This window comes from Rahnella sp. R3(2024), from assembly GCF_042920125.1.
GTDB classification, from domain to species: domain Bacteria; phylum Pseudomonadota; class Gammaproteobacteria; order Enterobacterales; family Enterobacteriaceae; genus Rahnella; species Rahnella rivi.
In genome coordinates, this window is the sequence record NZ_JBHGBU010000001.1 from 519,042 (window position 1) to 634,384 (window position 115,343).

At 53.2% G+C, this 115,343-nt stretch carries 96 protein-coding genes (2 of these 96 cut by a window edge); 40 read left to right on the plus strand and 56 right to left on the minus strand.

Annotation, left to right across the window (positions count from 1 at the left end):
* A protein-coding gene (locus ABSH60_RS02315) for an aromatic amino acid transaminase (RefSeq protein WP_390972531.1) crosses the window boundary here: on the plus strand, positions 1–300 show its end. It extends 891 nt beyond the left edge of the window; the window shows 300 of its 1,191 coding nt (coding positions 892–1,191); its start codon lies beyond the left edge, outside the window; the stop codon is at positions 298–300.
* A gap of 80 nt (positions 301–380) precedes the next feature.
* Here ABSH60_RS02315 and ABSH60_RS02320 read toward each other — a convergent pair whose 3' ends face one another.
* The 7 genes from ABSH60_RS02320 to cmoM form a co-directional block, all read right to left on the minus strand.
* On the minus strand, positions 381–1,028 hold the full coding sequence (locus ABSH60_RS02320; protein ID WP_056769290.1) for an MBL fold metallo-hydrolase: 648 nt from the start codon (positions 1,026–1,028) through the stop codon (positions 381–383).
* A gap of 51 nt (positions 1,029–1,079) precedes the next feature.
* Positions 1,080–1,631 (minus strand): YcbK family protein, encoded by a 552-nt coding sequence (locus ABSH60_RS02325; RefSeq protein ID WP_056769288.1) that lies wholly within the window; start codon positions 1,629–1,631, stop codon positions 1,080–1,082.
* A 179-nt stretch (positions 1,632–1,810) separates the two neighbouring features.
* Entirely contained in the window at positions 1,811–3,661 is a 1,851-nt protein-coding gene (ldtD, locus tag ABSH60_RS02330; RefSeq protein WP_056769287.1) for a L,D-transpeptidase, read from the minus strand.
* A 352-nt stretch (positions 3,662–4,013) separates the two neighbouring features.
* Positions 4,014–8,462: a chromosome partition protein MukB gene (mukB, locus tag ABSH60_RS02335; RefSeq protein ID WP_390972533.1), complete on the minus strand. Its 4,449-nt coding sequence runs from the start codon at positions 8,460–8,462 to the stop codon at positions 4,014–4,016.
* The gene (mukE, locus tag ABSH60_RS02340; RefSeq protein WP_056769283.1) at positions 8,459–9,190 is read right to left on the minus strand and encodes a chromosome partition protein MukE; all 732 of its coding nucleotides are present in this window, start codon (positions 9,188–9,190) and stop codon (positions 8,459–8,461) included. Before mukE ends, mukB begins: the two co-directional genes overlap by 4 nt.
* Complete coding sequence (gene mukF / locus ABSH60_RS02345; protein WP_056769281.1) at positions 9,171–10,493, minus strand: chromosome partition protein MukF; 1,323 nt, start codon at positions 10,491–10,493, stop codon at positions 9,171–9,173. The genes mukE and mukF overlap by 20 nt, the downstream gene beginning before the upstream one ends.
* Positions 10,490–11,275 carry a tRNA uridine 5-oxyacetic acid(34) methyltransferase CmoM gene (gene cmoM / locus ABSH60_RS02350; RefSeq protein WP_390972537.1) on the minus strand — a complete coding sequence of 262 codons (786 nt, stop codon included), beginning with the start codon at positions 11,273–11,275 and terminating at the stop codon, positions 10,490–10,492. Before cmoM ends, mukF begins: the two co-directional genes overlap by 4 nt.
* A gap of 169 nt (positions 11,276–11,444) precedes the next feature.
* On the opposite strand from cmoM, the gene elyC reads away from it, so the two are divergent.
* The gene (elyC, locus tag ABSH60_RS02355; protein WP_183847610.1) at positions 11,445–12,224 is read left to right on the plus strand and encodes an envelope biogenesis factor ElyC; all 780 of its coding nucleotides are present in this window, start codon (positions 11,445–11,447) and stop codon (positions 12,222–12,224) included.
* 1 nt (position 12,225) lies between these two features.
* Here the strand turns inward: elyC and ABSH60_RS02360 are convergent, their stop codons facing one another.
* The 14 genes from ABSH60_RS02360 to serC all read right to left on the minus strand — a co-directional run bounded on the left by ABSH60_RS02360 (position 12,226) and on the right by serC (position 27,804).
* Positions 12,226–13,119, minus strand: a complete 894-nt coding sequence (locus ABSH60_RS02360) for a YcbJ family phosphotransferase (protein WP_056769276.1) — start codon at positions 13,117–13,119, stop codon at positions 12,226–12,228.
* A 189-nt stretch (positions 13,120–13,308) separates the two neighbouring features.
* On the minus strand, positions 13,309–14,058 hold the full coding sequence (gene kdsB, locus ABSH60_RS02365) for a 3-deoxy-manno-octulosonate cytidylyltransferase (RefSeq protein WP_056769274.1): 750 nt from the start codon (positions 14,056–14,058) through the stop codon (positions 13,309–13,311).
* A complete protein-coding gene (locus ABSH60_RS02370) occupies positions 14,055–14,237 on the minus strand; it encodes a Trm112 family protein (protein ID WP_056771818.1) in 183 nt (60 codons plus the stop codon). The genes kdsB and ABSH60_RS02370 overlap by 4 nt, the downstream gene beginning before the upstream one ends.
* A 374-nt stretch (positions 14,238–14,611) precedes the next feature.
* Positions 14,612–15,838, minus strand: a complete 1,227-nt coding sequence (locus ABSH60_RS02375) for a DNA glycosylase AlkZ-like family protein (protein WP_390972540.1) — start codon at positions 15,836–15,838, stop codon at positions 14,612–14,614.
* 96 nt (positions 15,839–15,934) lie between these two features.
* Positions 15,935–16,147: a cold-shock protein gene (locus ABSH60_RS02380; protein ID WP_056769270.1), complete on the minus strand. Its 213-nt coding sequence runs from the start codon at positions 16,145–16,147 to the stop codon at positions 15,935–15,937.
* A 261-nt stretch (positions 16,148–16,408) separates the two neighbouring features.
* On the minus strand, positions 16,409–16,618 hold the full coding sequence (locus tag ABSH60_RS02385; RefSeq protein ID WP_056769269.1) for a cold shock domain-containing protein: 210 nt from the start codon (positions 16,616–16,618) through the stop codon (positions 16,409–16,411).
* A gap of 341 nt (positions 16,619–16,959) precedes the next feature.
* Positions 16,960–17,949: a tetraacyldisaccharide 4'-kinase gene (gene lpxK, locus ABSH60_RS02390; protein ID WP_390972541.1), complete on the minus strand. Its 990-nt coding sequence runs from the start codon at positions 17,947–17,949 to the stop codon at positions 16,960–16,962.
* Positions 17,946–19,694 (minus strand): lipid A ABC transporter ATP-binding protein/permease MsbA, encoded by a 1,749-nt coding sequence (gene msbA, locus ABSH60_RS02395; protein WP_056769265.1) that lies wholly within the window; start codon positions 19,692–19,694, stop codon positions 17,946–17,948. Before msbA ends, lpxK begins: the two co-directional genes overlap by 4 nt.
* Before the next feature lie 38 nt (positions 19,695–19,732).
* Positions 19,733–22,012 carry a ComEC family protein gene (locus ABSH60_RS02400; RefSeq protein WP_390972542.1) on the minus strand — a complete coding sequence of 760 codons (2,280 nt, stop codon included), beginning with the start codon at positions 22,010–22,012 and terminating at the stop codon, positions 19,733–19,735.
* A gap of 244 nt (positions 22,013–22,256) precedes the next feature.
* A complete protein-coding gene (gene ihfB, locus ABSH60_RS02405) occupies positions 22,257–22,541 on the minus strand; it encodes an integration host factor subunit beta (RefSeq protein WP_013574835.1) in 285 nt (94 codons plus the stop codon).
* A 60-nt stretch (positions 22,542–22,601) separates the two neighbouring features.
* Positions 22,602–24,314, minus strand: a complete 1,713-nt coding sequence (gene rpsA / locus ABSH60_RS02410) for a 30S ribosomal protein S1 (RefSeq protein WP_056769263.1) — start codon at positions 24,312–24,314, stop codon at positions 22,602–22,604.
* Positions 24,315–24,434: 120 nt separating this feature from the next.
* A complete protein-coding gene (gene cmk / locus ABSH60_RS02415; RefSeq protein WP_056769261.1) occupies positions 24,435–25,133 on the minus strand; it encodes a (d)CMP kinase in 699 nt (232 codons plus the stop codon).
* Positions 25,134–25,330: 197 nt separating this feature from the next.
* Positions 25,331–26,614 (minus strand): 3-phosphoshikimate 1-carboxyvinyltransferase, encoded by a 1,284-nt coding sequence (gene aroA / locus ABSH60_RS02420; protein ID WP_390975657.1) that lies wholly within the window; start codon positions 26,612–26,614, stop codon positions 25,331–25,333.
* 104 nt (positions 26,615–26,718) lie between these two features.
* Positions 26,719–27,804, minus strand: coding sequence for a 3-phosphoserine/phosphohydroxythreonine transaminase (gene serC, locus ABSH60_RS02425; protein ID WP_390972543.1), 1,086 nt, complete (start codon positions 27,802–27,804; stop codon positions 26,719–26,721).
* 306 nt (positions 27,805–28,110) lie between these two features.
* On the opposite strand from serC, the gene ycaO reads away from it, so the two are divergent.
* The 4 genes from ycaO to pflA all read left to right on the plus strand — a co-directional run bounded on the left by ycaO (position 28,111) and on the right by pflA (position 34,572).
* Positions 28,111–29,874 (plus strand): 30S ribosomal protein S12 methylthiotransferase accessory factor YcaO, encoded by a 1,764-nt coding sequence (gene ycaO, locus ABSH60_RS02430; RefSeq protein ID WP_056771810.1) that lies wholly within the window; start codon positions 28,111–28,113, stop codon positions 29,872–29,874.
* Positions 29,875–30,347: 473 nt separating this feature from the next.
* Positions 30,348–31,205, plus strand: coding sequence for a formate transporter FocA (focA, locus tag ABSH60_RS02435; RefSeq protein WP_056769256.1), 858 nt, complete (start codon positions 30,348–30,350; stop codon positions 31,203–31,205).
* Between the two features lie 74 nt (positions 31,206–31,279).
* Complete coding sequence (gene pflB / locus ABSH60_RS02440; protein ID WP_122094770.1) at positions 31,280–33,562, plus strand: formate C-acetyltransferase; 2,283 nt, start codon at positions 31,280–31,282, stop codon at positions 33,560–33,562.
* Positions 33,563–33,831: 269 nt separating this feature from the next.
* Positions 33,832–34,572, plus strand: coding sequence for a pyruvate formate lyase 1-activating protein (pflA, locus tag ABSH60_RS02445; RefSeq protein ID WP_056769253.1), 741 nt, complete (start codon positions 33,832–33,834; stop codon positions 34,570–34,572).
* A 99-nt stretch (positions 34,573–34,671) separates the two neighbouring features.
* Here the strand turns inward: pflA and ABSH60_RS02450 are convergent, their stop codons facing one another.
* The 12 genes from ABSH60_RS02450 to lrp all read right to left on the minus strand — a co-directional run bounded on the left by ABSH60_RS02450 (position 34,672) and on the right by lrp (position 51,635).
* Entirely contained in the window at positions 34,672–35,817 is a 1,146-nt protein-coding gene (locus tag ABSH60_RS02450) for an MFS transporter (RefSeq protein WP_390972544.1), read from the minus strand.
* 133 nt (positions 35,818–35,950) lie between these two features.
* On the minus strand, positions 35,951–36,505 hold the full coding sequence (gene napF / locus ABSH60_RS02455) for a ferredoxin-type protein NapF (RefSeq protein ID WP_390972545.1): 555 nt from the start codon (positions 36,503–36,505) through the stop codon (positions 35,951–35,953).
* Positions 36,505–37,113: a Tat proofreading chaperone DmsD gene (gene dmsD, locus ABSH60_RS02460; RefSeq protein ID WP_390972546.1), complete on the minus strand. Its 609-nt coding sequence runs from the start codon at positions 37,111–37,113 to the stop codon at positions 36,505–36,507. Before dmsD ends, napF begins: the two co-directional genes overlap by 1 nt.
* Before the next feature lie 73 nt (positions 37,114–37,186).
* Positions 37,187–38,044: a DmsC/YnfH family molybdoenzyme membrane anchor subunit gene (locus tag ABSH60_RS02465; protein WP_390972547.1), complete on the minus strand. Its 858-nt coding sequence runs from the start codon at positions 38,042–38,044 to the stop codon at positions 37,187–37,189.
* 1 nt (position 38,045) lies between these two features.
* Positions 38,046–38,663 (minus strand): DMSO/selenate family reductase complex B subunit, encoded by a 618-nt coding sequence (locus tag ABSH60_RS02470; protein ID WP_056769245.1) that lies wholly within the window; start codon positions 38,661–38,663, stop codon positions 38,046–38,048.
* Between the two features lie 11 nt (positions 38,664–38,674).
* A complete protein-coding gene (gene dmsA / locus ABSH60_RS02475; protein WP_390975659.1) occupies positions 38,675–41,110 on the minus strand; it encodes a dimethylsulfoxide reductase subunit A in 2,436 nt (811 codons plus the stop codon).
* A gap of 104 nt (positions 41,111–41,214) precedes the next feature.
* Complete coding sequence (gene ynfE / locus ABSH60_RS02480) at positions 41,215–43,671, minus strand: selenate/tellurate reductase subunit YnfE (RefSeq protein ID WP_390972548.1); 2,457 nt, start codon at positions 43,669–43,671, stop codon at positions 41,215–41,217.
* Positions 43,672–43,957: 286 nt separating this feature from the next.
* Complete coding sequence (serS, locus tag ABSH60_RS02485) at positions 43,958–45,250, minus strand: serine--tRNA ligase (RefSeq protein ID WP_122094757.1); 1,293 nt, start codon at positions 45,248–45,250, stop codon at positions 43,958–43,960.
* A 106-nt stretch (positions 45,251–45,356) separates the two neighbouring features.
* Positions 45,357–46,700 carry a replication-associated recombination protein A gene (locus ABSH60_RS02490; RefSeq protein ID WP_122094755.1) on the minus strand — a complete coding sequence of 448 codons (1,344 nt, stop codon included), beginning with the start codon at positions 46,698–46,700 and terminating at the stop codon, positions 45,357–45,359.
* Between the two features lie 7 nt (positions 46,701–46,707).
* The gene (lolA, locus tag ABSH60_RS02495; RefSeq protein ID WP_390972549.1) at positions 46,708–47,319 is read right to left on the minus strand and encodes an outer membrane lipoprotein chaperone LolA; all 612 of its coding nucleotides are present in this window, start codon (positions 47,317–47,319) and stop codon (positions 46,708–46,710) included.
* A gap of 195 nt (positions 47,320–47,514) precedes the next feature.
* Entirely contained in the window at positions 47,515–51,018 is a 3,504-nt protein-coding gene (locus tag ABSH60_RS02500; RefSeq protein WP_390972551.1) for a DNA translocase FtsK 4TM domain-containing protein, read from the minus strand.
* Positions 51,019–51,140: 122 nt separating this feature from the next.
* Positions 51,141–51,635: a leucine-responsive transcriptional regulator Lrp gene (gene lrp, locus ABSH60_RS02505; protein WP_013574775.1), complete on the minus strand. Its 495-nt coding sequence runs from the start codon at positions 51,633–51,635 to the stop codon at positions 51,141–51,143.
* A 729-nt stretch (positions 51,636–52,364) separates the two neighbouring features.
* Between lrp and trxB the strand changes: the two genes are divergently transcribed.
* From trxB to infA, 5 genes are all read left to right on the plus strand, one after another.
* Positions 52,365–53,333 carry a thioredoxin-disulfide reductase gene (trxB, locus tag ABSH60_RS02510; protein ID WP_122094749.1) on the plus strand — a complete coding sequence of 323 codons (969 nt, stop codon included), beginning with the start codon at positions 52,365–52,367 and terminating at the stop codon, positions 53,331–53,333.
* A gap of 137 nt (positions 53,334–53,470) precedes the next feature.
* A complete protein-coding gene (cydD, locus tag ABSH60_RS02515; RefSeq protein WP_122094747.1) occupies positions 53,471–55,237 on the plus strand; it encodes a cysteine/glutathione ABC transporter permease/ATP-binding protein CydD in 1,767 nt (588 codons plus the stop codon).
* Positions 55,238–55,239: 2 nt separating this feature from the next.
* Positions 55,240–56,961 (plus strand): cysteine/glutathione ABC transporter ATP-binding protein/permease CydC, encoded by a 1,722-nt coding sequence (cydC, locus tag ABSH60_RS02520; RefSeq protein WP_390972554.1) that lies wholly within the window; start codon positions 55,240–55,242, stop codon positions 56,959–56,961.
* A 52-nt stretch (positions 56,962–57,013) separates the two neighbouring features.
* Complete coding sequence (aat, locus tag ABSH60_RS02525; protein WP_390972556.1) at positions 57,014–57,748, plus strand: leucyl/phenylalanyl-tRNA--protein transferase; 735 nt, start codon at positions 57,014–57,016, stop codon at positions 57,746–57,748.
* 93 nt (positions 57,749–57,841) lie between these two features.
* Complete coding sequence (gene infA, locus ABSH60_RS02530; protein WP_002211347.1) at positions 57,842–58,060, plus strand: translation initiation factor IF-1; 219 nt, start codon at positions 57,842–57,844, stop codon at positions 58,058–58,060.
* Between the two features lie 219 nt (positions 58,061–58,279).
* On the opposite strand, the gene clpA is transcribed toward infA, so the two are convergent.
* Both clpA and clpS read right to left on the minus strand, forming a co-directional pair.
* On the minus strand, positions 58,280–60,562 hold the full coding sequence (clpA, locus tag ABSH60_RS02535) for an ATP-dependent Clp protease ATP-binding subunit ClpA (protein ID WP_056769228.1): 2,283 nt from the start codon (positions 60,560–60,562) through the stop codon (positions 58,280–58,282).
* 27 nt (positions 60,563–60,589) lie between these two features.
* On the minus strand, positions 60,590–60,910 hold the full coding sequence (gene clpS / locus ABSH60_RS02540; RefSeq protein ID WP_056769226.1) for an ATP-dependent Clp protease adapter ClpS: 321 nt from the start codon (positions 60,908–60,910) through the stop codon (positions 60,590–60,592).
* Between the two features lie 382 nt (positions 60,911–61,292).
* On the opposite strand from clpS, the gene cspD reads away from it, so the two are divergent.
* Both cspD and ABSH60_RS02550 read left to right on the plus strand, forming a co-directional pair.
* On the plus strand, positions 61,293–61,514 hold the full coding sequence (gene cspD, locus ABSH60_RS02545) for a cold shock-like protein CspD (protein WP_056769224.1): 222 nt from the start codon (positions 61,293–61,295) through the stop codon (positions 61,512–61,514).
* A 287-nt stretch (positions 61,515–61,801) separates the two neighbouring features.
* The gene (locus ABSH60_RS02550) at positions 61,802–62,791 is read left to right on the plus strand and encodes a DUF535 family protein (RefSeq protein WP_390972562.1); all 990 of its coding nucleotides are present in this window, start codon (positions 61,802–61,804) and stop codon (positions 62,789–62,791) included.
* Here ABSH60_RS02550 and ABSH60_RS02555 read toward each other — a convergent pair.
* The gene (locus ABSH60_RS02555) at positions 62,788–64,521 is read right to left on the minus strand and encodes a DUF2813 domain-containing protein (RefSeq protein WP_390972563.1); all 1,734 of its coding nucleotides are present in this window, start codon (positions 64,519–64,521) and stop codon (positions 62,788–62,790) included. The two genes, ABSH60_RS02550 and ABSH60_RS02555, sit on opposite strands and share 4 nt — an antisense overlap.
* 188 nt (positions 64,522–64,709) lie before the next feature.
* On the opposite strand from ABSH60_RS02555, the gene ABSH60_RS02560 reads away from it, so the two are divergent.
* From ABSH60_RS02560 to ABSH60_RS02590, 7 genes are all read left to right on the plus strand, one after another.
* A complete protein-coding gene (locus ABSH60_RS02560) occupies positions 64,710–65,609 on the plus strand; it encodes a lysine exporter LysO family protein (RefSeq protein WP_122094736.1) in 900 nt (299 codons plus the stop codon).
* A 176-nt stretch (positions 65,610–65,785) separates the two neighbouring features.
* Positions 65,786–67,438, plus strand: coding sequence for a hydroxylamine reductase (gene hcp, locus ABSH60_RS02565; protein WP_390975661.1), 1,653 nt, complete (start codon positions 65,786–65,788; stop codon positions 67,436–67,438).
* Between the two features lie 6 nt (positions 67,439–67,444).
* Positions 67,445–68,458, plus strand: coding sequence for an NADH oxidoreductase (hcr, locus tag ABSH60_RS02570; RefSeq protein WP_390972566.1), 1,014 nt, complete (start codon positions 67,445–67,447; stop codon positions 68,456–68,458).
* Between the two features lie 179 nt (positions 68,459–68,637).
* Positions 68,638–70,359, plus strand: a complete 1,722-nt coding sequence (gene poxB / locus ABSH60_RS02575; RefSeq protein ID WP_056769214.1) for a ubiquinone-dependent pyruvate dehydrogenase — start codon at positions 68,638–68,640, stop codon at positions 70,357–70,359.
* Positions 70,360–70,444: 85 nt separating this feature from the next.
* Complete coding sequence (gene ltaE / locus ABSH60_RS02580) at positions 70,445–71,458, plus strand: low-specificity L-threonine aldolase (protein ID WP_390972568.1); 1,014 nt, start codon at positions 70,445–70,447, stop codon at positions 71,456–71,458.
* Positions 71,459–71,536: 78 nt separating this feature from the next.
* Entirely contained in the window at positions 71,537–72,979 is a 1,443-nt protein-coding gene (locus ABSH60_RS02585; protein ID WP_390972569.1) for a DUF2867 domain-containing protein, read from the plus strand.
* Between the two features lie 154 nt (positions 72,980–73,133).
* Complete coding sequence (locus ABSH60_RS02590) at positions 73,134–74,168, plus strand: SDR family NAD(P)-dependent oxidoreductase (RefSeq protein ID WP_390972571.1); 1,035 nt, start codon at positions 73,134–73,136, stop codon at positions 74,166–74,168.
* A gap of 22 nt (positions 74,169–74,190) precedes the next feature.
* Here the strand turns inward: ABSH60_RS02590 and ABSH60_RS02595 are convergent, their stop codons facing one another.
* Positions 74,191–75,039 carry an N-acetylmuramoyl-L-alanine amidase gene (locus ABSH60_RS02595; RefSeq protein WP_390972573.1) on the minus strand — a complete coding sequence of 283 codons (849 nt, stop codon included), beginning with the start codon at positions 75,037–75,039 and terminating at the stop codon, positions 74,191–74,193.
* Complete coding sequence (locus tag ABSH60_RS02600) at positions 75,036–75,362, minus strand: heavy metal-binding domain-containing protein (RefSeq protein ID WP_056769207.1); 327 nt, start codon at positions 75,360–75,362, stop codon at positions 75,036–75,038. Before ABSH60_RS02600 ends, ABSH60_RS02595 begins: the two co-directional genes overlap by 4 nt.
* A gap of 177 nt (positions 75,363–75,539) precedes the next feature.
* Here ABSH60_RS02600 and ABSH60_RS02605 point away from each other — a divergent pair, with 177 nt between their 5' ends.
* The 9 genes from ABSH60_RS02605 to sanA all read left to right on the plus strand — a co-directional run bounded on the left by ABSH60_RS02605 (position 75,540) and on the right by sanA (position 84,254).
* Positions 75,540–76,121, plus strand: a complete 582-nt coding sequence (locus ABSH60_RS02605; RefSeq protein ID WP_122094727.1) for a lipoprotein — start codon at positions 75,540–75,542, stop codon at positions 76,119–76,121.
* A gap of 219 nt (positions 76,122–76,340) precedes the next feature.
* A complete protein-coding gene (artP, locus tag ABSH60_RS02610; protein WP_122095604.1) occupies positions 76,341–77,069 on the plus strand; it encodes an arginine ABC transporter ATP-binding protein ArtP in 729 nt (242 codons plus the stop codon).
* A gap of 48 nt (positions 77,070–77,117) precedes the next feature.
* Positions 77,118–77,849, plus strand: a complete 732-nt coding sequence (artJ, locus tag ABSH60_RS02615; protein ID WP_056769202.1) for an arginine ABC transporter substrate-binding protein — start codon at positions 77,118–77,120, stop codon at positions 77,847–77,849.
* Between the two features lie 12 nt (positions 77,850–77,861).
* Positions 77,862–78,578: an arginine ABC transporter permease ArtQ gene (gene artQ / locus ABSH60_RS02620; protein ID WP_056769200.1), complete on the plus strand. Its 717-nt coding sequence runs from the start codon at positions 77,862–77,864 to the stop codon at positions 78,576–78,578.
* Positions 78,578–79,246 (plus strand): arginine ABC transporter permease ArtM, encoded by a 669-nt coding sequence (gene artM, locus ABSH60_RS02625; RefSeq protein ID WP_056769198.1) that lies wholly within the window; start codon positions 78,578–78,580, stop codon positions 79,244–79,246. Before artQ ends, artM begins: the two co-directional genes overlap by 1 nt.
* A 224-nt stretch (positions 79,247–79,470) precedes the next feature.
* Positions 79,471–80,205, plus strand: a complete 735-nt coding sequence (locus tag ABSH60_RS02630) for an arginine ABC transporter substrate-binding protein (RefSeq protein ID WP_122094725.1) — start codon at positions 79,471–79,473, stop codon at positions 80,203–80,205.
* Between the two features lie 174 nt (positions 80,206–80,379).
* Positions 80,380–81,264, plus strand: coding sequence for a cytidine deaminase (gene cdd / locus ABSH60_RS02635; protein ID WP_122095603.1), 885 nt, complete (start codon positions 80,380–80,382; stop codon positions 81,262–81,264).
* A 150-nt stretch (positions 81,265–81,414) separates the two neighbouring features.
* Positions 81,415–83,112, plus strand: a complete 1,698-nt coding sequence (locus ABSH60_RS02640) for an NAD-dependent malic enzyme (protein ID WP_183847654.1) — start codon at positions 81,415–81,417, stop codon at positions 83,110–83,112.
* Between the two features lie 218 nt (positions 83,113–83,330).
* On the plus strand, positions 83,331–84,254 hold the full coding sequence (gene sanA / locus ABSH60_RS02645; protein ID WP_056769193.1) for an outer membrane permeability protein SanA: 924 nt from the start codon (positions 83,331–83,333) through the stop codon (positions 84,252–84,254).
* Positions 84,255–84,360: 106 nt separating this feature from the next.
* On the opposite strand, the gene mglC is transcribed toward sanA, so the two are convergent.
* The 7 genes from mglC to ABSH60_RS02680 all read right to left on the minus strand — a co-directional run bounded on the left by mglC (position 84,361) and on the right by ABSH60_RS02680 (position 92,900).
* On the minus strand, positions 84,361–85,371 hold the full coding sequence (gene mglC / locus ABSH60_RS02650) for a galactose/methyl galactoside ABC transporter permease MglC (protein ID WP_056769191.1): 1,011 nt from the start codon (positions 85,369–85,371) through the stop codon (positions 84,361–84,363).
* A gap of 18 nt (positions 85,372–85,389) precedes the next feature.
* Positions 85,390–86,925 carry a galactose/methyl galactoside ABC transporter ATP-binding protein MglA gene (gene mglA, locus ABSH60_RS02655; protein ID WP_056769190.1) on the minus strand — a complete coding sequence of 512 codons (1,536 nt, stop codon included), beginning with the start codon at positions 86,923–86,925 and terminating at the stop codon, positions 85,390–85,392.
* 227 nt (positions 86,926–87,152) lie between these two features.
* Complete coding sequence (gene mglB / locus ABSH60_RS02660) at positions 87,153–88,151, minus strand: galactose/glucose ABC transporter substrate-binding protein MglB (RefSeq protein ID WP_056769188.1); 999 nt, start codon at positions 88,149–88,151, stop codon at positions 87,153–87,155.
* A gap of 250 nt (positions 88,152–88,401) precedes the next feature.
* Positions 88,402–89,445, minus strand: a complete 1,044-nt coding sequence (gene galS / locus ABSH60_RS02665) for an HTH-type transcriptional regulator GalS (RefSeq protein ID WP_056769186.1) — start codon at positions 89,443–89,445, stop codon at positions 88,402–88,404.
* Between the two features lie 269 nt (positions 89,446–89,714).
* Complete coding sequence (gene yeiB / locus ABSH60_RS02670; protein WP_122094717.1) at positions 89,715–90,869, minus strand: DUF418 domain-containing protein YeiB; 1,155 nt, start codon at positions 90,867–90,869, stop codon at positions 89,715–89,717.
* Between the two features lie 112 nt (positions 90,870–90,981).
* Positions 90,982–91,647, minus strand: coding sequence for a GTP cyclohydrolase I FolE (gene folE / locus ABSH60_RS02675; protein WP_056769184.1), 666 nt, complete (start codon positions 91,645–91,647; stop codon positions 90,982–90,984).
* A 128-nt stretch (positions 91,648–91,775) separates the two neighbouring features.
* On the minus strand, positions 91,776–92,900 hold the full coding sequence (locus ABSH60_RS02680; RefSeq protein WP_056769182.1) for a YbfB/YjiJ family MFS transporter: 1,125 nt from the start codon (positions 92,898–92,900) through the stop codon (positions 91,776–91,778).
* A gap of 190 nt (positions 92,901–93,090) precedes the next feature.
* On the opposite strand from ABSH60_RS02680, the gene ABSH60_RS02685 reads away from it, so the two are divergent.
* The 3 genes from ABSH60_RS02685 to fghA are packed head-to-tail and all read left to right on the plus strand — an operon-like array spanning position 93,091 to position 96,040.
* The gene (locus ABSH60_RS02685; protein WP_056769180.1) at positions 93,091–94,020 is read left to right on the plus strand and encodes a LysR family transcriptional regulator; all 930 of its coding nucleotides are present in this window, start codon (positions 93,091–93,093) and stop codon (positions 94,018–94,020) included.
* A gap of 27 nt (positions 94,021–94,047) precedes the next feature.
* Entirely contained in the window at positions 94,048–95,172 is a 1,125-nt protein-coding gene (locus ABSH60_RS02690) for an S-(hydroxymethyl)glutathione dehydrogenase/class III alcohol dehydrogenase (RefSeq protein ID WP_122094711.1), read from the plus strand.
* Between the two features lie 10 nt (positions 95,173–95,182).
* A complete protein-coding gene (gene fghA, locus ABSH60_RS02695; protein WP_056769176.1) occupies positions 95,183–96,040 on the plus strand; it encodes an S-formylglutathione hydrolase in 858 nt (285 codons plus the stop codon).
* A gap of 147 nt (positions 96,041–96,187) precedes the next feature.
* Here the strand turns inward: fghA and gsiD are convergent, their stop codons facing one another.
* The 5 genes from gsiD to ABSH60_RS02720 form a co-directional block, all read right to left on the minus strand.
* Complete coding sequence (gene gsiD / locus ABSH60_RS02700) at positions 96,188–97,108, minus strand: glutathione ABC transporter permease GsiD (RefSeq protein ID WP_122094707.1); 921 nt, start codon at positions 97,106–97,108, stop codon at positions 96,188–96,190.
* Between the two features lie 8 nt (positions 97,109–97,116).
* Positions 97,117–98,037 (minus strand): glutathione ABC transporter permease GsiC, encoded by a 921-nt coding sequence (gsiC, locus tag ABSH60_RS02705; protein ID WP_056769173.1) that lies wholly within the window; start codon positions 98,035–98,037, stop codon positions 97,117–97,119.
* Positions 98,038–98,148: 111 nt separating this feature from the next.
* Positions 98,149–99,705 (minus strand): glutathione ABC transporter substrate-binding protein GsiB, encoded by a 1,557-nt coding sequence (gene gsiB, locus ABSH60_RS02710; protein ID WP_183847662.1) that lies wholly within the window; start codon positions 99,703–99,705, stop codon positions 98,149–98,151.
* Between the two features lie 71 nt (positions 99,706–99,776).
* A complete protein-coding gene (gene gsiA, locus ABSH60_RS02715) occupies positions 99,777–101,633 on the minus strand; it encodes a glutathione ABC transporter ATP-binding protein GsiA (RefSeq protein WP_390972582.1) in 1,857 nt (618 codons plus the stop codon).
* An 8-nt stretch (positions 101,634–101,641) separates the two neighbouring features.
* Entirely contained in the window at positions 101,642–102,655 is a 1,014-nt protein-coding gene (locus tag ABSH60_RS02720) for an isoaspartyl peptidase/L-asparaginase family protein (protein WP_136375749.1), read from the minus strand.
* 278 nt (positions 102,656–102,933) lie between these two features.
* On the opposite strand from ABSH60_RS02720, the gene tsgA (ABSH60_RS02725) reads away from it, so the two are divergent.
* The gene (gene tsgA / locus ABSH60_RS02725; RefSeq protein WP_056769167.1) at positions 102,934–104,133 is read left to right on the plus strand and encodes an MFS transporter TsgA; all 1,200 of its coding nucleotides are present in this window, start codon (positions 102,934–102,936) and stop codon (positions 104,131–104,133) included.
* A 36-nt stretch (positions 104,134–104,169) separates the two neighbouring features.
* Here the strand turns inward: tsgA (ABSH60_RS02725) and ABSH60_RS02730 are convergent, their stop codons facing one another.
* On the minus strand, positions 104,170–105,090 hold the full coding sequence (locus tag ABSH60_RS02730; RefSeq protein WP_390972585.1) for a LysR family transcriptional regulator: 921 nt from the start codon (positions 105,088–105,090) through the stop codon (positions 104,170–104,172).
* Between the two features lie 159 nt (positions 105,091–105,249).
* Here ABSH60_RS02730 and xapA point away from each other — a divergent pair, with 159 nt between their 5' ends.
* Positions 105,250–106,083: a xanthosine phosphorylase gene (gene xapA, locus ABSH60_RS02735; protein ID WP_056769164.1), complete on the plus strand. Its 834-nt coding sequence runs from the start codon at positions 105,250–105,252 to the stop codon at positions 106,081–106,083.
* 9 nt (positions 106,084–106,092) lie between these two features.
* Entirely contained in the window at positions 106,093–107,289 is a 1,197-nt protein-coding gene (gene tsgA, locus ABSH60_RS02740; protein ID WP_390972587.1) for an MFS transporter TsgA, read from the plus strand.
* A gap of 67 nt (positions 107,290–107,356) precedes the next feature.
* Here tsgA (ABSH60_RS02740) and ABSH60_RS02745 read toward each other — a convergent pair whose 3' ends face one another.
* On the minus strand, positions 107,357–107,590 hold the full coding sequence (locus ABSH60_RS02745) for a DeoR family transcriptional regulator (protein ID WP_056769160.1): 234 nt from the start codon (positions 107,588–107,590) through the stop codon (positions 107,357–107,359).
* 245 nt (positions 107,591–107,835) lie between these two features.
* On the opposite strand from ABSH60_RS02745, the gene moeA reads away from it, so the two are divergent.
* Complete coding sequence (gene moeA, locus ABSH60_RS02750; RefSeq protein WP_390972589.1) at positions 107,836–109,077, plus strand: molybdopterin molybdotransferase MoeA; 1,242 nt, start codon at positions 107,836–107,838, stop codon at positions 109,075–109,077.
* Positions 109,078–109,079: 2 nt separating this feature from the next.
* Positions 109,080–109,841, plus strand: a complete 762-nt coding sequence (gene moeB / locus ABSH60_RS02755) for a molybdopterin-synthase adenylyltransferase MoeB (RefSeq protein WP_390972591.1) — start codon at positions 109,080–109,082, stop codon at positions 109,839–109,841.
* Between the two features lie 157 nt (positions 109,842–109,998).
* Here moeB and ABSH60_RS02760 read toward each other — a convergent pair whose 3' ends face one another.
* Together ABSH60_RS02760 and ABSH60_RS02765 are read right to left on the minus strand one after the other, a co-directional pair.
* Positions 109,999–111,594 (minus strand): ABC-F family ATPase, encoded by a 1,596-nt coding sequence (locus ABSH60_RS02760; RefSeq protein ID WP_072158016.1) that lies wholly within the window; start codon positions 111,592–111,594, stop codon positions 109,999–110,001.
* Positions 111,595–111,780: 186 nt separating this feature from the next.
* Positions 111,781–112,668, minus strand: coding sequence for a nucleoside-specific channel-forming protein Tsx (locus ABSH60_RS02765; RefSeq protein WP_056769154.1), 888 nt, complete (start codon positions 112,666–112,668; stop codon positions 111,781–111,783).
* A 349-nt stretch (positions 112,669–113,017) separates the two neighbouring features.
* Here ABSH60_RS02765 and ABSH60_RS02770 point away from each other — a divergent pair, with 349 nt between their 5' ends.
* Complete coding sequence (locus tag ABSH60_RS02770; RefSeq protein ID WP_390972593.1) at positions 113,018–113,479, plus strand: antitoxin Xre/MbcA/ParS toxin-binding domain-containing protein; 462 nt, start codon at positions 113,018–113,020, stop codon at positions 113,477–113,479.
* Positions 113,476–113,934, plus strand: a complete 459-nt coding sequence (locus ABSH60_RS02775; protein ID WP_122094688.1) for an RES family NAD+ phosphorylase — start codon at positions 113,476–113,478, stop codon at positions 113,932–113,934. The genes ABSH60_RS02770 and ABSH60_RS02775 overlap by 4 nt, the downstream gene beginning before the upstream one ends.
* 23 nt (positions 113,935–113,957) lie before the next feature.
* On the opposite strand, the gene ABSH60_RS02780 is transcribed toward ABSH60_RS02775, so the two are convergent.
* Together ABSH60_RS02780 and ABSH60_RS02785 are read right to left on the minus strand one after the other, a co-directional pair.
* Positions 113,958–114,410, minus strand: coding sequence for a DMT family transporter (locus ABSH60_RS02780; protein ID WP_390972595.1), 453 nt, complete (start codon positions 114,408–114,410; stop codon positions 113,958–113,960).
* A gap of 3 nt (positions 114,411–114,413) precedes the next feature.
* Positions 114,414–114,848: a DMT family transporter gene (locus ABSH60_RS02785; RefSeq protein ID WP_056769148.1), complete on the minus strand. Its 435-nt coding sequence runs from the start codon at positions 114,846–114,848 to the stop codon at positions 114,414–114,416.
* A gap of 102 nt (positions 114,849–114,950) precedes the next feature.
* On the opposite strand from ABSH60_RS02785, the gene ABSH60_RS02790 reads away from it, so the two are divergent.
* On the plus strand, positions 114,951–115,343 hold the beginning of the coding sequence (locus ABSH60_RS02790) for a LysR family transcriptional regulator (protein ID WP_122095602.1). Its footprint extends 537 nt past the window's final position; 393 of the gene's 930 nt are visible here — the first part of the coding sequence; its start codon is at positions 114,951–114,953; the stop codon falls past the right edge of the window.

Below are 115,343 nucleotides of genomic sequence, written 5' to 3' on the forward strand. Positions count from 1 at the left end.
TTGGGTAACCCTGCCCTGCGCACCTTGTGGGAGCAGGAACTGAGCGACATGCGCCAGCGTATCCACCGCATGCGTCAGTTGTTCGTCACCACCTTGCAGGAAAAAGGCGCTAAACAGGACTTTAGTTTTATTATCAATCAGAACGGCATGTTCTCTTTCAGCGGCCTGACCAAAGATCAGGTTTTGCGTCTGCGTGATGAATTCGGCGTTTACGCGGTGAATTCTGGCCGTATTAACGTGGCTGGTATTACGCTGGACAACATGGCTCCTCTGTGTGAAGCCATTGTCGCGGTCATCTAAAAGATAAGCAGCGCTGTTCCATTAAAAAAGCCCGTCAGGTGACTGACGGGCTTTTTGCTGTTCCCAATGCGGCAGAAAAATCACCAAACCGGCAATTCATCCTGCAGGAACGGATTGGTTTTACGCTCATAACCAAAATCAGACATCGGGCCGTGACCGGGGATGAAAACAATATCATCGCCCAGTGGCAATAATTTGGTTTTGATGGAATTGATCAGCGCCTGATGATCGCCGCGCGGGAAATCACTGCGGCCTACGCCACCTTTGAAAATCACGTCACCGGAAACGGCTAAACGCGCTTTGTCATTGATGAAGACAATATGCCCCGGCGTATGACCCGGACAATGCAGGACGGAGAGCGCTTCTTCGCCAACGCTGACGGTATCGCCTTCTTCCAGCCAGGTGTCTGGCGTCAACGGGTCACAGTGTTCCAGTCCGAACATCTGGCTCTGAGCGGGCAGCCCATCCAGCAGGAATTGATCTTCTTTTTGCGGGCCGATCACTGGCACCTGATAATGTTCTGCCAGTTCAGCAGCGGCGCCCACGTGATCAAGATGTCCGTGAGTCAGCAGGATCTGAGTGACCAGAACGCCCTGAGCGGAAACTTCGCGAATAATTTTTGCTGCTTCACCGCCCGGATCGACAAGCGCGGCCTGATTGGTTTTAGTACACCAGATCAATGAGCAATTTTGGCTGAACGCCGTGACAGTAATGAGATGGGTTTTCATAGTGCTCCACAAAATGGCCTGTCCGTTTGGGCAGGCCACTAATGACACACATCACCAGGTCCGGGCAGGGCCGGTATCGATGTGCACAAAGTTACTTCGTGGATAATATCCTACACCACCCATCCGCATTTTTAATGCTGCTTTGCGGATATTACTCAGTTCAATGCCCTGGATGTGGAAATCCATTGCCTGCCCAAGCGTATGGTAGCTATGTTTCGCTACCCCACTTCCTGGTTCGCGCATGCTGTTGTTGGTGGCCAGCGAACGGTAACCGGAAATCAGCTGAACGGGCTTGTTCGTTCCACCGAGCATGACCTGTAAACGATAAAGATGATCGAACAGAGCAGGATCAATGGACTTCACTTTTTCCGCGCGATAGTCCCTGAACAAATGATTTAACCGGGCCAATTCATCCTTGTTGTAACGCTTTCCATCAAAAAATTCAGTTTTGAGGGTTTCGCCGGTATTTAGATTGTTAACGACCAGAATACGCGGACGAGGAGTGGAAAGAGTGGCGAATGCACGACTCGGAAGTAATGCAATCCCCATAGCGGCACTGCCTAATGCCAGCCATTTACGGCGATGTTTGTCGATTTCATTCATGTACAGTTTACTATCCGGTAAGAGTGTCAAAAATAGGTGCAATGCCAGCACCGTTTCGAACCTTAACGCCCTAAATAGAACGAGTCAAGGGACCCTAAAACGCAAAACGAGCGTGCCAGGGGCTCACGCTCGTTGTATGGCCAACTACTCAGACCGTTATCAGATTAGTTTTACTGCATTTATTGCAATAATTTCTCTGCCTGAGGCAATATTTGTGCACCAGATCTCACGGTTGAATCATAATTGTAAATATCTGTGCGGAATTGCGGCTTACCATCTTCAGCAACCCAGGCTGTCAGATAAAACAGTTTAACGGGTATGTGATGGCGAATTGACACATAGGTCGTATTCCCGCCCTGCAGGGCCGAGGAGATCCGCGTGTCATTCCAGCCGGCATCCTGCAACAGCATATTAGCCAGTTCTGACGCTTTATTTACCCGCACACAGCCTGAACTTAATGCGCGAATGTCTTTGCTGAACAGGTTGTGATTCGGCGTGTCATGCAGATAGATAGCATCCGAACTTGGCATATTAAACTTATAGCGGCCCAGCGAATTACTGGCACCCGGCGCCTGACGAATGCGATACGGGAAATGGCTCGGTGACACCATGGCCCAGTCAATCATCATCGGGTCGATCACTTCCGCATCATTGCTCCAGCCCGACAGAACCTGATAACCGTGTTGCTGGAAATACGTCGGGTTGTTCCTGGCTTTCGGCACAATATCTTCGCGCACCAGCGTGGTCGGCACGTTCCATGGCGGGTTCACCACCACATTATTCAACGCACTGCTCATTAGTGGCGTTTTACGGCTCGGACGCCCGACAATCACTCTTGAAGACAACACTTCGTTGCCGTTGAGATAGTAAGTCAACTGGTAGTTGGGGATGTTCACCATAATGCCGGTGTTAACATTGCCCGGCAGAATTCGCAGACGCTGAATGTTCAACGCCAGCAACGTCGCGCGCAGCTGCGGGGATGCATTAAGCCACTGGCGCGTACGGGCACCAATGATGCCGTCAGCTTCCAACCCTTGCCATTTCTGGAAACGTTTGACCGCCTCCACCAGTTCTGGTGTGTACTGGTTATTGGACACCACAACAGGCGCGACCGGCGCCGGGCTTTCGGCAGACTGCACGGTAGGCAGGACATCCTGCACTGACGTTGCAGAAGGACTTACCGCAGGCGTTGCGTTCTGTGCTTTGTCAGCTGTTTCATCAACGGAAAGATCGTCATTGGCTGCGCTGCCCGGCACATTTGGCGCGATGGTTTCGTCCGTCGGCTTAGGTGCTTTGATCTCTTCCGGGGCCGCTACCATCATGCCGGTGCGGTCGAGAATTTCACGCAGGGCAGGAATGTCGTCACTGATCTGGTCAGGACGCAAGCTTGATGCCCCGGTCATGGCAGGCCATGGGCGATTATCCGCCAGCATGATTTTCAGCGCTTCGTGCATTTTCGCGTAGTAAGGGTGCTGCGGAGTCAGTGTCGATAGATACTGCGCCGTTGTATCCTTGCGCACCGCCAGCTGCCACTGATTGATGACGGTGAGCGGTGGTGTGGTCATTTTGTAAGGGACATTGCTGTACAGCCAGGTGTCACCTTTCGCTTCAACACTGCTGGTGAACTGCAAATACCCAAGCATAGCGTCAGACAATACGACGTCACGCGCCATCCCGGTGATTTGCGGATCTGTCAGCCACCTTACCCATTGGGTAAATTGAGGCTGTATACCTGAAATAGCCAGTTCTGCGAGTTGTTGCTGGAAAATCTGGACGGTTTCCCTGTCCTTCCACATGGGCTGCATGTGGTTTGCCGCATACAGTGACGACAGAGAAGACAGATACAGCGGACGGATACCTCGCGGTAACAGTTCAGCCTGTAGCTGGCTCATACTCTGTACGCTGGAAAGCGTGGTAGTTCGCACTGGCATGGTCGGTACTGCCGCCCAGGCAGCAAACCATGGCGATAACCCGCTGGCCAGCAAGCAGCTGGCGACTAAAAACTTGAGAGACCTTTGATTCATCAACATCTTCCCTTGCCTCCCGGTAAATTTATCAATTTCATCCCCGAAATAATCCAGCGATACTGAGATTAAGTATATAAAGAGAATTCTTTTTTTGCGTAGAAACTCAATTAAATAGAGTCCGCGTCTGACGTGATGACTCTATGCCAGCCGTCAGCCGAAATAAAGCCTTCATTACGGCGTTTTTAATTCATTCGCCTATATTTCAGGCAAGGCAGGACGATTGTTTTTTTTGCTATTTGAAACCACATATTTTTTATCTGGAAGCATAAGTAAAATGAATAATTAGACGTAAAAAGCCCCGGCATTCTTCGCCAGGGCTTTCAGACGTTCAAGACACTTTCATATTAAAAAATGCTCAGGAAACGTCTTCTTCCGTGCTCGCCAGCGCAGGGACTTCGGGTGCAAAACCACGTAAACCCACCACGTGAACATGCTCATTGTTACCGAACATTTTACGCACCAGCTTATAGGTCGTCCCCTTTTCAGGGCTGATGTTTTCCGGTGCGGCAATAATCAACTGCATTTCCAGACGATCGCACAACTCGAAAAGGGTCGCGATAGATTTGGCATCCAGACGCGCCGCTTCATCGAGGAACAACAGGCGGCACGGTGAAATATCTTTCCCGCGCATACGGCTCGATTCGTCTTCCCAGCTCTGTACGACCATCACCAGAATCGACATACCGGTACCGATCGCCTCACCCGTTGACAGCGCGCCACTCTCTGCACGCAGCCAGCCGTCAGAGCCGCGGTTTACCTCGACTTCCATCTCGAGATAGTTACGGTAGTCGAGCAGCTCTTCACCGATCGTTTGTGGCGTACGTTGCCCCATGTCGATTTGCGGGTTCAGACGCTGGTACAACTTCGCCAGGGCTTCGGAGAAGGTCAGACGGTTGCTGCTGAACAGATCCTGATGTTGTTCCTGTTGCTCGGAGAGCACATCCAGCAAGCCGGCATGCGCCTCGCGCACATTGACGTTCAGCCGCACGCTCTTCACCTGACCAAATGCCACGGCTTGCAGCCCCTGGTTCAGCTGACGAATACGGTTCTGCTCACGCTGAATGGTTTTGCGAATAATGTTGGCCACGCTCTTAGAGCTAATCGCCAGTTGTTGTTCGCGGGCAGTCAGTTCTTCCGTCAAACGCCCAAGTTCAATTTCCATCTGTTCGATGGCTTCAACCGGATCATCAGTACGAATGATATCCTGCCGGATACGTTCGCGCAGATGCTGATACACCGCGATGTAGAACTGGATTTTACGCTCAGGACGTTTTGGATCTTCTGAAAGACGAAGCACATCACGCAGATGTTCGTTATCAGACACCGCCAGACGCAGTGCACCCAATGATTTATCCGACATAGAACGCAGCTCATCGCCGTCCATATAGGCCAGCTCACGGCGATGTAAGCGACGCTCAACACCGTTATCTTTCACCAGACGCATGACGGCACACCAGCCCGCTTTCGAGGACACAACCTGCTCGCGGCTCTGATGATAATCACGTTCCAGCTTACGTAATTTCTTCTGCAGATTATCCATTTCGGCTTCGCAGAAGGTGATCTGTTTTTCAAGCTGGTTGCAGCGCGCCCGGTTAGTGCTGAGCGCCGAGTGCAGCTCATCGCGACGCGTTTTGGCACGCGCTTCGGCATTCGGATCGGCCTGAACGCCGATATCCTGCAACTCCTGCCCCAGTTCTTTAAGCATGTCACGTTTGGCGTCGAACGAGCTTTTCAGCGAGGCCAGCACCTGGCTGTATTGCGCATATTGCGCCTGATGCTGACGCATTTGTTCACGGGCACGGGTACGTTCGGCTTCGGCATGTTCGAGGCGCTGACGCAACTGGTCGTTCAGATCAGCATTCTCATTCAACATCCCGGCAGAGTCGGTATAACTGAAGTGAGCACGGCGCTGAACGACTTCAGTCAGGGCGAACGCCTGTTGTTTCGCCAGACGCTGGGCGTGCTGAGCCTGTGCATAATCTTCTTTCAGCTGTTCGTGTTGTTCCGGGTCGCTTTGCAGAACGGAAACCAGCGGTTCCAGCTTGCTGAGAGAAATACCATGTTGCTGAATGAAACGGGCGGCATCCTGCGCCTCTTCCATTTCATCGCGAATTTCTTCCACACGATCGATCAACGTTTCATCGCACAGCAAACCTACGCGCGGCTGAAGTTTGTTGAGCATCGCGATGGCGTCTTTTGACTGCTCGTACTGCTGACGCTGTTGCTGATTCTGGCCTTCGTGCGCATTAAGTGCACGCTCCAGTTCACCACGGCGACCGCTCAGACTACGAATCTCAGCCTCAGGATCGGCATCAAACGCCACGGCAAGATGACTGCCGATAAAGCGGCTGAAAGCCTGATGTGCACGCTGAATTTTCTGCACATCAAATGACAGCGTGGCATAACGCTCGGACAAACTTTCGCGTTCTTTATGCAGCGTTTCCAGACGGTTTTCACGCGCCGCACGGCCAAACAACGGCACCTGCGGAAAGTGCGAATAACGCCACTGGCGGTCACCGGTTTTCACCAGCACCGCGCCTTGCATTTCATCGACTTCAAAAACGTTATCGTCGAAGGACTGCGGATCCCCTTCAATCAGATAGAGATCTTCAGGGCAATCGTCCAGGCCGTCCAGCTGATCGCGGATCAGCGATAAATCAGGCACCACAATTGCGTGGCGCGACGGGCCATACAACGCCGAGAAATAAGGTGCATCGTCGATGGTGACGTCATCGTAAATCTCTGACAGCAGTACGCCGCCAAAACGCTCTGCCAGCGCAATCATGCGGGAATCTTCCGCACCGCTTGGCTGGCTGAGACGGGTGATCTGACCTTCAATTCGACGTTTACGTGCTGCCACTTCGTCACGTTCGACGGTGGTATCACGCTCACTTTCCAGCAACTGCTGCATGTACTCCGTGACCTGCTGGCTGTTTTCCAGCGGCTCTTTGCTCTGCTCGCTTAACTGACTCAGGGCTTCCTGAGCGGCCAGCCAGACAGGTGCGCGTGCGGTCAGTTCACGGATGCGCGCCTGCACCTGCTCAAGTTCCTGACGCATTTCCATGCGGCGTTCACCGGCCTGTGATACCACAATCTGTAATTCTTCAATCTGCACGTCCAGCTCGCGCTGCATTTCGTCCAGATCTTCCGGTTGCACATCCTGCCCGGTGCGTTTACAGAATTCCTGCAACTGACGCTCAGCGTCCTGCTGCTCGCGCAGACGCCCTTCCAGCTCGGACAAACGCATACGCAGCGGCTCAACGCGCTCAGCCTGATGCAGTTGTGAGGACCACTCGCGCAGCAGTTCACGCGCCGTCTTCCAGGCATCACTGCGGCTGACTTCTCCGGCGATTTTCACGACCAGCTGGTAGGCCGTTTCGAACTGGCTGTGTGCGGCAGAGGCCACACTCATTTTTTGTTCCAGCATCAACAGGATTTCGGTCGCTTCCTGCTCTTTGCTCTGGAACGTATCCAGCCATTGTTCACTGTTTTGCGTGCTCAGATCGGGGATCTGGCACAGCTCGCGAGCGCGCTCGATCGCCTGCAAGGCTTGCTGATACTGAATAGCGCGGGTCTGCTGAACATCCAGCGCCTGCTGATAATCTGCCAGCTGGCTCTTCAGTTCATCCACTTCCAGCTCGGCGGCCTCTGCACGGGCTTCATGCTCAGCGTGCAGTTCGCTGGCTTCAGCGACGACTTCGTTCTGCTCTTCCAGACGATAAGTCAGCTCTTCGAGATCGCTTTCATAACGCTCGATTTTTTCCTGCTGACGCATCGCTGTCTGTACCAGACTCAGATGGTCACTGGCGGCCTGATAATCTGTTTCCAGATCGCTTTGCGCACCGCTTTGTTCTGCCAGCTCACGCGCCATTTCAACGTGGCGGTATTGTTCACCGGAGAGCTGTTTGCGGCTGGTTAGCAAATCATTACGCAGCACCAGCGCACCATCAAGATGGATACGGCGTTCATTGGAGTGACGCATGTAGTCGGCAGCCACGTAAGAAGTCGCTTCAGAAATCAGATGCTTAAAGAGGTCACGGTCAGATTGCGTAACGCGGATGGCTTCCAGCGTCATGCGGTTTTCGCGCAGCGCCGCTTCCATATCCTGGAAAGCTTTACGCACACCGCTGTTTTCCGGTAACAGGTAGTCACGCAGGGAACGGGTGATAGCGCTGGAAATACCGCCGTACAGCGAGGCCTCAATCAGACGATAGAACTTGCTGCGGTCTGACGCTGAACGTAAACGGCGCGGGATCACGCCCAGATCAAACATCAGGGCGTGATAATCAGTAATCGAGTTGAACTGCTTAAATTGCACGCCTTCCATTGCCTCGACGCGATCTTTCAGTTCCTGCAAAGACAACACGCGCGCCTGACGTTCTCCGACCGTTTCAGTCAGCATTTCCGTCGGGTTTACCGCAACCGGCAACCCCTGAATGGTGAAGGGTTTGATATCGACTTTGCGATCGCGACCGGCAATTTGTTGCAGGCGAACGCCCACCACAATGCGCTGGTGACGTGAGTTCACCACGTCCAGAACCGAATAACACACGCCCGCACGTAGTTTCCCGTGCAGACCTTTGTCGCGTGAACCGGAAGTCGCGCCCGCTTCCGTGGTATTACGGAAATGCAGCAGCGTCAGATCGGGGATAAGCGCCGTGACGAAGGCAGCCATGGTAGTGGATTTACCCGCACCGTTGCCGCCGGAAAGCGTAGTCACCAGTGAATCGAGGTCAAAAGTACGGGCAAAAAAGCCGTTCCAGTTAACCAGCGTCAGTGAGCGAAATTTACCGCGTTCAATCATTCCTGTTCATCCTCTGCGCTCTGGTGTCCTTGCTGCCCGGTCTGGGCTTCACTGTCATCGGGCTCATCGTTTAATGACAATGCGCTGTCAACAGGCATCGCTTCGCCGTCGCGGATCATCCGCAACTGCGCTTCACGGGCATCATCTCCGCTGCGGACATCAGCACCGAAACGAAATACAGCTTCGGTGATGCGGAATTTCGTGCTATCGACGCCCATGAAAAACACCATACCCAGACGGCGCAGACGGTTCAGTGACGTTCTGACTTTGTCCTGTAACTTCTGGCGGTCGAGATCGGAGCCGGTGGAGCGCTGGTTCACGTATTTAAGCAATTTGTTTTCATCTGCCAGGCTCAGCAACTCATCATAAAGTTCCTGCTGGGTGAAAATGCCTTCATGCGCCAGACGTTCAGGGCTGAGATACAGATAACAAAGAATTTTCCCCACCATCATGTCCAGCTCAGATAAAACCGAGCGCGGAATAAGCGTGGTAGAACGCGGGCGTAAATAGAAGAAACCTTCCGGTGCCCGAATCAATTCCACGTGATAGCGGCTGTAAAAGAGTTCCATTTCTTCCTGATAGTCCATCAGGAAAGCGTGGTTATCCAGTTCATCAATGCCGATGTGGCGGCCGGAACGTAACTGGCTGTCGAGAGCAGGAAACACTGAGTTCGCCAGTGCCTGCGCCAGCTTAGCTGGCATTATGTGTTCAATATTTGTCGATGACATGGGCCTGCACCTTGGCTCCGTAATCATTGATTGCCTGCCATTCGGCGTGCAACCCTGAAAAATCTGCTTCAGCCACACCGAGGCGCACTGCCTGGTCGACCACAATTCGCGCGACATCAAAGTGTCGGGCTCGCGGATACTGTATGAGGTATTCGCGCATCACCATGCCCAGATTGAGCGGCGTTTTCTGTTGTTGATAAACTTGTAATGCCTGTTCAATCAATGCCGCAAGTTGTTCACGGATTTCATTAAATTCTTCGAATTCAAGATCTGGCGGAAGTTCGCCCGTCACTTCCTCACTGCGCAGCGCCAGTTCTTCGTCGCGCATATCCAGCAGACGATCGGCATTGGCAAAAGTCAGGGTCCACGGCTGATCAAAATAGTTCTGAACCGACTGACGCAGACGCTGAGCAAATACGCGATTTTTATCCATATCGATCGCGGTACGGATAAATTTGTGTACATGACGGTCATAACCGATCCACAGATCAATGGCCTGCTGACCCCAGCTGGTAATGCGATCGAGTTTGTTTTGTAAGTCGAAAACCAGTTTGTCGACGAATCCCAAATCCATGTCGATCATGGTGGCGTCCTGAATCCGCATCAGGTGCGCCTGCAGCAGGTTACCCGCCGCTTCCAGCGTATCCTGCAATTCGCGCAGTGTACCGGAGGTTTCTGACAGAAGAAGTTCACAGCTGGAAATAGCTGCGCGCCAGTCTTTGTTGAGCAGCCCGGCAATATCGTCTTTCACGCCCTGCTGCTGTTCATCCATGATGCGCTGAGTCATATCTATGCTGTCGAAGATTTCCGCAACGGAATATTTCAGCGGCGCGTAAACGTTGCGATGCCAGTGGAAATCATCACCGCCTTCGTCGGCTGCATCGGCGGCGCGCTTGAGTTCCTGCGCCACGATCGACAGCTGCATAGACAGACGCAGCGTGGAAAACTCACGCTGACGGATATAATAATCGGAGATACCGATCGCCAGAGGCGTCAGGCGATAAATAGCATTGCCGTCAGCCATTTCACTGACAAAACGGTTGAGCAAACGCTGGCGCACCATGTCATTGATGGCATTATTGGCACGTACGTTAATCGTTTCATTCGTCTGCTCAAAACCTTTACTGACATGACGAAACGCATCAACCAGTTCACCTTCACTCATTTCCCCATCAAGGCGCTCGCTGTTTAATGTGGCAATCGCCAGAAGAAAAGCCAGTCGCTCCGTTGGCAGCGAAATTGAGAAATCATTTTTCCGTGCCCAGGCGACCAGTTCGGGTACAGTCTGGGAAAATTCACTCATAATTCGTCCTTCAGAATGGGTTTGTGCGCCATCACGTGGATGTAACGTCCCAAACTAACAAAAGGTTCCTGGCGGCAATAGCGCTGTTCCAGCGCCACAAGCTCGTCAAAATCCTGTTTATGTTGTTGTCTGTTTCGCAAATAATCGTGGAACACTCTAACACCGGTCTTGCCACTGATCTGCATTCCAAGCTCTTCCAGCCACTGATAGACCTGCGCAGGTTCCAGCGGGTGATCAGGTAACAGGGAGCTTTTTTTGATTTTTGGTACGCCCGCATCGACATGACCAAAATTGCCGAGGATCATGTGCCGCATGACCAGGCCGTGGATATTGTAAAACATCAGCGATAGCGCGCCACCGGGTGCCAGACAATCGACCAGCGCGGCCAGCGCCGCTTGCGGCTCTGCCAGCCATTCGATGACTGCATGGAACAATATCAGATCAACCGGCTGTTCTAAATGTTCTGCGATGTGCTGAGCGGGGCATTGTACAAATTGCATGTTACCGCTCACACCTTTTTCAATCGCAGCGGCCTGAGCGCGGCGGATCATCTCACCTGACAGATCGCACAACAAGACCTGATGTCCTAAAGCGGCCAGTTCGCAGGCCATTTGTCCTTCGCCGCCGCCCGCATCTAAAATGCGCAGAGGCCGCTGCGGTAAAGATTTCAGTAATTCCTGCAGATCCTGACCCAGCACAGCCTGACGGATACGTCCCTTCGTTGTGCCGTAGATATTGCGCGAAAATTTTTCGGCCATATCGTCAAAATTACGATCCTGCATGAAGTCTTACCTGTTCGCTGTTGAGCATTTTGGTGGAAACCTATCCACGTGAATAATTTGGTGTGCAGCTATCTGGCTGCTATTTTGGCACAGGCGGGCATAGAATAAATCATCCTGACGCGGAATCACGCCCGGATGTCGTTTTTTCACCCAAAAGGAACGGTTTCAGATGTTATTTATCCTAAAAAAGACCCTTGGCGGCCTGCTGCTTCCCCTGCCCTTTATTTTGCTGATCATGGCAATCGCGCTGGTGTTGCTGTGGATGACCCGCTGGCAGAAAACCGGAAAAGTGTGTTTTTTGCTAAGTTGGCTGCTGTTGCTGCTTCTGAGCCTGCAACCCGTGGCTGACAGCCTGCTGCGACCGATTGAATCAGAATACCCGACTTATCAGGCGCAGGCGCACCCGCCGGTGAAATTTGTGGTGGTGCTGGGAGGCGGTTATACCTTCAATCCTGAGTGGGCGCCGAGCTCGAATTTGCTCAGCAACAGTCTGCCGCGGGTCACCGAAGGGATCCGTATTTATCGTGCTAATCCGGGAGCCAAATTGGTCTTTACCGGCGGCAAGGCAATGACGAACCCGGTCAGCAGTGCGTCAGTAGCAGGAAAAGTGGCAGAAAGTTTAGGCGTTCCTGAGAGCGATATCCTGTTGCTTGATAAACCGAAAGATACTCATGAAGAATCTGAGCAGGTCAAAGCACTGATCGGGCAACAACCTTTCGCTCTGGTAACGTCCGCCAATCACCTCCCGCGCGCGATGATTTTCTTCCGGCAGCAGGGGCTGACGCCAATACCTGCGCCAGCCAATCAGCTGGCGATCAATTCCCCGCTTAATCCGTGGGAAAAAGCCCTCCCGCAGGCGTTTTATTTATCTCACAGCGAACGGGTATGGTATGAATCGCTGGGACGCCTGTGGCAATGGTTTACCGGGTCGCAGTCTGCGGCGAACTGATTCAGTCCAGCCACGGCAGCAACTGCTGCCGTGCGTAATCAAACTGGCGACGATCGAGCTTGCCGGTATGAATCAGATGCGCCACCGATTCCCACACCAGATACATCCAGCGACGGGAAAGGAATGATTCGGAAACTGGCGCTTTCTGTAAATAGGTAAATAGCAGCTGCTCGCTCATGCCCTTTTCCCATAACCGGAAAAGCTCAAATTCGCGTGGTGCCCAGAGTACGGTGCCGGGATTGATCATCGCTAACAACTGATCGCTGCGCGGGTCTTTGAGCATACTTCGCAAGGAAAGATTGCCATGAACCAGGACCGGCGTGTCATCGAAGTCTTTAAACATGGCGCCCAGACACTGACGTGAACGAAACAGCATCGTGCGGTCTTCTGCGGTGAGTTCGGGTGCCTGCAAATGGGTTAACGTCGCCCATAACACCTCTATCCGCTGCGGATACCAGTTTTCCCAGCGATTTTCCTGCGTACTGTCAACGGAACCCACGCAACCGTGACTGTCAATACGATGCCACGCCAGCATCGCCTCCACCATTTGCTCCTGCAAAACGTGCCAGCGTTCAGGCGTTCGGGTGGGCGCTTCTGCCGAAACGCCACGCAGCCGTTCAATCAGCAGGATCTCCTGGTAGGGTTTTTGATGGGTGGTGACCATGCCATAAACCGTCGGCACACGGACTACCCCTTCTCTCGCCAGCATGGAAAGTTTATAGGCCTCTTGCCCGGCGATCCCCTGACAGGTAAAACTTTTCGCCATCAAAGGCATCGCATAGCCCTGCTCATCATAGAGTGAAAACAGATGGGCGTAGGGCTGCTCACTGACGCATTCCAGGCGGGATAAACGCTCACCCAGCACAATACTTAATTCGGCTTTTAGCTGTTCCATAACGTGTTCGCAGTGACGAAAAGAGTAAGGGTTATGATGGAAGCTTCAATGCAGGAATACCCCGTTTCAGATCAAACAAAAACCGGATAATCGGAAGAGAAAAAGGAAGGAAGTGCGCAAAAAGGCATGAAAATAATGTAAATCAGAAATGAGTAAACGGAATGCCGTAACATTCCGTTTTCGCAAACATCAGTGACTCAGGATAGCGCGCACGCGTTCCAAATCTTCCGGAGTATCGACCCCGACGGAAGGGATGGCTTTTGCCACATCAACATGGATTTTTTCACCGTACCACAGCACCCGCAGTTGTTCGAGAAGTTCGATGTGCTCCAGTTCGCTCGGTTCCCATTTCACATACTGACGGATAAATCCGGCACGATAGGCGTAAATGCCGATATGGCGCAGGAAGACATCGCCAATTGTTTCTTTAGACACGGCAAAACGTTCGCGCTCCCAGGGAATGGCCGCCCGTGAGAAGTACATGGCATAGCCTTTAGCATTGCGCACAACTTTCACGGCGTTGGGATTGAAAGCTTCTTCTGCGGTTTCAATCGGCACGGCCAGCGTGGACATGCCCGCTTCGCTGTTTGCCAGATTTTCAGCGACCTGACGGATAATCACCGGCGGAATTAAGGGTTCGTCGCCCTGCACGTTAACGATGATTTCGTCATCAGCAAACTGGCATAGCTCGATCACTTCAGCCAGACGCTCAGTCCCGGACTGATGATCCGCACGGGTCATGCAGACTTCGCCACCGGCCGCTTCAACCGCTTTTACGACTTCCGGATGATCGGTTGCGACGATCACACGTTTCGCGCCAGATTCAAGCGCACGTTCCATGACATGGACAACCATCGGTTTACCGTTGATGTCCGCCAGAGGTTTACCCGGCAAACGACTTGAGCCATAACGGGCAGGAATAATGGCAATAAAACTCATGGATGTGTCTCATCTACAGAAAGCGGGCGGGCCTCATTTTCTAATAATACGGGAATTCCGTCACGAACCGGGTACGCGAGGCTGTCCGCTTTGCAGACCAATTCCTGAGACTCTTTATTAAAATACAACTTCCCGTTACAGACAGGGCAGGCAACGATTTCAAGCAAACGGTGATCCATAAATTTCTCCGGAGGCAAATACACCAGATTATCAATGTGGTGCAGCGCAAAAACACATTGGAAAACACGATACGACGGTGCATCAGGATAGCATAACCGCCCCACCAGCGTTACTCCTCACACCTTCGCGTCATACAGATGTGGAACCTTCGTAATGTGACGATAAAATTTCACGTTGTAATGATTGCGTTGCAGATTGAGGCAGAGTAGAATTTTTTGTGACCTGCATCACATAAATAACTTCAAACATGAGCCTTAAAATGAAAACCATTAACAAAATCATCGCAATGTTCGCAAACTTCAGCAACTAATAGTGCCTGACACCTGCAATCATCGTGAATCAACGGCTGCCTGGCGCAGCCGTTTTCTTTTGCTTAGCTCAGTTGCCAGTTTTTATTCCAGTGACGGGTTAAAGAGTCAGGAATGTTGCCCGTTATGACTTCGCCAGCCCCTTGCCAAACCGCAAAACGATTAATCGCATCAGTGAGATCCCGAACCCGCCGTGAAGTCAGTGTAACCCCCGGCTCAAAATGTAAGCTTTTGATCTCGAGAATTTTATTCTTGCGATGCATTTTGGCATCAACCCGACCGATCAGCTCCCCCCGCTGTAAAACAGGTAAGGTAAAATAGCCATATTGCCGTTTTGCCTCCGGCGTATAGCATTCAATCCGGTAGTCAAAATTGAACAAAACCGACGCACGTTTGCGATCCCATACCACCGGATCAAATGGCGAAAGTAATGTCGTCACCGTCGAAGAAATACCGTATTCCTGCGCCTGCTGCAAAAGAGGCCATTGCTGCTGATGGACATAAAAAACACCGATCAACCCTTCCACTTCCACCGGCGTTATTTCGTTGTCTGCCAGCAACTGAGCAATCACCTTTTTGGTATCAACACGCTTAAGCCGGTAATAATCAGCCAGCCATTCGGGCCTGAACAATCCGAGGCATTGGGCCGAACGCCTGAGCATTTGAAACTCTGCGTCCTCTTTCGTGAGCGCCTGTGTCGCATCATCCCAACCCGGCATCACGCGCTCGGCTAAATCGTATACCCGGTGGAAATTACGTCGCTCAGCGACCATAAGTTTGCCTGAGGTAAATAGCGTTTCCAGATGCTTCTTATGCGGTTTCCAGTCCCACCATCCACTGTTCGATTTCTTTTCCGCGCTGAAATCTGCGGAACGAACAGGCCCGTTCTCAGCAATGTGTGTCAGCAAAGCCTGTATGTCATGCTCATGTTGATCAAACCACGTCTGTGAGAATTTCCAGCCCATTTTATCCGGGTTCAACATCCGGTGACGCAACAGTCCGTAATCTTCACTGGGAATAAAGCAGGCCTCATGCGCCCAATATTCAAAGATCTTTCCCGCCGACAATGATTCTTCTAGCCACTGCGTAGGGTAATTACCGAGGCGGCTGAACAACACCAGATATGGACTGCGTGCAACCACGCTGATCGTGTCGATTTGCAGCAATCCCATCTTACGAATCGCCTGAATGACATCAGCAGCAGTGAGTTTTTGGGTGGCTGGTTTTAAGAGATTTTGTGCAGATAAATGCAAGGTGCGGGCTGAAGCGAGAGATATAACCGGGTGAGACATATCGGTATCCATTGCAGCGAGTAGACTGCGGATACCGATAGCATATTTTTACCGAAGCGTAAAATTCAGCTTAACGGAGAACAACATAAATCAGATTCAGAACCCGATAACGTCAGCCGCTGAAGGACCGTGTGCGACGCTGCGGTAGGTGGTGAATTCAACTCGCTGACCGGCACTCAGGGATTTATTTCCCGTATTGGCGATCGAAGTACGCTGAACGTAAATTTCAGAAGAACCATCGAGCGGGCAAATAAAACCATAGCCTTTAGCCTGGTTGTACCATTTAACTAAACCCATTTTTAACATCATAATTTCTATCCTTTCTTTTGGGCATCCATGAACACACTTTTTTATTATTGTTCGGATGCGTTTGCCCATTTCTAAGTTATTTTTTTATAAAAAACCTCTAATGAGCGAATTTGTTTTAACGATTATTTTTACTACTTTTCGACGTTTTTATTAACGCCGCATTTACCTTCTCAGGTATGAAAAACCCGCCATCCGGCGGGTTTTACTCTGCTGATATGATTAGCGATTATCGTTATTTCATATCATCACGTCAGCCTCTTTTCAGAGTGCAATAACGTTAGCAGCAGCAGGACCGCGCGGGCTATCCTGAATGGTGTATTCTACACGCTGGCCTTCAGCCAGAGTTTTGAAACCATCGGTTGCGATTGCAGAGAAATGTACGAAGACATCTTTCTCGCCATCAGCCTGCTCAATAAAACCAAAACCTTTGCTTTCATTGAACCACTTAACCTGACCATTTTTCTTAGACATATTTAAAACCTTTTAACGAAATATAAAATCCTGCCATTCGGCAATGTTAGCCAATAGTTCAGACAATTACTTATGGGGAGGACTTAGAAGGTTCGTCTTGGAAGCGGAATCATCGGGAAAGAGATAACGTCTGGGAGGAACTGCTTTACTCAACACTCATACATAAATAGCGCTGCAACACAGGCTGCACGCATTAACTCACACGCCAGAATGAATAGCAAGCACTGTGTTACTATTATTCTTACGAGCTGAATCAAAACCATAAAGATCTGTTTGAAATCAGCGTGTTTACGTTTTCCTGCACGAGTAAAAATTTTCGTTAAAGCCTGAGTCTGACGTTTTTAATGTGCTTTTTTCAAAATAAGATCAGTAATTTTTTGCAGCAGGTTTTCAGCCGAAATACCCTGAATCTTCGCTTCAACAGGTAAATACCACCAATTCTCCTGAGCAAAATCACGACATTTTACCGCGTCTTTCTCCGTCATCAGAAGCGTTCCTCCTCCCGGTACTAAGGCCGAAAGTTGTTCTGTCTGGTAAGCCTGATGATCGGCAAAAGTGACCTCTTTTTGCAACGTGATGCCCAATTGCTTAAGGGTGGCAAAAAAACGAGGCGGATGTCCGATTCCGGCCATCGCGACGACATTTTGCAACGCTGTAGCATCGCGTTGTTCGCCGGTAAGCAGGTTCACTGCTTTTCCCGGTTGCAACATCATTGACAGTTCACCTGTCTGCGCGTTTCCGCCGTTGGTAATCACTGCATCGACCGATAGCAAACGTGAAGCACGTTCCCGCATTGGGCCCGCAGGTAACCAGTGACCATTACCGAAACGCCTCACACCATCAACAACGACAATTTCGACATCCCGCTCAAGCGCGTAATGCTGTAAACCATCGTCAGTGACGATGACATCGAGCTCGTGCTCGCTCAATAACGCTTTGACTGCCTCAGAACGAACCGGGGATACCGCAACCGGCGCCCCTGTTCGCTGAAAAATCAGTACAGGCTCATCACCCGCCTGCACCGTCGAGGTATTTTCATTGAGCACCAGCGGATAGTGTGCTGATTTGCCACCATAGCCACGTGACACTACGCCAACACGAAATCCATGCTGTTGCAGTGTTTCAACCAGCCAGATCACCACAGGCGTTTTACCGTTACCTCCGGCGGTCAGATTGCCGACCACCACCACTGGCACCGGAGCACGCCAGCTTTTTCTGAACCCTGATGTGTAACTATAACGGATGACCGTTGCGATCAATCCGTATAACCACGACAGAGGCAAAAGTAACAAGTAAAACGGTGATTTTCCTGACCAGATGCGCTCAATCATTGGCCAAACTGCATCCGGTAAAGCTGTGAGTAAACACCGCGCTCTTCCAGCAAGGCAGTATGCGAACCACGCTCAACAATCCGTCCATCTTCAATCACCAGAATTTCATCGGCTTTTTCGATCGTTGATAAGCGGTGTGCAATCACCAGAGAGGTTCGGTTTTTCTGCAGTTCGTCGAGTGCAGCCTGAATGGCTCGCTCAGACTCTGTATCCAGCGCGGATGTTGCTTCATCAAGGATCAGGATTGGCGAGTCGCGCAGCAATGCACGTGCGATAGCAATTCGCTGACGCTGACCACCGGAAAGTAACACGCCGTTCTCGCCAATAACAGTATCCAGGCCCTGGTCCATTTTACCGATGAAGTCCATGGCATACGCCATGGTGGCGGCTTTTTCGATTTCTTCGCGTGAATACATATCCGTACGGGCATACGCAATATTGTTAGCGATCGTATCGTTAAAAAGATGAACGTTCTGCGATACCAGTGCGACCTGATCACGCAGTGAGGACAAGGTGTACTCACGCAAATCATGCCCATCCATCAGGATTTGCCCTTCCTGGATGTCGTAAAAACGGGTCAGCAGGTTGGCAATGGTAGATTTACCTGAACCAGAGCGGCCTACCAGCGCGATCGTTTTCCCTTCAGGCAGGTCGAAGGAAATATCACGCAGTGCAGGAATATCGCGGCCAGGGTACGTGAAGGTCACATTTTTGAACTCAACATCGCCTTTGGCACGCTTAACTTCCAGCTTACCTTCGTCCTTCTCCTGCTCCATATCGAGGATCGAGAACAGAGTCTGACAAGCTGCCATACCGCGCTGGAACTGTGAGTTGACGTTGGTCAGAGACTTGAGCGGACGCATAAGTGCAATCATCGATGAGAACACTACCGTGATCGTACCGGCACTCAGCGTTTCCATAACAGACGGGAAGCTCGCGGCATACAACACGAAGGCCAGTGCAAGTGAGGCAATCAGCTGAATAATCGGGTCTGATATTGAAGAGGCAGAAACCATGCGCATACCTTGCTGACGCATGCGGTTACTGACTTTATCAAATCTCTGCGTCTCGACTTTCTGACCACCAAAGATAAGCACTTCTTTGTGGCCTTTCAGCATTTGTTCAGCGCTGGTCGTGACTTGCCCCATGGTGTTCTGCATCGATTTACTGATGTTACGAAAGCGTTTCGATACCACGCGGATAACCACAGACACAATCGGCGCGATAACCAGCAGGATCACAGATAACTGCCAGCTGTAGTAGAACATCATGATGAACAAACCGATAATCGACGCGCCTTCACGCACAACTGTCACCAGTGCGCTGGAGGAGGAAGATGCTACCTGTTCGGAATCATAGGTAATACGAGAGAGCAAAGTACCCGTGGACTGTTGATCAAAGAAGGCAACAGGCATTCTCATCATATGGCCGAACAGGCGGCGACGCATATGCATGACCACTTTGCCTGACACCCACGAGATGCAGTAACTTGAAATATAGCCACTCACGCCACGCACAATCATCAGGCCGATAACGACCAGTGGCATCCAGAGTAAAATTGAGCGGTCGGCTTTGCCAAACCCATCATCAAGCAGCGGCTTCAGCAAAGACAGCATGAAAGTGTCACTGGCGGCGTTAGCGACCAGTGCAATAGCCGCAGCGATAAGCCCGGCCTTAAAAGGTGTGATCATCGGCCATAAGCGACGAAATGTCTGCCACGTGGAGAGATCTTTATCGTTCATCATGCAATATCAACCAGCATCGAAAGAAATAGCGGTCTATTCTACTCATTATCTTCTGATACTCCAAACCGGTGGTGGTACCAACGTGGGATTAATTGCTCACGTAAGCCCTTAATTGCCCAATAATCATCATAAATGAACAGACTCAGTTGGCCTGATATTGATGTCGAGCGCCAGTCATGGCGGGCTTTGTTGTATCTGCTAACAACTTTACGGGCAGGAAGGTGCCATTTATTGAAGCGGGCAGCCGATGCCAGGGCAATATCTGGCTGAACGGCACGCAGGAAAGGCGGCGTCGAGGAAGTATTGCTGCCATGATGTGGCACCTGAAGGAACGTAGACTTTAATCCCTCCCGCCATTTCTTGATGAGCGCTTTCTCGCTTGCCGACTCGATATCGCCGGTTAACAGGAGACTGTATCTTCCGTCATCAACACGTATGACACAGCTGTCCGCATTGCGCGCATCCTCAGTAGGCTTCTCCGGCCAAAGCACGGTGAAATTCAGCCCCTGCCACAGCCATTGCTGACCCGCAATACAGGGGAGATGAGGTACACCGGAAATCGAACTGTCACGAAGATTTGCAGCAGGATACATCGTTTGCAGAAACTCAAAGCCGCCGCGGTGGTCCATGTCACTGTGGCTGATAATAATCTGTTCAAGCTGAATATTTTTCCAGCGCAAAAATGGGGCGATATTTTGCTCTGCAGCGGAACCCCCTTCCCAGCGGTTGCCTGTGTCGTAAAGTACGCCTTTTCCGTCCTTACTGATAAGTACAGAAAGCCCGTGCCCGACATCCAGCATGTCCACCCTCCAGCGCTCATGCGGTGTTCGTGTACACCAGCAGAACGAGATCAGCCCAAGTGAAATTAGCATCGACAGGTAATGCCTGAGACAACACAGTCGCCAAAAGACAATGGTCAGCCACCCGGAAAGGCTGATGAGCAGGAAAGATTCCCCCAGCGGATGCCAGCCCTCAGAAAACAACTTAACCCCCCACATTGCCAGGCTGAGCGTATGGTCTGCCATCTCCCAGATTATATTCTGTACTTCATGCATCCATCCGGCAGGCGGTATGTTTAGCATGAGTGCCAACAAAACCAGCGGCACCGTCACCAGAGATACGATGGGAACAGCCCACATGTTAGCCATGAAGGAAGATATGTTAAGACCGTGGAAAATGGCAATTTGTAAGGGCAGCAGCAGTAACGTCATGCCTGCCTGCAAATGTGCCCAGCGTAAAAAAGACCAATACCAGGCTCGCTGAAAATTTGCAGGTAATGGCATCCATTGAAACCAGAAAATTAATGAAGCCACGGCAAAACAGGATAGCCAGAAACTGTCTGACAAAATATTCATCGGGTCAGCCAGTAAAAGTAAAGCCACACCCCATAACCAGACCTGCCACGGATGGCAACGCAAGCGGAGCAAACGCAATAATATCCACAGCGAGACAGCCAGCGCGGCGCGCAATGCCGGCGCATTACAACCTGAAAGCCAGGTATAGGTCAGAAGGAAAAGCTCACTGATTAGCAGAGGGAACCGATAGTCAATCAGCCTTACCGGCAAAATAAATTGTAATCCGCGTGCAAACCACCAACCAAACAAGGCCGCGATTCCGATGTGCAACCCTGAAATGGCCACCAGATGGGCAATACCCGTTCGTTGCAGCAGAAGTTTTTCTTCGCCGTCGATCAACCCTTTCTCACCAAAAGCTAATGCAATCAGAACCGGTGTATTCGTAAGTTTGGGCATCGCATGTTGTACCCGCTGAATGAATTGCTGGCGAAACGAGCTGTCGGCATCAAGCAGTACGCCATGCTGGATAGTTGCCGTCAGCGGTGCATGGCCTGCCAGTGCCCAGCGTTGAGCGTCAAAACCGCCTTCATTTAACAGGCTATGAACAGGACGAATATTGGCGGTCATTTTCCACCGTTGGCCTGCTAACAGCGGGGTTTGTGCCCTTTCCCACCTGGCACGAAACAGCAGAGGTGGAAATACCCACTTTCCCTCTATCTTTTCTATTTTATAAAACTGCGAGGAGGCGCCCTCTTCTCCCAGATTGATACTTTGCAAGCGAGCGACGACTTCACGATTCGTGCCCATCAGGGTAAACGCTTGCTGCACCAGGGTTCCGCCTTGTATCGCAGCCCAAATGAAAGCCAGCAGAGCGAATGAAGTCAGCGTGAATATTTTTGGCTGTAATCCCGGCAGCACCCAGGCGATACATCCCAGAACTATGAGTTGCAGAGTCGACGGAAGGTGAGCAATAAACACCAGCGGCACCATCCCGACAATGATGGCAACAGCGACCTCGTCCAATGAGATTTTAATAGTATTCCCTCTGCGTTAGTGATAAAGCCGCCTTGGCCAGATTCTGGCTGGAGTATGTTATTCAGCACATGACGGAACAAGCATCAGGTTGATACGTTGCGAGGTATTACGCAAAAAGTAAGAAGAAAATCAAAGAAAGGAGTTGGCTGAATTTGAAGCAAAAAAAACGGCGCCTTAAAGGCACCGTTTTAGCATTCGCTATAGGCAGTCATGTATGTTTCAGGCCGAAACCTTAGCCATAAATGTTCGCGCGATCACGCAACTCTTTACCTGGTTTAAAGTGAGGGACATACTTGCCATCCAGCTCAACTTTGTCGCCAGTTTTAGGGTTGCGCCCAACACGCGGAGCACGGTAGTGAAGAGAAAAACTGCCAAACCCACGGATCTCGATGCGTTCACCATCAGCCAAGGTTGCAGCCATATGTTCAAGCATCTCTTTCACTGCATCCTCAACAGCTTTCGCCGGGATATGAGAGTGCTGGCCAGCAAGTCTTTCAATAAGTTCAGACTTGGTCATAGTACCTCCAAGCTTTGCAGCTAAACTACCGTATCGGGGCGGCAGGACCGCCCCCCGTCATTACTCGCCTTTTGCCGCTTTGAACGCTTCAGCCATAGCGTTAGAGAAGTTGCTTTCTTCTGCTGGTTTGTTGTTAACCACAGCGATTGCATCTTTCTCGTCTGCTTCGTCCTTAGCACGGACGGACAGGCTTACTACGCGGTTCTTACGATCAACACCGGTGAATTTAGCTTCAACTTCATCACCAACGCTCAGAACCAGAGTTGCGTCTTCAATACGGTCGCGAGAAGCTTCTGAAGCGCGCAGGTAACCTTCTACGCCGCCAGCTAATTCAACTGTAGCACCTTTGGCGTCAACTGCAGTGACTTTACCAGTAACAATAGTACCTTTCTTGTTAACAGACAGGTAGTTATTGAATGGATCTTCAGCCAGTTGCTTCACACCCAGGGAGATACGTTCACGTTCTGCGTCAACCTGCAGGACCACAGCTGCGATTTCGTCGCCTTTTTTGTATTCACGTACTGCTTCTTCGCCTGCAACGTTCCAGGAGATGTCAGACAGGTGAACCAGGCCGTCGATGCCGCCGTCCAGACCAATGAAGATACCGAAGTCAGTGATTGACTTGATTTTACCTTCAACACGGTCATTTTTGTTGTGGGTTTCTGCAAACAGCTGCCATGGGTTAGATTTGCATTGTTTCAGGCCCAGGGAGATACGACGACGTTCTTCGTCGATGTCCAGAACCATAACTTCAACAACATCACCCACGTTAACAACTTTAGATGGGTGGATGTTTTTGTTAGTCCAATCCATTTCAGAAACGTGAACCAGACCTTCAACGCCTTCTTCGATTTCTACGAAGCAGCCGTAATCAGTCAGGTTGGTAACGCGACCAGTCAGTTTAGTACCTTCTGGGTAACGTTTAGCGATAGCGACCCATGGATCTTCGCCCAGCTGTTTCAAGCCAAGGGATACACGTGTACGTTCACGGTCGAATTTAAGCACTTTAACAGTGATTTCATCGCCAACATTGACGATTTCGCTTGGGTGTTTAACACGCTTCCAAGCCATATCAGTGATGTGCAGCAGGCCATCAACGCCGCCCAGATCAACGAATGCACCGTAGTCAGTAAGGTTCTTAACGATACCTTTAACTTCCATGCCTTCCTGCAGGTTTTCCAGCAGTTGATCGCGCTCTGCGCTGTTCTCAGACTCAATTACTGCACGACGGGAAACAACAACGTTGTTGCGTTTCTGGTCCAGTTTGATGACTTTGAACTCAAGATCTTTGCCTTCAAGATGCAGCGTGTCGCGAACAGGACGAACGTCTACCAGTGAACCTGGCAGGAACGCACGGATACCGTTCAGCTCAACAGTGAAACCGCCTTTAACTTTACCGTTGATAACACCGGTAACAGTTGCAGATTCTTCGTAAGCTTTTTCCAGCGTGATCCAAGCTTCATGACGTTTAGCTTTTTCACGGGACAGCAGAGTTTCACCGAAGCCGTCTTCGACAGCGTCCAGCGCAACATCAACTTCGTCGCCAACCTGGATTTCCAGTTCGCCCTGTGCGTTTTTGAATTGTTCTGCCGGGATTGCAGACTCAGATTTCAGACCGGCGTCAACCAGTACGATATCTTTGTCGATGGACACAACAACACCACGAACGATGGAACCAGGACGGGTTTCGATTGTTTTTAAGGATTCTTCAAAGAGTTGAGCAAAAGATTCAGTCATGTTGTTAATCTTTAGGTTCTTAAGTTTAACGTCCATCTGGCGTCCTGCTGGATGGGGTTGTTTCAAATGCCCCGCTACAGATCCTTGCGGCGAGGTTAAAAAAAACTATAGCCAAAATTGGCACTGAATAGATTCCAGCGCCAAATTAAGGCTCGATTACCGGGTTTGTTTTTGCGGCAATCCTAAAATTTCTGTGGCATAAGCCAGCGCTTTTTCGATGACTTCATCAATGGACATACTGGTTGAATCCAGTAATAACGCATCGGAAGCAGCCACTAAGGGCGCAATGGATCGGTTACGATCTCGGTCATCACGTTCCTTGATCTCGGCTAAAAGCCGTTCAAAGTTAACACTAAAGCCCTTTTCCTGCAACTGTAGCATTCTTCTGTTTGCACGCTCTTCTGAGCTGGCGTCGAGAAATATTTTGACCGGCGCATCGGGAAAGACCACCGTGCCCATGTCTCGCCCGTCGGCAATCAGGCCTGGCGCCTCACGGAACGCGCGCTGGCGACGCAGTAATGCTTCGCGAACGCGAGGGAAAGCGGCCGCCTGAGACGCGGTATTACCTACCGTTTCGGTGCGGATCTCATTGCTGACATCCTCACCTTCTAAAATTACCTTTAACTGCCCATCCTGAGCGACAAAACGCACGTCGAGATGTGCGGCAAGCGGAACTAACGCCTCTTCTGAGACGATATCAACCTGATGATGAAGTGCTGCCAGCGCTAAAACCCGGTAGATTGCTCCGGAATCCAGTAAACGCCAGTTAAGGGCTTCGGCCAAAGCTTTACACAATGTACCTTTACCTGCACCACTTGGCCCATCAACGGTGATTACCGGGGCTATAGCCGTCATTTTTGTCTCCTTTCGGTGGGTGATACCCGCTTCATTAGCCTCATAGGACTAATTCAGGAGCGGCATTATACGCTGCCTTTGCGGCAACTGTTACCCCACATTTATCAGTTGTCTAAAAAGCGGACGGTTCTCAGTGATAAAAAGCAAAAAAAAACGGACATCCAGGATGTCCGCTCTCTGACCCACCTAGTTATAGACTATGCCAGCGTACTTATAGCGGCGAGACGATCAAAATAATCAGGGAAGGTCTTCGCGGTACACTTAGGATCGAGGATCGTTACCGGCGTATCGGACAACGCCACCAGCGAGAAACACATCGCCATGCGGTGATCGTTATAGGTGCCAATCTCTGCGAATTTAAGGGATTGCGGTGGCTCAATGCGAATATAATCCTCACCCTCTTCCACCGTTGCACCGACTTTACGCAGTTCGGTCGCCATTGCCGTCAGACGATCCGTTTCTTTCACGCGCCAGTTATAAATGTTGCGCAGCGTAGTGGTCCCTTCAGCAAACAGCGCTGCCGTCGCGATGGTCATGGCTGCATCCGGGATATGGTTCATGTCCATATCAATGCCTTTCAGTTCGCCGCGGGTACATTCGATGTAATCATCCGCCCAATGAATAGTTGCACCCATTTTCTCCAGCGCATCTGCAAAGCGAATATCACCCTGCATGCTGTTTTTGCCGATACCGGTGACGCGAACGGTGCCGCCTTTGATAGCCGCAGCGGCCAGGAAGTAGGACGCAGAAGACGCATCGCCTTCAACGAGGTACGAACCTGGAGAAACATACTGCTGACGGCCTTTGATGCTAAATTTCTGGTACTGGTTATTTTCTACATCAATACCAAAGGTTTTCATCAGATTTAGCGTGATATCAATATAAGGTTTGGAAACCAGATCACCTTTAATCTGAATCGTTGTGTCGTTATCAGCCAGCGGAGCTGTCATTAATAACGCGGTCAGGAATTGGCTGGAAACACTTCCATCGACACTGACATTCCCGCCGGTAAAGCCACCGCGCAGGCGCAATGGCGGATAATCTTGCTGCTCGAGATAATCAATTTGCGCACCACCCTGACGCAGCGCGTCAACCAGATGCCCGATCGGACGCTCCTTCATACGCGGCTCACCGGTCAGCACAACATCCTGTTCGCCCAGGCATAACGCCGCAGCCAGCGGACGCATTGCTGTACCTGCGTTACCGAGAAACAATTCCAGACCTTTAGCATTGGAGAAAGCGGTGCCCAGCCCCTCGATTTCACACTCAGTACGGGAGGCTGACAGGCGATGAGTCACACCCAGCTGTGTCAGTGCATTTAGCATGTGGCGCACATCGTCACTGTCGAGCAGGTTAGTCAGGCGGGTAGTGCCCTGTGCAAAAGCAGCCAGTAAAAGTGCACGGTTAGAAACACTTTTTGAGCCAGGTAAATTGATGCTGCCGTTAACCAGTGCAACGGGTTGTAATGTCAGGGATTCCACTCTTTCTCCAATTCTTCTTTTCATAAAATGACCCCGGACATTGAGCCGGGGTCATTTTTAAGGCTTCTTACTAAAGCATTCTGCAGGCCTGAAAGCCAGCACACTTAACCGTGGCGTTTTTCGAACTCCGCCATAAAGTCGGTCAGCGCTTTTACGCCTTCAATCGGCATTGCATTATAAATAGATGCGCGCATACCGCCAGCAACACGGTGACCTTTAAGCGCATGCAGGCCGGCGTCCTGTGCCTGATCGAGGAACAATTTGTCCAAAGAAGCATCCGCCATCTGGAAAGGAACGTTCATCCACGAACGGTTGGCCGTCGCTACCATGTTGCGGTAAAAACCGGTGCGATCGATAGCGCCATAAAGTAATTCGGCTTTGGCCTGGTTACGTTTCTCCATCTCGCGTAAACCGCCCTGCTCTTTCAGCCACTTAAAGACCATACCAGAGAGGTACCAGGCGAAAGTCGGCGGAGTATTGAACATAGAGTCGTTCTCAGCCAGCACGGTGTAATCAAGAATGGACGGCAGTTCAGTGCGAGCATTACCCAACAAATCTTCGCGGACGATCACCAGCGTCAGACCTGCAGGGCCAATATTTTTCTGCGCGCCCGCGTAAATCACGCCAAAGCGGCTGACATCAATCGGGCGGGACAGGATACAAGAGGAATAGTCGGCGACCACAATCTTGTCACCGAAATCAGGCATTTCATCAATGGAAACACCGTCGATTGTTTCATTCGGGCAGTAATGAACGTAAGCGGAATCTGCATTCAGTTTCCATTCGCTCATCGGCAGAATGCCACGCTTACCGTCAAGGTTCGTGGTGACATCAATCACGTTCGGGGTGCAGTATTTTTTGGCTTCATTGACTGCGCTGTGCGCCCAGTAACCACCATCGATGTAATCAGCAGAGGATTTATCGCCCAGCAGGTTCATTGGCACCGCGGCGAATTGAGCACGTGCGCCACCGTGGCAAAACAGCACTTTATAGTTCTGGGGAATATTCAGCAGGTCACGGATATCCTTCTCGGACTCTTCAGCAACCTGGATAAACTCCTTACTGCGGTGACTGATTTCCATCACCGATGTACCCAGTCCGTGCCAGTTACAAAGTTCCTGTTCCGCACGACGCAATACTTCAGCCGGGATCATTGCCGGGCCAGCACTAAAATTATAAACCTGAGTCATTTCCCCTCACCACTTCTCTGAGACAGCCACATTGTAAGCACTAATTTAACGGTTTTATCATCCGAGACAAGGAGTCTGCAACGGATATTCATTACGACCTGATAAACAGCGATGAGATCTCGGTCACAAGGTTCATTCCTCCCTGGAAAGCTGATTTAACAGGATTATCTGTTCATCCCCGAACCCTGCTCCGCGCCTTTGACCAGGCGAGTTACAACGCGATTACATTCTTAACACGAATACATGGAGGTGCATCGCAAAACCCCGTATCATTGCGCGTTTTTAGCACGCTCAAAAGTGAACTCAATGACGCAAACTTTTATTCCTGGTAAAGACGCGGCGCTGGAAGACTCCATTTCCCGCTTCCAACAAAAACTCACCGATCTCGGTTTTAATATCGAAGAAGCCTCCTGGCTGAACCCGGTTCCGCACGTCTGGTCAGTGCACATTCGCGACCGCGACTGCCCGCTGTGCTTCACCAACGGAAAAGGTGCGAGCAAGAAAGCCGCTCTGGCGTCTGCACTGGGTGAATATTTTGAGCGTCTGTCGACGAACTATTTCTTTGCCGATTTCTATCTGGGTAAAGAAATTGCCAATGGTGATTTCGTTCATTATCCGAACGAAAAATGGTTCCCTGTGGCTGAAGATAACAGCCTGCCGGAAGGAATTCTGGACGAGCGTCTGCATGAATTTTACGATGCCGATAAAGAGCTGGTTGCCAGTGATCTGATCGACCTGCAATCAGGCAACCCGGATCGCGGGATCTGCGCGCTACCATTCACCCGTCAGTCAGATCTGCAAACCGTTTATATTCCGATGAATATCATCGGTAACCTGTATGTTTCTAACGGGATGTCTGCCGGTAATACCGCTAATGAAGCGCGTGTTCAGGGGCTGTCTGAAGTCTTCGAGCGTTACGTTAAAAATCGTATCATCGCGGAATCCATCAGCCTGCCGGAAATTCCTGCTGACGTGCTGGCGCGTTATCCGGGCGTGGTGGAAGCCATCGCTAAACTGGAAGAAGAAGGGTTCCCGATCCTTTCTTATGACGCGTCACTGGGTGGCAATTACCCGGTCATTTGTGTGGTGCTGTTCAACCCTGCAAACGGCACCTGCTTCGCTTCCTTTGGCGCACACCCTGATTTCGGTGTGGCACTTGAGCGTACTGTCACCGAATTACTACAGGGCCGCAGCCTGAAAGATCTGGACGTGTTCACCGCCCCGACCTTTGATGACGAAGAAGTTGCCGAGCATGCAAACCTGGAAACCCACTTCATCGATTCAAGTGGTTTGATTTCATGGGATATGTTCAAACAAGATGCAGACTACCCGTTTGCAGACTGGAGCTTTAGTGGCAGCACTGAAGAAGAGTTCGCGACGCTGATGGCAATTTTCGACAAAGAAGATGCTGAAGTGTACATCGCCGATTACGAACATCTGGACGTTTATGCCTGCCGCATCATCGTTCCGGGCATGTCTGATATTTATCCGGCTGAAGATTTACTGCTGGCAAATAACAGTATGGGTGCACATTTGCGTGATCAACTGCTGGCACTGCCGGACAGCGATCTGCCAAAAGAAACCTATCTCGAGATGATTACTCAACTTGATGATGAAGGTCTGGATGACTTTACCCGTGTGCGTGAACTGCTGGGTATTGCCAGCGGCAAGGATAATGGCTGGTACACCCTGCGCGTTGGCGAACTGAAATCTATGCTGGCACTGGCGGGCGGCGATTTCGATCAGGCACTGACCTGGGCTGAGTGGGCTCACGAGTTCAACTCATCGGTCTACAGCGACGAACGCAATAACTACTACCGTTGCCTGCAAACCTTATTGCAGTTGTCACTGGAAGAAGATCGCGAGCCAGCGCAGTATTACAACGCTTTTGTAAAAATGTACGGCCAGAAAGCCGTGGAAGATGCCTCTGCTGCAATCAGCGGCGAAGTTCGCTTCCACAGCCTGTTTGCGGTTGATCCTGACCTCAAAGCGCTGCCCGCCCATCAGGCATTGCTCCGTGCTTATGAAAAGCTGCAGGTCGCTAAACGTCGTCACTGGTCGAAAGCCTGATGTAAACAGCCCCCTGACTGAACCTGAACCGGCAGAGCACTCTGCCGGTTTTTTATTTCTGGTTCGTCTGAGCTCCCTTATTTGGATAGCGGGATTTGACTCGGGGCAGGAAATGGCGTGTAATTTCGCGCGCTATACTGACGGGTTAGCATTTTTACAGGATAAATAAATTCCGAAGCCTGAAAAGTTAATTGGGTGTAAAGAAATCAAATTCAAATCAATGACAATAATTAACAGTCGATGTTTTTTATTTACCTATTAAGAAGAATAATTTAAGTATTCATCAACTTTTTTTGTAAAAATTAAAATGTTTTTATTTAATTAATTTCAACAAGTTAAGTTAAAAAGTACCTATGCAGTAGTAGACAATAATGCATCGAAATCCTCCCCGTATGATCCACGTCAATTTTTACGTTATACTGCTTTGCTAGTATCTCGTTGCGCAGTGCATAGCCCTGAATAAGAGAGTTAATGTGAAAACTGACAACCCCTTCGATCTTATATTACCCGCCGCTACAGCTAAAGTTGCTGAAGATGCCGGCGTTTATAAAGCCACCAAACAGCCGTTAAAAACGTTCTTTTTAGCCATTACTGCTGGCGTCTTTATTTCTATTGCCTTTGCTTTTTATATCACTTCCACCACAGGTACCGGCACCGTTCCTTTCGGTCTGGCAAAACTTGTCGGGGGCATATGCTTCTCTCTGGGTCTTATGCTGGTCGTGGTATGTGGTGCTGATCTCTTTACCTCTACGGTGCTGATTGTCATTGCGAAAGCCAGCGGTCGTATTACCTGGGGGCAACTGGCACGCAACTGGGCCAATGTCTATATTGGTAACCTGATTGGCTGTCTGTTCTTTGTCGCCCTGATTTGGTTCTCCGGGGAATATATGGTGGATAACGGTTTGTGGGGACTCAACGTTCTGCAAACAGCCGACCATAAGATGCATCACACCTTTATCGAAGCTGTGTGTCTCGGGATCCTGGCTAACCTGATGGTTTGCCTGGCTGTCTGGATGAGTTACTCCGGCCGCAGCCTGATGGATAAGATGTTTGCCATGATTCTGCCGGTAGCCATGTTTGTCGCCAGCGGCTTCGAGCATAGCATCGCCAACATGTTCATGATCCCGTTAGGTATTGTCGTTAAGAACTTTGCAACACCCGAATTCTGGCAGGCTGTCGGTGCAACACCGGCACAATTCGCAGAACTGAACGTCAGTAACTTTATCATCGACAATCTCATCCCTGTGACCATAGGTAACATCATCGGGGGTGGCTTGCTGGTAGGGTTAACGTACTGGGTTATATATCTTCGCGATGAGAAAAATCACTGATTCAACGTGGATTCTCGTTACGACAGTTTTACACGCGATTTTTAAAGAAATCCAAATTAGAAGGTAGGTGCAAGATGTCCAAGCTCAATGAAAAATTGACCAACGCATGGCAAGGCTTTAGTGCTGGTGAATGGCAGAATGGCGTAAACGTCCGTGACTTCATTCAGAAGAACTACACCCCGTATGAAGGTGATGAGTCCTTCCTGGCTGGCGCGACTCAGGCGACAACCACCCTGTGGGATAAAGTAATGGACGGTATCAAACTGGAGAACAGCACCAAAGCTCCGGTTGACTTCGATACTGACGTTGCGGCTACCATCACTTCTCATGACGCTGGCTACATCAATAAATCTCTGGAAACCATCGTTGGTCTGCAAACTGACGCGCCATTGAAACGTGCCCTGATCCCATTCGGCGGCATCAAAATGGTAGAAGGTTCATGTAAAGTTTATGGCCGTGAACTGGATCCAGCGCTGAAAAAAATCTTCACCGATTACCGCAAAACGCATAACCAGGGTGTGTTCGACGTTTACACAAAAGACATCCTGAACTGCCGTAAATCTGGCGTGCTGACCGGTTTACCAGATGCCTACGGCCGTGGCCGTATCATTGGTGACTACCGTCGCGTTGCACTTTACGGTATCGACTTCCTGATGGCTGACAAATTCGCTCAGTTCCAGTCTCTGCAAGACGACCTGGAAAATGGCGTGAATCTGGAAATGACCATCCAGTTGCGTGAAGAAATCTCAGAACAACATCGTGCTCTGGGTCAGATTAAAGAAATGGCTGCTAAATACGGCTACGACATTTCTGGTCCTGCAACCAGCGCGCAGGAAGCTGTTCAGTGGACTTACTTCGGCTACCTGGCTGCGGTTAAATCTCAGAACGGTGCAGCAATGTCCTTCGGCCGCGTATCTACTTTCCTTGACGTGTTCATCGAACGTGATATCAAAGCAGGCAAACTGAACGAAGAACAAGCTCAGGAACTGATTGACCATCTGGTTATGAAACTGCGTATGGTACGTTTCCTGCGTACTCCTGAATATGATGAACTGTTCTCTGGTGACCCAATCTGGGCAACAGAGTCCCTGGCCGGTATGGGTGTTGATGGCCGTACTCTGGTGACCAAAAACAGCTATCGTTTCCTGAATACCCTGTACACCATGGGGCCTTCACCAGAACCGAACATGACCATCCTGTGGTCTGAAAAGCTGCCAATGAACTTCAAAAAGTACGCAGCCAAAGTGTCTATCGATACCTCATCTGTACAGTATGAGAACGATGACCTGATGCGTCCTGACTTCAACAACGATGACTACGCTATCGCTTGTTGTGTGAGCCCGATGGTTGTGGGTAAACAAATGCAGTTCTTCGGTGCTCGTGCAAACCTGGCGAAAACCATGCTGTACGCAATCAACGGCGGCGTTGATGAAAAAATGAAAATCCAGGTTGGCCCGAAAGAAGCGCCAATGATGGATACCGTGCTGGATTATGACAAAGTCATGGATCGCATGGACCACTTCATGGACTGGTTAGCAAAACAGTACGTGACTGCACTGAACATCATTCACTACATGCATGATAAATACAGCTACGAAGCTGCATTGATGGCACTGCATGACCGTGATGTTTATCGCACCATGGCGTGTGGTATCGCAGGTCTGTCCGTTGCTGCTGACTCCCTGTCTGCTATCAAATATGCCAAAGTAAGCACCATCCGCGACGAAGACGGCCTGGCTGTCGACTTCAAAATTGAAGGCGAATATCCACAGTTCGGTAACAACGATTCTCGCGTAGATGACATCGCTTGTGACCTGGTAGAACGTTTCATGAAGAAAATTCAGAAACTGCGTACCTACCGTGGCGCTGTGGCAACTCAGTCTGTTCTGACCATCACCTCTAACGTGGTTTATGGTAAGAAAACCGGTAACACTCCAGATGGTCGTCGTGCTGGTGCGCCATTCGGTCCAGGTGCAAACCCAATGCACGGTCGTGATCAGAAAGGTGCCGTTGCCTCCCTGACTTCCGTTGCTAAACTGCCGTTTGCTTACGCGAAAGATGGTATTTCTTATACCTTCTCTATCGTTCCTAACGCGCTGGGTAAAGACGATGATGTGCGTAAAGCGAACCTTGCGGGTCTGATGGATGGTTACTTCCATCACGAAGCGTCCATCGAAGGTGGTCAACACCTGAACGTGAACGTCATGAACCGTGAGATGCTGTTAGATGCGATGGAACACCCTGAGAACTACCCTCAGCTGACCATCCGTGTTTCAGGTTACGCGGTACGCTTCAACTCACTGACGAAAGAACAGCAACAAGACGTCATTACCCGTACTTTCACTAAGTCCCTGTAATAACTCACCCTTTCGTTTAGTGTGATAAAAAGGCTCCACATCGTGGAGCCTTTGTTTCATCCGCCCTACTCTTTACTGTCTTCATGACAGTCTGTTTTGCCAGAGCGCTATGGTTGTGGATCTCTGGCAAAGCAGTTCCGGCAATCGCTGGCAATCAACCTTATTGATTGTCTGGTATCATAAACAGATGGTTCCCAGTTTATCTCTGCCAGGCCAGCATCCGCACTTTTAGACTGCTATTCATTGGTCAATATGGAGAATAACCCGCAATGTCAGTTCAAGGTCGAATCCACTCATATGAATCCTGTGGCACGGTAGACGGCCCAGGTATCCGCTTTATTGTTTTCTTCCAGGGTTGCCTGATGCGTTGCATGTATTGCCACAACCGCGATACCTGGGACACTCATGGCGGCAAAGAAATCAATGTCGACGATTTGATGAAAGAAGTCGTGACCTATCGCCACTTTATGAATGCTTCCGGCGGCGGTGTAACAGCCTCTGGCGGTGAAGCGATCCTTCAGGCGGAATTCGTGCGTGACTGGTTCCGCGCCTGCCAGAAAGAAGGGATCAATACCTGTCTGGATACCAACGGTTTTGTCCGCCGCTATGACCCGGTGATAGATGAATTGCTCGATGCCTCTGACCTGGTAATGCTCGATCTAAAACAGATGAACGACGATATCCATCAGAATTTGGTCGGCGTCTCCAACCATCGCACGCTGGACTTTGCGCGCTATCTGGCAAAACGTAATCAACGCACCTGGATCCGCTACGTTGTGGTGCCGGGCTGGTCTGATGATGATGAATCCGCGCACAAACTTGGCGAGTTCACCAAAGACATGACCAATATCGAAAAGATTGAGCTGCTGCCTTACCATGAGCTTGGCAAACATAAATGGACGGCAATGGGTGAAAAGTACGGCCTGGATGGCGTAAACCCACCAACGACCGAAATTATGGATAGAGTAAAAAATATTCTTGCCAGCTACGGGCACAAAGTCATCTACTGATATTTCTGATCAGATAACAGGCTTTTGAAACCAAAAAGACGCCATCTTCGGCGTCTTTTTATTGGGCTGGTTTCAGGTCAGGTTAGCCATTTTTAAGCATTATGCGGCTGCCACCGGGTTGTGGCTCTGATCGGCCTTGCGCATCAACATCACCAGATAGATCAGTGAAACCACCGCGATCATCACAAACAGCAGGCGGTCGGAATAGCTCTGCATCAGCATCGCTGTCATCGTCGGGCCGGCAAGACTGCCGATGGTGTAGCTCATCAGCAGAGCTTGATTCATTGCCACCAGCTCCTCAGAACTGACCTTCTCGCAGGCCCACGACATCGCAACCGGATAAAGGGTGAAACCGGCGCATCCGAGAATAAATAGCGTAGGAGCCATCGCATAACCACTGAGCATTGCAATGCTGCCGAGGATGACACAAAAAATCTGGATGCGTAAAACCATCAGACGGCCATAGCGATCGGCAAGACGTCCTACCGGCCACTGCCCGACAATTCCCGCACTGACCAGCAGCGCCATCCAGTAGCCGACATTTGCATCGCTCATGCCCTGATGCGTCAGGAACAACGGCATCAGACCATACAGCGATCCCAGAACAATGCCGGAAATAATGCATCCGTTAATTCCAAGACGCGCATTACGACGGCGGAACATGGGTAAAACTGAATGACGAGGCTGTTCGCTGTCCTGATTTTCCAGATGAGCAAACAGCAGCGGTAACATGGCGATAACGATGAGCGAAGTTACCCATGGCAATACGCTGAATATCTGCGTTGGCACAGTGCCGACCAGAAGTTGTCCAACCACAGTACCGATGTAATACATGATCATGTATGCCGCCAGCAATTGCCCGCGGTTCTTCACCGTACCGCTGCGCATCAGCGCGCTTTCCACTACCACCCAAATCAGCGCACAGCCAACACCGGCAATAAAACGTGCACCAATCCAGCTCCAGAAACTCATGGAAACCGCCAGACCCGCTGTAGCACCGGCAAACAGGAAGCACGACAAGTAATAACTGCGATTAAAACCGAAACGCTTTATCAGGCCACCGGCGATCAGCGTACCGAGTAAATTACCGGTAAAATAAGATGAGCTGACGAGGCCAACCTGCCAGGTCGGCAATTGCTCGTGGCTCAGCCACAAAGGGACAAGCGTGTTTAAAACGGCGATAGAAATCGTCAGCAGAAGAAGTCCGCAAAGCAGCAGTGAAACGGGACGGGAATAGGCGGACATAAGGCGTTGATGACCACAAAGACGAAGAAATTGCGCGCATCATGCCACCGGCGAATAAAATGTCAATCTGGCAAAAACCCGTCTGCGCACAAACTGGAGGGTGATGATTGAAATCGTTAATCAAGCGGTGTGATTATGCTTCATGATGATTTAATGACAATCTGATATCACCATGATAACAAACAAGTTTGCATTTCCCGCAGCCGTCACATTTTTCGTCATCAACGGAGGGCTGATTCTGTTGATTAAAAAATATTGCCGTGCGCGGACACGCAATTTCACACATCCTGCACATATCATCCATTCGCCCGAGACATTGCGGCAGATGCACAGGTCGTAACCCGGTATCCGCCCTGATGGAGGCATCCAGTGCACCGGTTTCACAAGCCTGAGTGCAGGCTCCGCAGAAATCACAGTCTGCATACTCAATGCTCAGGGCTGGCTTACCTTCCTGAAGGTGCAGCATACCGACCGGACAAGCTTGGGTGCAGTTTCCGCACCCGCTACATCTTTGGAGGAATAAGGATTCTGCCACCGCCTGGGGAGGACGGGGAAGCAGACGCTGCGGGAGTGATTCAGCTGGTGCAGCGGTCTGCTCTTTGGTCTGTTTCGCCGAAGCCAGCAAGCCGCGAAATAATCCGCGACGGCTGACCTGGCGAGCGCTCATTGCGCTTTCAGAATTACTCATCAGAAATAGAGATCTGCTGAAGGGATTTTCAGCGCCAGTTGCTGCTGCCAGCCTGACAATGTCGACTCAGCAAGGAGGGCAACCCCCTGATAAAGCGGATGTTCGGATTTTTGCTGCAACAATTCGAAGTATCGGCCTGACCACGGCAATAAATGCTGCGCCATAAACTCGTTCAGCAATGACGGGGAATTCTCAGCCAGCCATGCACACATCATCAGTAACAGGCCAATATGATCCTCCGGCTCAGCCTGCGTCAGGAGCGGTTCGATATGGTTTTCACGCATCCACTGACGCAGTGCCAGGGTTGAATCACCAAACACTACCGATTCTTTATCAAGATAGACCGAACCCCAAGGCGGAGCGGGTAATGCGTACGGCCCGATAAATAACCGCTGATAAGCCTGCCCGGCACTTTCTTCTGCCTCATCGATTTGTGCGAATAATTCGGCTGCCTGAGCCTTAATCTCGGCCGTGGCAAACGGCCATAACGGAGCCCAGTCGCTGGTTTTCAACAACGCAATCAGCGGCTGAACCTCTTCCGACGCTGGCGGATAGTACAGCATCGCACCCAATACTTTACTCGTTAAACTTATTGATTCTGCTGACATAATTCACTCATTTTTACGTGGGGACGCGCCACCGACGGCGAGGCGTCCCCAGACAAAGATAACAGTTCTGTAATTAACCGCTTACCGCCATACCCACGGTCATATGCAGACCGTAGAAAATTGCGCGTCCCACCAGTTCTCCCGAGAAGACCAGCACAAATGCCAGAATCAGTGAGAGCAGCGCAGGACGTTTACGCATGATCAACGGACAGAACCAGCAGCCTAATCCCAGAATGACCAGCACCAGCCGCCATGCAGACAAGCTGCCATATTGCGGGATCAATGCAGATGCCGCCTGAACCGAACTGTGGATATTCGCCAGACCTGTACTTTGCATCACCACCAGCACCATACTGATCACCAGCCCTGTCAGGCTGATTACCGGTAACAGACGCAGACCACAACCCTGGATATTCGCGCCACGCAGCAGCAGATAGCCGAGAACCGGGCCACCAATCAGAACTGTCAGTCCGAAGCTGAATGCGGTGTAAAGGTTATTCCAGGTAGGCACAGTATTGATTTCATAAACGCAGCACATCGCGTAAACAAACCCGATACCCGCCAGCATAGTGACCACCAGCCAAATTTTACCCAACAGGCGCGGCATTTTGTTGATCATTGCCAGCAGCCAGTAAATGCCACCAAGCGCAAAGAACAGTGAACCGCTGCCAATCTCGTTACTGAGCGGAGAAGCACCGAGACCGTTGAGCGAGTTAAATGCGCGCAGCGGTGAGCCCAGATGCAAGACCGAAGCAATAAACGCCACCGCCATCAGTGCCCAAAGGAAAAACATCGACAGGTGAATACGACGTTGCTCTTCTGCAGAGCGCTGAGTCAGTAATGCCATAGCCAGCACGATAAATGCCCCTACAACACACTGCCCCAACACGGTAAAGACCATTAAAGGCCATTCATGCCATCCGTTTCCCATCTCAAACCTCCTTCGGGTTAGCCAGATAACCCGTTGTATCGCCTACAGGACGGCAATTCGCATTGGGTTTAATGACGATATTTGGGTGCGTAAAATGCGCAGCCGGCAAGGGTGCCACTTCTGCCAGATCGCCATATTTCGCACGCAGTTCTTCGATCGGTGCCATATCAAGCGCACGCAGCGGGCAGGACTCGACGCAAATAGGTTTTTTACCTTCCGCAACGCGCTCATAACAGCCGTCGCATTTGGTCATATGCCCTTTCGCTTCGTTGTACTGCGGCGCGCCATAAGGACAGGCCATATGGCAGTAGCGACAGCCAATACAGACGTCTTCGTTGACCACAACAAATCCGTCTTCACGTTTGTGCATTGCACCGCTCGGGCACACTTTGGTACAGGCTGGATCTGCGCAGTGGTTGCAGGAAATTGACAGATAATAAGCGAACACATTCTGATTCCAGCCATCACCGTCCTTCTGCCAGTCGCCACCGGCATATTCATAAATGCGGCGGAAATTAACGTCAGGCGTTAAATTCTTGAAGTCTTTACAGGCCAGTTCGCAGGTTTTGCATCCTGTGCAGCGGCTTGAATCAATATAAAAACCATATTGAGTTGTCATTTATTGCTCCGTTAAACCTTAGCCACTTGCACAAGGTTGGTATGAGAGGGGTTACCTTTCGCCAGCGGTGAAGGTCTTTGAGAAGTCAGTACGTTGATGCTGCCCGCACGGTCGATTCTTTTGCTGTCAGGGGTGTACCAGGCACCTTCGCCAAGCGCGACTACACCCGGCATCATGCGCGGCGTCACTTTCGCGGCAATCTGCACTTCCCCGCGATCGTTAAAGATGCGGATCATGTCGCCATTGGTGATACCGCGCTGCGCAGCATCCATCGGGTTAATCCACATTTCCTGACGGCATGCGGCTTTCAGCACATCCACATTTCCGTAAGTTGAATGCACCCGACCTTTGAAATGGAAACCTGTCAGTTGAAGGGGATAACGGCTGGCCAGCGGATCGTCATAGTTTTCGAATCCGGCGGCATAAACCGGTAACGGATCGATAATGTCTTCTTTTTCCAGCTGCCATTTCGCTGCGATATCAGCCAGCGCGGCCGAATAGATTTCAATTTTTCCCGACGGCGTTTCCAGAGGATTGGCAAGCGGATCTTCACGGAATGATTTGTAAGCCACGTGGTGTTGCTCAGGATCACGCTGCTTGAAAATCCCCTGCTGGCGGAAGGTATCGAAATCAGGAAGCGCGGGAATGGCCTGCACAGATTGCTGGTACAGGTGACGCATCCACTCTTCCTGCGTGCGGCCTTCCGTAAATTTATGCTCAACGCCCATACGTTTTGCAAGTTTGCTGGTCATCTCATAAATGTTTTTGCATTCAAAACGAGGTTTGATGACCTGATCGGCAAAAATGACATACGCCATATTCCCGGATGAGGCATCGAGACAGAAATCCATCTGCTCTGAGGCCGTGCAGTCGGGCAGGATAATATCCGCGTATCGGGCAGACGCCGTCATGTGATTGTCGATGACCACGATCATTTCACACTGCTTGTCATCCTGCAGGATGTCGTGCGTGCGGTTGATCTCAGAGTGCTGGTTTATCAGACTGTTACCGGCATAATTCCAGATAAACTTAATCGGTACGCTGAGTTTATCTTTCCCGCGAATACCGTCTTTTAAAGCGGTCAGTTCCGGCCCGCGTTTAACCGCATCGGTCCACAGGAAAAACGGAATGCTGGTCGTTACCGGGTTTTCAAAAGCAGGCATGCGAACAAAGGGCAGGCTGTAGAATCCTTCACAGGCACCGGAGTTACCGCCATTGATCCCTACGTTGCCGGTAAGAATTGCCAGCATTGCGATTGCACGGGTTGCGAGTTCACCATTGGCATGACGCTGCGGCCCCCAACCTTGTGCGATAAACGCAGGTTTAGCCTGACCGATTTCGCGGGCAAGTTTGACAATTTTGTCTACGGTGATGCCGGTGATCTTTGACGCCCATTCAGGTGTTTTGGCTGTTGCGTCTTCTCCGCTACCCAAAATGTAGGCTTTGTAATGCCCGTTGGCAGGCGCGCCTGCAGGTAAGGTTTTCTCATCGTAGCCGACGCAATACTTATCAAGGAACGGCTGATCGACCAGATTTTCAGTGATCATCACGTGAGCGAGGGCCGCAGCAAGCGCAGCGTCTGTTCCGGGGCGAATAGGGATCCACTCATCTTCACGCCCTGCTGCTGTATCGGTATAACGTGGGTCGATGATGATCATGCGGGCATTGGATTTTTCCCGTGCCTGCGCCAGATAGTAAGTCACACCACCGCCACTGAGTCGGGTTTCGCCGGGGTTATTACCGAAAAACACCACCAGTTTGCTGTTTTCGATATCCGACGGGCTGTTACCATCGGCCCATCCGCCATAGGTATAATTAAGGCCGGCCGCGATTTGCGCCGAGCTGTAATCACCATAATGGTTCAGATAACCGCCGCAGCAATTCATCAGACGGGCAATCAGTGTGGAGCCCGGCGGCCATGAACGGGTCATGGTGCCGCCTAACGTTCCGGTACCGTAATTGAGATAAACTGCCTCATTACCGTATTTGCCGATGATGTCTTTCAGGCTGCCAGAAATCGTCTCGAAGGCTTCTTCCCAGCTAATACGAATGAATTTTCCTTCTCCGCGCGCACCCACCCGCTTCATTGGAAACTTCAAACGATCAGGGTTATACACTCGACGACGCATCGAGCGCCCGCGCAGACAGGCCCTGACCTGATGTAATCCTTCGTAATTGTCATCGCCGGTGTTATCGGTTTCGACATAACGAATTTCACCATCAACAACATGCATTCTTAACGGGCAGCGGCTTTCACAGTTAACCGTACAGGCACTCCATACCACTTTTTCGTCGGTAAGTTTGCTGTCGGTGGCAGTCCCGGCCGCCTGCGCGTGCCTGAAAGGCATCGTTACCCCTCCGGCTGCAGCAACCAGTCCCACCAATGCGGAATTTTTCATCAACGTTCGACGACTTATTCCTGCGGCTGTCCCTGCATTTCCTTGCATTTTATTCGACATATCCTTGCTCCTTAATATCCCTTCATAAACAGCAAAGGGATGAAACGTTAACGACCACTTCTGTACGACGCCTTATCGGCCTTCGCTAATTTCTATATTTTTTCTATTTGAATGAGATTCGTATGTTGCGGATTTCCCTTCGCCAGCGGGGACGGGCGTTGGGTGGTCAGCGTGTTCATACACGCGCCATGGTCAATACGATCACCTTTCATATTGGCCTGATGCCATGCGCCCTGCCCCATAGCCACAACGCCGGGCATGATCCGTGGCGTCACTTTTGCCGCGACACGCACTTCACCGCGATCGTTAAAGACCTTCACTTTGTCGCCGTTTTCAATGCCACGGGTTTTGGCATCCAATGGATTGATCCACACTTCCTGACGGCAGGCGGCCTGCAGCACATCAATATTGCCGTAGGTCGAGTGAGTGCGCGCTTTGTAATGGAAACCGAACATCTGCAACGGGAACTGACTGCGTTTCGGATCGTCCCAGCCTTCAAAGGTCGAGGCATACACTGGTAACGGGCTGATGGTTTCGTCTTTTTTCAATTCCCATTCACCGGCAATTTTTGCCAGTGCAGAAGAGTAAATTTCGATTTTTCCGGACGGGGTTTTAAGCGGGTTAGCCTGCGGATCCTGACGGAATTTTTTATAAGCGACAAAATGCCCTGCAGGGTCTTTGCGCTTATAAATTCCCATGTCACGCAAGGCTTCATAGGCAGGCAGCGCCGGATCCTTCAGCAGCATTTTGGCGTAGAGATATTGCAACCACTCACGCTGAGTACGGCCCTCTGTGAACTTGTCGTAAACATCCGGCCCAAGACGACGCGCCACTTCGCTCATCATCTCGTAAATACCTTTTCGCCCAAACTTAGCCGAGGTCGCTGGCTGAATGAAAATCAGATAGCCCATATTTCCGGCGTAATCATTCGGGATGATATCTTCCTGCTCAACGGTCATCAGATCAGGCAGCAGGATGTCGGCATACTTAGCTGAGGAGGTCATGAAGTTTTCTATCACGACAATCATTTCGCAGTCCTGATCATCCTGCAAAATATCGTGAGTTTTGTTGATGTCGGAATGCTGATTGGTGATGGTATTACCGGCATAGTTCCAGATGAACTTGATCGGCACATCAAGCTTGTCTTTACCCCGTACACCATCGGCTTTAGCCGTCATTTCAGGGCCACGCGCAATGGCGTCGGTCCAGCTGAAACAGGAAATCTGCGTTTCTACCGGGTTTTCCAGCACAGGCATTCGTTCAATGGTGAGGGTATAAGTCGACTCACGCGCGCCACTGTTACCACCGTTAATACCCACGTTACCGGTTAAAATTGGCAGCATAGTAATGGCACGTGACGTCAGCTCACCGTTGGCCTGGCGCTGCGGCCCCCATCCCTGAGAAATGTACGCAGGTTTAGCCTGACCGATTTCCCGCGCAAGCTTAACAATTCGCGATGCCGGAATGCCGGTGATGTGCGAGGCCCATTCCGGTGTTTTGGGCGTAGCATCCGCGCCCTGACCCAGTATGTAGGCTTTATAGTGGCTATTGGCGGGTGCATCGGCAGGCAGTGTTTTTTCGTCATAGCCCACGCAATACGTATCCAGGAAAGGCTGATCCACCAAATTTTCGCTGATCAGCACATGTGCAAGGCCGGCGACCAGCGCGGCATCCGTGCCCGGACGGATGGGGATCCATTCGTCTTCGCGTCCTGCTGCAGTATCGGTATAACGCGGGTCGATCACGATCATGCGGGCATTGGAACGCTGACGCGCCTCTTCGAGGTAATACGTGATCCCGCCGCCACTCATACGCGTCTCGGCAGGATTATTACCGAAGAGCACCACCAGTTTGCTGTTTTCGATATCAGACGTGCTGTTGCCGTCGTTGCTGCCATAGGTGTAGGGCATGGCGCAGGAAATTTGAGCGGTACTGTAAGTGCCGTAATGACTGAGGAAACCGCCGTAGCAATTCATCAGGCGGGCTACCAGTGAAGCGTAAGGCGATGAACGGGTAATGTTGCCGCCAACCACGCCAGAGGTGTAGTTGATATATACCGCTTCGTTGCCGTATTTAGCGACGATACGCTTCAGATTATTGGCAATCTCGTCAAAAGCCTCTTCCCAGCTGATGCGGACAAACTTACCTTCTCCGCGCTTACCCACGCGTTTCATCGGATAGTTTAACCGGTCCGGGTGATTCATACGCCGGCGCATGGAGCGCCCACGCAGGCAGGCGCGCACCTGGTGATCGCCATAAATATCATTGCCGGTATTATCCGTTTCAACCCAATACACTTCATCGTCGCGAACGTGTAGCCGCAATGCGCATCGGCTGCCGCAGTTAACGGAACAGGCACCCCAGACCACTTTATCCTCAGGCGTGGGATGTTTTCCTTCCCCTATCGCCGCGGCTAAAGCACTTCGTCCAAATGGCAGCGAGACGCCTCCTGCAGCAAGAGCCAGCCCGGCCAGTGAGGAGGTTTTGATCAACGTCCGCCGGCTGATACCTGTATTTTCAGGAATAATTTCTGTTTTTATTTCCGACATATTTCCGCTCCGGTAAGTTGCTTCGTCATCCGGACCGGTGCTTACAATGACACCAGACTTTGACGAAGAATTGAGCGGGCAAAAATGCAAAGCACAGGGAGTATTAGGGTACCCACTCGGAATGCATGGATATTACTCACCATGAGGTAGGAAACTTTGTTTGCTATCAAGATTGGAAAGGATTGGGGGAGACGGAACAGCAGAACTCTCGTACAACGCACGATTTCAGACATAAAAAAAAGCGCCCGGAGGCGCTTTTCGCTATATTGTAAAGTATATAGCGGCATTAGCCGATATATTCTAAACCGCCCATGTAAGGACGCAGCACTTCCGGCACTTCGATACGGCCATCTGCTTGCTGATAGTTTTCCAGCACGGCAACCAGTGTACGGCCAACGGCCAGACCGGAACCGTTCAGAGTGTGAACCAGACGTGGCTTCTTCTCTGTTTTGCTACGGCAGCGAGCCTGCATACGACGCGCCTGGAAATCCCACATGTTAGAACACGAGGAGATTTCACGGTACGTATCCTGCGCGGGCAGCCACACTTCCAGATCATAGGTTTTGCTTGAACCAAAGCCCATATCGCCAGTGCACAGCAACATTTTGCGGTATGGCAGATTCAGCAGCTGAAGGACTTTTTCGGCATGGCCAGTCAGTTCTTCAAGCGCCTGCATTGAATCTTCCGGACGAACAATCTGAACCATCTCGACTTTATCGAACTGGTGCATACGGATCAGACCACGGGTATCACGTCCGTAGGAACCGGCTTCTGAACGGAAACATGGCGTATGCGCAGTCATCTTCAGAGGCAGTGATTCCTCATCGAGGATTTCGTCACGCACCAGGTTGGTCAGAGGCACTTCTGCCGTTGGGATCAGCGCATAATTGCTGCTGCCCGCTTCTTCGTCCAAAGGCTTGGTATGGAACAAGTCTTCGCCAAACTTAGGCAACTGACCGGTACCATAAAGCGTTTCATGGTTGACCAGATAAGGAACGTACGCTTCCAGATAACCGTGCTGCTCAGTATGCAAATCAAGCATGAACTGAGAAAGTGCGCGATGCATGCGGGCAATTTGCCCTTTCATGACAACGAAACGAGAACCGGTCAGCTTAACCGCAGCGGCGAAATCCAGACCGCCCGCCATTTCGCCAAGCGATACGTGATCGCGTACGGCGAAATCGTACTGGCGCGGTGTGCCCCAGCGGCTGACTTCCTGATTATCGTTTTCATCTTTACCGGCAGGTACGGAATCATCTGGCAAGTTAGGAATAGCAGAAGCGACATCACGGATATCATTTTGCAATGCGTCCAGTTCAGCTTTTGCTGCATCCAGCTTCTCACCCAGCGTAAACACTTCCTGACGCAGGGGTTCGATGTCTTCGCCACGGGCTTTAGCCTGACCGATAGTTTTCGATCGTGCGTTACGTTCAGCCTGGAGAGTTTCCGTTTCTACCTGCAAGACTTTGCGGCGCTCTTCCTGAGAACGCAGCTTTTCCACATCGAGTTTAAAACCTCTGCGAGCGAGTTTTTCTGCAACTGCGTCTAGCTCATTACGCAGCAGATTGGGATCGAGCATGCTAATCCTGTACGTGTCGTTATTGAATGTTAATTTGATGAAGCACGCCGCGTTAAACGGCAGCGTGTCAAAGAGTTATCCAGGTAACCTTACCGCAACGATAAAGTTAGCGGTAGCGTTTTGTCGGGCTATTTTGATCTTGTTCAGCAAGCCAAGCCAGCTTTTCACCGATCTTGCCTTCCAGACCGCGGGAGGTGGGATAATAATACTGAGTACGGGCCATTTCCGGTGGGAAATAATCCTCTCCGGCGGCGTACGCGTTCGGCTCATCGTGGGCATAACGATATTCTTTACCCAGCCCCATTTCTTTCATCAGCTTGGTCGGGGCATTACGCAAATGTTCCGGCACATCGAAGTCGGATTTTTCACGCGCATCACGCATTGCTGCTTTAAACGCACTGTAAACTGCATTACTTTTTGGCGCGCAAGCCAGATAGACAATCGCCTGAGCTATCGCCCGTTCACCTTCCGCCGGACCGACGCGGGTGAAACAATCCCAGGCTGCAATCGCCACCTGCATTGCGCGAGGATCGGCATTACCCACATCTTCAGACGCGATGGCTAATAACCGGCGGGCTACGTAGAGAGGATCTCCTCCCGCGGTGATAATACGGGCATACCAGTAAAGTGCGCCGTCCGGAGATGAGCCACGAACCGATTTGTGCAATGCAGAAATTAAGTCGTAGAAGCGATCGCCTTTGTTATCAAATCGCGCGCTGCGCTCACCGGATATTTCGGTCAATAATTCGGGCGTGAGTGTCCGGAAACCTTTTGCATCGACTTCTGCCATATCGGCCATCATTTCGATGCTGTTGAGCGCGCGGCGGGCATCGCCATTCACCAGCTCCGACAACATCCTGCGCGTATCTGGCGGAACACGAATTTTTTCATTGGCGTATCCGCGCTCGGCATTGGTGAGTGCCTGGTCGATGACTTTTTCGATATCTTCCGCAGTGAGGGATTTCAGCAGATAAACGCGGGCGCGTGACAGCAATGCAGAATTGAGTTCGAACGAGGGATTTTCCGTCGTCGCACCAATAAACGTAATGGTGCCGTCTTCAATATGCGGCAGGAATGCATCCTGCTGGCTTTTATTAAAACGATGGACTTCATCGACAAACAGAATAGTACGACGCCCGGCATCACGATTTTGACGGGCGCGCTCAATAGCTTCACGGATTTCTTTGATGCCTGAAGTGACCGCTGAAATGCGCTCGACGTCAGCATTTGCATAGCGGCCAATCAGTTCTGCCAGCGTCGTTTTCCCGGTGCCCGGCGGCCCCCACAAGATCATCGAATGCAACTGCCCTGCTTCAATCGCGCGTGGCAAAGGTTTGCCAGGCGCTAACAGATGTTGCTGTCCGATATATTCTGCAAGAGTGACTGGCCGCATTCTGGCGGCCAGTGGCTGAAATTCATTCTGGGAAAAATCGAGTGACATATTACTCAAAGGGGCCTCACTGACGCTGGTCGTCCACCGTCACACCTTGTGGTGGAGTAAATTTAAATTTGGCATCGTCAACGGTCGCATTCTGCTCACCTTTGAGAACGTAAGCGCTTTTCTGCCCGTCCTGCTCGATAGCCGAGAAACTCTTGATGGTGCCGGTCGGCGTCACGTTGATGGTGAATTGTTTCAGATTACCGGTTACGCCTTTAGGCGTTAATTCGAAATCATCGCCTTTTTGCTTCACGTTATATTTCGCCCAGTCGCTGCTGTCGTTACGGGTGATCAGCATAAACGGCGTGTTACCGGTCGCATTTTTCAACCAGGTTGCAGTCACTTGCTCAACAAACGGATTGTAGAACCACAGGGTTTTGCCATCGGAAACCAAAATGCTTTCATCTGGCGTGGTCATATGCCAGTTGAACAGGTTCGGACGTTTTACCCACAGCTGACCTTCGCCCTGCTGAACAGCGGCGCCATCATCACTGGTCACGGTCTGCGTAAAGCTGGCGTGGAAGGTGTTCAGTTTGCCCAGGCGGGATTTAAGATCGCTGCTGGCATCCGCCAAAACAGAAGCGGAGGTAAATGCAGTCAGTAAACACCCTACCATTAACAATTTTTTCATTCTTATTATTACCTCAGGGATCCAAAAACTCAGATGATGCCTTTCACACTGGCAAAAGACGTATGGTGCGAACTCTATCCGAGGCGGCGCCCCGGCGGTAGCTCAATCATCTGAAAAACATGTGTTTTACGCATCTTTGCACAAGGGCCGCTTTCGCGACCCTTCTTAACCTAATACGAGCAGTTCAGACAAGGCTCATTCATGCGAAGGGGGTGCCAGTACTTCACGGTTGCCGTTATGGCCCGGCGTACTCACGATCCCCTGCGCTTCCATTTGCTCAACGATTCGCGCTGCACGGTTGTAACCGATACGGAACTGACGCTGTACGCCGGAGATTGAAGCACGACGCTTATCAACAACGAAAGCGACTGCCTGATCGAACAACGCATCAAGTTCTTCATCATCACCCAGACCCAGCCCGCCACCTTCGCCATCATCGCCACCGGAAATGATGCTTTCGATGTATTTAGGCCGCCCGCGCGCTTTCCAGTCCTGCACAACAGCGTGCACTTCCTGATCGCGGACAAACGCACCGTGAACACGTACGGGTATCGATGAGTTAGGTGCCATATACAACATGTCACCCATTCCGAGCAGAGACTCTGCCCCCCCCTGATCGAGGATAGTACGGGAGTCAATTTTGCTTGATACCGTAAACGCAATACGGGTCGGAATGTTGGCCTTAATCAGGCCGGTGATGACGTCAACCGACGGACGCTGGGTGGCGAGCACCAGATGGATCCCTGCTGCACGGGCTTTCTGGGCCAGTCGGGCAATCAGCTCTTCCACCTTTTTACCCACGGTCATCATCAGATCAGCGAACTCATCCACCAGCACGACGATAAATGGCTCTTTGCCCAGGAATGGCGGCTCAGCAGCCATTCCGTCGCCCGGCTTCCAGAATGGATCAGGGATCGGGCGGCCCATGGCTTCCGCTTCCTGAATACGTTCGTTATAACCGGCCAGATTACGGACACCCAGCGCAGACATCAGTTTGTAGCGGCGTTCCATCTCACCGACACACCAACGCAGCGCATTAGCGGCGTCTTTCATATCGGTAACCACTTCCGTCAGCAAATGCGGGATGCCTTCATACACGGATAACTCGAGCATTTTCGGGTCAATCATGATGAAGCGCACTTCTTCAGGCGTAGCCTTATAGAGCATGCTGAGGATCATGGCGTTCACACCTACCGATTTACCGGAACCGGTGGTACCCGCCACCAGTAAGTGCGGCATTTTCGCCAGATCAGCCACCACAGGCTCACCGGAAATGTCTTTACCTAATACGATAGTCAATGGCGAAGGACTGTCTTTGAACTTAGCGCAGTCCAACACTTCCCGCAGATACACGGTCTGACGCTTTTTATTCGGTAACTCAAGGCCCACGTAAGGTTTGCCTGGAATGACTTCCACAACGCGGACTGCGACAGCAGACAACGAACGCGCCAGGTCACGCGAGAGGTTCGAAATGCGCGCTGCCTTTACACCCGGTGCCAGATCCAACTCGAAACGGGTAATCACCGGCCCCGGCAATTTGCCGACGACGTCCGCTTTGATACGATAATCGTTCAGTCGCGCTTCAATCAGGTTACCCATTTGCTCAAGCGCAAATTCATCCACAGGTTCAGCTTCTGCCGGTGGAGACGTCAGTAAATCCAGTGACGGCAATGGCGTCGTAGGTTTTACCAGCGGCTGCTCATGACGCATCAGGAATGGGTGGATGAGGCTGTCCATATCCGGTTTAGCCGCAGGCGGTGACTGGCGCGGCGCTTCATACTCTTGCGCATGTTGCACAGGCTGAGGCGATTGCGGCCGTTGGTAAGGTTCCTGTGCAAATGCTGCGGGCTGCGGTTCTTCTTCTGCCTGCGCGGACAAGGTAAACAGCGGCTCGGAAGGCGTATCGTCGACCAGATCAGCCATTGGCGAGAAGCTGAATGCGTCATGCTGGCTGAGCTTCATGGCCGCCGCGGCAAAATCATCCGCTGCAGACGTTGTGGACTCTGCCCGCTGCTGCTGTGGATCATTTGCCTGAGAATGATGATGCTGAACTACGCCGCTTTGCGGCTCAACGTCTTGCTGGTAACGGGTCTGTTCACGTGCAGCAAATGCGTTACGTAATTCCGCTTCCTGCAAGGCCGCCTCATCATCAGGTTCATCTTGCGCAGCCGTTTCGCCGTAACGCTGTTGCTGCTGATCGGAAAACGCCTGACGTAATGCAGCTTCCTGCATCGCAGCTTCATCCGCCAGAGACTGCTCGTCCTGATAGACAGGTTCCTGAGTGGCACTCTGCTGCGCCGTTTGCTCTTGCTGCTCAGCCATACGCTGAGAAGGCAGTTTTATCCCGTAGGATGCCAGCTCGCGACGCGTTGGGATCCGCACAGGGTTCGGTCTTGGCAATTCAGGGCCAAAACCTTTTTTGACCTGCGGATTTTCATCACTGACGGCGCTGAATGCAGGCATGAAAGTATTACCGGCAGTGGATGCGGCAGACTGCCCGGCTTGCGCCAGACCGGTTGCCAGCGCTGCCGTGGCAGCCACACTCGCAGCGTGAGCGCTGTCAGGTGTTGGCGAACTGAAGTCAAACGGCGAACGGGTGTTGTGTTCCGCCGCGGTCTGCCAGTTACCCATACGTGGCCCGTCATCTTCATTGTGTTCAGGTTGCACCGGTGACGGCGATTGCTGAACAGGCTGAGGATGGCGCGGTACCGGTGTTTCTTCCGGAATTTCGAAGCTGTATAACGGCGGCGCGGCAGGTTCATGGGCAGCAGGAGGTGGTGCAATATTCGCGACCGGCGGCTCTGCGGCATAACGACTGACGGCCTCAGGTGCAACGGGCGACGTTTCAGCCACCGGCACGGCATCAGCCACTGCGGGCTGAGGTGAAGATTCATTCACTGACGGGGCCGAGAACAGCACGTCATCTTCATCTGCATCTGCAGGCGCGGCTGCCACAGGTGATGCGGCTGCAGCTGTCGCTGCAACAGTTGCCGGAGCAGCATGCGCTACCGGTTTTGCATCACCCTCTTCTTCCAGCAACGGATCGTCGTGTTCGTCGTCATAATATTCATCGTCGTCACGGCGTGAACGGTTGGTCACAATGTTAGTGACACCGAGCACTGCACCACCAATTTTCTCAGCGATGGTCAGCCATGACCAGCCGGTAAACAGCGTCAGTCCGGCAGCCCAGACACACAGCAGAACCAGCGTGGCACCGACATTGTTAAAGTATGGTGTCATCGCCGTGCTCAGCAAACTGCCGATCACTCCGCCTGAGGCGAAATAATAGAGGTCATCGATGTTGACTGAGGCCAGTCCGCAAGACGTGACAATAAGCGCCAGCGTCCCAATGAGACGCAGCGACCAGGCAAAATAGTCGATGAAATCCTGATTATCGCGCTGACGGAAAGCCGCCCAGCACAAACACAGGATAATAGGGGGGATCGCGTAACCAAATACGCCAAAGATGAAGAACAGCGTATCCGCCATCCACGCGCCAACGCCGCCACCCCAGTTATGAATAGGCCCATGCCAGGCGGTTTGCGACCAGCTTGGATCTGAGGGGTTAAAACTCACCAGTGCTGCTATCAAATACGCAGCAAATATCGCCACCACAACCAGCAACGCCTCCACAATACGGCGGCCATTGCTCAGTCTTTTGAGGGTAACGTCTTTATCTTCTGTATATTCCTGGCTCAAGAAAGGCTCTCCAGGTTCCTGTGAACTGAGAAAAAGCAACAGCGCCGAGAGTTGACCCCGGCGCCATAGCTGTATAGATACACAGGAGTGTAGCTAAAGTTACAAGGTTTTGCACCTGACAATTACCGGGTCTTGATGACCAGGCGATTCGTCTGTTTCACTTCTTCCATTACCACATAGGTACGGGTGTCGTTAACACCCGGCAGACGAAGCAATGTCTCACCTAACAGCTTACGGTAAGCAGACATATCCGGTACGCGGGTTTTCAACAGGTAGTCGAAATCCCCTGAAACCAAATGACACTCCTGAATATCTTCGAGTTTTTGTACTGCCGCATTGAACTGCTCAAACACATCCGGCGCACCGCGGTTGAGGGTTATCTCAACAAAAACCAGCAGCGATGCATCAAGATAATGTGGGTTAAGCAGTGCGGTATAACCATTAATGAAGCCCTGACGTTCCAGACGACGAACGCGCTCCAGACATGGCGTTGGAGATAATCCCACACGTTTGGAAAGCTCGACGTTTGAAATCCGGCCATCCTTTTGAAGTTCGTTGAGGATGTTACGGTCAATACGGTCGAGATCTTTTCCCGGACGTTTTTTGTTGTCTACCATTATTATTGTCTCTCTGCTGTCCTTCCCTGCACCTGCCTACCCCAGCCAACTTCAATGTCTAAGGGTTGTCCCAAGCGAAGACCCGATTATTAAGGTTTACGCATCCAAAAGCCGTGTTTATCCCCTGTCATAAGGAACACGGCCAAAACCGGACACTCAAAAGAAATAACTCTGTGGAATTAATAGATTGGAAACAACCAATCTGATTCACCAAACCCTGCGGCAACACAAAAACCCAAAAGCAACACCAGAACGGGTCGGGTAGCAGCCATTTGGATAAATTCAAGTCACTGACAGGCAGTTAATTTCTTCTTACCCTGATGTTTTCGCAAATGCACAGCGGATTGTCAAAGTAAAAGAAGCAAAATCAGAAGAACGTGCCAGATTGAAAAGCCACCACCCCCTTTTTAGCTATCTTTTCTCTTTGAACAATAACAATTCCGTTCACACGTTATTTCAGCCATATCCCTACAAATTACCGTGATATGTGGCTATTTTAGCGTGTTATAGACAAGGTCCAGACTATCCCGACAATCAGACGTGCTGGTTTTTTATGCTTACCATCAATCAGTTACCTGAAACAGGGTGAAGCGCGAAATCCTTTTTACGCCGGTTGCGCAGTAAAAACTATCAGACAAATCGCTAACAACATCTGAGTTTGCTTTTTTTAACACGCAGTTTTCCCTACAATCGCTTATCGCTAGTCACCATCGCGGAGTTAGATTGCCCATGAGTACGGTTAAACACAGTAAATTATTGATTTTAGGTTCTGGCCCGGCAGGTTATACCGCCGCGGTTTACGCAGCGCGCGCCAACCTCAATCCTGTTTTGATTACCGGCGTGGAAAAAGGCGGTCAGCTGACCACAACCACCGAAGTGGAAAACTGGCCGGGAGATCCCGAAGGTCTGACCGGTCCGGCATTGATGGATCGCATGCATGAGCACGCCACTAAATTCAACACCGAGATCATTTTCGACCATATCAATAAGGTGGATCTGCAAAATCGTCCGTTCCGCCTGACGGGCGACAGCGGCGAATACACCTGTGATGCGTTGATCATCGCCACCGGCGCCTCTGCCCGTTACATCGGTTTGCCATCCGAAGAAGCGTTTAAAGGCCGTGGCGTCTCAGCCTGTGCCACCTGCGATGGTTTCTTCTACCGCAATCAGAAAGTGGCCGTTGTGGGCGGCGGGAATACCGCTGTGGAAGAAGCGCTTTATCTGGCTAACATCGCCTCAGAAGTCCATTTAATTCACCGCCGCGACAGTTTCCGTGCTGAAAAAATTCTGGTTGATCGCCTGAATGACAAAGTCGCCAGCGGCAACATTGTTCTGCACACCCACAAAACGCTGGACGAAGTGGTCGGCGATCAGATGGGCGTGACGGGCGCAAGCCTGATGGATGTCCGTACCGATGAAAAATCTCAGGTTGACGTCGCGGGCGTATTTATCGCTATCGGTCACAGCCCGAATACCGGCATTTTCGAAGGCCAGCTTGAGCTTAAAGACGGCTACATCAAAGTGCAGTCCGGCTCGCACGGCAATGCCACGCAAACCAGCATCCCGGGAGTTTTTGCCGCGGGTGACGTGATGGACCATATCTACCGTCAGGCGATCACGTCCGCCGGAACCGGTTGTATGGCCGCACTGGATGCTGAGCGTTATCTGGATGGTTTATCGCAAGCACCGGATTTGTAATCCTCTTTTCTGCGATTTATTTTCCATCATCCTGATGAATAAGGCGGCTATCTGGCCGCCTTATTCTTTTTGTTTTCTCCCCTCAGCATGTAACATGTTCAGCCTCCGAACCGGATAGCTGCACAGACTGATGCCTGATGAATAAAACACGACAACAAGAACTTATCCGCTGGTTAAAACAACAAAGCTCACGCGCCAAAGGCTGGATCCGTCTGTCGATGATGCTGGGTTTACTCTCGGGTTTACTGATTTTGGCTCAGGCATGGCTGATGGCCGGTCTGCTGCACAACCTGATTATCCAGCACACGCCCCGTGAAGACTTGCTGCAAAGTTTCCTGCTGATGGCGCTGACCTTTGTTTTGCGTGCCGTGGTGAGCTGGCTGCGGGAACAGGTGGGCTTTATTTGCGGACGTGTCATTCGTCAGGAGATGCGTAAATTAGTGCTCGACCGTCTGGAAAAACTGGGGCCAGCCTGGATACAGGGCAAACCGGCGGGCAGCTGGGCGACCATCATTCTTGAACAAATCGAAGATATGCAGGATTACTATGCCCGCTATCTGCCACAAATCGCTCTTGCGGGGATCATTCCGCTGCTGATTCTGGTCAGCATTTTCCCGATCAACTGGGCAGCAGGGATGATTCTGCTGGTCACTGCGCCGCTGATCCCGATTTTCATGGCGCTGGTCGGTATGGGTGCAGCCGATGCGAATCGTCGCAACTTTGTCGCCCTCGCGCGTCTGAGCGGCAACTTCCTCGACAGCCTGCGCGGCCTCGATACCCTTCGCCTCTTCCACCGCGGCACTGCGGAAATCGATCAGATCAAACGCTCTACTGAAAGCTTTCGTGCGCGCACCATGGACGTACTGCGCCTGGCTTTCCTCTCTTCTGCCGTACTGGAATTTTTCGCCTCAATCTCTATCGCCGTTGTGGCGGTTTACTTCGGTTTCTCTTATCTCGGCGAACTGAATTTCGGCAGCTATGGCACGCCGGTCACCCTGTTCGCTGGTTTTCTGGTGCTGATCCTCGCCCCTGAATTCTTCCAGCCGCTGCGTGATTTGGGTGCCTTTTATCATGCCAAAGCGCAGGCAGTGGGTGCAGCAGAAAGTCTGGTGACGTTCCTGACAGCCGAAAGTGCAGAGATGGGTGACGGCAGCCAGAACTGGCCACAGGGTGAGAAAGTGTCACTGCACGCCCGTGAGATGTTGATTCAGTCGCCGCAGGGCAAAACGCTCGCCGGCCCGCTGACGTTCAACATTCATCCTGGCCAACGCATTGCGATTGTAGGGCTAAGCGGTGCCGGAAAAAGCTCGCTGCTCAATGCCCTGCTGGGATTTTTGCCTTATCAGGGATCGCTGACGGTCAGCGGCATTGAACTGAAAACCTTGCGCAATGAGGAATGGCGTAAGCGGCTTAGCTGGGTCGGACAGAATCCACATCTGCCCGAACACACCCTGCGTGACAATATTCTGCTCAATCAGCCGGATGTCAGCGAGCAGCAACTCCAGTCGGCCATAGAGCGTGCGTATGTCAGTGAATTTTTACCGCTGCTGCCTCAGGGGCTTGAAACCGAACTGGGCGACAGTGCGGCACGTTTGTCGGTCGGTCAGGCACAGCGTGTCGCCGTGGCCCGTGCCCTGCTCTCTCCCTGCGAATTATTGTTGCTGGACGAACCTACCGCCAGCCTCGATGCGCACAGCGAAAAACGCGTGATGAGCGCGCTGAACGAAGCGTCTGAAGCTCAGACATCCCTGCTGGTCACCCATCAGTTAGAGGATACCCGTGACTACGATGAAATCTGGGTAATGGACAAAGGTCAGATCGCTGAGCGTGGCACCTTCCCTGATCTGGTTGCTCAGGGCGGATTATTTGCCAGCCTGTTGTCTCAGCGCAGTAAGGAGCTGTAATCATGAAAATTCTACTGCCTTATCTCGCCCTGTATCGCCGTCACTGGTTCCGTCTGTCACTGGGTATCATTTTGGCGATTGTGACCCTGCTCGCCAGCATTGGCCTGCTGACGCTCTCTGGCTGGTTCCTGGCGGCCTCTGCCGTCGCCGGTATCGCCGGGTTGTATACGTTCAATTACATGCTTCCGGCAGCCGGGGTGCGCGGTGCCGCAATCTTTCGTACTGCGGGGCGTTACGCTGAACGCCTGGTCAGCCACGATGCGACCTTCCGCGTACTGGCGCATTTGCGCGTGTTCACTTTCACTAAAATTATGCCGCTGTCGCCGGGTGGCATTGCGCGGTTTCGTCAGGCTGATCTGCTGAACCGGCTGGTCGCCGATGTGGATACGCTGGATCACCTGTATCTGCGTGTTATCTCTCCGTTGATCAGCGCTCTTGTGGTGATTGCGCTGGTGACCTTTGGGCTGAGTTTCCTTGACGTGAAACTGGCCCTGACGCTCGGCGGCATCATGATGATTCTGATGCTGCTCCTGCCGGTGATGTTCTATCGTGCAGGTAAACCCGCCGGACGTGAACTGACCGCTCTGCGCAGTGATTACCGGATGCAGTTGACGTCGTGGTTACAGGGCCAGTCAGAACTGGTGGTCTTCGGTGCGCAAGCGCGGTTCCGACAGAAACTGAATGATATCGAACGCCGCTGGATGCTGCGCCAGCAGCAGCAGGCCAGGCTCACCGGGCTGTCACAGGCGGTGGTCATTGCCGCGGCGGGTCTGACCGTAACGCTGATGCTGTGGCTTGCTGCCGGCGGGATCGGGACAATCGCAAATCCGGGCGCACTGATTGCGTTGTTCGTGTTTACCCCGCTGGCTGCTTTCGAAGCGCTGGGGCCGGTCGCCGCGGCTTTCCAGCATCTGGGTCAGGTGATTGCCTCCGCACAGCGTGTCAGTCAGATCATCGATCAGCCCGCCGATGTCACTTTCCCGGCACAAGGGCCGCAGGCCGCAGAACACGTCACTCTGTCACTGAAAAACGTGAATTTCACTTATCCCGGACAGCCGTTACCGGTGCTTAAAAATATTACGCTGGAAGTGGCTGCCGGTGAGCACATCGCCCTTCTCGGCCAGACTGGCTGTGGCAAATCGACCCTGTTGCAACTGCTGACGCGCGGCTGGGATATCAACAACGGCGCATTGAGCATTAACGGTCATGCGATAACGACCTACGATGAAGCGTCGCTGCGTCAGATGATCACCGTCGTCAGCCAGCGCGTACATATTTTCAATAATACGCTGCGTGAAAACCTGCGGATGGCCTCTCCTCAACGCTCCGATGACCAGCTTGCTCAGGCACTCAGACAGGTAGATTTACATGTTCTGCTTGAAGACGAAGGCCTGAACGCATGGCTTGGAGAGGGTGGCCGTCAGCTTTCAGGCGGCGAACAGCGTCGTTTAGGCCTGGCGCGTGCCCTGCTGCATAACGGCCCGCTGTGGTTGCTGGACGAACCCACCGAAGGGCTGGATGCAGAAACGGAAAACCATATTCTGGCCTTGCTGCACAAGCATTGTGAAAATAAAACGCTACTCTTAGTGACGCACCGTTTACAAGGTCTTGAAAACCTCGACAGAATTTGTGTGATGGAAGAAGGCGAGATTGTGGAACAAGGTGATCACCCGACGTTAGCCGCCTCACACGGCCGGTACGCCCGTTTTCTTGCGCGCGGCTGATGTCTGTAACTGATTTATGTGGCGGCCTGCCAGCCGCCGGATAAGGAGATCTATGCGGTTAGTTAAACTCGAAGCCAGTTCTGTTCATTTTCCGGATCCTGATACTGCGTTACAGGACCCGAACGGCCTGCTGGCTATCGGTGGCGACCTGACCTCACCGCGTTTACTTTCCGCGTATCAGCATGGCATTTTCCCCTGGTTTGAGCCCGGAGAGATGATCCTCTGGTGGTCACCCGATCCGCGCGCAATTTTAGTCCCTGAAGAGCGCCACATCAGCCGGAGTTTGCAACGTTTCATGCGTAAGATGCCTTTTCGTTTTACGCTCAATCAACGTTTCGAGCAGGTGATCCACGCCTGTGCGATGCAACGTGAAGAAGGCACCTGGATCGGCCCGCTGGTTCAGCGCGGTTATCAGGAATTGCACGAGGCCGGGCATGCCCACTCAGTCGAAGTCTGGGAGGGTGATGAGCTGGTCGGCGGTTTGTACGGCGTATCCGTCGGAAGTCTGTTTTGCGGTGAATCGATGTTTAGCCGCCGTGAAAATGCCTCCAAGTGCGCGCTCATGATGTTTTGCCAACATTTTTCCCGCAATGGTGGAGAACTGATTGACTGTCAGGTGCTCAACCCTCACACTGCGTCGCTGGGTGCGAGAGAGATCCCCCGCCGCCAATTTTTGCAGCAGTTATCCGAACTTTCGCAACGCGCGTTAGCACCGTATTGCTGGTTGCCACAAGACTTATCCCCACATGATGAAGACCTGCCAGTATTTCCGAAGGATAGGGAATAGGTGCGGTCATGAACCATACTTCTTTACATAATGTGGGTTTTTCGGCATTATCTTGCCGGTTAAAAACTATGGTAGTTAGACCTAGAGGATTCGATGGCCAAAGAAGACAACATTGAAATGCAGGGCACCGTACTTGATACGCTGCCAAACACTATGTTCCGCGTAGAATTAGAAAACGGACACGTAGTTACCGCACACATCTCCGGTAAAATGCGTAAGAACTATATCCGCATCCTGACGGGCGACAAAGTCACTGTAGAGCTGACCCCGTACGACCTGAGCAAAGGCCGCATTGTCTTCCGTAGCCGTTAATAAACGGCTCACTCATCGCTGATTTTCCGGCGATACCCGAGGATACCCTCTTCGCCCTTCCTGCACTTGCAAGGGCGTTTTGTGGTATCCGCAATTCGGCATGTGTTCCACTATCCTTTCTGAAATCCCTCACTGATTCCTGCAATTAAATAAAGAATTTCGGAAAGAAAAAAGGCGATGTTTTCACATCGCCTTTTGTTTTTTCATCACCGATGAAAATTAATGCACCGCACCTTCCGGCTTTTTCTTCTGCGCGCTCATGAAGTGGTAAGTCAGCTTATCGGCTTCCTTATCCAGCGCCACAGACACCGAGCCACCGTCTACCAGTGAACCAAACAGCAGTTCGTTGGCCAGCGGTTTTTTCAGGTTTTCCTGCACGGTACGGGTCATCGGACGCGCGCCCATCGCACGGTCATAACCTTTCACGGTCAGCCAGTCACGGGCTTCATCACTGACTTCCAGCGAGACGCCTTTGGCATCCAGTTGCGCCTGCAGTTCGACGATAAACTTATCGACCACCAGCTGGATCACATCGGTAGACAGATGGTTGAACCAGATCACGTTGTCCAGACGGTTACGGAACTCTGGTGTAAACACCTTCTTGATCTCTTCCATAGCGTCAGGGCTGTTGTCCTGATGGATAAGGCCAATCGATTTACGTTCAGTTTCACGTACACCGGCGTTCGTGGTCATCACCAAAATCACGTTACGGAAATCAGCTTTGCGCCCGTTGTTATCGGTCAGCGTACCGTTGTCCATGACCTGCAACAGCAGGTTGAAGACATCCGGATGCGCCTTCTCGATTTCATCGAGCAGCACCACCGCGTGAGGATGTTTAAGTACAGCATCCGTCAGTAAGCCGCCCTGATCAAAGCCAACGTACCCCGGAGGTGCACCGATCAAACGGCTGACCGTATGACGCTCCATGTATTCCGACATATCAAAGCGCAGCAATTCGATATCCATCGCTTTCGCCAGCTGAACCGTCACTTCGGTTTTACCCACACCGGTAGGACCGGCGAACAGGAAGGAACCGACCGGCTTGCGATCCTGACCCAGACCCGCACGGCTCATTTTGATCGCTTCTGTCAGGGCTTCGATGGCAGGATCTTGCCCGAAGACCAGCATTTTCAGGCGGTCACCGAGATTTTTCAGCACATCGCGATCGGTCGCCGACACGGTTTTTTCCGGAATGCGGGCGATACGCGCCACCACACTTTCGATGTCGCTGACGTTAACGGTTTTCTTGCGTTTACTGACCGGCATTAACCGGCTGCGCGCGCCTGCTTCATCAATAACGTCAATGGCTTTGTCCGGCAGGTGACGGTCATTGATATATTTGACCGACAGCTCCACCGCCGCACGCACCGCTTTCGCGGTATAACGTACATCGTGGTGCGCTTCGTATTTGGTTTTCAGGCCATTGATGATTTGCACGGTTTCTTCGACGGTCGGTTCAGTAATATCAATTTTCTGGAAGCGACGCGCCAGGGCACGGTCTTTCTCAAAGATATTGCTGAATTCCTGGTACGTCGTTGAACCGATCACCCGGATCTTCCCGCTCGACAGCAACGGTTTGATCAGGTTAGCCGCATCCACCTGACCGCCGGACGCCGCACCGGCACCGATAATCGTGTGGATTTCATCAATAAACAGAATGCTGTTCTTATCCTGTTCCAGCTGTTTGAGCAGCGATTTGAAACGTTTTTCAAAATCACCACGGTATTTCGTGCCTGCCAGCAGAGAACCGATATCCAGAGAATACAGGGTGCAGTCGGCCATCACTTCCGGCACGTCGCCCTGCTCAATTCGCCATGCCAGACCTTCAGCAATTGCGGTTTTACCTACACCGGATTCCCCCACCAGCAGCGGGTTATTCTTACGGCGACGGCAGAGCACCTGAATGGCGCGCTCCAGTTCTTTGTCACGGCCAATCAGCGGATCGATGCCACCTACACGCGCTAACTGGTTAAGATTAGTGGTGAAGTTCTCCATACGATCTTCCCCCGCCGACTGCTCTTCGTTAACTGGGTTTTCCGCATTGTTTGGCGCCTGGCTACCCGATTCATCTTTACGGGTACCGTGCGAAATAAAGTTCACCACATCAAGGCGGCTGACATCATGTTTACGCAGGAGATAGGCAGCCTGAGATTCCTGTTCGCTGAAAATCGCGACCAGAACGTTAGCGCCGGATACTTCACTGCGGCCAGAAGATTGCACGTGGAATACCGCACGTTGCAGAACGCGCTGGAAACTCAGCGTAGGCTGGGTGTCACGTTCCTCTTCACTGGCGGGTAAGGTGGGTGTGGTTTGCTCGATGAAGGCTTCCAGCTCCTGGCGTAATGCCACCAGATCGACTGTACAAGCTTCAAGCGCTTCACGGGCAGCAGGGTTGCTGAGCAACGCCAGCAACAGGTGCTCCACGGTCATAAACTCATGCCGGTGCTCACGGGCTCTTGCGAAAGCCATGTTGAGACTGAGTTCAAGTTCTTGATTGAGCATAGGCACCTCCCAAATAGATTGCCTTAATCAGGCTTTTTCCAGCGTACACAGCAACGGATGCTCATTCTCCTTGGCGTACTCATTTACGTGTGCGACCTTGGTTTCGGCGACTTCGGCGGTATAAACGCCGCATATCGCTTTGCCTCTATAGTGCACCTGGAGCATCAGTTGCGTTGCACGTTCAATATCATAAGAAAAGAACTTTTGCAGAACGTCAATCACAAATTCCATTGGAGTGTAATCGTCGTTGTTTAATATAACTTTATACATAGATGGCGGTTTTACCTCATCCTTTTGCTTATTCGCCGTCAAATGTTCAAAATTTAGCCAGTCTTGTTTGTCGCCCATTGCCTGCTCGTCACCTGTGAAGATCGTATTGGATGCTAAATACCTGACGTGAAAGCTTTCTGCGGGGCTTCACGCGGCTATTTCCCCATTTTACCATCTCTTGCGTCACGGTGCCGCTGCACAAAATGTCCTCTTTGCCATCAGCCCCGCTGGCATATATTTAACAAAATATGTCAATAGCGTTACCTGCTTCAAAGTTTGGTTATCTGCCCCCTTATGACAAATGCCGTTTCCTTGATCTCTAAACCGTTTCCACTAGAGTGTAAATTCGTGAGCTGAACGTCTTTTGAACAGGCCATCACTGGCCAGGTTCTGGTCTTCCCGCTCACCCAACTGGCTTTCACGCTAACGACCAGACTAGTCATGAGAGGGATGAAGAAGCATGCTGACGGGTACAGTGAAATGGTTCAATAATGCTAAAGGTTTTGGCTTCATCTGCCCGGAAAGTGGCGGAGAAGACATTTTTGCTCACTACTCCACCATTCAGATGGAGGGCTACCGGACATTAAAGGCAGGCCAGCAGGTCAGCTTTGATGTTCATGAAGGCCCGAAGGGGAATCATGCCAGCCTCATTATTCCAGTGGAAAGTGCAGCGGTCGCCTGACCTGTTCTGTTACAGCGGTTCGGATAAAAAATAATGCCTGTCACTCACTGACTGGCATTTTTTATTTATGGGGGAGAATGCGTCAGGCTTCAAGCCCTGAACGATAAATAAAGTACATTTTTTAGACACCGATTGCTAAGACACGACACAAAACAAATTAAATCTAAACACAATCTCAACAAATCGCGTTCAATCTCTCCCTCTTTTTGCCCGTTGCACCCCTGTTTATTGTTGGCCTGTTGAAATAGCCGTTATTGACATCCGGCCAGACAAAACAGGTAAACACCATGACCACATTCAGTTACCCATGCGAAGAAAAGGCTCCGCTTTCGGGTCTTCAGTTGATGACGGCGCTGCTCTCCCGTCGTCTGGTACCGGGACCTTCGTGGAAATTGCCGCGCTACCGTTTTAAATTCCTTTTTCGCGCGCTGACCCATCCGCGCCGAACCTTTAGCATGCTGGATTACCTGGCGCAGCATCCGCAGCGTGATGAGATCCTGACGGCGCAGCCGAGCCTGCCCTGCAAGTTACACCGCGTCTATCAGGCCGCCAATATCACGCCGGAGCAGGCGATGAAACGCATCACCGATCATTACGACATGATCGGCCACTGCCTGCCGGACGCCATTAACCACGGTTATCTCAGCAAAAAGCCGATGGCGATTGCCACCCTGACCGGTAAAGATGAGCAACGTTTCGCGATCACCTTCAATTCGGTTAGCCGTCTGGATAAAGAAGGTGAAGCAACGCTGACCTTCAACAACCCGCAGGGTGAACCGATCGCCATAGTGACGTTCTCGTTTATCCACTATCAGGGCCAACCGACGCTGTTCATCGGTGCGCTTCAGGGGCCCCGCGCGCACGTCGACCATCAGGAAATACAGACGGCAACCAAAGCCTGCCACGGTTTATTCCCGAAACGTCTGGTCATTGAAGCGCTGACCACGCTGGCTGAGCTGGCGGGCATGACGCAGATTGTTGCGGTAGGCAATCACACCCACATTTACGAAAACCCGCGCTACAAAAAACGTAAAGGTATGGTGTTTGCGGATTACGACAGCTTCTGGGAAACGATGGACGCAAAACAAGGCGAGGACGGCTATTTCCATCTGCCACGCCAGATAACACACCGTCCGCTGGAAGAAATTGCCAGTAAACGACGCGCTGAGTATCGCCGCCGTTACCAGTTATTAGATGAGCTGGAAACCCAAATCCGCCAGACATTTTCCAGCGGACATGGGCATGCAGTGCTGACTGAAGAGAGCCGCGCGGCTTAATCTGCCCTGCCGCGTGCCAGCCAGGCGACGCGTGAAAACATTTGCCGCAACAACGGGGGAATCGATGAGGTTCCCCGCAACGAAGCCGCCTGCGCCACATCTATCGCCAGATCGGGCTTTGAGCTGCGGTGAATGGCTTTGTCGATGATGCGTCTCGGCGACATCGGCACATTCTCCGCAATGGCGGAATGCTTGCGATACACGTCTTCAAAACCTTCCCGATACAGAAAATATTCAATGTCCTGAGAAGGCAGTGCGGTCAGGCGGTAGCGCAGATTATCATCATGATTTTCAACGTTAGCCTTTACCGTCGCCGCATATTTACGCCCTGCTTCATCGCCGTCCACCAGAGTGTGCCACTCAATGCCCATCTGCCGGGCGAAGCGCAGCAAGGGTTTTAACCCGCACTGGGCAAACTCGATCACCTTGATCCCTTCAGACTCAAAATGATAGCCGCACTGACGTGCCAGCTGATTGAGCAGCCAGACTTCGGTTTCCCCTTCCACCAGCAACCAGCAGCGGGCGAAAAGCGACGACGGGCGGTTAAAACGGATATGAAACGCAATGCGGCGGCTGTCCTCCATACTCAGCCCTTCCGGGCCAATGGCATAAGCCGCCACGCGGGATGACTCGCGCACCAGGCGACAAATCTGTTCAACCGGCACCAGTGAAAGTAAATCACCGGAGTTGGTGGTGGTAATGCGCTGCAACGGCAGTTGATCCAGTAATCCCCACGCCACGGACAGCATAATCGGATGCAGACGGGTTTCGGGGTCTTCGATCAGCAGCAGTGGCCGCGCATCCGGATGCAGCACCACCGAGCCTTTCGCCTGCAACAGCGTGGAGAACATGCCGAGCAGCATCACGCGCATACTGCGGCTGTTCGGCTCGGCAATCATCCGGTTGATATTATCCAGTGAACGCCATGCCCGGCGGCTTTCCGCACGGCCATGACGCTTCTGCTGCCACGGCGCGCTGCTGGACGTGCCCTGCTCGGCAAAATAATGTTCCAGCAGTTGCTGCATGGCCGACAGCCCGCTGCGCAGTTCACTGTTGGTCAGCGATTGCGGATTGCGCACCAGCCCGCGCGTCAGCTCATCGAGTTGCTGCGCCAGTTGTTCATTATTGGTGGAAAGTCGCGGTGCCAGCGTGTCACTGCGCAGCCGGCGGATAAAGCGCGCATCCCGCAGGCGTAAGACCGGGTTCAGGCGGATCAACGCCAGCGCCAGCGGGTCGATAGTCGTCAGATTCAGCGGCTGCCCGTTGGATGACAGAAAGCTGCGCAACGTCATCACGCTGCCGTCATCTTCCAGCTCACCTTCCAGACGGTAATAAATGCGGTTCAGACGATCCGGGCATTTCACCCACAGCGGAGACAGCGTATTAAAGCGCGGCGACATATGATGCCCGGCCTGATTTTCGCAGAAGGTAAACACGATATGCAGATACTGCGATTTCGACTCTTTTTCGCCCGCCGGAAAATAAAAATCTTCTTCTTTGAAGCAATACAGTTTGGCTTCGGGCGAAAGCAGCAGCGTCAACGCATCCAGCAGGCTGGATTTCCCCCAGGCATTTTCGCCGATAAGAACCGTGTTGGTCAGAAAGGATTCGGTCTGCCCCTGATGCGCCGGGCCGGTGATCGATGCCCCCCGCTGCGCAGGCTGAGTCAGGGTCAAAGAGAGCCGGTTAATACCGCGAAAACCGACAATATCAATATGTTCCAGATACATCAGACGCCTCCTGTGCGCTCAGTACTTAGCTGAGCATGGCGTTAAAAATCGGTTTCCGTCAAGGCTGCCCGACGATCTCTGTGTCGCAAAGCTGCTTTACAGTCAGATAACTTTTGGTTAGCGTGACGGGCGGTATTTTCTGTGCCGCCCTCCTCTCAGGGAGCCTCACTTTTCAGGGATTTGATCTCATGTATTCCGGCTTGTTGATTATTCTTTTGCCGTTGATTCTCGGTTACCTTATTCCGGTTAAAAACCGCGCTCTGCTGCACGTTGTGAACCAGATGTTGAGCTGGATGGTGTATGTCATCCTGTTCATTATGGGGATCAGCCTGGCCTTCCTCGACAATCTCAGCACCAATTTATTACTGATTTTCAAATATGCCGCCGTCTGTTTCCTGTGCATCTTTGTGATGAACTACGCGGCGCTTTGGCTGCTCGAACGCCGCCGTCCCTGGAAAACCCAGCATAAACAGGAAAAGTTACCGTCGCGTTTACACATGGCGCTGGAATCTCTGAAACTGTGCGGCGTGGTGATCGGTGGCTTCGCGCTCGGCCTGACGCAATGGCACTGGTTGACTTTCGCCTCGCAGGCCAGTGAACTCGCCCTGCTCTTCCTGCTGGCGCTGGTCGGTATCCAGCTGCGTAACAGTAGCATGACCCTGCGCCAGATCATCCTTAACCGCCGCGGCATGATAGTGGCGGTGGTGGTGGCGATCAGCGCGTTGATCGGCGGTGCGCTGGCCGCACTGCTGCTCGGGTTGCCGCTGAAAACCGGGCTGGCGCTCGCCTCCGGTTATGGCTGGTACTCGCTCTCCGGCATCGTTCTCACCGACTCTTTCGGGCCGGTCATCGGCAGCGCCGCATTCTTTAACGATCTGGCGCGTGAGCTGTGCGCAATCATGCTGATCCCGACGCTGGTACGCAGCAGCCGTTCCACCGCGCTGGGGCTGTGCGGCGCAACGTCGATGGATTTCACCCTGCCGGTCTTACAGCGCAGCGGCGGGCTGGATATGGTGCCGCCTGCGGTGGTGCACGGTTTCGTGCTCAGCCTGTTATCCCCGGTTCTGATGGCCTTTTTCTCGGCCTGATGACGCCGTTTTCCCGCTGCGTGATGCGGCGGGAAACGTCCTTCCCTGCCTGCAAAACTTGCGATAAATCAAGTTCAGCTCACTTCCTCTGAAAATCCCTTCATTTTTGAGCCTGCCGGTCTTAGGCTTGCATTAAAACAAGCATTTAAAATGCAACTTTAAAAAAGGACCTGATGATGTTTTGTGTGCAATGTGAACAAACAGTCCGTACCCCGGCGGGCAATGGCTGCGCGTATGCGCAGGGAATGTGTGGCAAAACGGCAGAAACCTCTGATTTACAAGACTTACTGGTCGCAGTGTTAGAAGGCCTGTCCGCCTGGGCGCTGACGGCACGCGGCTACGGCATCATCGATGAAGAGATCGACAGCTTCGCGCCCCGCGCCTTTTTCTCCACCCTGACCAACGTGAACTTCGATTCTGATCGTATCGTCGGCTATGCCCGTGAAGCCATTCTTTACCGTGAATCGCTGGCCGTTCGCTGTCGCCTGATGGACCCGGAGATCACCGTCAGTCACCCGCTGGCCGCGCTGGAACTGGTCAGCGATAATCTCAGCGAACTGCAACAACAGGCGCAACAGTTTGCGCTCAACGGTGACAAAGCGCAGATCGGCGATGACATTCATGGCCTGCGCATGTTGTGTCTGTACGGCCTGAAAGGGGCGGCGGCATACATGGAACACGCCCATGTTCTGGGCGAGTCTGATACCGCCATTTACGCCGAATATCACCGTCTGATGGCGTGGCTCGGTACGCAACCCGCCGACATGGGCGAACTGCTCGACAACGCGATGGCGATCGGCAAAATGAACTTTGGCGTGATGGCCATCCTGGATAAAGGTGAAACCGATGCCTACGGCCATCCGCAGCCTACGGCGGTAAACGTCCGTCCGCTGGCAGGCAAAGCGATTCTGATTTCAGGTCACGATCTGAAAGATTTGCAGATGCTGCTCGAGCAAACCGCCGGTACCGGCATCAACATTTATACCCACGGCGAAATGCTGCCCGCGCACGGTTATCCGGAACTGAAAAAATTCCCGCATCTGGCCGGTAACTACGGCAGCGGCTGGCAAAATCAGCAGGTGGAATTCGCGAAATTCCCCGGCCCGGTGGTCATGACGTCCAACTGTATTATTGATCCGAAAGTCGGCAATTATGGCGACCGCATCTGGACCCGCAGCATCGTCGGCTGGCCGGGCGTGCAGCATCTGGAAGGCGAAGATTTTGCGCAGGTCATCTCACAGGCGTTGCAGCTTCCGGGTTTCCGTTACAGTGAAATCGAACAGGAAATCACTGTCGGATTTGGCCGCCAGACTTTGCTCAGTGCAGCAGATACCGTCATTGATCTGGTCGCCACCAAAAAACTGCGCCACATCTTCCTGATTGGTGGCTGTGACGGCAGCCGCGGCGAACGCAGTTACTTCACCGATCTGGCGGTCAGCGTACCGAAAGACTGCCTGATCATGACCCTCGCCTGCGGTAAATACCGCTTCAACAAACTGGATTTCGGCACCATTGAAGGATTGCCGCGTCTGCTGGACGTCGGTCAGTGCAACGATGCCTATTCCGCCATTATTCTGGCTGTGAATCTTGCCGAGAAATTAGGTTGTGGCGTGAATGAGTTACCGCTGAGTCTGGTGCTGTCGTGGTTCGAGCAAAAAGCCATTGTGATCCTGCTGACCCTGCTGTCGCTCGGTGTGAAAAACATCGCCACCGGCCCGACGGCGCCGGCCTTCCTGACCGATAATCTGCTGGCGATCCTCAATGAAAAATTTGGCCTGCGTGCAATCACTTCGGTGGAGCAGGATCTGAAAACCATGCTGCCGGAGTAAACCGAGATGAATTTTCCGTTATTCCCCGATCAGCCAACGGCGCTGTGCCAGAACCGTATGCAGGTCTATTCGGTTGCACAGGAAACGCCCGATGTCTGGACGATTTCCCTGATCAATCATGATGTTTATGATTATCAGCCCGGTCAGTTTGCGCTGGTGAACATCGGCCAGCGCGGCGATATTCAGCGCGCTTACACGCTCTCCTCCACGCCGGGGCAGAGCCCGTTTATTCAGCTGACTGTGCGCCGCATTGACGGTGGCGCAGGCTCACAGTGGCTGACCGCGCAGGTCAAACCCGGTGATTACGTCTGGCTGAGTGACGCCCTGGGAGAATTTACCTGCAAAACCCGGCAGCCGTTGTTATTGCTGGCGGCCGGTTGCGGCGTGACGCCGGTGATGTCTGTCGCACGCGATATTCTGGCGCATCATCCTGCGCAAAGTGTGCAGGTGTTTTACAGCGTGCGCAGCCCGCAGGACATTATCTTTGCGCAGGAATGGCAGCACCTGTGCGCAACCTATCCGCAACTGGATCTGACCATTCTTGCGGAAAATGGCGCCGGATCAGGGCACATCGCCGGACGGCTGAGCCAGGATTTGCTGCAAAGTCGGGTGCCGGATATCCGTGAACGTCGGGTGATGATTTGCGGGCCTGCACCTTATATGCAACTGGCGGGCGACTGGGCGAAAGAACTCGGTGTGGCGGCGGATAACATCGTTAAAGAGCAGTTCCAGGCGACGGAAACCGGGGTGTCTGCCGATCAGCAACTGACGCTGACCCGCCTGACGCCGTTGCAGAATTACCGCGTACCGGTCGGTTCCACGCTGCTGGCCGTGATGGAACAGCATAAAATACCGGTCACCGCCGCGTGCCGCGCAGGCGTGTGCGGCAGCTGTAAAACCCGCATACTCAGCGGCGATTACCAGACCACCAGCCGCATGACGCTGACGGATGAAGACGTCGCTCAGGGATATGTACTGGCCTGTAGCTGTCAGCTTCAGGGCGACGTCACCCTCGCCTGATCCCCGCGTTAACTCGCTGCCCGCACATGATTTTTTACAGTCTGAGCGGGCAGTTTTACAAAATTTCACCCCCCTCCTCTGCATAATTTTGTATGGTTTAAGGCTGAACATTCAAGGATGTAATCAGTGGACTATGCTTAACCCAGTCTTTTTTATGAAATACACCGAGGGAACTGAAGATGAAGCAAAGCGTAGCGTCATATCTGGCGAAAACATTGGAAGCAGCGGGCGTTAAACGCATCTGGGGCGTCACCGGTGACTCACTGAACGGCCTGAGTGACAGCCTGAACCGTATGGGCACCATTGAATGGCTGGGCACGCGTCATGAAGAAGTGGCTGCGTTTGCCGCCGGTGCCGAAGCCCAAATCACCGGCGAACTGGCGGTGTGCGCCGGTTCGTGCGGGCCGGGCAACCTGCACCTGATCAACGGCCTGTTCGACTGCCACCGCAATCATGTTCCCGTGGTCGCCATTGCCGCTCATATTCCGTCGAGCGAAATCGGCAGCGGTTATTTTCAGGAAACCCATCCGACCGAGCTTTTCCGCGAATGCAGCCACTACTGTGAAATGGTGACCAATCCCGAACAGTTGCCGCAGGTGCTGGCGATCGCCATGCGCAAAGCCATTCTCAACCGTGGCGTGTCGGTGATTGTGTTACCTGGCGACGTCGCGCTTAAACCCGCGCCTGAAGATGCCAAAATCAGCTGGTATCCGCCGGTGCTGCCAAGGGTTATTCCGCAGCAAACCGAACTGGCAAAGCTGGCTGAACTGCTCAACGGTGCGACCAATATTACGATGATGTGCGGCAGCGGCTGTGCGGGCGCGCACGACGAAGTGATCAGGCTGGCTGAAACGCTGAAAGCGCCGGTGGTGCATGCACTGCGCGGCAAAGAGCATATCGAGTGGGATAACCCTTACAGCGTCGGCATGACCGGGCTTATCGGCTTCTCTTCCGGCTTCCACGCCATGATGAATGCGGACACGCTGATCCTGCTCGGCACACAATTCCCGTACCGCGCCTTTTATCCGACGGACGCGAAAATCATTCAGATTGATATCAATCCGGGCAGCATCGGCTCCCATTGTCATGTCGATATGGCGCTGGTGGGTGACATCAAATCCACGCTGACCGCGCTCCTGCCACAGTTACAGGCCAAAACTGAACGCAAGTTCCTCGACAAAGCGCTGAAGCATTATGAAGAAGCGCGTAAAGATCTCGACGGACTGGCGACGCCAAATGACAAGCAGGCTATTCACCCGCAGTATCTGGCGCAACAGATCAGCCGGTTCGCCGCATCGGATGCCATCTTTACCTGTGACGTCGGCACGCCGACCGTCTGGGCGTGCCGTTATCTGCAAATGAACGGCCAGCGCCGTCTGCTCGGTTCGTTCAACCACGGTTCGATGGCCAACGCCATGCCGCAGGCCATTGGTGCGCAGGCGATTGACCGCTCGCGGCAGGTGGTGGCGCTGTGCGGCGACGGCGGATTCGCCATGCTGATGGGGGATTTTCTGACGCTGGCGCAGCAAAAGCTGCCGGTGAAAATCGTCATCTTTAACAACAGCGTGCTGGGATTTGTGGCGATGGAAATGAAAGCAGGCGGGTATCTGACGGACGGCACTGAGCTGAAAAACCCGGATTTCGCCGCCATTGCCGAGGCCGCCGGCATCAAAGGGATCCGCGTGGAGAAAGCGTCGGACATTGACGCCGCCTTGCAGGATGCGTTTGCTTACGAAGGGCCGGTGCTGGTGGATGTGATCACCGCCACCGAAGAACTGGCGATGCCGCCACAGATTAAATTCGAGCAAGCCAAGGGCTTCAGCCTGTACATGCTGCGTGCGGTGATAAGTGGCAGGGGTGATGAAGTCGTCGAACTGGCAAAAACCAACTGGCTGCGATAACCCTGACAGGGCTATAGTGGAAGGTCAGGCGGGCTCTCGGCCCGTCTGATCTTACATTCTAAAACACAGCAGAAGGAAGCCCACGTTGATCGACTTACGCAGTGATACCGTAACCCGCCCCAGTGAAGCGATGCGTCAGGCCATGGCCCATGCTGAAGTCGGCGATGATGTCTACGGCGATGACCCAACGGTAAATGCTTTACAGGCGCTGGCGGCAAAAATGTGTGGTAAAGAAGCCGCACTGTTTTTACCGACCGGCACCCAGGCAAATCTGGTGGCATTGCTGACCCACTGTCAGCGCGGCGAAGAGTATATCGTCGGCCAGAAAGCCCACAATTATATGTATGAGGCCGGTGGCGCTGCGGTACTCGGCAGCATCCAGCCGCAACCGCTGGATATGTCCGCCGATGGCTCCATTGCGCTGGATAAAATCGCCGCCGCCATCAAACCTGATGACATCCATTTCGCCCGCACGCGTCTGCTGAGCCTGGAAAATACGCACAGCGGGAAAGTGCTTCCGCTCGATTATCTGCAAAAAGCCTACGCGCTGACCCGTGAAAAAGGGCTGGCACTGCACATCGACGGGGCACGTATCATGAATGCCGCCGTGGCTCAGGGCGTTGAGTTACGCGAAATCACCCAATATTGCGATACCCTGACCATCTGCCTTTCAAAAGGTCTGGGTGCGCCGATCGGCTCGCTGCTGGTCGGCAGCAAAGAGTACATCCACCGCGCTAACCGCTGGCGTAAAATGACCGGCGGCGGCATGCGCCAGTCCGGCATTCTGGCAGCGGCGGCGATCTATGCGCTGGAAAATAACGTTGCGCGGCTCAAGGACGATCACGATAACGCTCAGTTTCTGGCAGAAGAGCTGACCAAAATCGGCGTGGAAATCGCCGAGCCGGGTGCGCAAACCAACGTGCTGTACATCAGACAAAGCGCTGAGCTGGCGGCCAAAATGGGCCCGTGGATGCGTGAACGCGGCGTGATCATCAGCTCCGGACCGCTGACGCGCGTGCTCACCCACATCAACATCAGCCGTGAAGATCTGCAAAAAGTCGTCGCACTGTGGCAGGAATTCCTGCACCAGCACGCCTGACCACTGCCAGCCTGCGGCGATAATCTCCGGGTTATTGCCGCATTTCCATGATTCCTTTTACCCCTAGCAAAACGGATTATGCACATGCCACGGATCGTCATACTCGGTGCCAGCGGATACATCGGCCAACACCTGACTGCCCACCTGAGCCAGAACGGTTTTCAGGTCACAGCCGCCGCGCGCCGCATTGAATGGCTGCAACAACAGAAATGGCAAAACGTCCGCTGTTGTTTTGCCGACGTCTACCAGAGTAAAACGCTGGCCGCAGCCTTTGAAGGGGCCGACGTACTGGTGTATCTGGTTCACGCCATGACGGAAGACGACGATCTGCTGGAAAAAGAGCGGCAGGCAGCCCAGCACACCTTGCTGGCGCTGAAAGAGTCGTCGATCAAACACATTGTTTACCTCGGTTCGATGCAGCCGGAAGACAGCGATTCTCCCCATTTACAGGCACGTAAACTCACCGGCGATCTCCTGCGCATGAGCCATATTCCGGTGACCGAACTGCGTGCGGGCATCGTGATTGGCGCGGGGTCGGCGGCGTTCGAAGTGATGCGCGACATGGTGTATAACCTGCCTGTTCTCACGCCGCCGCGCTGGGTTCGCTCAAAATCTTCCCCCCTGGCACTGGAAAACCTGCTGGTGTATCTGCGCGAACTGGTGGCGTTACCTGCGCAGGGCAATCGCATTCTCGAGGCTGCCGGGCCGGAGTACATCAGCTATCAGACGCTGTTCGAACGCTTTATCGCCATGAGCGGAAAGCGCCGCTGGCTGATCCCCCTTCCGATGCCGACGTCGTTCGTCTCCGTCTATTTCCTCAGCCTGATCACCTCGGTACCCACGCCGCTGGCAAAAGCGCTTATTCAGGGGCTGAAGCACGATCTCCCTGCCGACAGCACGCCGCTGCAACAGCTGATCCCACAGGTGCTGATCCCCGTCGATGAGGCGATCCGCACTACGCTCGAAAAAGAACAGCAGCAGGTGATGGATTCACCCGACTGGGGATACGACGCCGACGCCCGTGAACGCTGGCGCGCAGGCTACGGCTATTACCCGAAACAGGCCGGATTTACTCTGGAAACGTCTGCCTCAAAAGCCGCGTTGTGGAAAGTGGTGCAGCAACTGGGTGGCAGCGAAGGGTATTTTTATGCCAACGGTTTATGGAAAACGCGGGCGAGAATGGATGATTTGCTCGGCGGCAAAGTGAAATATGGTCGCCCCGAACGCGATTTCCTTAAGCCGGGTGACAAAATTGATGGCTGGAAAGTGATTGGTTTGAAACCACAGCGCGAACTGGTGCTGCTTTTTGGTATGAAAGCACCGGGGCTGGGGCGGCTGACCTTTACCATCACTGATAATGGCGAAAGCCGCAGCCTGGATGTGCGTGCCTGGTGGCATCCCGCCGGTTTCCGTGGCCTGCTCTACTGGTTTAGCATGATGCCCGCCCATCAGTTTATTTTCCGCGGAATGGCAAAACGTATCGCCAGCCTTGCGCGACAGAAAGATCGTTGCGGGCGATAAAGGGTTATTTAACGCGCTTTCAGACATTGCTCACTCCCTTTCCCATTGCAAGCCGCACAAATTCACGAAAGAATGGCACCCTTATTGCTGCGGGGTGTCATCACTTCACAGCTGACAACAATTTTTCTCCATTTATGAAGGCATTGGCCTGTTTATGAAGGTATTGGTCACCGGCGCGAGCAGCGGCCTTGGGCGCAACGCGGTCGAGTTTCTGCGTAATAAAGGTATCAGCGTCAGGGCGACGGGTCGCAACGCCGCGATGGGCTCACTTTTGCAGAAAATCGGTGCGGAATTTATTCATGCCGATCTCACCACCCTGGTGTCTTCGCAGGCTAAAGCGCTGCTCGCCGACATCGATACCGTCTGGCACTGTTCCGGGCTGATGTCGCCGTGGGGCAGTGAAAAGGAATTCGAACTGGCAAACGTGCGCGCTACGCGACGTCTGGGAGAGTGGTCAGCGGCTTATGGCGTGGAAAACTTCGTCCACATTTCCTCCCCGGCCATCTACTTCGATTTTCATCATCACCGCGATATTCAGGAAGACTTCCGCCCTCACCGCTTCGCCAACTCTTTCGCCCGCAGTAAGGCGGCCGGAGAACAGGTGATCCACACACTGGCGCTCTCCAACCCGCAAACCCATTTCACCATTTTGCGTCCGCAGGGCCTGTTCGGGCCGCACGATAACGTGCTGCTGCCGCGCCTGCTGCAAATGCTTAAATACGGCGGCACACTGATGCTGCCACGCGGGGGGGAAGCGCTGGTTGACATGACCTACGTCGAAAATGCCGCTCATGCTATGTGGCTGGCGACGCAGACTGACGCGACAGAATCGGGGCGGGCATTCAACATCACCAACCAGCAACCGCGGCCATTGCGCACGCTGGTCAGGCAACTGATGGAAAATCTGGACATTAAATACCGCATCCGTTCTGTGCCCTACCCGCTGCTGGATGTGATGGCGCGCGGCATGGAGCGCATCAGCAAAAGCTCGCATAAAGAGCCGGTGCTGACGCATTACAGCGTGGCAAAACTGAATTTTGATCTGACACTCGATACCCGGCGCGCACAGAAAGAACTCGGCTATGTACCGGTGATTTCGCTCGATCAGGGGATTATCCGCACCGCCGACTGGCTGCGTGATCACGGCAAACTTCAGGGCCTGCACGGCATCGGCCCGAAACGCGACTGACCCTTCGCGTCAGCCGCTTTTCTCAGTCATTCTTATCCGGGAACTGCTGCAATAACGCCTGCACAATCGCCTGAGTTTGTGCATCGGCATTGCCGCGGTAGTCGCTCTGCCTGAAATGCATCTGAAACGCGGCAATTACCCGGCGTTGCTGGGCCTGCGTCATGTCATCCGTCACCGTATAACCGTACTGTTTCAGCAAGGCTAACAGCTGTGCCTGATCAACCGGCTGCTGCGGATCACGCCCGGCAAGTCTGGCCTGCACGATACCGGCGTCCGGCCATGCACCAATTCCGCGCTGAGCCATTTCCTGCCACGGGAACAGCGGACCGGGATCGTCTTTACGCTGCGGTGCAATATCGCTGTGTGCTACCACATTGCGCGGCTCTATCTGATAGCGCGCAACAATTTCTTTGCTCAGGTTAGCCAGCAGATCGATTTGTGCAGGCGGATAAGGATAAAACTTCTTGCCCAGCAAATGTTTACTGTAGCCTGTATTCTCCAGCTCAATGCCGACGGACGTATCGTTCAAATTGGTCCGCCCGCGCCAGCCGCTGGCGCCCGCATGCCACGCGCGCATCTCTTCCGGCACCAGTTGCCACGCCACCGGCTTGCCCTGTTCCAGCGGCGGTTTGGCCGGGATCAGGTAATGCGCGCTGACGTGTTCATCGGTAAGTGTCGTTAATGCGTTGTGGAAATCTTCAGCAGTATAATGGATCACCAGAAAGCGGATCCGCTGATCGGCGCCCTGTGCCTGATGAGTCGTTTCCAGCCGGAACGGCGAGTTCACCGCTGACTGGCTGCCGCTCTGGCAACCGGCCAGCAGGAGCAGCAAGGCCGCGCACGCACCGGCCTTCAGGCCACGGCCCATCATTTGCGATGCACAATCACAGCGGTCCCGGAGATGCTGACCATCAGCATACTGGCGTTTTTACCCACGGTTTCGTAATCGATATCCACGCCGACCACCGCATTCGCTCCGCGCTCTTTGGCCTGTTCTTCCAGCTCGCTGAACGCGATTTCACGGGCTTTACGCAGCTCTTTCTCATAAGCCCCGGAACGTCCGCCGACGATATCGCGCACACCGGCGAAAAAATCGCGGAAAATATTGGCACCTAAAATCGCCTCACCGGTCACCACGCCGCAGTATTCCGCAATGATGAAACCTTCCAGCGTCGGAGTCGTTGAAATTTGCATGAGTATTCCTTATCAGTTGTCGTCCGGGATTCATTTAAAAGCGCCTGAATAGCATAAAGTATGCGCAGGGAAAAAACGTATCATTTTCTCTTCGCCATGCATTAAGCCAAATCGGTTTTATACTGTATGGTAAAGAAAGTCATGGTGAAAACGTTCAATCTTTCAGTAAGGAATACAATGAAAAAGAAAATTCTTGCCGCCACCATCCCGCTGGTGCTGATGCTCAGTGCCTGTACCACGGTCGAACCTGCGTATAAGGATATCGGCAGCCGCGCGGCTCCCTGCATCGACGGCGGCCCGGACAGCGTTGCCCAGCAATTTTACGATTTCCGCATCAAACAAGGCGGCAGCGGTGTACCCAATTCCAGCCAGCTGGCCGCCTACCGCCCTTACCTGAGCACCGGTCTGTATAACGCGCTGCAAAAAGCGCAGTCCCAGCCGAAAGTCGATATCGCCGCCTCTCCGAACGAGAAAGCCGGTGCCGGTTCCGGTGATGGCGACGTGTTCTCCAGCCTGTTTGACGGGCCGACCTCCGCCTCTGTAGACAGCGCCTCGACCATTCCTAATACCGATGCCCGCAATATTCCTCTGCGCGTAACTTTCACGCATGAGAAAGACAAAGGCGCCTCCAGCACCTGGAAAGATGAAGTTCTGATGGTGCGCGAAGGCACCTGCTGGACTGTCGATGACGTCCGTTACATGGCCGATCTCGACTTCGCCTCAAGCGGCACTTTGCGTCAGGTTTTGGAAAATCAGTAACATTATCCTTTCCTGAATAAACGCAATAACGCGTATGCATAATGTTGGTCAAGGGTGAATAACATCATTGACCAACATCTGCGTCACAGTGATGCAACAATATCTTGTGCTACACTTTGGCATTCCTGCGGCTACAGATAATTTTTAAGCCGCGATCGTTGCATAACTATGCTGTGGAAGTTACCATCTGCGGCATCAATGGCTATTCACTATTTGCGCATGAGTATTCAACTTAATAGCATCAACTGCTTCTACGGCGTGCATCAGGCGCTTTTTGACATCCAGCTCAACTGTCCCGCCGGTGAAACCCTGGTTTTACTTGGGCCAAGTGGTGCAGGCAAAAGCTCCCTGTTACGTGTTCTGAACCTGCTGGAAATGCCCCGTTCAGGCACACTGCAAATCGCCGGTAACACCTTCGATTTCACCCGCAAACCGGATGAAAAAGCGATCCGCGAACTGCGTCAGAATGTCGGCATGGTTTTCCAGCAATACAATCTGTGGCCGCACCGCACCGTGCTCGACAACTTACTGGAAGCCCCGATGCGTGTATTGGGTCTGACCAAAGAGGTGGCGATGCAACGCGCTCAGAAATTGCTGACCCGTCTGCGACTGACTGATTATGCCGATCGTTTTCCGCTGCATCTTTCCGGTGGCCAGCAACAGCGTGTGGCCATTGCCCGTGCGCTGATGATGGAGCCTCAGGTTCTGCTGTTTGATGAACCGACCGCCGCGCTTGACCCGGAAATCACCGCCCAGATCGTCAGCATTATTCGTGAACTGGCTGGCACCGGCATTACTCAGGTTATCGTGACCCACGAAGTGGAAGTCGCGCGTAAAACCGCGAGCCGCGTGGTGTACATGGAAAACGGACGGATCGTGGAACAAGGCGACGCCTCTGTTTTCGCCCAGCCGCAAACCAAAGAGTTTGCCAGCTACCTGTCCCATTAATTTGGTTGTCTATAAATACATTAATTGATGTTTTCTACGGAGTTAGCGATGAAAAAATTAGTAATTGCCGCGGTTCTGGCTACCGTCAGTTTGTCAGCCAGCGCTGCTGACACCATCCGTTTCGCGATGGAAGCGTCTTATCCTCCGTTTGAGTTTGTAGACTCCAGCAACCAGATCCAGGGCTTTGATGTCGATCTGGCGAACGCCATGTGTAAAGAGATGCAGGCGACCTGTACCTTTACTAACCAGGCATTCGACAGCCTGATCCCAAGCCTGAAATTCCGTCGCTTTGACGCCGTGATCTCCGGTATGGACATCACCCCTGAGCGCCAGAAACAAGTGGCGTTCACCAACGCGTACTACGACAACTCCGCCTTGTTCATCGCGCACTCCGGCCAGTTCACTGACGTCGCTGCGCTGAAAGGCAAACGTGTCGGTATGCAAAACGGCACCACGCATCAGAAATACCTGATGGATAAACACCCTGAAATCACCGCTGTGCCTTATGACAGCTATCAGAATGCCGTGCTGGATCTGAAAAATGGTCGTCTGGATGCGGTGTTCGGTGATACTGCCGTGGTCAACGAGTGGCTCAAGCAGAACAAAAACCTGGCCGCCGTGGGTGACAAAATCACTGACGCGACTTACTTCGGTACCGGTCTGGGTGTTGCTGTTCGTCAGAACAATACCGAATTGCTGACGAAGCTCAATGATGCACTGGCGAAAGTCAAAGCTGACGGCACCTACAAGACGCTGTATTCAAAATGGTTCCAGCAATAAGTTTGCCTATCAATGAATGAATTCCAACCTTTAGCCAGCGCCGCCGGGATGACCGTCGGCCTTGCCGTTTGTGCGCTGATCCTCGGCCTGGTGCTGGCGATGATTTTCGCTGTCTGGGAATCCGCACCCTGGAAGCCGCTCAGCTGGCTGGGCACCGCGTGGGTCACCGTGCTGCGCGGCCTGCCGGAAATTCTGGTGGTGCTGTTCATCTATTTCGGCTCCTCACAGTTGCTGATGGTGCTGGCCGATGGCTTTAGCATCAATCTCGGCCTGTTTGCCATTCCGATCAAGTTGCCCATCGAGAACTTCGAAGTCAGCCCGTTCGTTTGTGGCGTGATCGCCCTTTCCCTGCTCTATTCCGCGTATGCTTCGCAGACATTGCGTGGCGCGCTGAAAGCCGTACCGCAGGGCCAGTGGGAATCCGGTCAGGTGCTGGGCATGAAAAAATCGGCGATTTTCTTTCGCCTGATCATGCCGCAAATGTGGCGTCACGCGTTACCGGGCCTGAGTAATCAGTGGCTGGTGCTGTTGAAAGACACCGCGCTGGTGTCGCTTATCAGCGTGAACGATCTGATGCTGCAAACCAAAAGCATTGCGACCCGCACTCAGGAGCCATTTACCTGGTACGTGATTGCGGCGTGCATTTATCTGCTTGTCACCCTGTTCAGCCAGTTCGTGATTAAACGCATCGAACTGCGTACCACCCGCTTTGAACGGAGTGCTTCGTGATGTGGGAATATTTACCTGAAGTCCTCAAAGGATTGCACACCAGTCTGACGCTGACCGTGGCAGCATTAGTGGTGGCGCTGATACTGGCTATGCTGTTCACCGTGATCCTGACGCTGAAAGTGCCGGTCGTCAGCCAGATCGTGAAAGCCTATATCACGCTGTTTACCGGTACCCCGCTGCTGGTACAAATCTTCCTGATTTACTACGGTCCGGGCCAGTTTCCGTCGATCCGTGAAATTCCCTGGTTGTGGGAAGTGCTGTCACAGCCGTGGCTTTGCGCGATGTTTGCGCTGGCGCTGAACAGCGCGGCGTACACCACGCAGCTGTTTACCGGCGCGGTGCGGGCCATCCCGTCCGGCCAGTGGCAATCCTGTGAAGCGCTGGGCATGTCGAAACCGCAAACCCTGCGCATTCTTCTGCCGTACGCGTTTAAACGTGCACTCTCGTCCTATTCCAACGAAGTGGTGCTGGTCTTTAAAAGTACCTCACTGGCTTACACCATCACTTTGATGGATGTAATGGGCCACAGCCAGCTGATGTATGGCCGTACCTACGATGTAATGGTGTTTGGCGCCGCAGGCCTGGTCTATCTTTGCGTGAACGGCTTACTGACGCTGATGATGCGTCTGATAGAACGCCGCGCGCTGGCCTTTGAACGCCGCAACTGATTCTGATATGCAAAACGAAAGGGACGAGAAATCGTCCCTTTTTTTACATCCACATTTCGGCGCACATTCTGCTTTATAATTTTTTAATCAAATTTATTGCATATAAATTCATTTGATGGCACTTTAAACGAAGTCTCACTTCCTGCCAGTTAGCCGATTACATTAATAAAATCAGTAAACTGTATCATGAAGGGAATGTCATTTTTTGAACAGGAATGTATTGCATGAAAAAGCTGATCCTCGCTGCCCTCTTGTCTGCCACTGCTTTTGCTGCCACCGCTGCGGATACGATTCGTTTCGGCACATCGGCGACTTATCCGCCGTTTGAATCGATCGGCGCTGACAATCAGATTATTGGTTTTGATATCGATCTGGCGAACGCGCTGTGCAAGCAGATGCAGGAAACCTGCACCTTTACCAATCAGCCTTTTGACGGCCTGATCCCGGCACTGAAATTCCGTCGTTTTGACGTGATCATCTCCGGAATGGATATCACCGAAGAGCGCAGCAAGCAGGTGACGTTTACTCAACCGTACTACGCCAATACCGCGATGATCATCGGGCCGAAGGGCAAATTCGCTTCAATGGCCGATCTGAAAGGGAAACGTGTCGGGCTGGAAAATGGCACCACGCACCAGAAATACCTGATGGAAAAACACCCTGAAATCACCACCGTCGGTTATGACAGCTATCAGAATGCGATTCTGGATCTGAAAAGTGGTCGTCTGGATGGCCTGCTGGGCGATACGGCGGTGCTGAACGGCTGGCTGAAATCCAACCCGAATTTAGGCGAAGTTGGCGAGCTTATCAAAGACCCGCAATACTTTGGTACCGGTGTGGGTATGGCAGTACGTCCTGATAATAAGGAACTGCTGGCGAAACTGAACACGGCGCTCGAAGGCATTAAAGCGAACGGCGAATTCCAGAAGATTAATGACAAGTGGTTCCCCGCTCACTGATTTCTGTCTGATCCTTCTTTAACAGCCGTCTTAAAAGACGGCTGTTATGCGTAACATCTCTCAAAAATGCAAACCAGCTAAAGTTATTACATTCAAAAAGTGACATCCGTCACACTTAGTTCATGAAATGACTTCTACACTGTGAAACCGTAACTACTTCGAGATCGAATGTTTATGCACGCACGTTTTCACACCGCCTTTGCGGCACTCCCTGAAAATCTGTCCTCCGCGCTTGAGCCGCTTTTGCGACATGATGACTTCCCGGCAATGCTCACCGCGGCTGACGTTGCGCATGTTAAACAGGCGACCGGACTGGACGACGACGCACTGGCCTTTGCGCTGTTACCTCTGGCAGCGGCCTGTTCCGTTACCCCGATATCGCATTTCCACGTCGGCGCGATTGCACGCGGCATCTCCGGCAACCTCTATTTCGGTGCCAATATGGAGTTCGCCGGTGCGCCAATGCAGCAAACCGTTCACGCGGAGCAGTCTGCGGTCACGCACGCCTGGCTGCGCGGCGAAACACGTCTGGCTTCCATCACGGTGAATTACACGCCTTGCGGCCACTGCCGTCAGTTTATGAACGAACTGACCAGCGGCACGGCGCTGGATATCCATCTGCCGGATCGTGATGTCGCCACACTCGGCGATTATCTGCCGCACTCTTTCGGCCCAAAAGATTTAGACATCACGACCCTGCTGATGGACAAGGTCAATCACGGTTATCAGCTTGAAGGAGCTGACTCACTGGCTCAGCTGGCGCTGGATGCCTGCAATCAGAGCCATGCGCCTTACAGTCAGTCGCACAGCGGCGTGGCGCTGGAAACCCACAGCGGCAAACAGTTTGGCGGCCGCTACGCCGAAAACGCCGCATTCAACCCGGGCCTGCCTCCGCTCCAGGCGGCACTGATCCTGCTGAATATGTCCGGTGAGGATTGCCTGAAAGTACGCCGCGCCGTGCTGGTGGAAAACGCCGGTGCGCTTATCACGCAAAATGACGCCACCCGCGCCACGCTCAACGCCATCGGCTGCGGTGACGTCACCACCCTGACCTGCTGATAATTCGTGATCGGCATAACACTAATGACTACGTCGCCGTAGTCATTAGTTACATAACAGTGCCAGATTTGAATTCCCCGTTTCCTCTCTGTTACCCTCATGCCTCTAAAATATAAAAATTAACATTCTGAGCACCGGAAGAGTAAAACGATGGAACTTGAATACGAAAGTAAACGCCCCCTGTATATCCCGCATGCTGGCCCTATCCTGTTAGAATTTCCGTTACTGAATAAAGGCAGCGCGTTCACTGAAGAAGAACGCAACAACTTCAACCTCCACGGTCTTTTACCCGAAGCGGTGGAAACCATTGAAGAGCAGGCAGACCGCGCCTACCGTCAGTTTCAGAATTTCAAAACAGATATCGATAAACACATCTATCTGAGAAACATTCAGGACACCAACGAGACGCTGTTCTACCGTCTGCTCGACAGTCATCTCAGCGAAATGATGCCGGTCATTTACACGCCGACCGTGGGTGAAGCCTGCGAGCATTTCTCTGATATTTATCGTCGCGCCCGTGGCCTGTTCATCTCCTACCCGAACCGCGCGCACATCGACGACATGTTGCAAAACGCCACCAAACAGCACGTTAAAGTGGTGGTCGTGACCGACGGCGAACGCATTCTTGGCCTGGGCGACCAGGGCATCGGCGGCATGGGTATCCCGATCGGTAAACTGTCGCTGTATACCGCCTGTGGTGGCATCAGCCCGGCCTACACCCTGCCGGTGGTGCTGGATGCCGGTACCAATAACCCGCAACTGCTCAATGACCCGCTGTACATGGGCTGGCGTCATCCGCGCATCACTGGCGAAGAGTACGATGCCTTTGTGGATCAGTTCATTCAGGCGGTGAAAATTCGCTGGCCAAATGTGCTGCTGCAGTTCGAAGATTTCGCCCAAAAAAATGCGATGCCGATCCTCACCCGTTACCGCGATGAGTTGTGCTGCTTTAATGATGACATTCAGGGTACCGCGTCCGTGGCGCTGGGCAGCCTGATTGCTGCCAGCAAAGCCGCCGGTGGCAAGCTGAGTGACCAGACCGTTGCGTTCCTCGGTGCCGGTTCTGCCGGTTGCGGGATCGCCGAGCAAATCGTCGCCCAGATGAAATCCGAAGGTCTGAGTGAAGAAGAAGCGCGCGGAAAAGTCTTCATGGTAGATCGTTTCGGTTTACTGACCGACAAACTGCCGAACCTGCTGGATTTCCAGAGCAAGCTGACGCAAAAAAGCAGCACGCTGACCGGCTGGGGAATGGAAAATGACAGCATTTCACTGCTGGATGTGGTGCGCCACGCCAAACCTACCGTGCTTATTGGCGTCTCCGGCCAGCCGGGGCTGTTCACCGAAGAGATCATCCGTGAGATGCACAAACATTGTGCGCGCCCGGTGGTCATGCCGCTGAGCAACCCGACTTCCCGCGTGGAAGCCACACCGGCGGATATCCTGAACTGGACCGACGGTGCCGCACTGGTCGCCACCGGCAGCCCGTTTGCCCCGGTCAATTACAAAGGCAAGCTCTATCCTATCGCGCAGTGCAACAACTCCTTCATCTTCCCTGGCATCGGGCTGGGTGTCATCGCCTCGGGCGCAACCCGCGTCACTGATGGCATGCTGATGGCCGCCAGCCGCACGCTGGCCGAGTGTTCCCCGCTCGCCACCGAAGGGAAAGGTTCTCTGCTGCCGGACGTGGATGATATTCAGGGCGTCTCAAAATGTATCGCGATGGAAGTCGCCAAAGCCGCGCAACTGCAAGGTGTAGCGATGGTAACCTCAGAAGATACGCTGTCAAAAGCGATCGAACATAACTTCTGGGCTCCTCAGTACCGCACGTACAAACGTACGTCGTTCTGACGGAGTAATCAGACTGACCTGATCCTGACCAATGCCTTGTGCATTGGTCTTTTTTTTGGCGAAAAATGCAACTCTCTACGCATATCACTAAGTAATTCACTGAAAAGCGCTGAAAAAAACGGCGAAGCCCGAGGATGCAGACTTCAACGTATTGCGTCACCCTGACAGGTACAGTAGCCTTGGATCCGATTTCCATCCGATCATAAACAGGGATAACTATGATTAAGCGAATTATAGCTGGCATTACCGGCATCTTTATTCTGATGCTGGCGGTCGCTATCGGGCTTGATCGGTGGATCAGTTTGCGTACGCAACCCTACATTTATGACGAGGTGCAGTCGTTACCGCACCGTCAGGTCGGCGTGGTGCTCGGTACCTCAAAATACTACCGCACCGGCGTTATCAATCAGTATTATCTCTACCGGATCCAGGGCGCGATCAACGCTTACAACAGCGGCAAAGTAAAATATCTGCTGCTGAGCGGTGATAACGCACAACAAAGTTACAACGAACCGAGCACCATGCGTCGTGATCTGATTGCCGCCGGGATCCCTTCCAGCGACATCGTGCTCGACTATGCCGGTTTCCGCACCCTCGATTCCATCGTGCGTACCCGCAAGGTGTTCGACACTAACGATTTCATCATTATCACCCAGCGCTTCCACTGCGAACGCGCCCTGTTTATCGCCCTGCACATGGGCATTCAGGCGCAATGTTTCGCCGTGCCTTCTCCGAAAAATATGCTCAGCGTGCGCAGCCGTGAGATCTTCGCCCGCCTTGGCGCGCTGACGGATTTGTATTTGCTCAAACGCGAGCCGCGCTTCCTGGGCCCGCTGATCCCGATCCCCGCCATCCACAACGTTCCCGATGATGCTCAGGGCTATCCTGCCGTCACGCCGGAGCAGGTTCTGGCATTGCAGCAGCAACTGGAAGCCGAGAAAAAGGCCGCCATCGCCAAAGCGGCAGCCGAGAAGGCCGCTGCTGACAAAGCCGCAGCCGATAAAGCCGCGGCGGATGAAGCGCAAAGACTGAAAACGGAACAGGAAGAGAATGACGCGGCGCAGGATGAAACCGAAGAGGTTGAGCCAGCGGCGAAGCCCGAACCGGCGAAACCGGTGGGCAGAAATCCTTTCAGGCAGTGAGCGCAGGACCACGCCCTCCCCTGCAAAGGCAGAGCGAGTGACACCCCGTCTTTCTTCGCCAAAACAAAAGGCCGCATAAGCGGCCTTTCTTTTACTGCCCGATACCTTATTTCTTCTTGGCGTACTTCAGGGAATCCAGCGCTACCGCGAAGATGATGATGCTGCCCTTGATGATGTACTGCCAGTAAGGGTTGACGCCGATGTACGTCAGGCCGTAGTTGATGACGGTGAAGATCAGTACCCCGGTCACCACCCCTGCCACAGAACCTACGCCACCGGCGAATGACACGCCGCCGACCACACAGGCTGCGATGGCATCCAGTTCATACATAAAGCCGAGGTTGTTGGTCGCACTGCCGATACGCCCTGCTTCCAGCAAACCGCCGAACGCATAGAACACACCAGACAACGCATAAATCATGATCAGGTTTAACGGAACGTTGACGCCGGAGACTTTCGCCGCTTCCGGGTTACCACCGATAGCAAAGATGTTTTTACCAAAGCGGGTTTTGTTCCACAGCACCCAGACGAAACCGATAGCGATCAGCGCGTAGAAGGTGATGTAGGAGATTTTCAGACCGCCCAGATGGATAAAGCCCTGAGCAAACTGTGAGAAGCCCGGATCAAAACCGGCCACCGGTGAGGAACCCACATAGTCGTAATACAGTGAGTTAATCCCGTAAACGATAATCATGGTGCCCAGGGTGGTAATAAACGGGGTCACGTTCAGGTAAGCGATGATCACGCCGTTGAGCAAACCAATCAGCGCGCCAACGATACACACGGTCAGAATAACCAGCGGGATCGGCACCACGTCAAGATGCGGGAAGACCTTGTTCACGTTGTCCATCGCCTGCAGCATGGTGGCCGCGACAACGGCCGCTAACCCCACCTGACGCCCGGCTGACAGGTCAGTACCCTGCGTGACAATCAGACCCGCGACGCCCAGTGCGATAATAACGCGCACGGAAGACTGCGTCAGAATGTTACTTAAGTTGACCAGACTGAGGAAACTTGGATCCTGGATGATAATAATGGCCAGCAGGACCAATAACACCACATAAATCCCGCCCTCTTTTAAATAAGTGAGCACACTTTTCTTATTTAATGCTTTCATAATAAGAACCCTTAAAAATTAGAGATGCAAGGAAGCCAGGCGTAAAATTTCGTTCTGCGAGGTATGTTTGGTTTCAACAATACCCGCAACCTGTCCATTACTCATAACCAATATTCTGTCAGTAATACCCAGCAACTCCGGCATTTCAGAGGAGATAATAATGATCCCCTTTTCTCTTTTCGCCAACTCGGTGATTAACTGGTAAATTTCAAATTTCGCCCCAACGTCAATCCCGCGCGTCGGTTCGTCCAGCATCAATATTTCCGGCTTGGTAAGTAACCAGCGCCCGATAATGACTTTTTGCTGATTCCCGCCTGACAATGAACCAATACTGGTTTTATGCCCCGGCGTTTTTACCCGCATGGAGTCGATAACCCATTGGGTATCGCTTTTCATTCGGGCGGTATCGAGCAAGCCGACTTTATTTTTATATTGACGAATATTTGAAATCAGCGAGTTAAAACCAATATCCAGATACGCATAGATACCGGTTGAACGTCGTTCTTCCGTCACCAGCGCGAAGCCGTGGTTAATGGCTTCATTCGCACTGTGATTATTAATTTTTTTGCCGTGCAGTTTAATGGTTCCGGAGACTTTCTCACGAATACCAAATAACGTCTCGACGATATCCGTACGCTTTGCACCCACTAATCCGGCGATCCCCAGAATTTCACCTTTGTGCAAATCAAAGGAGATATCACGGATCGACGGCTGGCGCATTGAGGTCAGATTGCGCACTTCGAGGATAACTTCACCCGGCACATTCAGGCGGTCAGGGAAACGCTGGCTCAGTGAACGACCGACCATCATGGAGATAATTTTATCCATGTCGAGGCCTTCCAGCGGCTGCGTGATGATCCACTGGCCGTCGCGCAGGATGGTGATTTCATCGCACAGCTGGAAAATTTCTTCCATCTTATGAGAGATATACACGATACCGCAGCCGCGATCCTTCAGCTTACGGATGATAGTGAACAGATGGTTCACCTCTTTTTCCGTCAGCGAGGAAGTGGGTTCGTCCATGATGACGATTTTTGCATTGTAGGAAAACGCCTTGGCGATTTCGATCATCTGCATCTGCGAAACGGACAATTTACCGACCTTGTCGCGCGGGTCGATATCAATGTCCAGCTCGTCAAAAATCGCTTTAGTGTCTTTGTACATTTTGTCCTGATCGACAAAAATGCCTTTCGTCGGGTAACGTCCCAGCCACATGTTGTCCATGACGGTACGTTGCAACACCAGGTTTAATTCCTGATGCACCATCGACACGCCCGTTTCGAGCGCTTCTTTTGAACTTTTAAAATTGACTTCCTGTCCCTGAAAAAGAATCGTACCGGAGTCTTTGCTGTAAATCCCAAAAAGGCATTTTAATAATGTGGATTTACCGGCGCCATTTTCACCCATCAGGGCATGAATAGAGCTGGGGCGCACTTTTAAATTCACATTATCCAACGCCCTGACGCCAGGAAATGATTTATTGATACCACTCATTTCCAGCAGGAATTCGTCCGGCTTTTCTGTTGGTGTGTCAGATAACGAATTATCGGCCATAGTTATACCTGGCTAAAGATAAAAATAAACGGGTGTATTAATACCTGATGTCAGCCCTGCGTGCGGTCAGTAAACTCACCACACGCAGGGCGACATGACGTCCTGTCAGATAAGCATTAACGTCTAATAACACTTAGTCTTTATTTACGGCTTAACCGCAATTATTTATGCCACTGCTTAGCTTTGTTTTTTATTGCTGTCTGTCTTTACTGCTTGTGCCGTATTTTTTATTTCACGAAAGAAGACAGATTGTCTTTATCTACCGCTACGTAAGGAATACGAACCACTTTATTTTCGAGCTTCCAGTTGGTGCCATCGGCTGCTGGTTTACCTGCGGCCAGATTTCTTGCCAGATCAAACGTGGCTTTCGCCTGGTTGTTGGCATCGTTAAGCACGGTACCGGCCATCGCACCGGATTTCACCAGCGCCAGCGCTTCTGCCAGGGCATCGACACCGAAGACCGGAATGCTGGATTTGTTATGAGATTTCAGTGCTTCTACTGCGCCCATTGCCATGGCGTCGTTGTTGGCAATAACCACTTCGATTTTGTTAGCATTCGGACCAGACAACCATGCATCCATCTTGTCTTTCGCCTGTGCGGTATCCCACATTGCGGTATCAAGTTGCAGCTGGTCAGTTTTCAGGCCTTCTTTGCCATTCAGGGTACTGATGACGTATTTGGTACGCGCTTCAGCATCCGGGTGGCCCGGCTCGCCTTTGATCAGCACATATTGGATCACGCCGTCTTTGTTCAGATCCCAGGCCGGGTTCGCTTTCCAGTGTTTGGCAATCAGCTCGCCCTGGATAACACCAGACTCTTTAGAGTCAGTACCGACGTAGTAAGCTTTATCGTAGCTGTCGAGATCTTTGCGGGAAGGTTCTTTGTTATAGAAAACAACCGGAATGCCAGCGCCGCGGGCTTTCTCGATGATGACCGGGGCTGCAGCCGGGTCAACCAGGTTGATGGCTAACGCCTTCACACCCTTCGCCAGCATTACGTCTACCTGGTCATTCTGGGTGGACTGGCTGTTTTGCGAGTCATTCATCAGCAGTTGCACATCTGGCGTCGCTTTCGCATCTTTCTCGATGGCTTTACGAACTTCAGACATGAAGTTGTCGTCATATTTATAGATGGTGACGCCAATTTTAGTGTCAGCAGCATGCGCGGCAAAACCAAACATCATGCTTGCAGCCAGAGTCGCCAGGGTGAAGACCTTCTTATTCATTTGTATCTCCGGTTATGTAGGGTGTTACAGAATTTGGCACCGGAACTCCATGCGGGAGCAGTACAGTTCCACATCATGTTTGTGGGTGCCTGCCATCCTTGACCTGTCACGTCCTGACTCGCTGTGAAACCAGTCCGGTGATCCGGACTCAAAGTGAATCATGTTGAAAACGAATGAATCATAATGTGCGCGATGTTAATAAACTGTGAAAGTTCTCACAGATTGAAAACGGTTACATCGCGTTATTTGATCAATAAGTGACGGGCGCCACATTTTGCCACGGCGCAACCGAGTGGCGTCTGACCAGCGTCGGCATAAAACAGTGGGAAATGCCTTCTGACAGCTGTTCTGCCGCCCCTTTCAGCGCCAGTTCGGTCGCCAGGGTCGCCATAGAAACAATCGGATAGCGCACTGTGGTCATTTTCGGGCTGGTGTAACGGGCGATCGGGATATCATCAAAGCCCACCAGTGAAAAATCAGCCGGCACATTAATTCCGTTTTCTTTCAACACTGCCATGGCACCGGCGGCCATTGAATCGTTGTAGGTAAACACCGCGCTGAGGTGCAGATTACGCCCCAGCAGCTCCACCATGGCCGCTTCGCCCCCCTGCAGATCCGGGGAACCCTGCGCACGCCAGATGGCAGGCGGTGGCTCGGATGTCTGATGTGCCTGCGTCAGCGGCTGCGTCATCGCCTGTAAATACCCCTGATAACGCTGCACATCGTCCTCAATGGCGTGGCTGGAACCGATGTAACCAATGCGCTGATGCCCCTGCGAAAGCAGTAAACGGGTCGCCATTTCCGCGCCGCTGACGTTGTTTAACCACACGCAGCGGTGCTCGTAGCCGGGGATCACCCTGTTAATCAACACCATACCGGAAACCTGATCCATAAAGCGCGACAGCTCGTCATCGCCCAGCGCTTTGGAATGCACGATCAGCGCGTTACAGCGTTGACGAATCAACACTTCAATGGCGTGCCTTTCTTTTTCAGCAATATGATAGCTGTTGCCTATCAACACATATTTTTGATGTAACTGCGCGACGGTATCCACCGCTTTCACCAGCGCACCAAAAAAGGGATCGGACACGTCCATGACCACCACACCGATGGTATCGCTGCTTTGGGTCGCCAGCGCCTGAGCATTGGCATTAGGCCGGTAACCTAAGGTTTCAACAGCGCGCAGCACCTGTTCACGCGCCTCTTTACTGGCAATAGAAGGATTGTTCAGAACGCGGGACACGGTGGCGACAGACACCCCCGCGAGCCGGGCGACATCACGAATGGTGACCATGCGTCGCTCCGTGATCTGCCAGGGTTTGGTAAGGAGGAATACGGAAATTAATCACCCAGGAGGTAAGTAATGCAGATAAAGAGAAGCGAGGTGAAGTGCTCATGGCGTTTCCTTATTAGAGTAGTGGTCGTCAGACTGGCACGACCGCTATCCTAATCATTTTGAGGAAACGCCTGCGTGAATCTCGTCACAGGAAAGAAAACGTTTACATACAATTATGCAACGTCCATCCCAAATCTATCATTTAGGATGATGTGACAGTACAAAAATCAGTCAACCTTGAGTTCAGTGCCCGATGCGCGAAGCGTCAGTTTACGCCACAGCCATTCGACCGGACCCTGACGGAAGTGCCGTAACCACAGCAGCGTCACCAGCAGATTGCACGCCCACACCAGCGGTACCAGCGCGACCAGTTGCAACCTGTCGAAGTGCATAAAGAAGCCGAACACATTGAAGAACGTGGTGCAGATGAGGGTCTGTAACAGATAGTTGCTCAGCGCCATGCGCCCGACCTGCGAGATCCAGTGAGTGATACGCCAGCCGGAAATCACCGACCAGAAACCGTAGCACAGCGCCAGATAGCTGACAGCCTGCATCAGCGAGCCGATTTCACGCGGCACCTGTAACAGAAAACCGCTCCAGCGATAGTCCCAGCCGGTCTTCCATTGCATATAAATCGCCGGGATCTGAATGAGCAATGAAAGCGGTAACAGTGCCGCAGCCACTTTACGATAATGCGACTCGCGAAATTCCCCTTTCAGCCAGCCACTGCGCATCAGCCCTGCCCCTGTCATCATCGCCCCCGCCAGCTCCCAGCCGTATTGCGCGCCAATCGCCAGCAGGCTTGAAGACAACAAGTCGAGCCGGTTTTGAATCGCTTCCCAGCCGCCTTTCAGCTTCCAGAACTGTTCATATTGGATCTCTGCCGGGCCGGGCATCCAGAATGTGCCCGGTGAAGGTGAAGTGATCAGGCCGAGCATCGCCAGCACGGCCACGCCAATCAGATACAAAATGATGCCGGTGGAAATCATCGACTGGCTGCTGCGCCCTTCCCGCACCATGCGCCAGCACACCAGACCAATCAGGCCGTAAGAAAGCAGAATGTCGCCGTCCCACAGAAAAATGGCGTGCAGAAATCCGCATAACAGCAACAGCGATAATCGCGCCTGGATCCAGTGTTTGCCGCGTGGCAGCAGTAAATACAAGCCGCCGCCGAACAGCATCGCGAACATCATCAGGAATTTACCCTGCGCCACGGCGTCGAGCACCGCCCAGGTCCAGACGTCTGACGTTGAAGGTGCACCGGCAAAACCGGGATTCAGGTAGGCGGCCTTCGGCAAGCCAAAGGCACTGATATTGAGCAGAAGAATGCCAAAAATGGCGAGGCCACGGGCAAAATCGAGCGTGGCAATACGTGAGCGCATACCAGACGTTCCTGTTAGATAAGGGGGCAAAAAGTTGCGGGCTTCAGACAGACTAACGGCACCCGTAAGGTGCCGCAATATCAAACTTTCTGACCGGTTAACGCGCCGCCGCTTAGCTGGCGTGTCTTACGGTACGCAGGAATTCCTGACGCGTATTCTGGCTCGATTTGAACAGTCCGCCCAGCGATGTGGTGGTGGTGGCGCTGGTCGCGTCCCGCACGCCACGCGCTTTCACGCAGTAGTGCACGGCATCAATAGAGACAGCCACGTTGGTGGTGCCAAGCAACGTTTGCAGTGCCACCAGAATTTGCTGGGTCAGACGTTCCTGAACCTGCGGGCGCTGGGAGAAGAACTGCACGATGCGGTTGATTTTCGACAGGCCGATCACCGTATCTTTCGGGATATATGCCACGGTCGCTTTGCCGTCGATGGTCACAAAATGATGTTCACAGGTGCTGGTCAGGGTGATGTCACGCACCGTCACCATTTCATCCACTTTCATCTTATTTTCGATGACGGTGATTTTTGGGAAATTGGCGTAATCCAGCCCGGAGAAGATTTCATCGACATACATTTTCGCGATGCGGCTTGGCGTTTCCATCAGACTGTCGTCGGAGAGATCCAGATTGAGAAGCTGCATGATGCCGGTCATGTGTTCCTGAATACGCTGTTTGCGCGTCTCATTGTCGATCGGCAGCGCTTCACGCAAAGGGGTTTCCAGACCACGGGCTAACAGGGCATCGTGAACTAAAATGGCTTCTTTACTCAGGGTAGGCATTCTTTCTTCTCCGGCAGATGTAATCACTTTGACGCAGATCACGCTAAAGTGAGGTGGCTTACTGTAGTGGAGAGCGGATTCAGAATCCAGTGATTGTGTTTCATGATGGATGAAATCGCCGCAAGTTATCAGCGGCGGCGAAACACCAGAGCACCTGCAATAATAAATCCTGCCAGGGCGACATACAGCGCAGGTTCCAGACGGTGCGTGAGCGCCGTAGAGATGGCCGACAATATCGGGCCACACAATTGCCCCACGGCGTAGCCGGTGGTCAGCAGCCCCGCCATGTAACGGCTATGATTCGGCGCCAGTTCGCGGCTGCATTGTAAGGCCAGTTGCACCACGCTCAGGAACCCGCCGCCGGTCAGTAACGCCCCCAGCACCAGCCCGCTGACGCCCGGCACCACTTCCGCACATAAAATCCCCAGCGCCTGGATCCACAATGTCAGCGCCAGACGCCGGTGAGTGGTCAGGCAATGACGCGTCAAAATCCCTATCACAATGCCAATGACCGCCGCACCGCCGAACACCGGCCAGACAAACTGTGCAAACAGGCTGTCAGGAAAACGGGCATTCGCCATCTGCGAAAGAAAAGTGGCAGGCAGAATGTAGCCGAACCCCGCCAGACTGTAGCTCCACACCAGGCGTTTCAACGCGGGCGTCATCACCAGCGGTTCCGTTGCCACGTGCGAACGGTGCAAATCTCCCTTACGCGGCAGATTCGGCGTGATGATCGCCACGAAAATCAACGCCAGCACGCCGTATACGCACCAGGCCTGCGCCGAACTGAGCTGCAAACTGTGAATGCCCACGGCTAACATGCCGCTCAGGAAAATCCCCGCGCCCGGCCCGGCAAACACCGCCGCGCTCATTGCCGGACGGCCATAGTGCGCCAGCCGCTCATTACACCACGCCGACACCATCACCATCGCCCAGCCGCTGGTCCAGCCAATCATAAACCGCACAATGCTGTGCAACACTTCGCCGGAAATCACCGCCGACAGCAACGTCAGCACCACCCCGCCCCACACGCCGAGCCAGAGACGACGCTCAAGGTGGCGGGTCGCCCGCATGGCGTCAAAAGCACCACACAGATAACCGAGATAATTGAACGCGGCCACCAGCCCCGCACCGGTCAGGCTGAACTGATGTTCAGCTATCATTAAAGGAACCTGCGGCGTAAAGGCAAAGCGCCCGATGCCCATCGCGACCACAAAGGCCAGAAAACCACTTAACGCAATACGAAAAGCCATAACCGCTCCGAAAGGTGAAACCGCGACGCAACATTATAGAAACAGTGGGTAAACATACTGAAAGCGGATCTCCGTTAACAGTGCCTTTCTGAAAAAGAAAGTTGTCATGCATGATGCAGTAAAGTTACAATCACGAAAACTGAATAATACAAACCAAGTTGTTTACGATAAGAGAACACAGGAACTCATCATGGATCTCACCCAGTTGCGAATGTTTTGCTGCGTGGCAGAAACGGGCTCACTGGCGCGTGCGGCAGAGCAGTTACATCGCGTGCCGTCAAACCTGACCACCCGTCTGCGCCAGCTCGAACTCGAACTGGGCACTGATTTATTTATCCGTGAGAAGCAGCGCATCCGCCTTTCCGCGATGGGCCATAACTTTCTTAATTACGCCGAGCGTATTCTGGCGCTGAGCGAAGAAGCGATGAGCATCACGCACGCAGGCGAACCCGCCGGGAACTTCGCTTTAGGCTCAATGGAAAGCACCGCCGCCACCCGTCTGCCGTCACTGCTCGCGGCCTATCATCAGGCGTACCCGCAAGTGGCCCTTTCGCTGGTCACCGGCACGTCCGGCGAGATCATCGACAGCGTGCGGGCAGGACGTCTTGCGGCTGCGCTGGTCGACGGCCCGATCGACTTTGACGATCTCAACGGCTGTATTTCGTATCGTGAACGGATGGTGGTGATCACCCCGCCGGGCGAATCGCCCCTTGAAGCCCCCGCAGGCCGCAGCGGCCATACCGTTTTCGCCTTCCGCCCGAGCTGTTCCTATCGCCAGCGTTTACAGGGGTGGATTAAGCAGATGAATGTGCCGGTGGCGAACACCCTGGAAATTCAGTCCTACCATTCCATGATGGCGTGCGTTGCCAGCGGTGCGGGCATCGCCATGGTGCCGCGATCGGTGCTGGAGCAACTGCCCGGCCACGAGCGCGTAAATATTCACGAAATCCCGGATGAATTCGCCGATACCGCCACCTGGCTTATCTGGCGGCGGGATGCTTTCAGCCCCAACGTGCGGGCGCTGAAAGAACAGATCATCGTACAAAATGACGGGGTGGTCCCGTTACTGAAACACCCGCTTGCCGGTGAACATGACCCGGCACTGCATCCCACCTATTAAGTAAAAACACCTGACTGGAGCTACATAATGAAAATGATCAAAACGCGCGCGGCCGTCGCCTGGGGCCCGAATCAACCTCTTTCCATCGAAGAAGTGGATTTGATGCCACCGCAAAAAGGCGAAGTGCTGGTGCGTATCGTCGCCACCGGTGTTTGTCATACTGATGCTTACACGCTGTCCGGCAAAGATCCGGAAGGCGTATTCCCGGCGATCCTCGGCCATGAAGGCGGCGGCGTGGTAGAAGCGGTCGGCGAAGGCGTCACCACTCTGGCGGTGGGCGACCATGTGATCCCGTTGTACACGCCGGAATGTGGCGAGTGTAAATACTGTAAATCCGGCAAAACTAACCTGTGTCAGGCAATCCGCACCACGCAGGGCAAAGGCCTGATGCCGGATGGCACCACGCGTTTCTCTAAAGATGGCAAGCCGATTTTCCATTACATGGGCACGTCCACGTTCTCCGAATACACCGTAGTACCGGAAATTTCACTGGCGAAAATCAACAAAGAAGCGCCGCTGGAAGAGGTCTGCCTGCTGGGTTGTGGCGTCACTACCGGTATGGGCGCGGTCATGAACACTGCAAAAGTGAAGAAAGGCGACACCGTGGCGATCTTCGGCCTCGGCGGTATCGGTCTTTCTGCGGTGATCGGTGCCGTGATGGCGGGCGCAGGCCGCATTATTGGTGTTGATCTGAACACCAGTAAGTTCGATCTGGCACGCAAACTTGGCGCAACCGACCTGATCAATCCGAAAGATTTTGATAAGCCGATTCAGGAAGTGATCGTCGAAATGACCGACGGCGGCGTGGACTTCTCCTTCGAATGCATCGGTAACGTCAACGTGATGCGTTCAGCGCTGGAATGCTGCCATAAAGGCTGGGGCGAATCCGTCATCATCGGCGTGGCCGGTGCGGGTGAAGAGATCTCCACCCGTCCGTTCCAGCTGGTGACAGGCCGCGTATGGCGCGGTTCCGCTTTCGGTGGCGTCAAAGGCCGCAGCGAATTGCCGGGCATCGTGCAGCGTTATCTGGATGGCGAATTCGCCCTCAACGATTTCATCACGCACACCATGCCGCTGGAAGACATCAATGAAGCCTTTGATTTGATGCACGAAGGTAAGTCGATCCGTACGGTGATTCATTTCAACAAGTAAGGAAGTGTCGATGAGCAGCTCAATTGAACTCCTCGAAGAACACCGGATGTTTGGCGGCTGGCAGCAGCGCTACCGCCATACCTCGGCGAGCCTGAATTGCAGCATGACGTTCAGCATTTACCTGCCGCCGGCGAAGGACGACACGCCGCCGCCGGTGCTGTACTGGCTGTCGGGCCTGACCTGTAATGACGAAAACTTTACCGTTAAAGCCGGGGCGCAGCGCGTCGCGGCAGAACTCGGTCTGGTGCTGGTGATGCCGGATACCAGCCCGCGCGGGGAAGGCGTCGCCAACGATGAGGGTTACGATCTCGGTCAGGGTGCCGGCTTCTATCTGAACGCCACGCAGGCGCCCTGGGCGGCCCATTACCGGATGTACGATTATCTGGTGGATGAACTGCCTGCGCTGATTAACAGCCACTTTAAGGTCAGCGATCGTCAGTCGATTTCCGGCCACTCCATGGGCGGCCACGGGGCATTGATGCTGGCATTGCGTAATCCGCAGCGCTTCCTTTCAGTGTCTGCTTTTGCGCCGATCGTGAATCCTTCACAGGTGCCATGGGGGCGTAAAGCTTTCAGCGCGTATCTGGGGGATGACGAGAGTCAGTGGCTGCAATACGACAGTTGCCACCTGCTGAGTTCACTGCCAGCGGATCAGTACCCGTTCCCGATTTTAGTCGATCAGGGCGACGGTGATCAGTTCCTGGCGGATCAGCTGCAACCCTCAAAACTGGCAGAAATCGCCCGTCAGCGCGGATGGCCGTTACAGCTGCGCGCGCAGCCGGGTTATGACCACAGTTACTTTACGATTGCGTCATTTGTGGAAGATCACCTGAGATTCCATGCGGAGTTTTTGCATCCGAAGGTGTGAGTGCGTAATGCCTTTCGATGCTGAGTGAGAGATTTTCGGTTTCTCACTCACGGTTACCACGTTGCAATGAGTGCAAAACCGGCCAGAGAGGGCGATGACAGCCCTCTCTGGCATTTCCACGAATTCATCTCCCCGCTGCGCAACCCCTTAATTCTTCAGTTTTGGATCCAGCGCATCCCGTAATCCATCGCCCAATAAATTAAACGCCAGCACGGTCAGGAATATTGCCAGGCTTGGGAATATGGCCACGTGCGGCGCCATGACCATGTCAGCGCGGGCTTCGTTGAGCATCGCGCCCCACTCCGGCGTTGGCGGTTGCGCACCCATGCCGAGGAATGACAGGCTGGCCGCGGTGATAATCGACGTGCCGATACGCATGGTGAAATAGACCACGATCGAGGAAAGCGTGCCGGGCAGAATGTGACGGAAGAGAATCGTGGCGTCTGAGGCGCCGATGCTGCGTGCAGATTCAATGTAGGTCTGCTGTTTTAGCACCAGCGTGTTGCCACGCACCAGCCGCGCGAACGCCGGGATGCTGAATATCGCCACGGCAATGATGACGTTCGACATGCCGTTGCCCATCACCGCCACCACGGCGATCGCCAGCAGAATGCCGGGAAAGGCGAACAATACGTCGCAAACGCGCATGGTGATGCGATCCCACCAGCCTTCGTAATATCCCGCCAGCAGCCCGAACACCGTGCCGATCGCCGCGCCGAGCACCACAGAAAGCACGCCCGCCGTCAGTGAAATCCGCGTCCCCATCAGAATACGGCTGAAAATATCGCGCCCGAGAGAATCGACGCCCAGCCAGTGAATCATTGACGGGCCTTCGTTCAGCCGGTCGTAATCAAAGTAATTTTCCGGATCAAAGGGCACCAGCCACGGCGCAAGAAGTGCCGCAGCAATCAGCAGCAGGATAAAAACACCCGCTATCATCGCGATATGCTGACGGCGAAAACGACGCCAGAACGCCTTCCACGGCGTCCTGACAGATTGCGCGCTGGCCGTTTGTGCAGTGACCATCGGCAGACCCGCGAGTACGGCATTTCGCCGCCAGTTTTTCATGCGCTTGCTCACTTGTATCGGATGGAAGGGTTAATCACGGCGTACAACATGTCCACCAGCAGATTGATCAAAATGAATTCCAGCGAGAACAGCAACACTTCGGCCTGGATCACCGGGTAATCACGCATCTCCACCGAATCCACCAGCAACCGCCCTAACCCCGGCCAGTTGAAGACTTTTTCTACCACAATCGAACCGCCGAGCAGGAAACCAAACTGCAACCCCATCATGGTGACCACCGGGATCATCGCGTTACGCAAGCCGTGTTTGACGACCACAAACCCCTCGTGGACGCCCTTCGCGCGCGCGGTACGCATGTAATCTTCCTGCATCACTTCGACGAACGAGGCGCGGGTAAAGCGCGCCATGATGGCCGCCACCGCCGCCCCCAGCGTAATGGAAGGCAGAATATAGTGTTGCCAGGTGTCGGCACCCACGGTCGGCAGCCAGCCCAGTTCGACGGAGAACACCTGCATCAGTAACATGCCCAGAGCAAAAGCCGGAAAGGAAATACCGGAGACGGCCAGCGCCATACCGAGACGATCGGGCCAGCGGTTGCGCCAGACGGCTGACACCACGCCAATCACCAGCCCGAAAATCACAGACCACACCATGCTGGTCAGCGTCAGCCAGAACGTCGGCATAAAGCGGGAACTGATTTCATCGATCACCGGGCGCTTCGACACCATCGAGTGGCCGAAATCGCCGGTCAGCGCATTGCCGAAGAAAGTGAGAAATTGCTGATACAGCGGCTTATCCAGCCCCAGATCCTGACGCACCAGCGCCACAACGCTGGCATCCGCGTCCTGACCGGCCATCAGCCGTGCCGGATCGCCGGGCAAAAGATGAACAAATAAAAAGACCAGCACGGCCACGATCAGCAGTGTGGGGATCAATCCAAGCAGTCGTTTTAGAAAATAATTAAGCATGATTCGCTGTCTGTGATTTCACGGTACGACATCCATGTTCCGGCCACACGGAACACACGACTTCAGGGCGTACGGCAACCACGCCGCACGCCCTGAAAACTCCATCGCGAATTATTTCACATCAGCTTCATCAAAGCTGAATGCCGTATCAGGCATCACGTAGAACCCGGTCAGACGTTTGTTTTTAGCCGATACCAGACGTTCGGTCACCAGGAATGCCCAGGGTGCATCTGTCCAGATTTGTTTCTGAGCATCCGCATACAGTTTGGCTTTCTCGGCTTTGTCGGTGGTTTTCAGAGCATCGGACAAATCTTTATCGACCTGCGCATTGCTGTAAAACGCCGTGCCGAACTGTTTCGGCGGAGCCGCCTGCGTGGAGAACAGCGGCGATAACGCCCAGTCCGCCTCACCGGTAGAGGCCGACCAGCCGGTGTAGAACATGCGGACACCCGCTTCTTTCTGCCCGACGTTCTCGACCTGTGCCGCACGCTGCGCGGCATCCATCGCGGTCACGTTCACTTTGATGCCCACCTGCGCAAGCTGCTGCTGCGTGAACTGCAAGACTTTCTGCGAGGTGCTGTTGTTATGCGACGACCACAGGGTGGTCGTGAAACCGTCCGGGTAGCCCGCTTCTTTCAGCAGTGCTTTCGCTTTGGCCGGATCGTAAGGCCAGGGTTTGAATTTTGCAGCGTATTCGATGCCCTGTGGCAACGGCCCTTCCGACGGCACGGCATAACCGGCAAACGCCACTTTGATCAGCGCCTGTTTATTGATGGCGTAGTTGATTGCCTCACGCACTTTCACGTTATCAAACGGTTTTTGCGTGACGTTCAGACTGATGTAACGATGCAGAATCGACGGCGCGGTCACCAGATCCAGCTTCGGATTTTTCTCCAGCAGGGCCGCCTGCTCGTAAGGCACCGGGAAGGCGAAATCCGCTTCGCCGGTTTGCAGCATCGCCGCACGGGTGTTGTTATCAACCACCGGACGCCAGGTGATGGTGTCGAGTTTTGTTTCGTCTTTCTTCCAGTAGCCATCAAATTTCTTCACTTTCACGAAGTCAGTCTGATTCCACTGATCCAGCGTATACGGACCGGTACCGACCGGATGGAAACCGATCTCTTTGCCGTATTTGGTCAGCGCCGCCGGGGAAATCATCACCGCAGACGGGTGCGCCAGAATGTTGATGAACGCCGAGAACGGTTCTTTCAGCGTAATTTTCACCGTGGTGTCATCCACCGCTTCGGTGCTGGCGATATTTTTGAACAGGTTATAACGCTTGAGGTGGCTGTCCGGGTTACTGGCGCGGTCGAAGTTCACTTTTACCGCCGCCGCGTTGAAATCCGTGCCGTCCTGGAATTTGATCCCCGGATGCAGTTTAACGGTGTAAACCAGACCGTCCGGGCTGACCGTGTAGCTGTCTGCCAGCACGTTCTCCAGTTTCATATTTTTATCAAAGCCAAACAGACCCTGATAGAAGGATTTGGCGACCGCCTGAGACAGCGTGTCGTTGGCGTCATAAGGATCGAGCGAGGTAAAATTAGAGCCTACCGCCACCACCACGTCTTTTGCTGCCCACGCCGAAGCGGACGCCAGCGAACCGAAAACAGCGGCAGCGAGCACGGCCTGACGAATAACGTTCTTACCTTTACGTTTCTGCTGATTCATCTCAGTTCCTTTTCCTGTCTAACCCGTTTGTCTTACGAAGATTGGCGGCTCAAAATAAGCCGCCACAAAAATCAATACACGCCTGCAATCGCATGCCGCGCCACGAAATGCCCTTCCGCCACCTGCACCAGCGGCGCAACCAAAGGCTCATCATGCAAATCATGGATCGGGCTGGGAATGTCATCGACCAGCAGCGCCTGCTCTTTTCGTTTATGCGCCGGATCGGCCACCGGCACGGCCGCCATCAGTTTGCGGGTGTAAGCATGCTGCGGATTTTCAAACACCGCGCGGCGCGGGCCGATCTCAACGATCTGCCCGAGATACATCACCGCCACGCGGTGACTGATGCGCTCCACCACCGCCATGTCGTGCGAAATAAACAGAAAAGCCAGGCCAAACTCTTTCTGCAGATCCATCAGTAAATTGATGATCTGTGCCTGAATAGAAACGTCCAGCGCCGAGACGGATTCGTCAGCAATGACCACTTTAGGATTGAGCGCCAGCGCGCGGGCGATGCAAATGCGCTGCCGCTGCCCTCCGGAAAATTCGTGAGGATAGCGCTGCGCGTGCTCCGGCAGCAGCCCGACTTTTTCCAGCAGCCAGGCAACGCGTGCCTCCGCCTCTTTCCCCTTCGCGATATGGTGAACCAGCAAGGGTTCCATGATCGAATACCCCACCGTCAGGCGCGGATCGAGCGAAGCGTAGGGATCCTGAAAGATAAACTGAATGTCGCGGCGCAAATGTTGCAGTGCGCTGCCGCTGACGTGGGTCAGCGGCTCGCCGTTAAAGGTGATCGTTCCACCCTGACTTTTCACCAGCTTCAGCAACGAGCGGCCGGTGGTGGATTTTCCGCAGCCGGATTCACCGACCAGCGCCAGCGTTTCGCCGGGGTATAAATCGAAACTGACTTTTTCCACTGCGTGAATGCGCCGGGTGACGCGGTTAAAAATACCGCTGCGCACATCAAAGCGGGTGACCAGATTTTTCACCTGCAAAATCGGCGCGGCGCCCGGCGTCAGGGTATTTTGCACCAGCGCCGGATCGCTCTCTTGTTGCTCAGGCAGCGGAAAGCGCGCAGGGAGCGGTTTGCCGTGCATCGAACCGAGTTTCGGCACCGCCGCCAGCAGCGCCTGGGTATACGGCTGCTGCGGGGCATGGAAAATTGACGTGACGTCACCGGTTTCCACGCTGTTGCCTTTATGCATCACCAGCACGCGGTCGGCAATTTCAGCCACCACGCCCATGTCGTGGGTGATAAAAATGACGCCCATCTGCATCTCTTTTTGCAGCACGCGGATGAGTTGCAGGATTTGCGCCTGAATCGTCACATCCAGCGCGGTAGTCGGCTCGTCGGCAATCAGCAACGCAGGTTTGCATGACAGCGCCATCGCAATCATCACCCGCTGGCGCATGCCGCCGGAAAGCTGATGAGGAAAGCTGTCGAGAATATTTTTGGCTTCGGGAATGCGCACCAGATCCAGCATCCGCAACGCTTCGGCACGGGCGGCGCGATGGTCTTTCCCCTGATGCAGACGGATGGATTCGGCAATTTGTTCGCCCACCGGAAATACCGGATTGAGCGACGTCATCGGCTCCTGAAATATCATCGCCATATCGGCACCGCGCAGGCTGCGCATCTGCGACTGCGACGCGGCCATCAGTTCAACCACTTCGCCGTTACGACGCCGGAACTGCATGTTGCCCTGTGAAATCTGCCCGCCGCCCTGCTCCACCAGACGCATCAGCGCCAGCGAAGTGACCGATTTACCGGAACCGGATTCGCCCACAATCGCCAGCGTTTCGCCGCGCCCGACCTCAAAGCTCAGACGGTTAACCGCCGGGATCACCTGACCCTCGTGAGAAAACTGTACGCTGAGATTATTCACCGCCAGAACCTGGCCGGGCGGCAGGATCAGAGAAGGGTTCATGGCATCCTTCATGAACGGTAGATACTGACGCTCGGCACGTCGCCCACGCGGGCAAATCCGCGGTACATGCCTTCGCTGTTAAAAGGTAAAACGACGTTGCCGAAACGGTCGATGGCGATCATGCCGCCGATACCGCCGAGCGGCAGCAGCTTTTCCTGCACCACTTTGTGCGTCGCTTCTTCAAGGGATAAACCGGCGTATTCGATCAGCGCCGCCACGTCGTAAGCCGCCACCGTGCGCATAAACACTTCGCCGGTGCCGGTGCTGGAAATGGCGACTGTTTTGTTGCTGGCATAGCAGCCCGCGCCGATGATCGGTGAATCCCCCACGCGGCCAGCCTGTTTGTTGGTCATGCCGCCGGTGGACGTCGCCGCGGCCAGATTCCCCAGCGCGTCCATCGCCACCGCGCCCACGGTGCCAAATTTGTGTTCCGGATCGAGCGGATCGCCGGACGGCGTGGCGCTCTGCGATGCGCCATCGTGATCAAGGATAACGCCGCTGTCTGCGGCGATGGCCCGTTGCAGCTGGTCGTAGCGTTCCTGCGTAAAGAAGTAGTCCGCACCGACCATTTCCTGCCCCTGTTCGCGGGCAAAGGCTTCGGCGCCCGCGCCGGTGAACATCACGTGCGGGCTGACTTCCAGCACTTTGCGGGCGGTGAGGATAGGGTTACGGATGTGATTAACGCAGCTGATGGCACCGGCATCCAGCGTGCGGCCATCCATGATGCAGGCGTCTAATTCGTGGGTGCCCTGATGGGTGAAAACAGCGCCCTTTCCGGCATTAAACAGCGGGCACTCTTCCAGTAAACGCACCGCCTCGGTCACCGCATCCAGCGCGCTGCCTCCCGAGGCCAGAATGGCCTGCCCGCTGGCGACAATGCGCTCCAGCTCGGCTAAATAAAGTTGTTCTTTTTCGGCACTCATCGCCGCGCGGGTGATCGCCCCTGCACCGCCATGAATCGCAATGACCGGACACAACGTGTTCGAAACGGAAGCCGCTGAATTATCAGTAGAAGAACTCATTAGCACTGCACCCTGTGTTGTTGTATTTATGTAAAGAGAAATGCTGACCTGTTTTTGACTATATTTAGCCCGCTACAGTATGTAAAGCAGAAATGTAAAACCACTGATAACGCGCTAATTGCTTAGATTGTTTAAGAAAATTAAATAAGGGGATCGAATAAACATCCAAGACAAATGACTAAAGAACGGGAATAATAAACGTCCTAACCGTGGATAAAAGCACCTCTGGCTAAGCTTCCTGCGGCCTTTTTATATTTTTTCTTTTTAGGAAATCAGTTATGGAAACTGTCTATAACCGCCGTCGGATCAATGTGATCTCCTGGCTCAGTTACTTCTTTACCGGTGGACTGGTTTCCACCCTCGGTATCGTTATCGGGCCAGTGGCAACCGCATTCAACAAAGATCCGGGCTTTATCGGGCAAATGTTCTCATTAATGAATATTGGTTTGTTCCTGCCGATTATGGTCAGCGGCATCCTGATGCGGAAATTTGATCTCGGCAAACAGCTGATGACCGGCTCGCTGGTTTCTGTGCTGGTGTGTATCGCGCTGTTCGTGATGCCGTCGATCACGCTGTTTGGTGTGGGTGTCTTCCTGATTGGTGCCACTGCGGGCCTGATGATGTCTATCGGCAGCTATCTGGTGGTGCGCATTAATGACGATCCGAAAAAGCGCTCGGCCAACCTTATTTTCACCGATTTCTTCTTTGCCCTCTCCGGCATGACGCTGTCGCTGGTGCTTGGTTTCCTGTTCAAGCACGGCGCAAGCTGGCTGGCGATGTACGGCATTATGGGCGTACTCAGCCTGCTGATGATCCTGCTGTGTGCAGGCCAGAAATTCCCGACCGTGGCCCGTCCGGTGAAAACCGAGAAAAACAGCAGTGTCGCGCAGGAACCCTGGGGCATCGCGGTGTTTTTCCTGTGTATCGCACTGTTCGCCTTCGTGTTTACCGAACTGGTCTTTACGCTGTGGATGCCAAGCTGGCTGCATGAGCATTTCGCCATGGAAACCGATCGCGCCGCGATTTACATCACCACCTACTGGATGGTGAAAGCGATTGGCCTGTTCCTGAACCAGTTCACCGTTCGCTTCGTCAAACTGCGCACCTTCCTGCTGGTGTCCGTGGTAGTTGGCATGGCGAGCCTGAGCGTGCTGACCACCAGCAACTCGGCGTCACTGGTGCTGTTCGCGGTCGGTCTGTTCGGTTTCTGTAACTCCGGCCTGTTCTCCGGCCTGATGAGCTACGGCAGCCTGCAGGTGAAAAACTCTCCGCCAACGCTGACCTCTGCGCTGCTGACCACCAGCTCCGTCGGTACGCTGATTTTTGCGTCGTTCTCTTCGTTCATCTACAACCGATACGGCTTGTTCTGGGCGCTGAACATCGCGACCATTTCCTACGCGTTACTGGTGCTGATGGTGATTTTCGCCAGCCTGAAAAGTAAGGCCGAAAAGATTAACCACGACGTTTCCGCGCACTAAGATGTTCCCTTACAGCAGGGCTCCGGCCCTGCTGCTTCAGACGTCCTCCCCCAGTGAATCCAGAAAACGTGCCGCCGCCGATGTCAGCGAATCCGCCTGATACAGGGCATACAAATCGACCGGTAACCGTTCGCTCAGCGCGCAGAAACGCACGCCCGGCCAGTGGATCCGCGCATAGCTTTCCGGCAGCAGCGTGATGCCATAACCGTTCGCCACCAGCGCCAGCGCGGTTTGTGGCTCGTTCACCTGATGCCTGACCTGCGGCAAAAAGCCGTGCTGGCGGCACATCGAATAGAGATAACCGCCGAGGCTGGACGTGTTCATCGGCATCAGAATGAAATCCTCATGCGCCAGCTCGCCCAGCACCACGCTGTTTTTCACGGCCAGCGGATGATTTTCCGCAATCGCCAGAGCGACGTTTTCGCGCCCCATCAGCCTGCTGGATAACCCCTGAGGCAGCGTCAGTTTAGCCTCGCGCCAGATACCGATATCAATCCTTTGCAGTTGCAGGGCATCAATTTGCTGCAACGGCGTCAGTTCGGTAATCGACCAGGTGATCTCCGGCGCACTCTCACCAAACCGGTTCAGTGCGTGCATCAGCGGGCCCCACGCGGCGGTGCCCACGGTGCCGAACTGAATATGGCCGACCTCACCGCGCCCGATTTTACGTACCTGATGCAACGAACGGTTGATGCCGTCGAGCATCAGCCCGGCTTCACGCATCAGCGCCGCACCGGCAGGCGTCAGCGCCACCGAACGCGTGGTGCGCAAAAACAGCGGCGTGCCGAGCATCACTTCCAGCTCTTTAATATGCAGACTGAGCGGCGGTTGCGACATATTCAGCCGCACCGCGGCTTTGCTGAAACTCAGCTCTTCCGCCACCACGCGAAAATAGTGCATAAGCCGCAGATTGATCTGACCCAGATCGAACACCGAATCCGTAAAGGGGCGCGTCATACTTCTCTCCAAAACATCCGTTTATCCCGCATTCATGGCGCATCCGATTTATAGATTTTGACTATAAATCCCGGCGCAGAACGGTATTAGACCTGAACAGCCGCTCACCCTAGCATTGCTGTTAACTCCCACCTACTGTCAACAATGAGAGAAGTGATCATGCTCAATAACCATGCTTTTGACTGCGCAGCGATTATCCGCCAGCGTGCGCCCGGCTTTATTCCTCAGGCTGCGCTGATTTTAGGCTCCGGCCTCGGGACGTTGTGTGACGACATGACCGATGCCATCACCCTTCCCTACAGCGAACTGCCGGGATTCCCGCAGAGCAGCGTCGCCGGTCACGCCGGTGAACTGGTGCTCGGGACGCTGGAAGGCATTCCGGTGATGTGTATGAAAGGTCGCGGCCATATGTACGAAGGCCACGGCATGTCGGTGATGACCAGCGCGGTTCGCACCTTCAAACTGCTCGGCTGCGAGTTCCTGCTGGCGACCAATGCCGCCGGTTCGATGCGTAAAAGCGTGGCACCCGGTCGGCTGGTTGCGCTGACCGACCATGTCAGCTTTATGCCGGAATCCCCGCTGGCAGGCCCGAATGACGATCGTTTCGGCCCGCGTTTCTTCAGCCTCGCTAACGCCTATGACAAAGACCTGCGTGCGCAGCTCCACGCCGTGGCGGGCACGCTGGGCATCGACGTCGCCGAAGGCGTCTTCGCGGCCTATACCGGCCCGAACTTCGAAACACCGGCTGAGATCCGCATGATGCAAACTCTCGGCTGTGACGTGGTCGGTATGTCCATCGTGCCGGAAGTGATTTCCGCCCGTCACTGCGGCCTGAAAGTGCTGGCGATTTCTGCCATGACCAACTTCGCCGAAGGCCTTTCCGATACGCCGCTTTCACACGAACAGACCCTGAGCTGCGCCAGACTGGCGGTGGGCGATTTCACCCGCCTGATCCGCGCGTTCTTCGCCAGCCTGTCAGCCACTGCAAAATAAGGAACGGCAATGGAACAGACATTCAACCGCCAGCGGATCAATATGATCTCATGGCTCAGTTACTTTTTTACCGGTGCACTGGTTTCCACACTCGGCATCGTGATCGGGCCGGTTTCACAGGCTTTTGGCAAAGATCCGGGCTTTATCGGTCAGATGTTTACGCTGATGAACATCGGTCTGTTTCTGCCGATCATGATAAGCGGCGTGCTGATGCGCAGATTCAATCTGGGCAAACAGCTGATCACCGGCTCAGCGGTTTCCGTGCTGACCTGCGTGGCACTTTTCCTGATGCCGACCATCACCATGTTCGGCATCGGCGTTTTTCTGATTGGCGCCGCCTCCGGCATCATGATGTCCATCGGCAGCTATCTGGTGGTGCGCATTAATGAAGATCCCAAAAAGCGTTCGGCGAACCTGATCCTCACCGACTTTTTCTTCGCGCTGGCGGGCGTGGTGTTATCGCTGCTGCTGGGCTATCTGTTCCAGCACGGCGCAAGCTGGCTGGCTATGTACGGCGTAATGGCGGTGCTGAGTCTGGCGATGATTGTGTTGTGCGTCGGGCAAAAATTCCCGTCGATTCCGCAGGTCGCGGATAGCAAGCCAGGGTCTGAAAGCCAGCAACACCACTGGGGCGTTTCCGTGTGGGTGCTGTGTTTCGCACTGTTTGCTTTCCTGCTGGCGGAACCGATTTTCACCATGTGGCTGCCAAGCTGGCTCAAAGAGCATTTCGGCATGGCGGCAGACAGCGCGGCGTTTTACATCACGACTTACTGGACGGTGAAATCCATCGGCCTGTTTGTGAATCAGTTTACGGTGCGCTTTGTGAAGTTGCGGACTTACCTGCTGCTTTCCGCCATCGTGGGTCTGGCCTGTCTGGCCACTGCGGCGAACAGCGCAAACACGACGCTTATCCTGATTTGTGCCGGTCTGTTCGGATTCTGCAACTCCGGGCTGTTCTCCGGCATCATGAGTTACGGCAGCCTGCAGGTGAAGAATTCCCCGCCAACGCTGACATCTGCCCTGCTGACTATCGGCACGATAGGCACGCTGATTTTCTCCACGCTGTCGTCGCTGGTGTACAGCCGTTACGGTTTGTTCTGGGCGCTGAATACCGCCACTCTCGCCTACGTATGCCTGCTGGCCGCGCTGATTATTGCCTCGGTGAGCAGCAAGGCCGAAGCGCTGGAGCAGCAATCCGCGCATTGAGATGAAAAACGACGCATAAAAGGGAAGGCATTGAATTGCCTTCCCTTTTCTTATTGTCACTGCCCGATCACATCTGAGGACAGCGCTGCAAACTGTTGAGCCAGGATGTCTGAGGCTGCGCGACCAGACGGCGTGCACGTCCGTGACGACGCAGGATCAGACCTTTATCCTGCATTTCACTGAGATCGCGGCGAATGGTTTCGAGACTCACATCCAGCGATTGTGCCAGTTCGCTTACCTGTAACACTTCATGCTGTTCGACCAGCTGAAGGATGGCCTGATGGCGATTTTTTTTAAGCACCGGTTATTCCTGTTTGTATGACAGTTGTGTGACGGATGTCACAAATAACGGTAAACATCATACCTGCGTTACATTGTTAATTTTGGGATCGATCTCAATTTTTCGAAAATACCCTCAAAGTTTTTCCGCCTGCCGCGATTTTTGGTTCGTCCCGATTCTCTGTCATACTGTGCGCATGCTTTTATAACCGCCCGGCTCCGGCGCAGACACCCGCACCACCGGGACGGTATCACTGAGGAATTTTTATGGAATTCAATACCGCCGGTTTGATCTCACTCCAGGAAGCGCTGGACAAAATGCGCGCTCATGTGCCGCCAAAGCGCGCACAAGACGCCGAATCAGTTGCTCTGAATATGGCCGCTGGCCGCATTACCGCCGCGCCGGTACTTTCTCCGGTGTTCGTGCCTCCTTTTGATAATGCGGCGATGGACGGTTATGCCGTCCGCTGTGGCGATCTGCACGACGACGCCGTGTTACCGGTTGCGGGCAAAGCCTTCGCGGGTGCGCCCTTCCACGGTGAATGGCCTGCCGGAACCTGTATCCGCATCATGACCGGCGCGCCGGTCCCCCGGGGTGCCGACGCTGTGATCATGCAGGAACATGCCGAGGTGACCGATGCGGGCGTGCGTTTCACACATGGAGCGGAGAACGGCCTGAATATCCGCCTGACGGGCGACGACATTAAACAAGGCGACAGCGTGTTGCCGCAGGGCGTACGTCTGGGTGCGGCGGAATTGCCGCTGCTGGCATCGCTCGGCGTCACGCACGTTGAGGTCTGGAAACCCCTCAACGTTGCTGTTTTCTCCACGGGCGACGAACTGCAACCGGTGGGGACGCCCTTGCAGGAAGGCCAAATTTACGATACCAACCGTTTTGCCGTACGCCTGATGCTGGAACAACTGGGATGCAACGTGCTGGATCTGGGCATCATCCGCGATGATCCGCAGGCGCTGCGCAGCGCCTTTGAAGAAGCCAATGCCTTCGCCGATCTGGTGATTTCCAGCGGCGGCGTCTCGGTCGGAGAAGCGGATTACACCCGGCAAATGCTGGATGAACTGGGCGAGATTGGTTTCTGGAAACTGGCCATGAAACCCGGCAAACCTTTCGCTTTCGGCAAACTGAAAAACAGCTGGTTCTGCGGTCTGCCGGGGAATCCGGTGTCTGCGGCGCTGACGTTTTATCAACTGGTGCAGCCGTTTATTGCGCAACTGGCAGGCCATACCGCGTGGCAGTTCCCGCCGCGTTTGCAGGCTGTTTCGGTTTCGGGGCTTAAAAAATCAGCGGGCCGTCTCGATTTCCAGCGCGGTATTTTCAGCACTAACGCGCAGGGCCAGCTCGAAGTCCGTACCACCGGCCATCAGGGTTCGCACGTCTTCAGTTCTTTCAGCCAGGCGAATTGCTTTATCGTGCTGGAGCGCGAACGCGATAATGTCGCGGCGGGTGAACTCGTTGAAATCGAACCATTCAACGCCCTTTTACGGAGCTGAATATGGCCACACTGCCGGAACTGACGGACGCTGAAACCCTGCGTTATAACCGCCAGATCGTCCTGAAAGGGTTTGATTTTGACGCGCAGGAACAGCTGAAAGCCAGCCATGCGCTGATTGTCGGATTAGGCGGTTTAGGCTGCGCGGCGGCGCAATATCTGGCCGCCGCAGGAACCGGCACGCTGACGCTGCTGGATTTCGACAAGGTGTCGCTGTCTAACCTGCAGCGTCAGACGCTGCACACCGACGCACGCATCGGCATGCCGAAAGTGGAATCTGCCGCCATCGCGCTTTGCGCAATGAATCCGCACATCCGTCTGAATCAGATCAATGCCCAGGCCGACGACGACATGCTGAGCGAACTGATCGCCGCCTGCGATGTGGTGGTCGATTGCACCGATAACGTCACCACCCGCAATCAGCTGAACCGGGAATGTTTCGCGCAGAAAAAACCGCTGGTGTCCGGCGCCGCCATCCGCATGGAAGGCCAGCTCAGTGTCTTTACTTATCAGCCGCAGGAACCCTGCTACCACTGCCTGAGCCGCTTATTTGGTGAAAATGCCCTGACCTGCGTGGAAGCCGGTGTCATGGCGCCCCTGGTGGGTACCATCGGCAGTTTACAGGCCATGGAAACCATCAAACTGCTGACAAAATTCGGTGAAACTCCACGCGGCAAACTGCTGATGTTTGATGCCATGACGTTACAGTTTCGGGAAATGAAACTGATGAAAGACCCGCATTGTGAAGTGTGTGGCTGTCATTAACAGTTCAGAAAATAAATGGAAAAGGGAATGAAGGGTATTTAGGTTGTTGAACATGGCAGCCGCTACGCAATCCGTTTAACCGATAAAAAATTCACCTTTCTGGAATAAAAAAAGGCCGCAACGTTAACCGTTGCGGCCTTTTTATCGACATCAATAATCAGCTATTAATGCCCTGGCTACGGAGATAGTCTTCGTAGTTACCCGAGAAATCGATGACACGGGTCGGTGTCATTTCCAGAATACGGGTGGCCAGTGAGCTCACGAATTCACGGTCGTGGGAAACGAAGATCAGTGTGCCTTCGTACATTTCCAGCGCCATGTTCAGCGACTCGATAGATTCCATATCAAGGTGGTTGGTTGGTTCATCCATGATCAGGATGTTAGGACGCTGCATCATCAGTTTCCCGAATAACATACGACCTTTTTCACCACCGGAAAGCACTTTGACTTTCTTCTTGATGTCGTCCTGACCGAACAGCAGACGGCCCAGCACGCCGCGTACAGCCTGCTCGTCGTCTTTCTCGGATTTCCACTGGCTCATCCAGTCGAATACGTTCATGGAGTCATCGAATTCATATTCGTGATCCTGCGCGTAGTAACCGATTTTTGAGTTTTCGGACCATTTCACTGAACCGGTTTCCGGCTCATGCTCGCCGACCAGCGTTTTCAGCAGCGTCGATTTACCGATACCGTTCGCGCCCAGAATGGCGACTTTCTCGCCCACTTCCAGCATCAGACCGAGGTTTTTAAACAGCGGGCCGTTATCGAAACCTTTGGTGATCTTTTCCACTTCCAGCGCATTACGGAACAATTTCTTGTCCTGTTCAAAACGCATGTAAGGGTTCTGACGGCTTGAGGCTTTGATTTCGTCGAGCTGAATTTTATCAATTTGACGGGCACGGGAAGTCGCCTGTTTAGATTTGGAGGCGTTGGCGCTAAAGCGGCTGACGAAAGATTGCAGTTCAGCAATCTGCGCTTTCTTCTTGGCGTTATTGGCGCTCAGAAGTTCACGAGCCTGCGTTGCCGCCGTCATGTATTCGTCGTAGTTGCCCGGATAAACGCGCAGCTCGCCGTAGTCCAGATCCGCCATGTGCGTACACACCATGTTCAGGAAGTGACGGTCATGCGAAATGATGATCATGGTGCTGTTACGTTCGTTCAGCACCTGCTCCAGCCAGCGAATAGTATCGATGTCCAGGTTGTTCGTTGGTTCGTCGAGCAGCAGAATTTCCGGGTCAGAGAACAGCGCCTGCGCCAGCAATACGCGCAGTTTAAAGCCCGGTGCGATTTCGCTCATCAGGCCATAATGTTGCTCTACCGGAATACCCACGCCGAGCAGCAGCTCGCCCGCACGGGATTCAGCGCTGTAACCGTCCATCTCGCCGTATTCAACTTCGAGATCTGCCACTTTATAGCCGTCGGCTTCGCTCATTTCCGCCATCGCGTAAATGCGGTCGCGCTCTTCTTTCACAGCCCACAATTCGTTGTGGCCCATGATCACGGTGTCCAGCACGGTGAATTCTTCGAAGGCGAACTGATCCTGACGTAATTTACCCAGACGCTCGTTCGGGTCGAGTACGACGTTACCCGCTGAAGGCACTAAGTCGCCACCGAGGATCTTCATGAAAGTGGACTTGCCACAACCGTTCGCGCCGATAAGGCCATAACGGTTACCGCCGCCAAATTTCACGTTAATGTTTTCAAATAACGGCTTGCTGCCGAATTGCATGGTGATGTTGTAAGTACTTAGCACAACGCTCGCTCTTAATTGGGAAATGTGATTTGGCGCGCATTATGCCACAACGGCGCGTCGGGATCGCCTCTCGTTGTGTACAAATTTCACTCGATAGTAAAAAAATTCGTCATGCGCGGGAAAATGTTTGAATTACACACACAAAAAACCCGGCCTCAGCCGGGTTTTCCAGTACAGCGCCTGAAATCAGAAGTTGTAACCGATCACGCCGTAGTAACCCCAGCCGGTAGATTTCACATCGAAATTACCGTTACCGAAGTTCAGCTCAGCGCCGTCAGCCCACTGGCCGCCGTTGTGGAAGTAACGCGCCACAAACGAGTAATGCCAGTGTGTATAGTTCAGCGAGAGGATATGGCTGGACGCGATAGAGTTGTTAGAACGCGCTTTGTTGCCGTTCAGGTCACGGAAATCGTCATCGCCCAGTGAGGAGCCCCAGTCGAAGTTGGTGAACCCGATGTAGCTCAGGTTACCGCCCCACATTTCAGTCAACGGAACGAAGTATTTCACTTTGAAACGGTAACCGTCCCAGCTGTTTTCGTTGGCCGCGCTGTAGTTTTCCCACTGGTATTTTGCATACACGTTCAGAGACAGGCTCATCGGCAGATGGGTATCAATGTCGGTGCCCAGACCCATGTACCAGGTGTTCTGACGGTTATCGCTGTCCGGACCCATATCGTAGATATAGTTGTTGGCGAAGTACCATTCTTTGAACGGACCGAAGCTCAGATCGGTGCCGGTCAGCTTATCAATAGAGAAACGCGGTTCGATCTCCATAAACAGCGGAGAACCGTTTTTGTCCCAGATACCGGTGTCGTTGCCGTTACCGGCGCCGAAGGTTTTAGGAATATCGATATAGCCGTAGAAATCGAACCAGTCTTTGTGCGCAAACGCTTCATATTCAAGGTAAACGTCGTTACGCAGGGTCGGTCCGAAACGGGTATCGGCGCTGCCTACAACGTTTACACTCTGGTGCCACCAGTCAGAAACAAATTCGCCCTTGCTATCATCAGCGAGCACGGTCGCGCTGTAGGACAAAGCCATCAAAGCGCCTGCTGCAATAATTTTATTTTTCATATTTATACCAGAAGCGGGGGAGGAACAGCGCCTTGCCACTTTCAGACGCTGCATATATCAAACCCTAAAACTGTGATCCGCAACCGATTGCTGCACATAGTATAAAAACATGCAATTACCAGTGACTTCCTACAAGAGTTAACTTTTCTTAGCTAATAAATAGATTTGGTCAAGGTTTGTCAATTTGTGTTTCATCCTGATACATCCTCAATGTGATATCGATCACATATATGTTTCAGGACGAATTCATTCAGCCGCCTGAAGCGGTGATAATCCCGTGCTGATAAAATGACCATTCGTTATTTGTCATGCTATAATCATGACAAATAACGGTGCGGAGGCACACATCATGAATACCAAAAATACCGGGCTGTCTTCCGGCTCTGTGCAAGATTCTGCAACGCCGCTCTGGCAGTCTGCGGGGCTTCCCGCAAGCAGCGGAATCAGTTTGGTTAATGCCATACAAAAGGGTTTTCCGGTTGATAGTATTAGCCGTCTTAATACTGAGCTGGGATGGCCGAAAATGGTGTTACTGGAAATAATGGGCATTAACGAACGCAACTATGCGCGTCGTAAGGCCGGAAACGGATTACTGAAAAGTGAAGAGAGCGAGCGTGTGGCGCGTCTGGTGCGCATTGTGGATGCCGCAACGGATTTGTTCGAAGGGGATCGTATCTCCGCGCTCGAGTGGTTCACCCGCCCTGCGCCGGCGCTGGACGGTTCACGTCCGCTGGAGTTGCTGTCTTCTGAAGCGGGCGCGGTGGAAGTGAGCCGCCTGATTGGTCGTCTGCAACACGGTGTTTTCAGTTGAAGCTGTTTCGCATCGTACAGAACCGCCATCTGGCTACGGCCTGGTCGGGCGCGGGTGCGCAGCTTTATGGCGGGCGCTGGAATCCGCCGGGCAGGCCGGTCGTCTATGTCACCACCAGCATTTCGCTGGCCATACTGGAAATGCTGGTGCACTTACAAAACAGCATGCTGATGCGGTCCTACACGTTGCTGAGTATTGAGGTGCCGGAAGAATTGCTCGACAGGCTGGACGTGTCGGAACTGGCCGCAGACTGGCGAAGCGCATCTCCGCCGGACAGCACACAACGTCAGGGTGACGCCTGGCTGGCGGAAGGTGATTACGTCGGGCTGAAAGTGCCGTCTGTCATTGTCCCGACGGAATACAACGTGCTGCTTAATCCGCAGCATCCTGCGTTTGCGGATTTACTGAGTTCAGTACAACGTGAGCCGATGATGTTTGACCCGCGCCTGCAATAACCTTTGCAACGCGGGCCGGACACTCACTCTGCTTTTCTGTTGCTGCGATAAATCAGGGCCAGAGCGATGACCAGACAAGGTATCGCCGCCAGACGGTGCCATGAGAACGGGATGGACGGATTATCCAGCCAGCCGAAGTTATCAATCAGCATGCCCATCGCCAGTTGCCCCAGAATAACCGCGACCGTCGCCACCGCCGTCCCCACTCTCGGTACTGCCGTCACCATAATGATGATGTAAGGCACGCCAAACAGTGCGCCAGCCAGCTGCCATTTCGGTACGGTCAGTAACGTCGCCTGCTGCGGCGTTTGCAGAAACAGGATCAGCACAGCCGTGATCGCCGCGCCCACGCTGAAGGTCAGGAAGGCACTTTTCAGGACGCCCACTTTTTCACCCAGCTGACCGTTTACCGCCGCCTGCATACTCAGCGCAGCCCCCGCCACAATCGCCAGAACAATCATAATCAGTTCAGTCATCGGTTAACTCCAGGCAATCAGAACAAGGGCGGCAACGATAAACAGCAGAGCCAGTAAACGCTCCCTGCCGACTTTCTTATGAGGCGTACCGAACCAGCCGTAATGGTCGATCAAGACGCTTTTCGCCACCTGCCCTGACAAAATCGCGATCATGGTCATGCCGATGCCAATCACCGGCGTCGCCAGCGTCAGCACCACGACATACACAGGCCCCAGCAAGCCACCGAGCAGTGTCCAGCCGGGTTGTTCGGTAAACGACGGCGCATTGCGCGGGCTGAAAAACAGCACCAGCAATCCGGTCAGCACTGCGCCGACCCCAAAAATACTCAGCGTGGCCCACAGGTGCCCCACTTCCGTCCCTAACGGCCCGATTAAACCGGCCTCCAGCGATAGCCCCATCCCCGCCAGAACGACCAGCGGAATTAACATCAGATTCATTAGTAGTGTGCTCATATTATTTTAAGAAGCGGCGACTATAGCGTGGCACTGCTTTGCGAAAAACAGCACAATAAGGAAAATACCTTTGCGGATATTGCACAGATGAAAAGCTTCAATCAGATCAACATCCAGTCTTTACGGCTGTTTGTTGCGGTGCTCGACCAGGGAAATTTCTCGGAAGTGGCCCGCCGCGAAGCGATGTCGCCCTCGACGGTATCGCGCGTCATTTCGCAGCTGGAGCAGGCATTACAAACCCAGTTGCTCTACCGGAATACGCGTGCAGTCAGCCCGACCGAATCCGGGAAATTGCTGGCTGAACGCGCACGTCAGGTACTGGCTCAGCTTGAACTGGCAGAACTGGATCTGCAGGAGCAGGACAGCGAGCCGGGTGGCCTGATACGCATCAATGCGCCGGTAGTTTTTGGCCAGCGGCATATCGCCCCCTGGCTGCATGAGCTGAGCGCACGTTATCCGCGTCTGAATATTGAGCTGATG

Bases quoted from the DNA above. Each gene is read 5' to 3' on its own strand.
- lolA (WP_390972549.1), bottom strand. From the start codon at position 47,319: ATGAAAAAATTGTTAATGGTAGGGTGTTTACTGACTGCATTTACCTCC.
- ABSH60_RS02385 (WP_056769269.1), bottom strand. From the start codon at position 16,618: ATGTCTAAGAAAAATGGTCAGGTTAAGTGGTTCAATGAAAGCAAAGGT.
- ABSH60_RS02690 (WP_122094711.1), top strand. From the start codon at position 94,048: ATGAAAATGATCAAAACGCGCGCGGCCGTCGCCTGGGGCCCGAATCAA.
- dmsA (WP_390975659.1), bottom strand. From the start codon at position 41,110: ATGCAAGGAAATGCAGGGACAGCCGCAGGAATAAGTCGTCGAACGTTG.
- ABSH60_RS02450 (WP_390972544.1), bottom strand. From the start codon at position 35,817: ATGTCCGCCTATTCCCGTCCCGTTTCACTGCTGCTTTGCGGACTTCTT.
- mglC (WP_056769191.1), bottom strand. From the start codon at position 85,371: ATGAAAGCATTAAATAAGAAAAGTGTGCTCACTTATTTAAAAGAGGGC.
- tsgA (WP_056769167.1), top strand. From the start codon at position 102,934: ATGGAAACTGTCTATAACCGCCGTCGGATCAATGTGATCTCCTGGCTC.
- ABSH60_RS02470 (WP_056769245.1), bottom strand. From the start codon at position 38,663: ATGACAACTCAATATGGTTTTTATATTGATTCAAGCCGCTGCACAGGA.
- ldtD (WP_056769287.1), bottom strand. From the start codon at position 3,661: ATGTTGATGAATCAAAGGTCTCTCAAGTTTTTAGTCGCCAGCTGCTTG.
- infA (WP_002211347.1), top strand. From the start codon at position 57,842: ATGGCCAAAGAAGACAACATTGAAATGCAGGGCACCGTACTTGATACG.
- serC (WP_390972543.1), bottom strand. From the start codon at position 27,804: ATGACTCAGGTTTATAATTTTAGTGCTGGCCCGGCAATGATCCCGGCT.
- cydD (WP_122094747.1), top strand. From the start codon at position 53,471: ATGAATAAAACACGACAACAAGAACTTATCCGCTGGTTAAAACAACAA.
- galS (WP_056769186.1), bottom strand. From the start codon at position 89,445: ATGGTCACCATTCGTGATGTCGCCCGGCTCGCGGGGGTGTCTGTCGCC.
- elyC (WP_183847610.1), top strand. From the start codon at position 11,445: ATGTTATTTATCCTAAAAAAGACCCTTGGCGGCCTGCTGCTTCCCCTG.
- pflA (WP_056769253.1), top strand. From the start codon at position 33,832: ATGTCAGTTCAAGGTCGAATCCACTCATATGAATCCTGTGGCACGGTA.
- napF (WP_390972545.1), bottom strand. From the start codon at position 36,505: ATGAGTAATTCTGAAAGCGCAATGAGCGCTCGCCAGGTCAGCCGTCGC.
- ABSH60_RS02585 (WP_390972569.1), top strand. From the start codon at position 71,537: ATGCACATGCCACGGATCGTCATACTCGGTGCCAGCGGATACATCGGC.
- serS (WP_122094757.1), bottom strand. From the start codon at position 45,250: ATGCTCGATCCCAATCTGCTGCGTAATGAGCTAGACGCAGTTGCAGAA.
- ABSH60_RS02325 (WP_056769288.1), bottom strand. From the start codon at position 1,631: ATGAATGAAATCGACAAACATCGCCGTAAATGGCTGGCATTAGGCAGT.
- cspD (WP_056769224.1), top strand. From the start codon at position 61,293: ATGCTGACGGGTACAGTGAAATGGTTCAATAATGCTAAAGGTTTTGGC.
- ABSH60_RS02785 (WP_056769148.1), bottom strand. From the start codon at position 114,848: ATGAATCTGATGTTAATTCCGCTGGTCGTTCTGGCGGGGATGGGGCTA.
- moeB (WP_390972591.1), top strand. From the start codon at position 109,080: ATGGCCACACTGCCGGAACTGACGGACGCTGAAACCCTGCGTTATAAC.
- ABSH60_RS02320 (WP_056769290.1), bottom strand. From the start codon at position 1,028: ATGAAAACCCATCTCATTACTGTCACGGCGTTCAGCCAAAATTGCTCA.
- dmsD (WP_390972546.1), bottom strand. From the start codon at position 37,113: ATGTCAGCAGAATCAATAAGTTTAACGAGTAAAGTATTGGGTGCGATG.
- ABSH60_RS02360 (WP_056769276.1), bottom strand. From the start codon at position 13,119: ATGGAACAGCTAAAAGCCGAATTAAGTATTGTGCTGGGTGAGCGTTTA.
- mglB (WP_056769188.1), bottom strand. From the start codon at position 88,151: ATGAATAAGAAGGTCTTCACCCTGGCGACTCTGGCTGCAAGCATGATG.
- artM (WP_056769198.1), top strand. From the start codon at position 78,578: ATGTGGGAATATTTACCTGAAGTCCTCAAAGGATTGCACACCAGTCTG.
- ABSH60_RS02685 (WP_056769180.1), top strand. From the start codon at position 93,091: ATGGATCTCACCCAGTTGCGAATGTTTTGCTGCGTGGCAGAAACGGGC.
- moeA (WP_390972589.1), top strand. From the start codon at position 107,836: ATGGAATTCAATACCGCCGGTTTGATCTCACTCCAGGAAGCGCTGGAC.
- fghA (WP_056769176.1), top strand. From the start codon at position 95,183: ATGAGCAGCTCAATTGAACTCCTCGAAGAACACCGGATGTTTGGCGGC.
- gsiD (WP_122094707.1), bottom strand. From the start codon at position 97,108: ATGAAAAACTGGCGGCGAAATGCCGTACTCGCGGGTCTGCCGATGGTC.
- ABSH60_RS02640 (WP_183847654.1), top strand. From the start codon at position 81,415: ATGGAACTTGAATACGAAAGTAAACGCCCCCTGTATATCCCGCATGCT.
- clpA (WP_056769228.1), bottom strand. From the start codon at position 60,562: ATGCTCAATCAAGAACTTGAACTCAGTCTCAACATGGCTTTCGCAAGA.
- sanA (WP_056769193.1), top strand. From the start codon at position 83,331: ATGATTAAGCGAATTATAGCTGGCATTACCGGCATCTTTATTCTGATG.
- ABSH60_RS02590 (WP_390972571.1), top strand. From the start codon at position 73,134: ATGAAGGTATTGGTCACCGGCGCGAGCAGCGGCCTTGGGCGCAACGCG.
- cmk (WP_056769261.1), bottom strand. From the start codon at position 25,133: ATGACGGCTATAGCCCCGGTAATCACCGTTGATGGGCCAAGTGGTGCA.
- cmoM (WP_390972537.1), bottom strand. From the start codon at position 11,275: ATGCAGGATCGTAATTTTGACGATATGGCCGAAAAATTTTCGCGCAAT.
- ABSH60_RS02375 (WP_390972540.1), bottom strand. From the start codon at position 15,838: ATGTCTCACCCGGTTATATCTCTCGCTTCAGCCCGCACCTTGCATTTA.
- ABSH60_RS02600 (WP_056769207.1), bottom strand. From the start codon at position 75,362: ATGCAAATTTCAACGACTCCGACGCTGGAAGGTTTCATCATTGCGGAA.
- ABSH60_RS02680 (WP_056769182.1), bottom strand. From the start codon at position 92,900: ATGGCTTTTCGTATTGCGTTAAGTGGTTTTCTGGCCTTTGTGGTCGCG.
- mukE (WP_056769283.1), bottom strand. From the start codon at position 9,190: ATGTCATCGACAAATATTGAACACATAATGCCAGCTAAGCTGGCGCAG.
- ABSH60_RS02380 (WP_056769270.1), bottom strand. From the start codon at position 16,147: ATGATGTTAAAAATGGGTTTAGTTAAATGGTACAACCAGGCTAAAGGC.
- pflB (WP_122094770.1), top strand. From the start codon at position 31,280: ATGTCCAAGCTCAATGAAAAATTGACCAACGCATGGCAAGGCTTTAGT.
- ABSH60_RS02550 (WP_390972562.1), top strand. From the start codon at position 61,802: ATGACCACATTCAGTTACCCATGCGAAGAAAAGGCTCCGCTTTCGGGT.
- cdd (WP_122095603.1), top strand. From the start codon at position 80,380: ATGCACGCACGTTTTCACACCGCCTTTGCGGCACTCCCTGAAAATCTG.
- ABSH60_RS02370 (WP_056771818.1), bottom strand. From the start codon at position 14,237: ATGGATCACCGTTTGCTTGAAATCGTTGCCTGCCCTGTCTGTAACGGG.
- artQ (WP_056769200.1), top strand. From the start codon at position 77,862: ATGAATGAATTCCAACCTTTAGCCAGCGCCGCCGGGATGACCGTCGGC.
- mukB (WP_390972533.1), bottom strand. From the start codon at position 8,462: ATGATTGAACGCGGTAAATTTCGCTCACTGACGCTGGTTAACTGGAAC.
- artP (WP_122095604.1), top strand. From the start codon at position 76,341: ATGAGTATTCAACTTAATAGCATCAACTGCTTCTACGGCGTGCATCAG.
- gsiB (WP_183847662.1), bottom strand. From the start codon at position 99,705: ATGAATCAGCAGAAACGTAAAGGTAAGAACGTTATTCGTCAGGCCGTG.
- xapA (WP_056769164.1), top strand. From the start codon at position 105,250: ATGCTCAATAACCATGCTTTTGACTGCGCAGCGATTATCCGCCAGCGT.
- mukF (WP_056769281.1), bottom strand. From the start codon at position 10,493: ATGAGTGAATTTTCCCAGACTGTACCCGAACTGGTCGCCTGGGCACGG.
- yeiB (WP_122094717.1), bottom strand. From the start codon at position 90,869: ATGCGCTCACGTATTGCCACGCTCGATTTTGCCCGTGGCCTCGCCATT.
- hcp (WP_390975661.1), top strand. From the start codon at position 65,786: ATGTTTTGTGTGCAATGTGAACAAACAGTCCGTACCCCGGCGGGCAAT.
- ABSH60_RS02630 (WP_122094725.1), top strand. From the start codon at position 79,471: ATGAAAAAGCTGATCCTCGCTGCCCTCTTGTCTGCCACTGCTTTTGCT.
- ABSH60_RS02730 (WP_390972585.1), bottom strand. From the start codon at position 105,090: ATGACGCGCCCCTTTACGGATTCGGTGTTCGATCTGGGTCAGATCAAT.
- ABSH60_RS02555 (WP_390972563.1), bottom strand. From the start codon at position 64,521: ATGTATCTGGAACATATTGATATTGTCGGTTTTCGCGGTATTAACCGG.
- rpsA (WP_056769263.1), bottom strand. From the start codon at position 24,314: ATGGACGTTAAACTTAAGAACCTAAAGATTAACAACATGACTGAATCT.
- msbA (WP_056769265.1), bottom strand. From the start codon at position 19,694: ATGATGAACGATAAAGATCTCTCCACGTGGCAGACATTTCGTCGCTTA.
- ABSH60_RS02765 (WP_056769154.1), bottom strand. From the start codon at position 112,668: ATGAAAAATAAAATTATTGCAGCAGGCGCTTTGATGGCTTTGTCCTAC.
- aat (WP_390972556.1), top strand. From the start codon at position 57,014: ATGCGGTTAGTTAAACTCGAAGCCAGTTCTGTTCATTTTCCGGATCCT.
- kdsB (WP_056769274.1), bottom strand. From the start codon at position 14,058: ATGAGTTTTATTGCCATTATTCCTGCCCGTTATGGCTCAAGTCGTTTG.
- lrp (WP_013574775.1), bottom strand. From the start codon at position 51,635: ATGGTAGACAACAAAAAACGTCCGGGAAAAGATCTCGACCGTATTGAC.
- ABSH60_RS02770 (WP_390972593.1), top strand. From the start codon at position 113,018: ATGAATACCAAAAATACCGGGCTGTCTTCCGGCTCTGTGCAAGATTCT.
- trxB (WP_122094749.1), top strand. From the start codon at position 52,365: ATGAGTACGGTTAAACACAGTAAATTATTGATTTTAGGTTCTGGCCCG.
- lpxK (WP_390972541.1), bottom strand. From the start codon at position 17,949: ATGATTGAGCGCATCTGGTCAGGAAAATCACCGTTTTACTTGTTACTT.
- ycaO (WP_056771810.1), top strand. From the start codon at position 28,111: ATGACGCAAACTTTTATTCCTGGTAAAGACGCGGCGCTGGAAGACTCC.
- ABSH60_RS02595 (WP_390972573.1), bottom strand. From the start codon at position 75,039: ATGATGGGCCGTGGCCTGAAGGCCGGTGCGTGCGCGGCCTTGCTGCTC.
- gsiC (WP_056769173.1), bottom strand. From the start codon at position 98,037: ATGCTTAATTATTTTCTAAAACGACTGCTTGGATTGATCCCCACACTG.
- ABSH60_RS02465 (WP_390972547.1), bottom strand. From the start codon at position 38,044: ATGGGAAACGGATGGCATGAATGGCCTTTAATGGTCTTTACCGTGTTG.
- gsiA (WP_390972582.1), bottom strand. From the start codon at position 101,633: ATGAACCCTTCTCTGATCCTGCCGCCCGGCCAGGTTCTGGCGGTGAAT.
- mglA (WP_056769190.1), bottom strand. From the start codon at position 86,925: ATGGCCGATAATTCGTTATCTGACACACCAACAGAAAAGCCGGACGAA.
- folE (WP_056769184.1), bottom strand. From the start codon at position 91,647: ATGCCTACCCTGAGTAAAGAAGCCATTTTAGTTCACGATGCCCTGTTA.
- clpS (WP_056769226.1), bottom strand. From the start codon at position 60,910: ATGGGCGACAAACAAGACTGGCTAAATTTTGAACATTTGACGGCGAAT.
- poxB (WP_056769214.1), top strand. From the start codon at position 68,638: ATGAAGCAAAGCGTAGCGTCATATCTGGCGAAAACATTGGAAGCAGCG.
- ihfB (WP_013574835.1), bottom strand. From the start codon at position 22,541: ATGACCAAGTCTGAACTTATTGAAAGACTTGCTGGCCAGCACTCTCAT.
- artJ (WP_056769202.1), top strand. From the start codon at position 77,118: ATGAAAAAATTAGTAATTGCCGCGGTTCTGGCTACCGTCAGTTTGTCA.
- ABSH60_RS02605 (WP_122094727.1), top strand. From the start codon at position 75,540: ATGAAAAAGAAAATTCTTGCCGCCACCATCCCGCTGGTGCTGATGCTC.
- ynfE (WP_390972548.1), bottom strand. From the start codon at position 43,671: ATGTCGGAAATAAAAACAGAAATTATTCCTGAAAATACAGGTATCAGC.
- tsgA (WP_390972587.1), top strand. From the start codon at position 106,093: ATGGAACAGACATTCAACCGCCAGCGGATCAATATGATCTCATGGCTC.
- cydC (WP_390972554.1), top strand. From the start codon at position 55,240: ATGAAAATTCTACTGCCTTATCTCGCCCTGTATCGCCGTCACTGGTTC.
- ABSH60_RS02720 (WP_136375749.1), bottom strand. From the start codon at position 102,655: ATGAGTTCTTCTACTGATAATTCAGCGGCTTCCGTTTCGAACACGTTG.
- hcr (WP_390972566.1), top strand. From the start codon at position 67,445: ATGAATTTTCCGTTATTCCCCGATCAGCCAACGGCGCTGTGCCAGAAC.
- ABSH60_RS02780 (WP_390972595.1), bottom strand. From the start codon at position 114,410: ATGACTGAACTGATTATGATTGTTCTGGCGATTGTGGCGGGGGCTGCG.
- ABSH60_RS02560 (WP_122094736.1), top strand. From the start codon at position 64,710: ATGTATTCCGGCTTGTTGATTATTCTTTTGCCGTTGATTCTCGGTTAC.